We start from the raw sequence: 115343 nt of genomic DNA, 5'->3' as shown, positions 1-115343 counted from the left end.
AATCATCCGTCTCAGTGAGTCCTAAAGGACCATCCGCATCTTTCATGGTAAAGTATGAATCATTGTCCGGATCGTCTACCAGGATGTCGGGGAAATAGGTTTGGAACAAACGATGGTCAGGATCGCTTATGGGTAAAGCTATTTCATACACATTGGTGTACCCGGGAGTTTTGGTAAAATTTTCATCTACCAAGTCTTCAAAAACACCAAGGACAACGTTCTCGCCTTGAGCGATGTAGCGAATAGGATTACCCTCAGTCCCTGAAACAGTAAAGCTGAGGGGATCACCATAGCGCCCGTCAGCTATATATACCGTATCTCCTGGAGCCACTACTCCCTGTGTGGGCACTAAACTACAGAAAGGAACAGAAGGTGAGCCAGGTCCCGCATCTGAACAACTTACATTGTTTTGATCAACATAGTACGCCGTATCAGCTAAGCTCTTTTGCGCTACAACAACAAAAAGAAAAACGCCTAGTAGTGTCAGAAGCTGCCATGACAATGATCGCTTGTCTATTTTTTTCTTTTGCATTTTTGTAAGGGAAGTATAGCATATTTTTTCCTTTACGGCAAGTATTTTTAGACATGGGAAGTGGTATCGACGCGATGTTTCCAGTACCACCACGCTCCCAGACTTAACATGACACCGATGATTACCATAACTAACCAGGTGGGAAATACTTTTCGATCATCATTCACGATGGCTGTCGAGTCAGTAAGTGGAGTTTGAGCTTCTAAGCTTGTTGCTTCGCCTAAAACCTCTCCGGCAATTTGAATATCTTCAATAGTCCTTGGCCAAATTTGTGGCCCAGCGCTTGTCCATCCAAGTATGCCGAGAATCTGCACGGGCTCATCAACGCTGAAACTACTGAGATCAAGCTCAGTGCCTTTCTTGGCGACGACGGCCAATTCACCCTGCTCATCACGCAAGGTGAGTTTTGTCTTGGCTGATTTTGTTATCTGTCCCTGGACGCTCACGAGATGACCAATGAGTGCCTCATTAAGATCATCGCTTTGCAATTCCTCAGGAGCTACAACGCTCACACCAATTACTTCAATTTCATCTTTGCGCTGGTTTATGCGTAAGCCCTCTCCAGCACTCGACACCGTACCAATCACGCGCACGAGATTGCCAAGCTCTAGCTCTGGGAATAGTTTATTTGTTGATGAAACCTCGGCTGCCCCACTCTCATCCTGCAGCCAAAATGACGAAACGGAGAACATGCCTGGCGCGGCGGTCACCACACCTTCAACTTGCACAAGGGTTTTTGGATCAAGTCCGGCAATTTCAGCCACCTTAATATTTTTTGGAAGGCTTGTATTAGTCTCGTTTGTCTTTTCTAAAATTATTGCGTTGCTATCTCCTTCTACTTCCGTGTTTGAAGAAGAAATATCTTGCTCAATCTCATTTTCACTCCCGGGGGTGGGCAGGCTTGTCCATTCCCAATGTGTCGTATCATTCACTCGAGCAAAGCTCATTGCTTCTTCGGCCACGCCGTACTCTAACCCGCTCACTATTTCATTGAAGGGGTTTACTAGTCGAACTACACCGCCGCTATTGCGCAGCAAGACTTTACTCGTCGAATATGATATGGAGAGAAAGGCTCCAGGTGCAATTACTTGATCATCAAAGTGATATGAGCTTTTATCATTGGTTACTTTCCAGCCGCTCAGCGAAACCGCTTTGTCATCCGCATTATAGAGCTCGATAAACTCTGCTTCTTGATCTCGCCCACTTGGATTAGGGAAGACTTCATTGAGCAGCACATTACCCCGCATATATTCAGGATCGCTAGACTCCTCTTCCCCTGGATTATCCTCTTGAGTCTCTGGTGTTGGTAAGACTGATTCTAAGCTTACACTCACCAGCACCTCATCACTCGATGTAAGCATCCCATCGGAAACAATCAGAACTACGTGGTATTCCCCTTCATGTTGATACACGTGCGTAGGAGTTATCCCACTCGCAACTCCGCCGTCGTCAAAATCCCATGAGTAACTAAGTGTGTCATGGTCAGCATCTTCAGAAAGTGAAGCGTCAAATGTCGCTGTTTCACCGACCTGGATAGAGAAATCTTCTCCAGCATTTGCCGCTGGCGCAGTATTACTATTCTCTGCCCCTGGCGTACCATACTCTGGGGAAGCGGCATCAAAATTCACTTGAGCGCTTGAGGTCTTCCAATCCTCCGGCCTAGTTCCATCACTTGGCTCACGTACTCGCTCCATTGATTTCCATATTTCACCTGATGTGTACTCACCTGCCAAGGGCTTGCCCACTCCGTCATCCGCACTGTCAATAAGTTCATCTTGGGAAGTATAAAGCCCAATCTGCAAGGCCGAGTTTACTAATGCGACGTCGGTCTCAACCAAATCAGGTGCTATGGCTAAATGTGAATTTGTCGCATCATCAGCATAGTTCGCAATGAGGTAATATGCCCGTGGGGCAATGAATTGATTTTCTGGAATAGTTAACATGAGCGCGTTGTCTTCACCGCTCTTCTTGGTCATTTTCCATCCAGAAATATCTATCTGTTGATCGCTAGTATTACGCAGCTCTATCCATTCGTCAGCCGAGGAAGCGGATGAACCCATCCACATAAGCTCATTTATCACAACAGTTGGGATTTCAATTGCCTGTGTCACAGGAAAGAAGGGAACGCTTTGCGTAAAGACAAAGAGCAATACTATACATGCGCGTAAAAACATAGGTGACTCCCGTTTGAGAGCCACCAAAATCTGTCTACGTGCACTATATCTAAAAACGTCTTTCTCCGTCAAGTGAAGGACAACTTGACTCTAGCTGGCGCTGTGCTACTTTATCGACCAAACAGGACGTTCTTTCACAGATCGCAACCATGGGGGTGATATACGAACAGGCTTAAAAAACGGATCCGGCGGATGGTTCACCGACTGGAAATACCAGACGAACGAATCAACCCGGAACAACCCGTCGATGCAGTGATCTGTCTCGGCTGTGGCCTCTCGCCAGATGGCACGCAAGCCAGTCGCCAAAGTGCATCAATCGCTCGCAAGGGTCTCAATCTCTACCAAGCTGAACTAGCTCGGTGCATTGTCCTGAGCGGTGGCAACGGCAACGATGGTCACATGACTGAAGCCATCGCGATGAAGCGTTTGATCGAGGCGCGAGCACGCAATGTATACATGATACTGGAGAACGGCTCAATCGGCACTATCAATAACGCGATCGAGGTCCTGCGCATCACGCGTCAGCACCCCGAATGGCGTAGCGTGGCGCTAGTCACTCACCCTTGGCACGCCCGGCGAGCTCGAGCGATTTTCCGCTATGTGTGGCATGGCTCCGGCATCGAGATCATAGTCATAAAGGCCCGCTCGTCTTATGGAGGTAACTGCCAGAAACGCTTCCGGCATTTCCTTTCCTTCCTAGTGTGGGATCTGCTTGGTTGGTCGGCCTTCTTGGTTCGACGATTTAGCTAGCTACAAAGCGCTGGTGCATTGCATCAGCGCTTTTTCCTTTTGATAAAAGAAAACCCCGCCTCTCGTTTCTCCGACAGTATCGGATTACGAGAGACGGGGTCGGAGTCAGAACTTGAAGGCCAGTTCGATGTGGCCACTCACCCGATGGTACACACCATAGGACGCGTCAGCCGACCCGGTCGACATTCGCACCTCGCTCATCAACGTGAAGTGACTATTCTGACTATAGTTCACTTGCACGCCAAATCGGTGATCCCAGGGTAGGGAATGATCAGATCGCAGAATTGGTTGGTAGACCGGACCAGCCGAAATACTCGGCGACCAGTCATGCATCCAATTCACTACCACCAGATGATGGAAGCGTGTGCTTCCTCGGTGTCGAGTTGCCGCCTTGATGGTGAGGTGCTCTTTACCAAAGTGCGGTAACACCTTGGCTTCAGCCCCGCCATAGAGACGCGCGCCCAGGGTGTCCTGGTATTGCAGGCCCACAATCGGACCAGCCATAACCCGACACCACGATGTGGGGTCAGCGCTCAAGAGCGCTTTGCCCTCGTTGACGTTGCCGTTGAGATAAGCAAAGGCTGCCCACTCAACCTGACCAGAACGCTGTGCGTACTCGATGCCGCCACCCTTGGCCACCGCAGTCTCACCGGCCGTGAAGGTCAGTGAACGCGCAAAGGCGGTATTTGCACAGAGACAACACAGGATCAAAAACAGAGTCCAGAAACGCACGGTGCCCCCTCTCTATCCTTGCGTGCATTCGTCTGCACACAATCTGCAACTCGCATTGATTCCTGCATGCCGAAGCATCAAGCTCAATGCTCGTTGTTCCATCCGACAAAAACGTTCCCGCATCTCCACTGAAGGAAAGTTGAAACTCACCCGAATCATTCCTTCAGCTTCAATCTGGGTATCTGCTCCCGCGCCTCGGTAGCCATCGACCACATCAGCGATGTGATCTTCAAAAAAGTCCTTCGTGCGATCATGCTCATCTGTGGAGCAAGTCACATGAATATGCGCCTCGTGCACTTCGTCTCCTCTCACGTCGAAACCTAAGGGGAACGACCTTCTTCCGAGCTGTCTCGCTGAGCTATCACGTAGTTCGTGTAGCTGCGCGAACCCTCAGAGAAGGAGAGTTTGAGAATCTTGCCCTGATTAACGAGATCCCGAATCGCTTCTTCGATCAAAGCTGTTGGATGCTTGTGCCTTTCTCGTACCATCGACACCAGCTCAGGCCTTGTCGTTCGCACGGTCCTTTTCGACAACATCCCAAGCACGTCTCGCCGTACCTTATTGCGACGCCGCCGCAACCGCACAGGACCGAAGTAGAGAAAGACGCATCCAAGGAGTATCACCCAGACGAGATTCCAGACCGAAAACATGTGATAGCCCTCCCTTTCCTGACTATTCAAGTGTAATGAACGACAGGCTACTGTAGCAAAAAACATGAAAATGTCAATGCGCGTGCTACAATATCAGCATGCAAAGTATGACCACACTTTTTGGCATTATCGGCTCGCTACTGCTCATATCTGGAGACCTTTTATATGTCCGCGGCGTTCTACGCAAAGAGCTCAAACCACATGCCTTTTCCTGGTTAGTCTGGGGTACGCTCAACATTATCGCCTTTGCTGCTCAGATTGCGAAAGATGCCGGGCCAGGCGCCTGGGTCACTGGGATTAACTCCATATCTTGCCTGCTTATATTTATTGGCGCGCTGAAATGGGGAGATCGCCGCTTCTTACGCTTTGATTGGATTGCCTTGAGTGCCGCAGCTTTTTCTTTACTCCTTTGGATACTCACAAAAGAGCCTCTAGCATCCATCGTACTTATTGTCTTGGTTGATTTTTTTGGCTCACTTCCTACTTTTCGAAAAGGTTACCATTATCCGCATGAGGAAAAGGTGCTATCCTACGCTTTTGCCGCAATTGCCCACGTCTTTGCACTTCTGGCTCTGGACACTATAGTACCAAGTACCTGGCTCTACCCGGCTGCAATTGTCTTGCTTGATGGTTCACTCAGCGTCTTACTCCTCATTCGACGGAAACAACTCACATGATCATCCTCGGCATTGAATCATCTTGTGACGAAACCTCAATCGCCATTCTCGAGAGAAAGGCTGATCATTTTCTTGTCCGTAGTCACTTTGTTGCCTCACAGGTAAAGACTCATGCAAAATTTGGTGGCGTAGTGCCTGAAGTAGCTGCGCGCATGCACCTTGAAGTTATTATTCCCGGCCTTGATGCTGCCCTGCATGAGGCTAAAATAACACTTGAAGATATTGATGTCATTGCAGTGACAGCCGGCCCAGGACTCATGTCAGCCCTAATGGTTGGAGTTGAAGTAGGGCGGACGTTGGCTTGGACTTTAAAAAAACCTTTAGTAGGAGTGAACCATCTGGCCGGCCACCTCTATGCAAATTGGTTACCAGATGCGGAGGGAAATACGCCAAGTATACTTAAGGCACCTTTCCCAGCCTTGGGACTACTCGTGTCAGGAGGTCACACTGAACTTGTACTCATGCGTGGTTATGGGAAATTCCAACTGCTTGGTGAGACGCGCGACGACGCCGCCGGCGAAGCCTTTGATAAAGTGGCCAAGTTAATGGGTTTAGGTTATCCGGGTGGACCAGTCTTAAGTACGCTGGCTAGCACAGGGAATCCAAAAGCCTACAGCTGGCCGCGACCAATGCTGAAAAGCGCTAACCTTGAATTCTCTTTTGCTGGATTAAAAACTGCCGTGCGCTATCATTTAGAAAAGCATCATCCAAAGAAAAAAGACTTGCCTGATATTGCCGCCTCTTTTGAACAGGCGGTAGTTGATGTGTTGATTGGAAAAACGCTGCGGGCCCTGCAAGAACATAAGGTCAACACTTTGCTGCTGGCCGGCGGCGTGGCCGCCAATGGGCGGCTCCGCGCTGAACTTAGCGCGGCTGTCGCGCGTCGATTTCCAGCCGTCACTTTTTTGAAACCTAATCTCCCTTACTGCACTGATAACGCAGCAATGATTGCCGCAGCGGGGTATTTCCAGGCGAAGCAAAAAAAATATACAGATTGGAAGTTACTCAAGGCTGACCCAAACTGGAGTCTATCAAAAACAACCTAAGCAAAACCTCCCTAGTTGCCTAGAGAGGTGGATGTCAGTCAATGCTGTCGAGAGACCGGACCACGATCATCATATGGATCGAGATCCGGTGTTTTCACGAAGGCGAGAAGCAGGGCGCCGAGCAACGCAGCAAACATGACTGCGAGCGCACCGAGGAAACCCAGCACGGTTGAGACAAAGTCCCCTAGGGCAGAATTCGATTCCTCCTTCGACATACTCCCTCCCTGGATTCTGCGGCAAAGAAACGACGGCCACACACAGTATGGCCGTCAGAAACCCACAACGCCTCCTAGGACCTCTCGATTAGGACCACCTCCTTCCCGGAGGCGTTGAGCCGATCAACATCGGCAGTCGGAGATACGACAACGCTCACGGGAGACCTGATCTTCATGAGATCCTCCTTCTGTATGTGAAGGTGCTCTGTTGATGCCTCGCAAGAGAGGCGCTAGATCTAGTATACGACAAGCAGCCTCGGACAACAACCGAGCAAGGAAGTGTCACAGCTCGTCGCAGGCAATCACTCTACAGGCAGACCCCAGACGACATTCACCGTGTTCACGACGAGACGTTGCTATGATTTCGTGCTGGCTGCGGCCTCTGATTCTACACACTTCTCCACAGGAAAAAGTAACTGTCCAGGAAACAAGCTCGTGTCGACTTTTTCCAACTGGTGTATACCAAATCGCGATAAGTCCAAGTCCTACCACGTTCGTTTGCATGAGCAAGTGCCCACGCCGCTTCTGTGACATCGAAGCTCCTTACTCCTAGGTAGTCACTCCCTCACCCATGCAAACGTTGCAAGTCTTCTTGCCAGTGTAATTGCAGTAGTAGCATCCACTACTCCTGCCATTACAGAGATGACAGTCGCGCTTTCCCTTCCCATTACACGGTCGACAGACCGGCTTGGAAATGGATCGACCGCGGCGAGGAGGCAACACGTAGGCCCTGCCATGACGACAGGCATCACGTATCTTCCGCTTCTCTTCCTGATGCTGATCCGGTGGCAACCCCAAACGGCCAAGGGCTACGTACAGATTCCGTCGACGATTCCGCACATTCCGTGGATTGCAGCTCATCGCTTTTTCCTCCATTGTCAAACAGCCATTGCAAAATCTATTCTGACCCTAGCGTAGATAATAAAACTTGGTCAAGCGTTCTTGACTGACTTATGAAAAAAGCCTACTATCGAAGCAGTTATTTCTCATTTCACGAAAAGCACTTAACCCAAGATTGTCTGGCTATGTATTAGACATTGTGTCCCTTGGGGAAGCTGCTAACTGAATCCTGTACCCTAGGTGGTACTGAGGTAAGTTGGCCGGATCGCATCCGTCAGCATGCGTCAATGAAGAGTTCTTCGGAAGCCCTCCTTCGCACGAGGCTACGGAGGGCGAGTAAGGTGGTACCGTCCCGATGCAACATCGTGGACCCTTACAAACAGTAAGGCGTTTTTATTTATCCAAGAAAATCTCCAATGAAAGAGCTCTCCAAAACCTACAATCCAAAAGAAGAAGAAAAAGGTATTTACGAAGCGTGGGAAAAGTCCGGCGCCTTTAATCCAGATAAATTAAAAGTACCAGAGAGTGCCCCTACTTTTTCGATTGCCTTACCGCCACCAAACACCACAGCAAATCTTCATATGGGTCACGCTGTGATGATTGCTCTTCAAGACACCCTCGTACGCTATCATCGGATGAAGGGTGAACGAACGCTCTGGTTACCCGGCACAGATCATGCTGCAATTGCAACTCAAAATGTTGTGGAGAAGAAACTTAAGGCTGAAAAAAAAACTAAGGACGATTTGGGTCGAGAAAAATTTCTCAAGCTGGTAGAAAAATTTGTAAAAGAATCGCAAGGTCAAATTACCGAACAGATGAAACGACTCGGTGCTTCTTGTGATTGGAGCCGTGAACGCTTCACACTTGATGAGGGTCTAAGCAAGGCCGTCCAAACCATGTTTATACAAATGTATGAAGACGGTCTCATTTACCGTGGTCAACGGGTAGTAAATTGGTGCACTCGCTGTCAATCCACTTTAGCTGATGACGAGGTCGAGTATAAGGAAGAAAAAGCACCCTTCTACTATTTCAAATACGGTCCGGTGATTATTGGTACCGCCCGTCCAGAAACGAAATTCGGCGATAAGGTAATTATTGTTCATCCGGATGATACGCGCTACCGAGATATGATCGATAAAGAATTCGCACTGGAGTGGATCAATGGCCCAATCACTGCTCGAGTGATTGCGGACGAATCAGCTGATCCGAAACTTGGCAGTGGTGCAATGACGATCACACCGGGTCATAGCCTACTTGATTTTGAGTTGGCTAAAAAATATCAACTGCCGGTCGAAAAAATTATCAATGAACAAGGCAAGCTCACCGAAGCTGCTGGCACCTATGCTGGCATCGATGTACAAGAAGCGAGAAAGAAGGTGGTAGAGATTCTTCAAGAAAAAGGACTGGTTGATCACATTGACGAAAACTACAACCACAACCTGGCAACCTGTTATCGCTGCGGCACTGCGCTAGAGCCTCTCCCGTCTGAACAATGGTTTATTAGTGTTGATACCCCAACAAAGAAATTGAATGGAAAAAGCCTGAAGCAGCGAGCTTTAGAGGTAGCTACTCAAGATGAAATAGCTTTCGTGCCATCTCGCTTTAAAAAGATTTACCAGCACTGGATGGAAAATCTGCATGATTGGAATATCTCGCGACAAATTTGGTACGGTCATCGTTTGCCAGTTTGGGAACGTCCATCAGAAAAAAATCCTGAGCAAAAGGAAATCCATGTTGGCGAAAAAGCCCCTAAGGGAAAGGAGTGGCAACAATCATCAGATACGCTTGATACCTGGTTCTCATCTGGCTTATGGACCTTCTCTACTTTGGGTTGGCCAAAGCAGACTGAGGATCTCAAACGCTTCCATCCAACCAGCGTCATGGAAACAGGTTATGACATACTCTTCTTCTGGGTAGCCCGCATGATTCTCATGTCTACCTATGCCCTACAAGAGGTTCCATTTCAAACAGTCTATCTCCACGGCCTGGTGCGTGATGAACATGGACGAAAAATGTCAAAGTCTCTCGGTAATGGTATTGACCCGCTTGAGATGGCTGATAAGTATGGCGCTGACGCCACACGACTCTCCCTCATTATTGGGACAACGCCGGGAAATGACACTCGTTTATCAGAGCAAAAAATTGCTGCGTATCGCAACTTTGTAAACAAGCTCTGGAATATTAGCCGCTTTGCGCTTTTGCAGGGCGTGGAAGAAAAAGAAACTACTTTGGCAGCCCATAGTCTGGCTGACCAATGGATTCTCTCCCGACTTCAGACTTGCATTAAAACAAGTACTGAACATCTCAACGCTTATCGTTTTAGCGCGGCTGCTGAGGAAGTATATACTTTCGCCTGGCATGAATTTGCTGACTGGTATTTAGAAGTTGCCAAAACGGAAAATAACCCGGCGGTCATCCGACACGTGCTCGAGCACATCTTGAAGATGCTCCATCCCTACCTCCCCTTTTTCACTGAACGCATTTGGCGCGAACTCTATCCCAAGGGCTCAATGCTCATTGTTAGCGCCTGGCCGCAGCCGCAAAAAACCTTTATTGACCTGGAGGCAGAAAAAGAATTCCAACGCTTCCAACAAACCGTACAATCACTGCGCGCATTTAAGGCCCATAGCGGAATTAGCACTGAAGAACACGCGCACTTACTCAGTAAGACGGGATATGCGACTGAGCTCTTAGAAAAACTCACCAAGATTTCATTTGGCCCGGCAGCTAAGGATGCGAGCAAGCTTCAGCTCGGGGCCTTGGAATTAAGCTTCCCTCGCCCGCGAGTCGCCGCCTTTGCCGAATGGTTAGAAAAAGAAGGAGAGCGTTTAACGCAGCTCATTGCCAAAAAAGAGGCGATGCTCAATAATCCACGTATCCCGGAGGAATTACGCGCTTCCACGCAGGAGGATATTAGCAACCTGAAGGAACAACTAAGTAGTTTGAGCAGCAGTTAATACCTCAATACATGAGCATTGAACGCGCCCAATTTACCACTGAATATTTCCGAGGTCGAAACGCTGAGGCTAAGGAATTTGAAATAGATGAGACAGCTCGAGAGCTACTGGAGCATTTTCAAGAACAATATGAGAGACGAGAACAGCTCGGAATTGGAAAATCAGGAGAAGTCTGGGTTGGTCAAGATCCTTTCTACTCTGATAAAACGTGCACAAAAACAATCCATGACCCTCACGCAACAGTAAACACCCTCCGCCGAGAATTTGAAATTCATCAAGAAGCAGAACGGGCGGGAATACGGGTTCCTCCTCTCTTAGCATATATTGAAAGTCGAGAAGGCAATGGCGATTTTCACGCCTTACTTGCTATGAAGGCAATCGAGGGTCGCACACTTGAACAATGGTTTCGTGATATGAAAAGGGAAGGACGTCGTTTTGAGAAAAGCGAAATTAAGGAAATGAGGGACCAGCTCAAGCAAATGATTTTACAGCTGCACGAAGCAAATATTTATCATCGTGATTTACACTTCGGAAATGTGATGATTGATAATGAGGGAAATTTTTATATTATCGATTTCGGTGATGCAAAAGTCACTCTCAGCTCGGAGTCAGATCAAGAAATTTATCAAGCAGAGATGTTTAAGGATGGTCAAATGGTCACCATCTCAAACCTTCGCCGTGACGAATATATATTAAATGAAATTACTGAACGAGCCTACTCGGATGAGTTAATTGCCGCGTAGTCTTGACCAAATAAAACAACCATGGTATATTCCACGACCCTCATCAGAGAACAACCAAATGTGGGAGGAAATCAGCTATGATACAACTCTCTGACGGGCTACTCGAGCGTGCTCAAAGGGCTGCAAGCAGCGATCCGATCGCCTCAAGCGATCACTTCGATGTGTATGCACTGCCCCCGGGCGAGCTCCTCAACAACTACGTTCTTCTTCTTTGGAAGAGTGATACTGAGAGGTTAAGCCTTTCTGGAATCACGCTTCCGGTAGAGGTGGAAGGACGTCAAGGCGTGCTAGTTGATCATTCAGTGATCACCGCACTCAACACATAGCAGCTCTAGTCAATTGACGGAGCTGCTTTCCTTATTCCGCGACGCGGAAGACTTCGTCTACTGAAGTAATGCCGTCGAGTGCTTTTAGTAAACCGTCCTGCACCATGGTAATCATGCCGTGCTTTACCGCATTAGCCTCAATATCATATTCAGACGTGTTTCCGGCCAGTACTAGCTTTTCCAACTCTTGGTTCATGGTCATCACTTCGTAGATACCAACACGACCCTGATAGCCAATGCCGCCGCAGACTTCACAGCCGCCGCCGATGTAGAAGGTAAGCGGTTTTGACATGTCTGGTCGGAACTTTGAATCCTCGGGAATTTTTTCTAAATACTCTTTAATCCGCTGGCTTGTCTCACCATCCAACTCAGCTGGCTTTTTACATTCCTGACACAAGCGCCGTACCAGACGCTGACCAATAACTGCATTCAGGGCGGGAGCGAGTAAGAATGGCTTCACGCCAAGCGATAAGAAACGCGGCACTGCACCGGCCGCATTATTGGTATGCAGCGTGCTTATCACTAAGTGACCAGTCAGTGTCGCTTGTATAGCAATCTCGGCAGTTTCCAAATCACGAATTTCACCGACCATAACAATGTCTGGGTCTTGTCGGAGGGCGTGCTTTAATCCGCGCACAAAATTGTACCCTTCCTCGGGATTCACTTGGCTCTGATTAATGCCTTCCAGCTTATATTCAATCGGATCCTCCAGGGTAAGGATTTTTGTTTCTGGTCGATTTAACTGCTTTAAGAAAGCATAGAGCGTCGTGGTTTTACCGGACCCGGTTGGACCAGTGGTAATTATCATGCCATTTGGTCGACTAATTTCTCGCTTCAACTGCTCGAAGGCTTGTCCACGCAATCCCAGGTCGTCTAAGGTAAGTCCAGCCTCTGAAGCGAGAAGTAAACGAAGGGCCACGCTCTCGCCATAGGCAGTAGGTACGGTGGAAACACGGATATCAACTTCATCGTCGCTGAGTCGTAAAGTAATGCGACCATCCTGTGGCTTGTCTTCAATGTTTAGCTTCAGGCCGGCCAAAATCTTGATACGGCTAATAAGTTTTTTCCATGACTCTTTTGGTAAGGTAGCAACGGTATGTAGGATGCCATCAATACGGAAGCGAATCTTCACGTCATTTTCCTCAGCCTCAATATGAATATCTGTTGCTCGGGATTGTGTTGCACTAGCGAGTAATAAACTCAACACATCAGTAACTGGAATGCGATTGAGTTGATCCTCCAGGTCTTTGAGTAGGGTTGGTTCTTTGCGGAAGCGATTCAAATCTTTTTCTGTTACTTGCACGCCACTCACTTGGGGTTTAATTTGCGGCAAAGTATCATACTGCGTTAAGGCTGCCTGAATACTTTTTGGCGAAACAAGGTAGAGACCGATCGCCAGGTTTTGTTCCTCACTTAATTTTTGCAGCAACTCATCCAAACCCTCTTGATTCGGATCAAGTACGGCTACACGCATTTCTTCGCGACTACGGTTGAAGCAAATCATTTTCCTTTGCAGCGCAGTTTCGCGGGGTATGGCCTTGAGGCTGTCTTGGTCAATCGGCACTCCTACTAAGGTGGTATATCCCAAACCTCGCCGAATGGCCTCATCGCGCACCTGACGCTCTAATTCTCGCTGCTTCATTTGCTCCATTTTTCTATCAAAACGCTGCTCGACTTCTTTTGGAGCAATCGGGATGGAGTGAGATGAACTAGTGTTGGAAGATGAGGATGTAGCTACCATAATACAGCCTCTCAAGTATACACGCTTCAGGAGGAGAACGGAACCTGGGGGCTACTGCTTAGGAGAGAAGTCCTTGCGTTCGAAAATATGCTTCGACTCGCTCTGCTACTTTTGCTTCCACAATTTCAAGGCTCTCATCTGGGAAACGCAACTCAGCGTACTCGTCTGTGCCGCTTGGTTGAAAGTCTTTAAACAAGGCAAGATTACGAATTTGCTTATCGCTCTGGGCCAAACCATGAATTTGACCATCTTCCCCCTCATAGACTACTAGAATCACTCGAGCGCGAGGCATGTTTACAATCAACTCATCAATTACTCCGTGCAAGGCTCGGGCATCCGCTCCAGATTTTTGGAAGTCCTGGCGATTCAAAATAGTCCAGACAAACTGTCCGTGATGCGCCTCTTTTAATCGTGCTAAGGCTCGTCCCCATAGTTTCAGAGCGGTGAGTGAATGTGTTTGATAAAGATGTCGCACAATATCTTCTCGCTTTGCTCCCATCTCAATTAAATGAGAGGCGACAGAGAGCGCTTTTGGGGTAACGCTTGGACTACGGAAGCATCGGGTCTTTGTGATAATTCCAGTCAGTAAATTTGTTGCCATAGCGTCATCTAACACATCAGGTTTTAGCTCTTGAATAAGATCAAGCACAATTTCTGAGGTCGACGTCGCTACTAAATCAACATAGTTAATCTGCCCAAAGGAATCGTTTGTCGGATGATGATCAATGTTTACAATCGGAACCTGATAAAAGAGATCGGCGTTTTGTTCAAAAAGCGGACCCAGGCTTTGCAGGGATGGTGTGTCGAGGGTGATGATGAGTGAAAAGTTATATTCTCCTAATGACGCCTTCACATCCTTTTCATGGAAACCTTTTCCCTTTGGGGTAATAAAAATTTTCAACATGTCATCTTGCACGTCATACGATAGCTCGCCTAGTTTGGTCTCCTTGAGAGCGAGACTAATAACCAGCTTACGGTCAGCGTCCAGGTCGGTATGGATATCAGGCCGAGCAGGCAAAAAGCCTAGTGAGGAAGGAAATTGAAAATCACTCGAAACAATCCGGATTTCTTTTTGCATGGCCCGCAAAATAGTAGACAGGGCCGCCCCAGAAGCTATGGCATCTGGGCTGGGATTTTTTGGCAATACGATGAGGATGCTTTCACGCGAACGCAGCGCATCAACAACTTGCTCCTTGGTCGAGAGTTCCATGAAAAATTGCTGGGTAGATAAAGAATAGGATAGTATAGCTATAGATTATGCCTACGTCAAGACATCTGGCCACCCCAGAAACCTACTACAGCAGCAGTCCGGCTGATACCCGCCGCTTTGCCCAAAAATTCTCCCGCCAAAACCTGGGCGGCACATTAGTCCTGCTTTACGGCCCGGTAGGGGCTGGAAAAACCACCTTTACCCAGGCCCTAGCAAAATCACTTGGGGTAAAGGAGCCGGTCCGTAGCCCCACCTTTGTGCTGGTAAAAATGTATTCAACCCTGGGGAAGAAAATACAACGACTCATGCACATTGATGCCTATCGCCTAGGTAGCTTTGCTGAAGTAGAAGACCTAGGTATGAGTGAATACCTTGGGCAAAAAAATACTGTGACTGTAGTTGAGTGGCCAAAAGGAAAAAGGCTTGAGTGGCCTCAAGTGCCTACCTATCGGATAACCATCACTCCGAAAGGGAAAATGGGGAGGGAAATTAGCGTCACAAAACCATCAGGCGCTCGTAGCTGAGGCAATACCTTCATCAGCTTGTGGTAGCACGAGGTCATCCACCACCATTTTTTCTTCAGTAATACTCAGTACTTGCTCAGCGGCAACGATGAGCTCTTTTTGCAAAAGCGCGGCAACTAGATGACCGCTTTTCACATAATACCGAAGAACTTGTTGCGTCATCGGATCAAGTTCAATATCATCAATGTGACCCAGGGCTTGGCCACTTTTTGTTTCAACGGGTAGATGAAATAGGCTATGTTTGCGAAGCGGTGAGGTCATCAAGCTCCTTAGATGGATGAACGCGACGGAAAAGAATATACTGCTGCACAACTTGGAAAAGCGTAGAGGTCAGCCAATACAACGCAAGTCCGGCTGGGAAGAGATAGGCAAAGTACGCTGTGATTAGCGGGAAAATATACATCATCTGCTTGCTCATGCTCGCAGCCATGTTTTCGTCTCGAGCACCTTTTGATTTAATTGGCGCTTGTCGGGCCACTAACATTCTCGATTGCCAAAACTGCAAGGCGCCAGTGACTAGGGCTAATAAAATATTATGAGGTGCCGTGAGATCCAAAAAACCAAAGGCTGTCGTGTGAATTGGCGTTGTGGCATAAATAGTATGCAAGGAGCCATACAAACGATCAATTTGATGAGCAACCAAGGTGCCGGTTTCTGGGTCCAGGGCTAGCCCATTAATAAACACTCGATACAACACAAAGATTATGGGAAGTTGAATGAGTGTTGGTAAACAAGATGAAAAAGGATTTACTTTGTGCTCCTTATAAAACTCCATGAGTTTTTGACCCATCTGTTCCTTATTATCTTTGTACTGCTCTTTCAGGGCTTCAAGTTTTGGCTGGATCAACTGCAGTTCGCGTTGAGCTTTGATTGACTTGGCTGAGGGATACGCCAAAATCCCACGCACTACTATGGTTAACACAATAATCGCCACTCCCATATCTTGCCCTGGCAAAATATGATAGGTACCAATGAGCCCGTTAAAGAGTGGATTAAAGAGAAGGATGTCGATGATGTTCATTGCTGTGATTTAGGAACTGGATCAATACTAGGTTCGTGAAAAGGATGACAACGTAGCAGGCGACGAACTGCTAAGTATGTACCACGGAAAAAACCATGCCGCTGAAGAGCTTCAATGGCATACATAGAACAGGTTGGGTGAAATCGGCAGTATCCATAAGGATAGCGTGCGCGCAACCATCCATGGTCAGGCGAAAGACTCCGCTGGTAGGCTCGTATAAGGAAGATGCTAATACTCGTCATGAGTGAAAAAGTCGTAAGCGTCGAAATAGGAATTCGAGATCAGCCCGCAAATCACTGCTTGTGCAATTCTTTGTTGAGGGCTGGGTACTTATGAGGATATCACAGTGAGTTAAAAGTTTGGGATAGAGCTCTTGCAGCTGCGCTCTGATTTTTCGCTTTATACTATTACGCACTGTTGCTCGCTTATCTACCCGTTTTGCCACAACCACGGTGAGGCGGGGACCTTTTACTGAGCTTTTCGCCACCCTTACCGCCAGGTGGGTAGTTCGAGCCTGACGACCAAAACGCCGTACCCGTTGTACGTCTTGCTCCTTGCGGAGGCGAGCAGCTGCCGGCAACATTTTATTGCGCTAAACGAGCCCGACCCTTACGTCGGCGTCGTTGCACCACTCGTCGTCCGGTCTTTGTTCGTTTCCGCGCCAAAAAGCCGTGTGTTTTTGCTCTTTTTCGCTTTTTTGGTTGATAGGTACGCTTAGGCATAGAAATCTTTGCTATTTTATCAGCTTCTTGAAAAAGGTACAATGCGCCTATTTTTCAACCGCTTGATACACATGGTATGAACAAGTTATCCACATTTTCTATTTTTTTGGCTAATTTTAGCCAATTTATTTTGCTTATGCTATAGTTATCCACGGTCTTTTTGGGAGTATTTCCCCATGCTTTATGACCAATGAACAGCTTTGGCAGGCCGTATTAGGCGAATTAGAACTACTTATTAGCCGACCAAATTTCACTACTTGGTTTAGTAACACTTTTGTTGCGTCCCAAGATGAAAATAGTGTGGTTATCGGGGTTCCTAATACATTTACTAAGGCCTGGTTGGAGAGCAAATACCACGAATCAATACTTAAAGCTGTAAAATCGGCACTTGGATCTGCTCAGGTGCAGGTTTCTTATAAAGTAGAATCACCAAGCAAAGCCCCAGCTGCCCAAAACCTACAAAAAGTAGCCGTGGCTGAGACGCCCGTAGCGCAGAACGTGGTGAGTGATGCCCCGTCCACCGCTAAGATACCAGAAAACGCTACCTTAAATCCTCGCTACACCTTTGGCACCTTCATTACCGGCAAATCCAATGAACTCGCAAAAGCGGCCTGCGTAGCAGTAGCAGAACGACCTGGGTTAATTTATAACCCTTTGTTTATTTATGGGGGTGCTGGCTTAGGTAAAACGCACCTTATGCAGGCAATTGGCCATCAGGTGCTTGCCCAGGACTCTTCGAAGCGTGTGCTCTACGTCTCCTCAGAAAAATTTACTAATGAATTCATTCGCGCTATTAGTAAGGGAAACGGTGAGGAGTTTAAAAATCGCTACCGTGGCGTTGATGTGCTCTTGGTAGACGATATCCAGTTCTTGGCAGGTAAGGAAGGAACTCAAGAAGAGTTTTTTCATACCTTTAATGCGCTCCATCAGGCGAATAAACAAATTATTATTACTTCTGATCGTCCACCAAAATCAATTCCTTCACTAGAAAACCGTCTTGTCTCTCGTTTTGAGTGGGGAATGATTGCGGATATTGCCCAGCCAGACCTAGAAACGCGTATTGCTATCCTGGATGTGAAGTGTCGAGAAAAAAACCTTTTACTTTCTTCTGAAATTTTGCATTACATCGGCACAAATGTACAAAGTAATATTCGTGAACTAGAGGGCGCCCTCAATCGTGTGGTGGCTTACCAAGAGTTAAGCGGTAAATCACTTACCATGGATACAGTAAAAGAGCTACTTTCTTCGGTTACGCGCTCAACAAAACGCGGTGGTGTTACTCCGCGGCAGGTTATTGAAGTAGTGGCTGATTTTTACGAGCTTGAAATCGCTGATCTCCTTGGGGTGAGCCGTAAGAAAGAATTGGTAGTCCCCCGACAAATTGCTATGTATCTTATGCGTGAGGAGCTTCAAAGCTCTTTCCCGAGTATTGGTTATGAGTTAGGTAATCGGGATCACACGACTGCTATGCATGCGGTAACAAAAATTTCTGGTCAGCTGCGTGAGGATGAGCGCCTTCAGGAAAACCTGCGCTTGATTCTTCAGCGTCTCTACGGCTCAGGATAAGCTGCGGATAAGTATTGGGATATCTTTGGGGATGGTATCCGCACAAAAACTGGATAAGTGTACATGACATTTTTCATCCCCTTTCCTCTCACACACCGTGCACATAAGGATGCCGATGATATACACATGAGAGAAAAAAATGAAAAGTAAAATAAGCCCGGATTACTTACCTAAAACTTACCCCTCTCACATTCATCCACATTTCCCCAGCCCTTACTATTACTACTTCCTGTTTTATATAAAATATCTACTATGAAATTCTCCTGTACACAAGAAAACCTTATCCGTGGATTAACCATTGTGTCACGAGCTGTAGGAAAGAACGCAGCCTTACCAATTTTAGGAAATATTCTTCTTACCGCGGAGTCAACCGGCATACGTCTATCAGCAACAAATCTTGAAATTGGTGTTACTTGCATGGTCCGAGCAAAAGTAGAAACACCAGGCGCGTATACCATACAGGGTCGACTTCTTCACGACTTTGTGAATCTTTTATCGAATGTACGGATCGATATTGAATTACGTGAAGAGGGTTTACACATCACCACCGGTGAAACAACTACAACCATGAAGGGAATTGCCGCTGATGAATTTCCAGTCATCCCAAGCGTGGAAGAAAAAAGCATAACAAAAGCGGCCACTAACGATTTACGCCAAGCTCTAACTCAAGTGTTATTTGCTGCAGCAAATGATAATTCACGACCCGAGATAAACGGCATCTATGTAAAAATCGAGAATAACAACATGGTGCTGGCTGCTACGGATAGCTATCGTTTAGCCGAGCGAAAGATAAACATTAACGCAAGTGGAGACACGCGAGCGGTTATTGTGCCAAGTCGAGCTCTTCAAGAGGTGGTGCGGATATTAGATACCGAGGAAAATGAAATGAGTATTATATTAGGCGAGAACCAGATACTCTTCCGTATTGGCGATATAGAGCTTGTTTCTCGTCTCATTGAAGGTCAATATCCTGAATACCAAGAGATTATTCCAAAAGAACATCTTACCACTGCCACCTTCTCCGTAGAGGCGCTGAGTCGACAGGTGCGAGCAGCAAGTCTTTTTTGCAAAACTGGGATTAATGATATTACCCTAGCCTTTGTGGCAGGAAAGGGCGTCACCATCGAGGCGGCCAATACGCAAGTTGGTGAGCACTCTACCCACCTCGAAGGACAGGTGGACGGAGAAGGAACAAGCATCTTATTTAACTACCGCTACTTACTTGATGGATTAGCAAGTATGAGTAGTGAAGAGGTGCAGATTGAGTTAACCGATAGTGATGGACCGGGAGTATTTCGTCCGACGAATAAAGAGTCCTACACCTATCTTATTATGCCGATTCGGCAATAAATCGTGCCGCTGCAAAGCTTTCAATCACTCATTGGTCGATCCCTGCGTAAGGCAAACATAGTCCCTCAAGTAGAAGCGACTCAAGTTTTTGACGTGATGAAGGGTTGTATTCAGCAAATACTAACACAAAACATCCAGGCTGATATTAGTTTGGATACTTTTAAGCACAATATAATTACCCTGCGCGTTTCTTCAGCTGCTCTGGCAAACCAACTACGCGCACATGAGGCAAGGATACGTCAGGACTTTGCTGCGGCCTATCAAAAACGCTATGGGCATAGCGTTCGCTTGCAGGCAATACGATATCGTTTACGGTAGTTAATCCGCAGTGATACTAACACTGAGATTGTCTGTGCTGGTTGTTTCACCATCATCATCCGTCATGATGGCTTGAATAGTGTAGTCCCCTGCGAGTAAAGGGGTCCATTGTGTGCTATAGCGTGATCCACTAGCTGATGAAGTGGAAAGTTTTGTGACTACACCATTCGCGTCGGTGATATTTACTTTTACTGAATCAATACCAATCGCGCTTTGGGCTACAACGCTAATTGATATCGCCCCATCGCTTATTGCATGACGACTGCCGGGTACTGGGGCAGTGAAGTAAATGCTTGTGCCAGAGCTTTCGTGTTGAATAATTACGTCAATTGTTTGAGACCCTGCTTGTTCAACAGTATCGTAGGCAATAACCTTTAACTTATGATAACCATTTTCAAGATCACTCACATCGAGCGAGGCTTGGAAAGGCGCGGTTGTGTCTTCGGTTATTTCCACCCCGTCAATAACGAATTTTGTAAGTGTAATAGCGCGCGTCGCGTCCACCGTAGCGCTTACCGAGACACTGTTCCCCGTAATAGTACTTCCAGACGCAGGTGAAGTAATTGTTACCTTTGGAGTGTTTGCTATTGTTCGAAGATCACAATCCTCCTTGGCTGGACGATCGACCAACTTGTCGTTTTCTTCGGCCCAGCGTCGGACCGGTTCTTCCCAACGAGTGAATTGAGGGTCGCTGGCTGGGTTATCAGGAACTGGTCCACGGGGATTATCTTTATTCACAAAATAAAGGATAGTGTGCACCTGCTCTAATTCTTTCTGCTTCTTAAACTCCTCGGGCCATTCATCTACACACTCACTTGGGATTTCCTTACCAGTGATCGTATCTACTGTTAAGGTTTCCCCAGAGCTTAAACGACCTTGGAGTATTGGTTTTTCTGCATCATTGGGCTTTGGTGCGGTGAAATTTACCACTGGAGCGCCGGCCGTGGCTGCTTGCATAAAGCTTTTCCAAATCGGAGCCGCAATAACTGACCCATCAGCGCCGGTGCTCATTTCAGAGTTATCATTGTTCCCTGTCCATACCCCGGTAACCAGGTTAGGAGTGTAGCCCATGGTCCAGGCATCTCGGAAATCATTTGTAGTACCAGTTTTTGCGGCAACTGGTCGACCAGACAGAATAAGGGAGTTTTGCGTGCCAAAAATATATGCCCGGGCTCCATTATCAGAGAGTACGCTGGAAATTTCGCGAGCAACATTTTGATCCAAGACGCGCTCTCCTTCACCCTCGTTTGTTTCTTCTAAGATCTTTCCATTTCGATCTTCGACTCGGAGTATGGCAACAGTAGATTGTCGTACGCCCTCATTTGCAAAAACACCAAAGGCAGCCGTGTGCTCTAAGAGCTTCACTTCTCCGCCCCCTAAGGTGAGCGAGAGTCCATAGCGGTCAGGATCATTCAGTGTGGTGTAGCCGAGGCTCTTTGCTAAATTCACTGCATCATTTACGCCAACCAAATAAAGTGTTTTTACTGCTGGGACATTAAGAGAACCAGCTAAAGCCTTACGCATAGTGACTGGACCATTTTCTCGGCCGTTGTAGTTTTGTGGAATATAGTTTGGTGTGCCACCAAAGTTAGTAATCAGGTCAAATAAAATAGTTTCCGGAGTGTAGCCCTCCCGAAAAGCCTGAGCATAGACTATGGGTTTAAAAGAGGAACCAGGCTGACGTGGTCTAAGGGCCACGTTTACGTTCCCATCATGTTCGGCATCAAAGTAGTCGCGCGAGCCAACCATAGCGAGTATTTGGCCGGTTTGTGGGTTTAGGGATACCAGGGCCGCATTTGATCCACCGTAGCGCTCCACTTTTGCCATACCATTACTCACCGCATCCTCAGCCATTTGCTGCAGATTTGGCTCGAGTGTGGTGATGACTCGCAATCCCCCTTGCTCTATCTGCTTCTCGCCGTATTTTTCAGTGAGTAGCTCTTTTACATAGATAACAAAGTGCGGCGCTTTAATCACTTCTCGGCGTGGAATTATTTTCGCCACCGTGTCCTCTTCTTTTGCTGCGTCAGCTTCTTCTTGAGTAATGTAGCCCTGGTCAGCCATGTTTTGCAGGACGCGACCTTGCCGACCTTCAAGTAGATCAACATGATTACCATCAGGCGAGTAGTAGGACGGAGCCTGAGGGAGGGCGGCTAAGAGCGCTGCTTCATCTAGACTCACCTCGCTGACTGATTTGCCAAAATATACCTGCGCGGCAGCTTCGGCGCCATAAGCATTACGACCATAGGGAATTTCATTGAAGTACAGCTTTAATATCTGATCTTTTGTAAAGCGTTTCTCAATTTGATAGGCCAGCACCGCCTCTTTAATTTTTCGAACGTAGCTCTTCTCAGTAGTAAGGATGGCGTTTTTTACAAACTGCTGGGTGATAGTTGAACCGCCCTGACCCGTTACGTCGAGATTAATAATGTTTGTAAAGACAGCCCGGAAGAGTCCACGAAAATCAATGCCGCCGTGCTTGTAAAAATCTTTATCCTCAATGGCAATGGTGGCTTTTTGTAAGTTAAATGGAATTTTTTCTAACTCAACAACAGTGCGACGTTCTTCGCCGTGCACCTCGTAGAGTAGAGTTTCCCCGTCGCGAGCATATATTTTAGTGCTTTGCGCAACTGAACGATCGACTATACCGTTTGGGTCAGGCAGGTCGCGTGAGTACCAGGCAAATAATCCCACCACTCCTAGCACGCCAATCAGAAAAAGTCCGGCAGCAACAGGAAGCGCGCGACGCACCCAAAATTCCCGCCGTTTCCATATGGGGCGAGATTTGCGAGGTCGCTCAGATCCCGGCATATTTTTAGCACTGCGCCAGGTAGCCGCACTATTACGAGAGCGTGGGGTGAGAGTAGGGATAGGCATTCGTTGTAGAGAAGCGGGGCCGAGTATGCGCCCCGAAGCAGTTCTTATCTTAGCATTTTTTTGCTATACTTTCAACTGTTCTTATGGCGAAAAAACAGGCCCAATCAATGAGAAGCGATTTACTTGACCGAGGCGTTGCGGAGGTCGTAGTTCGAGCATCCTTAGAGAAGAAGCTAGCCTCAGGCAAGAAGCTAAAGATTAAGCACGGAGTTGATCCGACCACTGCCGACCTCCATTTGGGTCACGCAGTTATTTATGAAAAGTTGCGCCAATTTCAAGAAGCAGGTCACACTATCCAGTTCCTAATCGGTGGTTTTACGGCCCGTTTCGGTGATCCAACTGATCGAGCTGAGCGTCGAGCGCTTCGTTCGGCCGCAGAAGTACATCGCCTGGCCAAGAAATATGTTACACAGTTAGGTAAAATACTTGATATTAAGAAGGTTGAAGTACGTTCAAATGCTGAGTGGTACGATAAAATGTCAGCCGAGGATTTTCTTCACTTACTCTCTCAGGTGAGCGTCCAGCGCATGCTTGAGCGGGACATGTTTCAGCAACGCATGAAAGAGGGCAAAGAGATTGGATTGCACGAAATTACCTACCCCCTTTTGCAGGGTTATGATTCGGTAATGTTGAAAGCTGACGTGACAGTGATTGGTCGTGATCAAACATTTAACGAGCTGCAGGCGCGCCCACTTCAAGAGGCTGCAAAACAGTCTCCGCAAGATTTAGTAATTATGCCCTTGCTCGTCGGTACTGACGGGAAGCGCAAGATGAGTCAGAGTTATGGCAACGCAATATTGCTCTCTGACACGCCTAAAGATATGTATGGCAAGCTCATGCGTATTCCTGACGAGCAGATTGTTACGTTTTTTACCTTACTAAGTCGTTTACCATTATCCGAGATCGAGGAAATGGCGCAAGGCTTGAAGTCAGGCCATAATCCCCGCGACGTCAAAGCAAAGCTGGCCCATACTCTGGTTGCACAATATCATTCCTTAAACGATGCGGATAAGGCGGCAACTGAATTTCAAAATGTATTTCAAAAAGGTGCCACTCCAGACGAGGTGCCAGAGTTCAGCCTGAAGCAAAAAAGCACGCTGTTAGAAATTTTAGTCAGCGCAAAGTTGGTGCCATCAAAGTCAGAAGGACGTCGCATGCTTGAGCAAGGAGCGGTCCGTATTGATGGCAAGGTAGAGAAAGATGGCGCAAAGGAATTGGATGCAAAAAAGGCACCCTTGCTTCAGGTTGGGAAGCGACGGTTTGTGCAGATAAAGTAAAGCGCCCCAATCTCCTAGAGATCAGGGCGCGTAGGATTGTCACTGAGAAGTGAGTCTACCTGGTTCGACCCCAGTATTCTTGCAGATCCACAAGTTCTCGGTGTTCCCGAGTTCCACGAATGGAGTGACTGAGTGCCGCAGTTGCAAGATCTCGAGCAAAGGCCCTACCTTCTTGTGTAGAGGATAAGCGCGAGGTTGTCTTTATCCGTTCAAGCAAGCGAATACAGGCGTTAACGAGCCCATCTTCACTGGTGAGAAAGGTTGCAAACTCAAGTTCCAAGGAGCTCTGGTTGCGGCATAACTTACCGATAAGCACGCTGGCATGCCGTAGGCTCATTGGTGGTGTTTGTTCCTTTTTCCGGTGACTGTAGACGATCACGCGAAGCCCTGAAGGTTGTGGTGATTGTTGAACGATTTTTACTCCATACCAAAAGATGGAGTCCGCGGAAGTGTCTCGCGAGGTAACCACAAAGCCTCGATGAAAGCTCCCAAGTTGATGGCGCCAACCGCCCAGAGCTAGGTGCATCTCTACGAGTGCCAAGCTTTCCTTGGCCCGCTCGCCACGATAGTACACTCGATCCATTTGCGGATAGGAGATGTAGTAACCCCTCACATTTCTTCTCCAATACGCATAGTTGAATCGGAGTAGCTTCAAGCCAAAAAATCCAAGTAGTGAGACTAAGATGGCGATAATCAGGCAGCCGTAGAACAGGCGTGACCACCATAGCCCCTCACTATTGACGGCCATTTTGAAGAGCAAGAAGAGTCCCAGAAAAGCAGCAAGGGAAAAGCATAGCGTGGAGACCGTCCATCGCAAGCCGCCCCTGGGAAGAGGTAGGTAGTTGGTGAGATCCAACTCTTTGGTAGATTCTTTCGCGCAGGTCATTTTTACTCCTTACCGGCCCTGATTTTTCAAGGCGGGAAACAAGCGGATGCAAATTGCCTTACTTGCGTCGGCTTGTTACAGGATTGCTCTATTGTAAAGAGCTTACGTGAGGCATTTCCTCATGCGGACTCACGCTAGCAAGCGCAGAAAATTTCGTCAATGTAAAAAGCGCCCCAATCTCCTAGAGATCAGGGCGCGTAGAATTGTCACGACTCAGTGACGGGTTCAAGCGCTGCTCGATTTCGGTTTTCCCAAACCTTGTCCGCAGCTCGTTCTGCCCAGTGTTTACCCCCCTCCTGCTTAGCTGACGCGATGGTGTCGGCGATCTGTGTTGCCTCATCCTCTACCCGGACCGCATGGTTTGGGCTTTCCCTTCCTGTTATGTTGTGGACTCGCATGAAGCCAAGCAGGTGGCCGAGATAAGCGTGAACAAACTGACCATGAGGAGATTGGCCAAGCGAGGTACGCCGTCGCTCGGTAGCCACGTACAGCGCGCACACGAGTTCATTGAGCCAGGTAAGCCACTCTGTTTGCTCGTGTAGTGTATGGGAGACTCTCCTCTCATTATCTAGCGACTCGAGGTGCGCCTGAAAGTTGAAAGGGTTGGGTGCGAAGCGAATCCAGTTCAGGGTGTCGAGCATGGTGGATGGTTCAGTTATCCGAATCCGGATAGTCTGCGTTATCGTCCCAAGCTGGTGGTAGGTGACGATGAAGTATGGACGTTTGCGTGTCCAAGACATAGTGACTTCAGGAAGACACATGCCCGAGGTGTCAGCACCCCAACTTAGGTCAGCTCGACGCCACGGCCGGTTGATCCAGGCCATAACGAGTGGATGTTTGAATCCACAGAAGTCGAAGTCGGGAAGCGTTGGAGCTTCCTTGTGAATATGTACACTGTCTCCTCTATCGCGCCATATCCAAACCCGCTTGGGTATCAGGAGGTCGTGAGCGGCGCCTAGCAGAGTTGCCGCGTTAACGATGATGAACATGAGCACAATGCTCTTCTTGAAAGAGCTTGGCTCTCCCAGGAAAATGGCGAGACAGAGGAGCGCCGTAAACAAGGCAATGTAACAAAGCCAAGTGATTCCAGTGGTGATTCTCAGGCGAGGAGCGCCGTAAACGTTTTTCTTTACACATCGAGGACAGGTTTCTTGCCGTGACATGATAACCTCCACTTAACGTGCTCAGTGTCACGCTAATGGAAGCGTCGATTTTGGCTGTCTGCAGGCGTTGCAGTACTCCAAATTCGACTTGTTTCAAGGAGCTAACCACAGTATTTCTATGGTTAGCTGAATTACCTTGAGTCAAAGCAGATGTCAATGGAATATGAGATGAATAAACGTTACTTCATCATCGCCAAAGCCCGGAGGCAGCGGCTATGAGGATACTATTAAACTAACCGGACAGTGATCTGAGCCCATCACTTGGTCGAGGATAGCCGGTTTAGTTGTTTGTTTGAGGAATTTTTGACTCACACAAAAGTAGTCAATCCTCCAGCCTACATTTCGGCTGCGAGCGCCACCGCGCTGACTCCACCAGGTGTATTGTACTTTCTTCGGATTGGCTTCACGCCAAGTATCAACGTAACCTGTTTTGAGAAACTTCGTCATCCAGGTACGCTCCTCAGGAGTGAAGCCCGGGCTCTGGGTATTTTCTTTCGGTCGAGCTAGGTCAATTTCTTCATGTGCCACATTATAGTCACCCGTGATGACAAGTGGTTTTTTCTTTTCAAGTTGCTTGAGGTAGTTAAGCAGCTTTTCATTCCACTGCATCTTAAAGGCTAGGCGCTTCAAGCCGTCATTACTGGCATTAGGAAAGTAGATATTAAGGAAAATATACTTCCCCATATCGATGGCTTGAATTCGTCCTTCGTCGTCCCAGGCTAGTTTCGGCAGAGCTGTATGTGCGATACCGTTTTTTACCAACACCGCAGTGCCGGAATATCCAGGTTTTTTTGCTGAGTGCCAATGCTCCACATATCCTCCAAAATCAAACTCAGTAGCCAAGCGCGCTTCTTCGCTTATTTTTATTTCCTGCAGACCAATTACATCAGGTTTTTCTTTTTTGAGATAATCGGTAAAGCCCTTACGCACTGCAGCCCGAATACCGTTAATGTTCCACGATTGCAGCACTAGAGATTTACTCATCAAAAGGATACTCCTTGCCTTCGCTTACTTCGATAGTGCTCATTGTTCTTTGGTGCTCGGGTGAATAAATTTTTGTGATGATAAATTTCCCGGAAGTTGTTTTCGTTTCTGCGTGGAGCGTTTCTTCAAGTATCATGGCGTGGCCCCAATACAACCACTTACCATCAATGTTATGAACGAGAAATACTCGAGTAGGTTTAAGGTGGTAGATCCGCAGGTCCGGCTTGTGGTGAAATTCAAAGACTTGGTCTTTAAAATCCTCAACAGTGAACGCCTTTTTCAAGTGTTTCTCTAAAGTAAGCTCCGAGGGAAAGCCTTGCTCAGTAGTAAGTTGGAGCGTGTCGTTGATTTCGATGAAACTACCCATAATGCTAATGTTATAAACTTGAATTCCGAAGGATAAGGATTGACAAGGTTGCTTACCCGTAGTATACGGTACGCAGCTGTACATCGACAACCGCACATGAAACAAGGAGGAGATGCATGCGTATTCGGGTTACCGTCCTAGTGTTGATGCTGTTCGGTTTCGCCACATTAGCTCAGGCTGATGCTCGGAGCGACCGAGAGAAGGTCTGGGACCTCGCGTTTATGAAGGCCAAGCCCTGGAGAACGATTCAGGGTCAGGCCGGCGGAGATCGGAGCGCCCAGAATCTTCTCATCACTCTTTCCCAGGGAGTGACCCTCGAGCCCGAGTTCCAAGCTGAGTTGGTGCAGGAGTGGCATCAGCGCAATGACCGTGATCTGCGCGACGCTCTTGCTTGGTGCAGGGGTCAGTGGCGTCAATACCCACTCGATACGGAGGGTTCTCTCTACTGGGATTTGCGTTGCCGCACCTTGGAGGCCGGTGACCTATGTCTCTCTTGTACTGGGAGGCGTCTGAGCTTCGACGATATGAGACGCTGGGCTTACTACTGGCGTTACTATGGAGATCGTCTCGTTGATCCCGGCATGATCGAGGAGCGCAACTTCCATTACCAGTCAACCACTATGGATGGCTGGTGACAGTACTTCCCCGGCCACGGCTGTGCTTGCGCAGCGCTGTGGTCGGGGTTTATTATTGAAGCAGTAAAGCTAATCAAGGCTCCTTACAAACAAAGTGGGAGGTGTCTCATGTCGCGTTTCAGTGGCCTCGTTTTTGCTTTGGTGGTGCTGTGTGCAAGCAGCGCGAATGCGCAAGCACCCTGCGGTGACCTCGACCAGAGCTGTGAACCAATCATCGGTCCGACTTTTGGACACAGTATGTACTGCACTCCAGAGGAAGAACTTTCAAGTTGTTTGTTGCAGTCTTTCACGCCGACGATGGACTACTTGTGCGGTGTTGAGCTGTTCTTTTACCCAGCCGCGGGTACGGTGACGCTCTTTCTCCAGAACTCAGTGGTGCCTGGCGAGAGTGTTCTGGCTGTTGCGACGCAAGACGTTGAGTCGGGCGGGGACAACTGGATCAGTTTCGACTTCGGTGGTGTGACCATTCAGCCTGGCGCCACCTACTACCTTCATCCTGTTTCGCATTCAAACAACGGTTGGGCCACCGAACGACGGGTAGAAGGTGGATGCGAATACCCTGGCGGCACCGCCTACAGTGCAGGCGAAGAAAAGCCGTATGATTGGCTCTTCCGGACCTATGGTACAATCGGGCCGGTGCCAACCCTCAGCAGGAGTTGGGGTCAGGTGAAGTCAATCTACCAGTAGCTCCGTACTTTCCCCGATCACATCTATCCACGTGTCTATGCACGAGGACTAGCGCTGTGGTCGGGGTTTTCTTTTATCAATTGAAGCCGCCGAAGCTCAATGCTTCGGCTACGACATGGGATTTGGCAAGTACGAGCTATTTGCGCTTGGCGGACTTTCGTTTATTAGAAAGCTTTTTCGTTGCGGACTTTTTCTTACCTTTCTTTTTCTCATCGTCACCGCGGTAAAAGGCGGCGGCGTCTTCCGGTGGTACGGTATTCACAATAAGTCGCGATCCTAATTCCACTCCTGCCCATACATCACGACGCGGTGCTACACGGAAGTAAAGGTGTTCATTTCCATAGCGAACCACCTGGTGCAGGTAGTAATTATATGGGAGGCCAATGCTATTTAACTTGCCAAGTATATTTTTTAGCGCCCTTGCAAAAGCCAGACGTTCCGCCTTATTGAGATTCGTAATATTATCGAGGTGGCGCTTTGGCAAGATCCAAGCTTCGTAATTATACGATGAAGCATAGGGAGCTTCCACAAAAACAAATTCATTATTCTCGATCATGCGCGGTCCCTTACCCTCTTTCGCAATCAAGTCACAGTAGTAACAAGTTCCATAGCGGATAAGATATTCCTCAGCGCGGCGAAGCTTATCGACAATGTGCGGTGGGAGGAAGTTTGTGGCAAACACTTGAGAGTGAGCATGGTCAATAGAAGCGCCAGCTCGACCCCCGTTGTTTTTGAAGATCATGATGTATTGAATCTTCTTGTCTTTTGATTGCGCCCAAGTACGGTCAGCATATACTTTCAAAAGTTGCTCAATATGCTCGACAGAAAGTTCTGATAGCTCTAAATCATGTTCAGGCGTTTCAATAACAACCTCTTGATCACCGTAGGCCTTAGGATTATCTTTCCGAACCGCCGGGAAGATGTTTTTGATAACCTTAATACTCCAAGGCTTTTGACCTTTGTAGCTCGCTACCGCCTTCACCTTATCTACTTGCTCAGGACAAAACGGACACTCAGCTCGATGAACCTGGTGCGGCGTGCCAGTAGGATGAAAATCATGCGGGCGCTTTGAGCGACCTGGCGAGATAATGACTACTCGGTTATGAACGTAATCTTGGCGGATTTCACTTTGTTTCATGGTCGTTGTTCTTGTCGGGCGCGGGTATAGAGATCAAGGTATTGGCGAGCTGATTGCTTCCAGGAGAGGTCAATACCCATGATGCGTTTTTGCAGTTGAATAAACTCGGTTTGGTTTTGATAAAGCTGATGCGCTCGGGTAATAGCATCTTGGAGATCGCTGGCCGCATATGGCGTAAAAGCAAACCCCCTACCCTCTGCACTATTCATGGTATAGTCTGGCACGGTATCTTTCAAGCCTCCAGTTGCTCGGACTACTGGGATAGTGCCATAGCGCATGGCAATTATTTGCCCCAGTCCGCATGGCTCATATTTTGAGGGCATGAGGAAAAAGTCACTTCCGGCGTATATCCGTTGGGCCAGTGCTGCGTCAAAGCCAATTTTTGTGTACACCTTCCCGGGATATTTTGCCGCCGCTTCCTGGGCAATTTTTTCAAATTCATCCATTCCACTGCCGAGTAGAACCAGCTGACCACCAAGCTTCAAAATATGTTCAACTGATTGTCCGATCAGGTCCATACCTTTTTGATCAGTGAGTCGACCGATGAAGCTGAAAAGAGGGACCTCTTTATTTACTTCGAGATTGCATTCTTTTTGAAGCGCTTCCTTAGCTCGTATTTTTCCCTCAAGCTTCTCCGCACTGAAATGTTCAGGTAGGTCAGGATTACGACTCGGGTCAAAGCGTTCAACATCAATCCCATTCAGTATTCCCATTAGGCGGTCACCTTGTTGCTGAAGTGTTTTTTCGAGACCCTCTCCATACTCGGCAGTGAGAATCTCTTTGGCATAGCTCGGACTAACCGTATTTACCGCATCTGCATTCACTACACCTTGGAGCAAACAATTAAAATTACCCTGGGAGTCGGTCAGGCTAAATGATGCGCGATCCTGCGCTTGCAAACCTAGGAAGCGGAAAATATCTGGCGTGTTCCATTTACCTTGGTTGCCTAGGTTATGAATGGTGAAGACTGTCGCGATGCGAGGCTTCTCCTGCTTGAGTAAAGCGGGAATTAATCCGGTGTGCCAATCATGGCAGTGAATAATCGTAGGCTTCCATTCGAGTGCATCAAGCACGGCCACGCTCGACATGGCAAAGAAAAGGAATCGCTCGAATTCCACAAACTGGCTGGCAAAAGCTGAAGCATCAAAATAGATACGGCTTCCTCCGAAAAATTTGTCATTACCAATGAGATAGACCGGAGTGTCAGTATTAGGTAATTTTGTTTCCCATAGATCGACATACACCGTACCTTGTCCAATCTGGACTGGGATGCCTTGCCCACGTATTTCCATGGGATATTTTTCTTCATCAATCACGCCATACTTTGGCATGAGGATACGAGCGTCAGCTCCCAGTTTTCGTAGAGCTGGAGGTAGGGCGCCAACCACATCGGCCAGTCCCCCGACTTTTGCGAGCGGTGTTACTTCGGCTGAGATAAAGAGGATGCGTTCAGACATAGTGCAAACTAGAAAATAATTCATCAAGTAATGCGCGAACATTGGTATCGTGGGCGCCGTACATAAGCAAGGTGGTAGCGGCGACCTCGAGCGTGGCCTCGCTCACATAGACTGGAAGCATTGCTCGGATAGGTGCGTGCCAGGCCTTTGGCACGGCTGAGAAGTAGTACTGTAAAAAGAGATAGCCCAACTCTTCCCTTTGTGTGTGACTAAGGTGATCGCGCGTCATAGCCTGCCAATGTACTAACCAGAGACCAAGGTCGCTGGCTGGATGATTTGGTCGACTCAGCGTGAAGTCAATAAGCGAGAGATTCTTTTTTGCGATGAGTATATTACTTGCCTGGAAATCGCCATGGGTGAGTGCCTTTACTTTTCCGGCCTGGCGAGCAATCTGTGACTCGAGCTGGCTACACGCAACTTTCGCTAGTGCGCCATATCCCTTATCAGCCTTTTGTATTCCTTGGACAAGGTTTTTTCTTCGCTTCTTTGCGGCGCTTTGCGTCTCAGGTGCTAAGCCCTTAGGTAGTGGCGTTTGATGAAAAGCGGCTAGGAGTTGAGCAACCTTAGGAATAATGGGCTTCCATGCTTTTGCGGTGAGCGGCACGCTGCGCAGGGTGTCACCATTTAGTTCCTCGTAAAGAATAGTGTGACTACTCTTGTCGTAGTATATCGGTTGAGGCGCTTTTAAGCTTTGCTGTGCGCTGAGCGCTTCTGCAATACGAAAAGCTGAGATTGGCCAAACATTTGCTCGGATATATTTTGTTTGCCCATTTGCCAGAGACACGATATAGCGAGCAAGTCGACTGGAATGAGAAAAGGCTTTGTGTTTCTCAAGTACCACATGGGTAATCTCAGCCTTAAAAACAGCTTTTTGTTTGAGTAGTGAGTGTACTTTTTCAGCGGAAAGTCGTGACATGCTTCACTTATTGTAGCATTTTTTTACAAACAGCGCGCCCATTTGGACGCGCTGCACGTATTCTATATAAGAACCTGCTTATTCTTTACTTTTTTTGTCTCGATATTGCTCGAGTTCTTTAATGCGATTGCGCAATTGAGCTGCTCGCTCGTATTCTTCTCGCTTCACCACATCATCGATATCTTTGCGCAAGTTCGCAATAATTTTATCAATTTCTTCAGCAGGTAATTCAGGAATAGCTTCATCAGTTCGCTGTCGTATTTCCTCATCCTCTTGCTGGGAAAGCTTTTCCACTAAACCAGATCGCTGCCAGTCAAAGCCGGTATAGATAATTTCTTGGTAGAGCTGTTTCGCTCGTTCCTTCTCCTCTTCACTTGAGCCTGGCGCGTTTAATACCACATCAGACAGCTCCTTAGCGCCTGCCTCAATCATTTCCATACTCCACCATGGTTTTGCCGAGGCCCACCAGTATTGATCTGAGTGAATTGCTCGATCAAGCGCTGTCCGCACCTCAGGAAATTTTGGATCGCTTTGATCGCTTGCATGTACCGCCTTAATCGCCAGGTTGGTTAATTCCCATTGTCGTTCATGAATTGTGTTACCTGGATCAAGCCAGCGAGAAAACGGCGCATTCTTTTCAAGGTCTTTTTCCATCAGCGCCCAAGTGGATGGCAAAGGATCAATCGGCGTGGACTCTGGGAAGTGTTTTGGGATATCCGAGATAAGGATAGTTTCGAGTTCCTTTGATTCGTAAATCTCAAAAAGGAGGTGCTCCATACCTGGACGGTGGTGGCCGAAAGTTTCTCCATCCATTGCAGTTAGGAGGTATTCATTTTTCTTTAATCGATCACCCAGGCTCTGAATAAGAAGCGAGCCGGATCCTAATTGTCCGGAAAGGATTTTGTAGCTCATGCGCCGTTCACGGAAGTAGATGGAAAAATCATCCAGACCCTCAACCGTGTAGCGCTTGCTGTAATCAATATTGCCGATTTCGCGAGAGAAGGATAATTCATCAACAATGATCCATTCATAGCCCAGCTCTTTTACGATCTTTGCCACATCGGTAGAGAAGGCCATCTCAGGTGGGAAAAATCCCTTCGGCTTGTAGAGTTCACCAAAATATTTACGATGCGTTTCGTCGTTCAGTTGGATTTGTCGAATAACTTCATCCTTGGGAATCTTTGGTAGTAATGGATGAAACTTTGCTGAGCTGGTTAATTCAATTTGTCCACGCTCGAGCAAGAGACGAATGTCATCAATAACATCTCCACATCCATTCTTATCCAGCAATTCAACAAGCACCGCGCTAATGTTCAGAGTGAGTTTAGCACCCGGAGCGCGCTTTAATTCAGCAACGATTTTTCGATACGACTCTTCAGTGACTCGCTTCACCCAATATGGTTTTTGGGTTGGTGGTTGATAAATATGCAGGAAATTTGCCCAATACATGTTTTTTCTAAGGAATTAATTGTCTAATGAAAGTTCTATGCGCACCTACCGTACAATCACTTGGCAGAACCGTCAATGCGTTGTCCAGCCATGTAATGTACTTGCTTTGTTTCTTTGTTGTATTCAGCCATACGCTGAGAAGCAACTCCTTTGTCCTGCCAGCGACGTGAAGTTTCTCGAATTGAGCGAATGAGCTGTCGCGCTTCTTTCTGCGTAGCGGGCGGCACTTCACTGAGCGCTTCTAACACTTTACCAAGTCGCTCGGCTCCTTCATTAATAATCTCCACACTCCACCAGGGCGTGGCTGAGGCCCACCAGTATTGATCAGAAGACAGCGCCTCGTCTAAAGCAATCCGAGCTTGTTCAATGGTGTGGTCACTTCGCTTCTCTGCTTGGTTAATCGCTTCGATGATGAGCGTGGTGAGCGACCACTGTAGTTGATGAAGTTGATTTTCCGGATGCTGCCAAAGCGGATAAGGTGCATTGCGGACTCGATCAATTGCTCGAGTCGACCAACTGCTTTCCTGCACCATGAGTTTTTCCTGCGTGCTAAAACCTTCCAGCGCTTCAGTGAAGGTGACCATTTCGACTGAAGGATTTGTTACTAACTCCTCCCATAGTCGTTCAGTGCCTGGACGGTGGTGGCCAAGGTTTTCTCCATCCATTGCAGTGATGAGAATTTCCTTTGAGCGTTTTTCTTTTTCTACCTCAGCAAAAAATTCACCTGGCTTATCAATTGGAGCCGCAAAGGCCAGATAGTCGCTCATGAAACGATTGCGTAGAACCAGAGAGATATCAAAAGGCTCAACTAAATATTTTTTATTTAAAGGAAGATCGCCAAGTTTTTTCTCACCGGCTAATTCGTCAACTGCTACCCATTCAAATCCCATTTCCACTAAGATGCGGATGAGGTCGAGATCGACTGCCATCTCAGGCGGGAAAAATCCTCGTGGGCGATAAATATCACCAAAGAGAGCTCGGTTTGTTTCAGTGTTGAGGCGGATTTGACGACGTACCTCATCAGCTGGCAGGAGGGGTAAAATCGGGTGGTATTTTGCGCTGCCAGTAAATTCAATTTGTCCTCGTTCAGCCAAGCTGCGTAATCCATCAATAACATCGAGGTAGCCATGTCGAGCAAGTTGCTCAGTCAACGAGGCGTTGATGTTTAGCGTAATCTTAATCTTGGGATTTCGCGTTAAAATATCCACTAAAGGTCGATAGCTTTCACTCACTACTTTAGCAATGACGCGAGCATCCCAGTGCGGAGGTTGATAAATATGTAGGAGGGCGGCCCAGCGCATTATGTTGTCCCCTTCTTTCGTGCCCGTTTATGTCGATAAGCTAAGCGATATAACTGCGCATATTTTTTTGCTGGCACCTCCCATGAGTATGACGTTTTCATAGCTCGCCAGGTGAGGTGTTCCCAGACCTGTGCATAGCGATAGGTTTCGAGGGCTCGGACAATAGCGATGAGAAAATCTTCCTTGGTATATCCAGAAAATACAAAGCCAATACCTTTTTGCGTCTTTGGATTGAAATTGGTAATAGTGTCAGAGAGCCCGCCTGTTTCTCGGACAATCGGAATAGAGCCGTATCGTAAACTGATCATTTGGGAAATTCCACATGGCTCATAGCGCGAGGGCATGAGGAACATGTCAGAGCCAGCATAGGTAAGCGAAGCGAGCTCCTCGGTAAAAGGAGAGTAAAAGCCAATCCGCTTAGGATATTTTTTTGCTAAGCGCTTAAAGAAGCGCACATAATCCGGATGTCCACTTCCCACAATAACGAGCTGCAGAGGCAGCTTCACGAGCACGTAGGCAATTTCACGTAGCAGGTTAAATCCCTTTTGCTCACTTAAGCGATTCACTACCCCGATGAGCGGGATATCAGCTTTTTGCTCTAGGCCAACCTTACGCTGCAAGGCGTTTTTGTTGAGCTGTTTTTTATCGAGCTGGTTCCAGTCGTAGTTTACCGGGATGTTTTTATCATACACCGGATTATATACGGTGTAGTCAATGCCATTTACAATGCCGTAGACATCTTCTTCTCGACGTCGGAGTATTCCATCAAGGTCTTGGCCAAATTCTGGGGTGAGGATTTCTTCAGCATAGCGCTCACTTACCGTGTTGATGATGTCGGCGTTGAGTAAGGCGCGTTTGGCAAAGTTTACTCGATTCAACTTCTTCGTCGGTGTTTCAGGGGGTACGCCGCGTCCGTCATCTTGCTGCTTTGGCGGCACCTTCCACCAGTCTGATCCGAATTGGAAAGGTAGGTTGTGAATCGTGTAGAGTGTTGCGATTGAGCGGAGAGATGGGTCGTGATTAAATTTTTGCTTGAGGTAGTTTGGTATTAACCCGGTGTGCCAATCATGGCAGTGAACGACATGAGGCCGGTTATTCATTTCTTTAATAAAGCGTACAACGGCCTTACAAAAGAACATGAAGCGAGTGTTGTCGTTTGGGTAGCCATAGAGTCGCGAACGACCAAAGAGTTCGTGATTGGCAACAAAGTAGATTGTTAAGCCTGGTGAAAATTCAGTTTGATAGATAGTCGCTCCAAAGTTTTTACTCCCCACACTAATGCGGAAGCGATCCACCTCAGTCATGGGAATATTTTGCTTTTTCATGAAGCCGTAGCAGGGCATGATAATACTGACGCTATGGCCCTGGTGTACTAATTCTTTTGGTAGCGCATGTACTACGTCAGCCAGGCCCCCGGTTTTGGCATAGGGAGCCACTTCTGCAGCTACGTTCATGATGCGAAGTTTACGCTTCATTTGGGAGAAGTTTTAAACTATGAGCAGCCAAGAGAAAGAGTGCGTGACTCCAGGCAAAAGGAGTAATGCCGATACGAAAATCTTTAAACATTTGTTCTGGGAGTTCTTCATGCACGCGTTCTAATACCCATTGGAAGTAAGCCCGCGCCTTTGCCTCATCGCCTTGTTCAACAAAATAGATGCTCATCCAAAAATTAAGAGCTGGCCAAATACCACCACCATCTTCTGCATCCCCTTCGCTGTCGTGGTAATCATATTGGAAGCGGTGCACTCCACCACCATCAATAAGCACCTCTTCAATGCGTTCGACAGCTGCCTGCATGCGTTTCTCTTTTGCCTCGTAAATATGATAAGGCCAGCAAAGTCCGAGAGTTAGACTATCAATGCTTGTATCATTATGTTTACCAAGCGCGCGATGAAAAGTCTTTTTGTTTTCATCCCAGGCATTATTTATATGCTCACGCATTTGCCCGGCAATAGCTTTCCATCGCCGTTGCTTATAGCGAGCGGCCGCACGTTCAAGCCCATGTGCACAGGCGGCTAGGGCATATGTAAAGCGCTGATTCATCTCAGGCGCTCCTATGTGATGATGTTCCCCCCATACCTCATTAGTAGTACGCGAAAATCCATTTTTTTTCCAGTGCTGAGTAATTCCTTGCACGAGCAGGCTTACTAATTCCTTCATATGAGCCAGCTCCTCTGGATGTCGTTCAATATAGGCATCAATACTCCAGAGCATGGCGCCGTTTTGTTCGGGTGCAAATCGGGCTGGCGAATGGGTTGCTTTTCCCTCCCAATCATAGGCATTACTTAAGGCTCCGTTATTCTCCTCATTCTCTAGAGTTTTTTTAACCCAAGCAAAAAATTCTGGAGCAAGCTCTAAACCAACAAAAGGTGCTGCCACAGTAACAAAAGCAGCGTGATGAGGTATTACCAGTTTACTATCAGGAGAGATAGTGATAGCCCCATTTGTCTGCACACATTCACGAAAGATTCGCTCGGTGGCATGAATGAGCTGTTCACTTTGTTGTTTCATCGAACTCATGTAGGTATTTTTGTGTGGGCGGCACAGATGGCGATTGCCAGTGCGTCTGCCGCATCATCGCTGGCGATTTTTTCCTCTACTTTGAGGAGGCGTTCTACCATCTGCTGTACTTGATCTTTATTTGCTTGTCCGTAGCCGGTTAAGGCTAGTTTTACTTCTACTGGTGTAAATTCTTGTATTTCTGCACCGTATTCTTGTGCAATCAGGAGTACTACTCCCCGTGCTTCACTTACCCCGAGGGCTGTCTTGGTGTTTTTTGCAAAGAAAAGTTTTTCTACTGCGATGAGGTCAGGTTGATAGCGTTGTAAAATGCTGCGTAGCTCTTGGGCAATCTTAGCTAGCCGGACTGGTGCTTCTTCTTTCGCCGGTGTTTCGATGCAGCCGTAGCTTTCACAGTGGAGCGTCCGATCTTTTTCCTCCAGCACTCCGTAACCGAGTCGTCCATAGCCAGGGTCAATTCCGAGAATGCGACGTGACTTATTGGGCATTGGTGAAGACGGCGTCAACGTCATCAAGCTCTTCAAGAGCGTCAATTAAGGTGTGCATTTGTCCAGAAGCTTTTTCATCTAGCGCTACAGTAGTGTTTGGCACATATTCGAGTCCAGCTTCGGCAATTGCGATATTTTGTTTGTGAAGTGCACTTTGTACTTCAGCCAGACCTGACACGGCGGTGAAGATTGTTAGTCCCTCTTCAGATTGAGCTATATCCTCCGCTCCTGCATCAACGAGTTCTAGGCTTAAGGTGTCGATATCTTTTTCCTGCACATGCTCTTGTTCGACGCGGATGACGCCTTTGAGCGTGAAGTTCCATACCACACTTCCTGCTGCTCCCAAATTGCCATTGTATTTATTGAGCGTCGTCCGTACCTCGCTTGCGCTTCGATTCTTATTATCACTGAGCACGCGTATAACGAGTGCAGCGCCACCCGGGCCATAGGCTTCGTAGGTGATCTCCTCAATAATCTGTCCTTCAAGTTCACCAGCACCCCGTTTCACTGCTCGGTCAATATTGTCATTGGGCATATTGGCGGCTCGAGCACGATCTATAGCTAAACGGAGACGAAAATTCATGTCAGGATCTTTTCCATCTCTGGCAGCTACCGCAATATTATTAGCGAGTTTAGTAAAAAGACTGCTGCGTTTTACATCCGCCGCACCTTTTTGTCGTTTAATTTGTGACCACTTGGAATGTCCGGACATAGCTTGATGAGCGGAGACTTCATCACTAAAAGCGCCATCTCCCCGTGAGTTCCTTGCTATTACTATACCAAAAAAAAGCCGAACGGTCAATATACTTTCCTTTTCTTTGCCCATAAAGACTGATACTATTTAATGCATGATGACACTACAACAAAAAGTCCAAAGACTTGATAAGCAACAAATGTTAAGTTCGCTCGATGCTTTTCCTGATCAGATTGCACAAGCCTGGGACGAATCCTCACGCATAGCTGTGCCTGCTAGTTATCGTGCAGTGAAAAAAATTGTGGTGGCTGGTATGGGTGGCTCTGCATTTCCAGCTCGGATCGCAGCGGATTTTTTGCGTCCCTCATCAAAAGCGACTTTTGAGGTAATAGAGCAGTACGATATTCCAGCCTATGTTGGTCCTGATACTCTCGTAATCGCCTCAAGTTATTCAGGCGGTACGGAAGAAAGTGTGAGCGCGCTTCGTCAGGCTCGACAACGTGGCGCCAAACTCATGGTTATTTCCTCGGGTGGGACATTGGCCAAGTTGGCTACGCAATGGAAAATTCCCGCCTATATTTTTGATGCACGGTATAATCCATCCCAGCAACCTCGCATGGGTACTGGATACATGCTTTTTGGTATTATGGGGCTACTTGCGGCTGCTGGGCAGCTACGTGTATCTACTCCAGAATTACATCGCGCAATAGAGAAGGCTCGACGAGCTGGTAAACAATGGTCAGTGCAGGCGCCTCAACAACGAAATACTACTCTGCAGTTAGCCAAGAAGTTGTGCACTCGCATCCCGCTTATTGTGGGGAGCGAGCACTTAGAAAATGTAGCCCTGGCCTATCGAAATCGCTTCCATGAAAACAGTAAGCATTTTGCGCTACATTTCCCTATCCCAGGATTAAATCACCACCTCATGGAGGGCTTAGCGCATCCTAAAGTAGCCCTGCATGTACTCATGCTTCGTTCAAAGTTTTTACATGCTCGAAATGAAAAACGTTACGGTATTAGTAAAAAGGTTTTTCAACGACAGCACTTTAGCGTTGATGATGTGAAGGTTTCTGCTCAGTCGCGCTTAGAAGAGATAGTTTTACACCTCACCTTTAGTGGCTATCTCAGCTTCTGGCTCGCTATGGAGCATGACATAGATCCATCGCCGATTCCTTGGGTGGATTATTTCAAAGCGCAGCTGAAGTAAATTCGCTAATCAGCAGTTCGCCGTGTAGGCATGAGAATGCTATACTTTAGCGTATGGAAAAGGAGGCTTGGTGGTATAAAATCTATCGTATCTTTTGCCGGACGCCCTTTCTGACCGGTCTGCTTATCATGATGATTGCCCTGGTCATTGCATCGTATTTGCAATTGCATGATGCTTTTGCTGATCCTGATTCTTTTTATCATGCTCGGATGGCAACCCTGGTAGCTGACAAAGGTTTTTTTACGCAGTTTCCCTGGCTGCCTTTTACATCCCTGAGTGAGAATTACATTAATCAGCATTTTCTTTATCACGTTATTCTCATCCCGTTTGTTTCTATAGCTGATCCACTGGTCGGGATAAAAGTCGCCACTATTTTACTCACTGCAGTGATGGCTGGCATGTTCTATGGCCTCCTTCGTTCCTTCCAAGTGCGATGGGCATTTGTATTTACCTTGTTGCTTTTGTTTGTGAATCCATTCATGTTTCGGATGGGTTTACCAAAAGCGCCTGTTCTGGGAGTGACACTTCTTTTGGCTGGTTTATGGTTGGTGTTTCACTTCCGAGCAAAGTGGGCTTTTGTGTACTCATGGATTTTTGTTTGGGTATACGGCGGATTTTCCCTGCTGCTTGTTTGTACAGCGGTGTTTTGCCTGGTGGGCTTAGTCCGTTATTGGATACTCCATCAGAGTGATTCTCGTTCTCTCCTTACTCGTCTGCATGAGCAGTATGATCGTTGGCGACACCATGAAGCTTCTTGGCGTCTTTACATCACCATAGGTTTGGCGGTTGGGGGTGGGATGCTGGCAGGTCTATTGCTTAATCCTAGCTTCCCGCACAACATTCGATTTTACGAATACCAGCTTTTTAAGATTGGCATTATTAATGCGCAACATAGCATTGGCGTAGGCGGAGAGTGGTATCCGTATCACATCGGTGAGCTTATTCCTACCACCATCTTTGTTTCTATTGTGGTGGTGTTAGGGATATTCGGTATGGCTCTGCAATTACGAAAGCAGTCTGTCCGCTCCTGGACCCTCTTCTTGCTAACCATTTTCTTTTTCCTGCTTACCCTGAAGTCCAAGCGCTACGTTGAATACTATGTGCCGATTGGTATGTTGTTTGGAGCTTTTTCCATCAGCGACGCACTCTCTGGTAAGGCAGGTAAAGCGCTTTTGCGAGATGTTGTGGCCGGGTGGCGTCATAGCGTCCTTTCAAAAACGGTCGCAGTGATAATCCTCGCCTATGTTGTTATAGGAGTGGTTGGCGTGGGTGTACGTGACTTGCGAAATGTGCGACGCGACCTAGCGGGTGGGCAAGATGCCTCAACCCTGTCTGGTGTTGGCACTTGGTTAAAAGCAAATGCCCCATCAGACGAGATTGTCGTACATAGTGACTGGGATGAGTTTCCACTCCTTTTTTACTATGATCCATCACATCGCTATATTGCTGGTTTAGATCCAACCTTTTTGTATGCCCACGATGAAGATCGCTATTGGGCTTGGGTTGATTTAACCACCGGGAAGTCAGATCCGAGCACGGTGAGTACCACTCTACGTGATACTTTTCATGCATCGTACGTAGTTGTTACTAAAGATCATGTAGCTATGGATCGTTTAGTAGATGGTACAGAGGGGGTCTCACTGGTCTACGAAGACAAGGAGGCTAAGATTTATGCAGTTGCTCCGTAAATGAACGGAATCACGATTCGACGTTTTACTTTTGTTCTCATTCTTCTCCTCGTGCTTTATGTGATGGCCGAGGTTTTTTCAGGTCAGCAGGCCTTTAGTTATTTCTTTTCCCCCACACCACTTTTCTGGTTTGGCATCCTGCCTTTGTTGCTGGTGTTTGCGTATGGATTAAGTCTTATCTTTGCCCCATCAGCAGATGAGATGCGAACAAGGATCGTCCTTATCTTAAGCATAGGCATCCTAGTGACCGTCTGTACCTTGCAGATGCTGGTACGACCTTATCGTCCACTAGAAGCATATGTGCACGATGGTGCAATCCAGACTGAGGAAGCGAGTCATTTTCTCCTACAGGGTAAAAATCCTTATGCGAGTGATTATCGTGGTACAGCTTTTGGTGTGTTCCCTGATCGTTTTTCTGATAGCACGCGACCCAATCCAGCCTGGGAGCACTATGTGTATTTACCAGGCTCTTTCCTTATCGTGGCGCCGTGGCAATGGAGCCTAGAGCGATTTACTGGTTGGTTTGATGTACGTGCGCTGTACTTACTTTTTTGGATTGCCTTCCTCTTACTCTTAGCAAAAACCGTGCAAGCTCCTTGGAGAGATCTAGCAATTATCCTTACTGCGTTGAATCCATTTATGTTGAAGTTTATTGTGGCTGGGTTGAATGACATCACCGTATTGCTTTTCCTCTTCCTCGCAGCCCTAGCGCTTTATCGAGGCAGATACACGAGCTCGGGATTTGCTCTGGTTTTTGCTTTACTGATGAAGCAGTCCGCCTGGCTCTTTGTGCCATTTTACCTCGTAGCAGTATGGCAGCGCCGGAAACCAGGTCCTTGGCGGCAAGTATATCGTCCATTATTTCCTTCGCTACTTCTCCTTATTGTGGTTATGGGTTTTTTCTTTCTCTGGTCGCCAGGAGCTTTTTATGATGACGTTTGGAAGTATGCAAACGGCAGCGCTGAGTTGAGTTATCCAGCATCAGGTTTAGGTATTGCCCAGTGGATGGCAACTTTTCATGTTATTGATCCCTACGGACATTTCCCATTTTGGGTTTTTTCTCTCTGCATTGGAATCCCGAGTTTTCTCCTTTTATTGAGGAAGAGTCGACTAGACATTTCCCTGCAAAATATCTTCTGGTACTATGGATTTACCCTGCTTGTTTTTTGGTTTTTTGCCCGGTATTTTAATGACACACACCTGGGTTACCTCGCGCTTGTTTTCCTATTAGCAGCCCTGCCTTATACTTCATCAGGGTCGAGCGATCAGTCCAAATCCGTATCTTCATGAGCGCCTTGCCAAAAGCTAGCATTATCCTGCCAACCTATAATGAAAAGGAGAACATTGAGGCGTGCCTTCGACAGATTGCCCGCTTGCAGCTGGTTGTCGAGATAATTGTGGTTGACGATGCTTCGCCAGATGGGACCGCTCAGCTTGTTCGTTCGCTGGCTGCTCACTATCCAGTCAGGGTTATTGAGCGAACAGGTAAGTTAGGCCTTGCTTCTGCACTGATGGCTGGTATGGAAGAGGCCAGATCAGAAATTTTTATTTGCATGGATGCCGATCTTTCGCATGATACGGCAATTATTCCGCAGATGATTAGGGCGGTGCAGTTAGGTAATGACGTGGCTATCGGTTCACGCTTTGTTAGTGGCGGCGGTATGTTAGGTTGGCCTCTGCGACGCCAAGCCATGAGTTGGTTTGCTACTAGGATTGCTCAGGTGATGCTCGGTATTCGAGAGCGTGATCCTATGAGCGGATATTTTGCCGTACGACGAGATGTGTATACACGCATTGCACATACTTTACGTCCGCGCGGGTATAAACTTTTAGTAGAGATTTTGGTTCGAGCGCGTCCACTTCAGACCACAGAAATCGGCTATGTTTTTCAGGATCGCCAATATGGCAAGAGTAAAATTTCATTCACGATTGCTCGTGAATACGCTCAAATGATTCTTGCATTATTGTTTCGCTCTCAGAAGTAATGCAGTTTTTTTCTCTTCACCCAGATGCTGAAAAAATGCCACGTCGTTGGTTTTGGTGGATAGCCCTCGCTTTAGTTATTCTCACAACGTTCCCTTACCTCTACGCGTGGATGATGCAGGCAGATGGGATGATTTTTACCGGAGGACATACACTGGCTCCAGGTGATTTGCCGGTCTATTTTTCCTACATAGAACAGGTAAAACAGGGACAGGTGATGCTTAGGGATTTGTTTACTGCTGAGCCGCATGACGCTTTTATTTTCAGTCCAATCTGGATTGTTGTTGGATATATGGCAAAGTGGCTGCACCTTTCCGCATTAGTAAGTTTTCATTTAGCCCGAATCCTCCTCATCCCCTTACTCCTATGGTCGAGCGAAATTTTCTTACGCAATTTTCTTCCGGCATGGCGTGAGCGTAAATTTGCTATTTTGCTTTTTCTTTTTGCTGCAGGATTTGGAGCAATTGCATATCCTTTTATTAAATACATTTTTGGATTTATTGAGTGGGCGATTTGGCCGATGGATCTCTGGGTAAGTGAAGCGTATACATTTTTAACGATGTATCAGAGCCCGCATTTTATTTTAGCCACCTCATTACTTATTCTCATTTTTCATTGGTATTACCTCGGGGTGCAGCAAAAGCAAATACAGTATTTTTTGCAAAGCGGCCTGTCGCTTTTTTTACTTATGAGCTTTCACCCCTTTCACTTACCAACAGTGATAGGGGTTTTTGTGCTTTTTATACTCTTCACTTTTTTATGGCAGCGGGATAAAACGGCACGGGCTTTGTGGGGGGCGCTTCTTGTAGGAGGACTAGCGCTGCCAATGATTTTCTACCAAGTTGGGATAATACTTTTTGACCCAATTGCGAATAGCCGAGCGGCTCAGAATGTGAATACTATGCCATTCTTTTTTACCACACTTATTAGCTATGGCGCTCTTATTCCGCTGGCCCTTCTTGCTTTGTTTCAACTAGGTCGTGATCGAAGCACCTACGCAATGCCGCTTGCGTGGTTGTTTGGGCAAGCATGTATTTTCTTTTTGCCGATTAGTTTTAGTCGCCGCCTAACTGAAGGTTGGATGCTCCCCCTAGCTTTATTTGCTTTTATTGGTCTTCGTATAGTATTCAAGCGATTTCCATTAGTAAGCTGGTCTCGCTATGTAGCCACTCCAATGCTGGCCGTAGTAGTGTTTAGTCTTTCGCCGATTGCTTTAGTGGGCATGGATGTACATCTTTGGACGAATGATACTTTTCGTCAGCCGCCATACCACCTCTACGTCGATCAATCTTATCAAGATATGAGTGACTGGATGAAAACACACACCGATACTCGTGCAGTTTTTGCAGCTGGGAAAATTGGCAATCTCTATATACCAGCTTGGGCGGGTCGGGCAGTGGTATTTGGACACCCGATTGAAACCTTGCATTACAATGACAAATCAGATGGTTTTATTGTAGCGCGCCAAAGTGGAAATACTGCCCTTGAAAGATGGTTGCGAGAGCAGAGTGTGGATTATTTACTATGGGGTGAATTTGATACGCGGAATAGTGTGGCTGATCCAAGCGCGATTTCTGCACTTCAGACAGTATACCAATCAGGCGAGCTTACTCTGTATCGCTTGCGTCCGGTAGAATAAGATTTCCGAGATTAAGGTGGCCCAAGGAGTCGTGTTCATCGTAGCGAGGCACGATAGAGCGTTGGGTATCCAAACTTAATCGACCCCGAATCGACATCACATCCATTGCTATCTGGGTATCACTTTGGGCGAAGTCGGTCGGGATGAGAAATTGGTGTTGCGTAATCATTGGAGTATCTAATGGCCACTCTGATTGCGGCCAGAGCGGGGCGATGGGATATTCTTTTTGATACACTGCGCCGTCTCCCCGAGTCAGTGTGAGTAGTACGGTATTATGACGCGTTGTTATTTCATGCTGAGACCAGATAAACGAGAGCGGGAGGGTGAGGTAGTTGTGCGTGTTAATATGCACATATTCACTTTGAAGTTTGTTGATTCCTTCATTATTCTCCCAGGAGTGCAAGATGAGTCCGTTGCTTGTCTGAAAGAGGCTTTGTCTTAGTTGATCTTCATTTCCAATACGCACTAATTCTTTTTGGGATGTAGTATGGGTGTTTGTATAGAGCAAGAGATCGTCAACCATGAGATTGAGCTGAAGCTTTCTTTCTTCAATGAGATCGCGGAAGCGCTGGGCACCACCTTTGTAGTCGGTATTATCTTCCGGATAGACTGATTGATAGGTAACAAAATCACTTTGGTCTATGAGCAGCGTTTGGATGCTAGGGTCAAGTGGGAAACTTTCATCGCTATATTGTTGCCGGCCAATAAAAAGATAGTGCAAGGAGTACAACACGGGTCGAGTGGCTGTCCATGAAATAAAGCGATATCCAGTTGCGAGAGGTGTGGTATCGGGTACAATGTTGAGCACATCTCTGGCTAACTGTTCATGTTCACGTTGCGTATCTGGTCGATACCAGGTTTGTGCCAGGCCGCGAATCGGACCGATTACGATGAAGCAATATATTGCCACAACAGCGAGTACGCTAACAATAACCCCGGCGTATTCTTGGATAAATTTTCCTCGTCGAGTTTTTCCCATTTCACTACGAAGTTTGTGTATTGCCTCAATAGAGCCAATCCAGAGAAATGGTAAGAACAAACTCACGTAGTGCATTTCTAGTGAGATTTCTCGCGCAACTCCTGAGAGAGAAAGTTGTAAGTAGATAGGTAAGATCGGGATAAGCCAACGAAGTCGGAAGATTGGCAAATAGGCAAAAGGGAGTCCTAGGCCTAGCAAGAAAGCAAGCGCTTGCGGATGAAGCACGCGTTGGAGTACGAGCCAGGGATGTCCAAAAAAGTTTCCGATAATAGAAACAAGATCGGGGCCGAGCCATCCATAGTATTTGAGAAATTTATATTCACCCAAAGTGCCCAAGGATCCAGCGAGATAAATACTACATCCAAACCAGGCAGCGCTAACCAAAAAGGTGGGTAGCCACCATTTCCAATTCCTCCGCTCAATTGCAGCCACAATACCAATGCCAAATACTACAAAGGCAACATCTTCTCGTACGAGCAAGGCCAAAGCCAGCCAAAGCCAATGCCACTTGAGTGATTTAGTGATGTAGGTTTGTAGTGCCGCAAGTAAGATTGGAATTGCAAAAGCTAACATGTGAAATTCATACATGTTTGCATTCCAGAGGAAAGGCGAAAAAAGGTAGGCTGCACTTAAACCTAGAGCCCAGTTACCATTTAGTTTTTTGCGTGCAAGGCGAAATATAGGGATAGCGCCTAAAGCCAACACAAGGCTTTGTGCGGCCAAGAGCCAGAGTGGATGAGCCACAATCCAAAAAAGAGGCACAAGGAGTAATAGTAAAAATTCAACATGGTCACCCAAGTAGGAGTGCGGGTGAATGGTGAAGCCAAAGAAATTCCCTTGGCTGGTTTCTGATACTACTTGAGTGTAAATACCCAAATCGAGTCCGTTATAGGCCAGACTTTGCCATTTTACGTATTGACCTGCAAAAGAGATAACAATCATACAGATCATCATTCCTAGCAGCCAGGCCTGTGTTCTATCCGGTATTTTAGACATATGCGTTCATAGTGTAGCGGAGTCAGCCAAAAGCACAAAACCTCCCCAAATATGGAGAGGTCTGTGTTTTGATTCTAGTGTAGCCTAAGTGGTAACGTTCGCCGTTGTATTTGCGACGAAGATGACAATAGCCCAAGCCAACAAGATGATGATAAGACCAATTACTGCAGCGGTGATAATACGCTTGGCTTGATCAACTTTATCTTCAGCACCTCCGGCAGTCATCCAGGTAAAGCCACCAAAAATAATCATAACAACGGCTACTAATGAAAGGATACCAAGCACCCATTGAATGATGTTGATGACGGTGTCCTTCAAATCAGCGGTACCGAGACCGATTGATCCACCAATATTTTCGATCGTAAAGGCGGTTGATTGAGCTGCTACAGTAGAAGGCAGTAATACCAAGGTAAGTCCGAGTAGCGCTAAGGGAAGAAATCGTTTTATGGTCATTCTGACATTCACCTCCTTTACCTAAAGATGTAATGCATTCAGTATACCATGAAAAATAAAAGTTGCGCAGAAAAAGCAAAAGCCCTCGTATAAGGTAGGGCTTTTGCAGAATTTGCGAAGTGTACGCTAGGCGGTAACGTTTGAGGTTGTGTTTGCAACGAATACAACAATTGCCCAGGCGAGTAACACAATAATCAAACCGACTACGGCTGAAGATATAATCTTCTTGGCCTTTTCCACCTTTTCGTCGTTTCCACCAGCAGTCATCCACTGGAAACCGCCAATGATGATCATAACGACAGCGATTAAGGCGACAATACCAAGCACCCATTGAATGATGTTGATGACGGTGTCCTTCAAATCAGCGGTACCGAGACCGACGGATCCTCCAACGTTTTCAACGGTGAAAGCAGATTGGGCTGATGCAAGCATTGGCATAGCAACGAGCGCCAAAGTACCGACTGCGATTAAAGCTTTCTTCATGTATATTCACCCCCTCTTCTTCTCAAAGATATATACTACTATAGCATAGTAAGGCTTTTTTGAATAAAAACATACCCAGCAGTGAGCTGGGTATGTTCTAAAAGTCCAAATACGTGATTGGATTAGGTAGTGACATTCGCCGTTGTATTTGCGACGAAGATGACAATAGCCCAAGCCAACAAGATGATAATAAGACCAATTACCGCGGCTGAGATAATCTTCTTGGCCTTTTCCACCTTTTCGTCGTTTCCACCAGCAGTCATCCACTGGAAACCACCAATGATGATCATAACGACAGCAACGAGTGCGAGGATACCAAGCACCCATTGAATGATGTTGATGACGGTATCTTTGAGGTCAGCAGTACCGAGACCAACTGATCCACCGATGTTTTCTACGGTGAAAGCAGATTGGGCGGAAACAAGCAACGGAAGTGCTAGTATAGCAAATGCTGCTAGTGTGCCGAGCAGTCGTGTACGTTGTTTCATGTGTTTCTCACCCCCTTTCAATTGTGAAGTGTTCCTTCACCTTATGTCGAATATAGCGTACCTCTCTCTTCCTACTTCGTCAAACCTAGTTAGTAACCCCGTTAATTGCATCAATCACTGATTTGAGGAGTATCCAACTGCCGAGAATTACTAAAATACCAAGAATTGACCACACTAAGGTTTCTTTTCCTTTTTGAATTCGATCAGCATTACCCGCAGAAGTAAGCATGAGAAAGCCTCCCCAAATAAACATCACCATGCCAAAGACACCTAAGCCGGCCAGAATAAGGCGCATGAGGTTTACAAAGAGACAAATTAAGTTACCACACGAAATCGGGTTAGGTATGGCTACAGCCGAGCCGCTTTGCGCAAAGGCGCTCAGCGGCATGAGGACGAGTCCGGCGATCATGAGAATAAGTGGTAAGCGTTTTTTTCGTAGTGTATTCATATGCAATAGAAAATTAACTTGGTCCTTCACAGTCAAAGTCGTAACTCGCACAGCTATCTGGTAGGAAGGTCCAACCATTCTGGTTACAGTAGGCCTCTGGAATTTGATCATAACAAAGACTCGGTTCATCAGGATTGATGCAGCAACCTAGCGGGACTGAACAATCATACGCAGTAGAAGTGTTGAGTAGGGTGCTCCAATCATCGGCATTCACTACCCCGTCTTCAATAATTCCACTGCGCCAATTCACTCTCTGGAATTGTCGGAGCCCACTTTCAGTGTTTGAACCAAAACAGCCGTCTATTCCTCCAGGGTTACAAGCTCGCTGAGTAAGTATGCTTTGCAAACGAGTAACAGGTCCATCGCTTCCATCAATCGGGTCTGAACAGTTTATATGAAGATTGTTTTGTCCACACTGAGATTGGTCGTAATTTTTTATATAGGTCTGTCGACAAGTTTCGGTCTGACCAAACCAAGGGGCTAGGAAGTTAGGATCATTAGGAAAAACAAAGCCTTGGTTACTGCCAGTTGTAGCAACAATATAGAAACCAATAACGGCCCACGCAGTCAGCATGATAATCACTCCCATAGTGGTGCCCCAGAGAATTTTTTTACCCTGCTCGACATTCTCGCTCCGACCGCCGGCAGTTAAGAATTGGAAGCCCGCGTACATGTAGAAGAAAACAGCCAGGGCACCCATAATAGCCAAGCCCCAGTTTGCGAGATTCACAAAGAGCTGAATGAAGTCATTGAAACCACAGCTCCGGTTGACCATTACCTGTTCGATATCACCGTGTACAGTTTGTATGTAATCATTTGGATCAATACAATTGTTTGTTCCATCTGGGCAATCGAGATCTCCATTGAGCTCAACTTTGTAAAGTGTTTTTTCGCAGTTTGGTAAGATCTCCGCTCGGGCAGGTATTACTGCGCCAAGTACAATAAGCATGCTTAAACCCGAGATGATCCAGAATCGAGTTGAGGGTAAACGTAACATGCGTTATTCAGTAAAGGTGAGCTGCACTTGTTTAGCAGCTTGGCTTAAAGCCTCCAACGGCAACTTTGTTTTTTCAGCAACAACGGTGATGAGTTGCTTGAGATAGCCTTCAGTTTGTGTCCAGCTGTTTCCATGATACCAATTTTGCGCAGTGAGCGCTTGATTGGCAAAGACTTGTAAGGCCGGCACATTCACTTGTTGTGCTAATATTTTTCGGAGAGGAGAAATACGTCCGCTGGCGTTGAGATATGCCTCGACGACGCCTGACTGACTCATGTATTGCACAAAATTCCAAGCCTCATTGCTATGAGCGGAATTTTTTGCCACTGTCTGCACCCAGTATTTTGCGTAGTTAATTTTTGTACGCGTTCCCGTGCTGCCGCTGGTGTCGGTTCCATCGGTATTGATGTGGAACATTGGCACGATGTCATAGCGGAGTGCCGGGTTTTGCTCCTGAATTGTTGCCTGGTCAGCTAAGGTGCCAATTAAGTAGGCAGTCTTACCTTCGATAAAACTATCAATTGAGTGTGAGCTATCCCCTGACCAGCTGTAGACTGCTTTTGTTTCGTCAGAGAAGTCGGTGTAGAAATCAACAGCTCGTTCACCCGCGTTATATTCTTTTGTTCCCTGATCAAATTGCACACGTGTTCCAGTTGGGTCAGTCATTTGTGTACCGTTTTGCATCATGAGCAGTGAGAGTATTTCAGCTGAGTAGGAAACATTTTCAGCCGTTCCAAGTGCGATCCCAGATTGAATAATATTATTTTGCGCATCAAAAATAGTGAGATCAGGTACTTGGGAAATAAGCTCTTGCCAGGTTGTTGCCGGTGAAACAATATTAGCAGTGTTTAGAAGGTTGCGATTAACGTAGACTGCTAAGGTGTCTACGCTTAATGGGAGTGCATATATTTGTCCATCTCGGATAACATCGCTGGCAATAACATCTACATAGTCATTACTGAGGCGGGCCGGGGTGATAGAGCTTGAAGTGACCGGTGTAATCACAAGCTGCCTACTGAGAAGCACGCGTTTGTTCTGATATTGATAGACCTGTGTTGCCTCAGGTAATGGGGCAATAAAGTCAGCATATTCTCCAACCTCTGCATTAGGGAGAGAAAAAATATCAGGCCCGTCCCCACGTGCCCATGCTTGAATAAGTGCCTCACCATAATCTTGAGCACGCTTTTGTACGACCTCGATGGTAATGTAGGGGTGGGCTTGCTGATATGCTGCGATCACGTCAGTAAAGGCGCTTGTGTCATCTTGTACTGTCCAAAAGGTTAATGGTACGTCCTGTACATTTGGCTGTGGTTTATTAATAACCCCGGACACGATAATAAATACGGCCAGAACCGGTATGAGTACGATACCTATGAGAATGACGTAACGTCGCATGTTCCCCCTTAGACTAATTTTTTGAGATAGGCGCGGAATTCTTTACGCAGCTCTGGTCGCTTAAGCGCAAAAGAAACATTTGCTTTTAACCAGCCTAGCTTAGAACCAAGATCAAATACTTCACCATTAAGCTCACAACCAAAGACGGCATGTTTTTTGTTATAAAGGTCTACGGCATCTGGCAGCCATATTTCTCCATCTTTGCCGCGTCGTACTTTGCGTAAGTATTCAAAAATTATCGGAGGGAAAACAAAGCCTTTTAATGAGGCGAGCTGAGAAGGTGCTTGTGCGAGAGTTGGCTTCTCAATAACCTGAGAGACTTCGTAGATATGTTCACGGATGTGGTTGACTTTGGCAATGCCGTACTTTGTTACATCTTTTTTCTCTACGTGTAAGAGGCCCATAACTGGCGCTTGAAATTCCTCGTAGACCTGAATCATTTCCTTGATAGAATTTTTTTTGGAAACAATTAAGTCATCCGGGTAGAGTAAAACAAAAGGTTCGTTTCCAATCGCTGCTTCAGCCATTAAGGTGGCATGACCATTTCCGAGCGGCTGAGGTTGTCGAACGTAAATAAAATTTGCCAGACGTTGAATCCGTGTAATGCTCTCTAGTTGCGCATGTTTCTTTTGCTGGCGTAATCGATTTTCCAGGTCAGTATTTGCATCAAAGTGATCCTCAATTGCTCTTTTGCTGGATCCCGTAATGAGCACAATATCTTCAATACCGGCATTAATGGCTTCCTCAACACTTAGCTGAACAGCTGGCGTGTCAATAACTGGAAGCATTTCTTTTGGCTGTGCTTTGGTGGCAGGCAAAAATCGGGTACCATACCCGGCCACCAGAATCACTGCTTTTCGTACAAGTTTTTTTGTTCCGTTTGCTTTCATTACGCGAATATTATACAAGATATTTTAAGAAAAGACAATGTGAATGCCATGTTCACACGGGCTAGGCGAAAGTTTTTTTTCCTAGAGCTTATGCCTGAGCAAAATGCCGCGCTCTTCCGACGATCACCCGCAAACAATGTGGTACTACTTCTATTTGGGCTGGAGTTTTTACTATCCCTTCCCCGTCCACTACCAGAGGGACGCTGGCATCGCGACACGTCACTTTTACTTTGCGGAATGGGAAAATGCTAGGGTGATCAGACTGTCCACGAAGCGAGGTAAAGAAACCTTTTTTCGGCGAGGCTGAAACAATTGCCTCAAGCGTTCCATCTGATGGGTCGCCTGCTTTTCCCCTTTCATCTTGCATAGGAAGAAAGTTAGCAATTTGAATTTTAGCTTCCGGGTCTTGAAGAGAGATTGTGTACCCTTGATCACTTTCAAGTTGCACCGCATTGCTCTGAATATCGAGTGAGCGTAAAAAGTATTGAGAGTTTATTCGGCCGAGATCGAGTGATTGAATAACTCGTTTCGAAAGTGTATCGCAAGCAGCCTCTCCGTGCGGAATACCAAGCATGTCAGCTATTTCTAATTTTGTACCGAGAGGAATAATTCCCAAGGTAACCTTTTCTTCGGCTACATAGGTTAATACTTTCTGAATCGTGCTATCGTCGCCAACAATAACAAAAGTTTGTACACCTTTTTTAACTGCATCGCGAACTATTTCACCTGCGTTTTTTAGAATGCTGAGCCGCTCAGTTTTTCCTTGTAAGCCAAGCTCAGCGATTCGCGCTTCAACGCGATGTACGCTTTTTTCGTACTGCCTTTCACGGAGAAAGGTGTCAAACAGGTAACAATACATACAATGCCCTGCTTATTTTAGCTTAGCGGGCATTTCAATCGCTTCATCAGTTGCAAGCTTGTCTTTCGTTTCGTTCATAGTGCATTTGCCGTGCAAAACTGCGCCTGACTCTACCGACAAAGTTGAGGTTTTTACATTGCCAATTATTTTTGCGCTTGAACTTAGCTCAAGTTTACCGCGTGCGATAACGTTTCCTTGAATTTCACCCGCAACGCTTATGTTTTCAGCTTCAACATCAGCTTTAATCTTTGCGGCTGATCCAACGATGAGATCTTTAGCTGTCTTTAAGGTACCTGAAACCGTACCCTCTACGGTTACATTGCCTTCACCATTAAAATTGCCCTCAACCTGAACGTTTCGGCCAATAACGGTATCGATGTGTTGTGATTGTTTTTCTTCTCTATTAAGTAGTGCCATATGTATATGAGTGGTAAACGTGGTAACAATAAGTTGTTGATGCTACTGTGTCAATCGATCTGGCTCTTTAGGCATTGCGAAAATGGCCACTTGGTGTAATAATGGCTCGTAACTTAGATGCATTTTTAACATAATATTCTACGACGCTTATTTTTTGCAAAGGCTAGCAAAAAAATAACTTTTTACAAAAGTTACAAAATCTCGGGTAAAAGAAAATTGCCTGCCGCCGCCCCTGCCCCCATAGTTCAAAGGATAGAACAAGGGACTCCTAAGCCCTGGATCCATGTTCGATTCATGGTGGGGGCAAAGGCTGAGGCAGGTACGGAGAAAAGAAGCTTAAAATATCCGTAGTTCACATGGGCCCTTAGCTCATTTGGTAGAGCGCTTCCATGGCATGGAAGAGGTGACCGGTTCGAGCCCGGTAGGGTCCACCACGTTAGATAATTTAGGCCTCCCATCCGTTTGTTCCACGAGGAACACACTAGGGCCAGTAGCTCAGTGGTAGAGCACTGCATTCGCATTGCAGGGGTCAGGGGTTCAACTCCCCTCTGGTCCACCACAATTAAAAAGTTCCTCGAGGAACATCGCCTCACTAAAGTTAGCCAAAAAAAATAAAATAACATTTTGACTAAATACTGAAACAATTATCTAATTCAAGTTGAACGAGCTATTACACACTATTTCTCAATACTTTCTCCACTTAGATGAAAGCCTTGGAATAGCTATAAGCACATACGGCACCTGGGTCTATGCGCTTCTTTTTGGTATTGTCTTCCTTGAGACGGGCATTGTGATTATGCCCTTCTTGCCAGGGGATTCGCTTCTTTTTGCCGCTGGAGCGCTGTCTGATGCAGGGTCACTAAATATTATACTTCTCTTTGCCTTGCTGTTTACTGCGGCTGTGTTAGGCGATGGATTAAACTATTGGATAGGGAAGCACCTTGGTCGAAGAGTATATGAGTTGAGAAATTCTCGTTGGCTAAGGAAGGAGCATCTTGACCGTACCCATCGTTTTTATGAAAGGTATGGAGCAAAGACAATTGTCATTGCGAGATTTGTTCCAATTGTTCGTACCATAGCTCCCTTTGTTGCAGGTGTTGGCTTAATGCGATATCGTCACTTTTTCACTTATAATGTGCTTGGAGCATTCCTCTGGGTCAGCATTTTCTTGTTCGGAGGATATTTTTTTGGCAGGCTTCCTTTTATCCAGGAGAATTTTAGTTTTGTCGTAGTTGCTATCATTGCTATTTCATTATTGCCCGCCCTCTGGGAGTTTATTAAAAGTCGCAGAAGCAAAGAGTCTACTTCGCAGATTGAGTTTAATAAACCCGAGTAAGTCTTGTTTTTCCGAAATACTCGTGTTAGCATGTGGTTCCTGCTGGTCTTGCATGAATGACATTCTTGTGTTGAAATATGGCATGTATTCGCTTTGAATGCTTGCCGCCGTGGTGGAATGGTAGACACGAGGGACTTAAAATCCCTTGAGGGTAACCTCATGTCGGTTCAAGTCCGACCGGCGGCACCACCGCGTTGTTATGTAGTTTTACATCATGTTCCACGGGGAACAAACATGGGCGATTAGCTCAGTTGGTTAGAGCGCGTCACTGATAATGACGAGGTCCCAGGTTCGATTCCTGGATCGCCCACCACACGTCATCGTTTGCTCCAGGCTTTGCCCGGCCAAGCCGGACTGCGCCCTTTGCAAACGTGCCGCTTTTCATCTCGTACTTAGCTTTTCAAGCTCAAGTACTCGATGGTGCTAGGGGGGGGCGTTAATAATACGAGAAGAGTTATGCGATATTTAATTGGTGGAATCGTTATACTGATAGGTGCGCTACTTGTGATCAAGACTGATTTTTTCATGAACTGGTTTGGTCGGATCGAATGGGCTGAGCAGCATCTCGGTACCGAGGGTGGTACGAGAATTTTTTTAAAGCTTCTCGGTATCCTCATGATTTTCATTGTTTTTCTTACACTGACTGGATTTGTTCCATCTCTTCTACGGGATATTTTTTCACCTGTTTCGAATAGTCTGAATTAAGGGCCCTTAGCTCATTTGGTAGAGCGCCGCGTTTGCAACGCGGAGGTGACCGGTTCGAGCCCGGTAGGGTCCACCAAGATCTCAACATACAGAGCTGACCCCGCCCAGCGGGGTAGGGTCCACCAGAGAAAACATACTACATCTGCGTAGTAGTTTTTTTTAACTTGACAAATGTACAGATAAGAGGTTCACTGATATCAGTTTGATATCATTTACCTTTTTACTATGATTAAAGAAAAAGCTGTTCGTTCGACTAATGGCTTTGTTGCTGCTCCTTCCTTATTTGTGCTCTTGTGTCTGGCGGCGTTTGGTTTTATTTATGCCGCAACTGCGAATACCATCTGGCTAGTAATTGTTTCCATACTCCTAGGGATAGCTGTTCTTTTTTGTACAAGTGGTTTTTTTATTGTAAATCCAAATGAGGCTGCAGTTGCGCAGTTGTTTGGTAAGTATATAGGTTCAGAAAAACAGTCAGGCTTTCGTTGGATGAATCCTTTTACAAGTCGACGAAGAATTTCTCTTCGCATACGAAACTTTGAAAGCGGAAAGTTAAAAGTAAATGATTCTGATGGTAACCCCATCGAGATTGCTGCAGTCATAGTTTGGAAGGTTGTCGATACTGCTGAGGCAATGTTCAATGTTGATGACTATGAAAATTTTGTCCATGTACAGAGCGAAGCTGCTCTCCGTAACATGGCTACCTCATATCCCTATGACGCTCATCAAGAAGGTGTGGTCTCATTGCGTGGGAACACAAATGACGTAGCTGAAAAACTAAAAGCTGAAGTGCAGGACCGTTTGGCAAAAGCAGGTGTTGAGGTTATTGAAGCGCGAATTAGTCACTTAGCTTATGCACCAGAGATTGCCAGTGCAATGCTCCAGCGCCAGCAGGCAAGTGCGGTGGTAGCCGCCCGAACGAGAATAGTTGAAGGTGCGGTGGGCATGGTAGAGATGGCGCTTGAAGAGCTTTCAAAAAAAGACGTTGTAAAATTAGATGAGGAGCGAAAGGCTGCCATGGTGAGCAATCTCTTGGTTGTGCTTTGCAGTGATCGTCATGCGCAACCGGTGGTGAATACCGGAAGCTTGTACCAATAAGCATGGCGGTACAAAGGAGGACAAAGCCATTTTTGCTCCGTGTTGATAGCACAACCCTAGAGGCACTCGAAAGGTGGGCTAGTGATGAATTGCGCAGCCTGAATGGTCAAATCGAGTGGGTGCTCCGTGAAGCGTTGAAGAAACGAGGGCGCTTAAAAGATAAACGCTAAAATTGCTTTGCTGCATTTTTCATAGCCCGTCGGCAGCGGGTATTTGACGTAGGAGCAAAGTCGTTTTAGGCTAGAGTAAATGCGGGGGTTAACAATCGAGGTGAGGAGGAATCATGTCGTCTCTACTTCAGAACCCGGTACTTTTCTTCTTGGCGATCCTGGGGGCAGGAGCGATTGTGCTCGGCGCTATGCTGATAGCCAATCGTCGTGGCAAGAGGGAGTTTCCGGCGTATGTGCCAAAGCCCAGGCCAAAGCTGGTGCAGAAGATGGATGAGCCTAAGATCGTGAGCAGTGGCGACGAAGTCGCCGACGACAAATCAACTGCGTAGGCAGTTGTGATCTGTTGAAACCCTGTCTCTTTATCTCTTTGAGTGAAGTGGCAGGGTTTTTACTATCGACCTACGCTGAGATATTGATACCCCAACTCTCGCATCTTTATTGGATCAAGCAGGTTACGTCCATCAACAATTTTTGCTTGTCTCATAGTTGGACGGATTTTTTTCCAATCAAGCTGAGCGAATTCAGGCCACTCAGTCACAATGACAAGGAGATCAGTCTGCTTACATGCTTCCTTGGCTGACTTGGCATACTTTACGCGAGTAAGCTTACTTTTTGCTTTTTCTGTAGCCACTGGGTCAAAAGCAGTAATTTTTGCACCAGCCTTTTGCAGCAGTTTAATAATGTCTATGGCAGCAGACTCCCGTACATCATCAGTATTTTGCTTAAAAGCCAGTCCAAGTACGCCGATGTGTTTGTTCCGCAAGGAACCAAGTAGTTGTTTTGCTTTTGCAATGACGACTGATCGTTGTGTATTGTTTACCTCAATGACAGCCTTAAGTAACTGAAAGTCATAGCCACTAGATCCCGCAAGTTCTTTTAAGGCACTCACATCCTTAGGGAAACAGCTGCCGCCGTATCCCACTCCAGCCTTTAAGAAACTTTGTCCAATACGCTTATCTAGGCCCATACCTCGAGCGACTTCCTCAACATCAGCCCGGACTAAATCGCAAAGGTTGGATATCTCATTGATAAATGAAATTTTGGTGGCCAAGAAAGCATTGGAAGCATACTTAATAAGTTCGGCACTTTCAATATTTGTAGTGAGCTTAGTAGTCTTCTGGGGTTTGAAAATATCAAGCATAACCCTTTTTGCTTTTTCAGAATCAGTACCAATAACCACTCGATCTGGATGCATGAAGTCTTCAATAGCTGAACCCTCGCGCAAAAATTCTGGACATGAAGCAACATCAAATCTTCCTGAGTATTCCTTTGCAATAATGTGCTTCACCTCTTGGCCCGTTCCAACTGGCACAGTGCTTTTATCAACAATAACCTTATAGTCGGTCATGCTTTGCCCGATACGTTGTGCAACTTCAAATACGGCGCGTAGGTCTGCTTTACCGTTTGGTAGCGGAGGTGTTCCTACGGCAATAAAGATTGCGAGACTTTCTTTTACTGCTAGATCAAAATTCGTGGTGAAGCGAAGACGCTTTGCCTTTATATTCTTTTTGACTAGTTCGTTCAAGCCGGGTTCATAAATAGGAATATTGCCACGCTGTAATTTATTTATCGCTTCTGCGTTTCTACCAAAACAAGTTACCGTATGGCCAATTTCGGCAAGGCAGGTTGCTGAGACGAGACCGACGTAGCCGGTGGCGCCAATTACAGATATTTTCATGAAATAAAAAGTTAGGAGTTAGTACCTGATGAGTATAGCAAAAAGTCACTACTTACATCTATAGAGCGCGTCCTCAATTACTAGCCATGGTTTGTATGGTCGGCCACGCTAAGTGTGGTGGGCGGTGAGGGAGTCGAACCCCCGACCTCCTCGGTGTAAACGAGGCGCTCTAACCAACTGAGCTAACCGCCCATGGGACAGGCCTGATTATTACGCGATTAGCCTAGGGAAGTCAATACTTAGCAATGCTTCCACGTGGAACACGAGATAAACTCCTCTGTGGTTTCGTATGAAGCAGTACGCCATAACCCAGGATAACGATAGATCCTATTATGAAGATGTGATCTGGTTCGCTAAGCAGGTGGAGAAAAATATGCCAAAAAGTCCCTGTGTGTTCTACGCCAGTGTGGGCTGAGGCAATGGATGGACTGGCTAAAAGTATGAATGAAAAGGTAGCGAGAATTTTTTTCATAGAGGTAGAGTAAAATTACTTGCTAGCATAGTAGCATGATTTTGGAATTAATACAGCGAGCTTTCATGAAACAAAAGAGCTAGGCGTGCGATTAAATATATACAAATACGATGTCCATTTCCTTTTATGAAAAAAGTAATAATTTTTTGCGTTCTCAGTTTTCTCTATCAGTTTTTTGCATGGAACATAGCGCTCATGCAAGCGCCTGCTAGTTTAGTTTTTGTATCAGGCGGTTTTATAGTTTTCTTTGCACTTGGATTTGCACGGATTATTGATGGTCGTCGTCAGGTTGGTGCAGGACTTCTCCTAGGGCAAATTCTTGTGTGTGTTTTGCTAATACTCATCTGAGAAGACCATTTGAGTTTAAGCAGTGAAGAGTCTATCCAATTTAAAAGCAACGCAGCTTTTGCTACGGTGGTATGTCTAATTTTGCTCAGCTATTTAGCACCACGCTTCACGTGGTGCGCGGGAGAGGACTTGAACCTCCAAGGCCTTGCGGCCACTAGCACCTCAAGCTAGCGCGTATACCATTCCGCCACCCGCGCAGATATATTACTGCAGTGTAGTACGGAGCATCATCCGTATCGTTGATTTACCTTTACTCGTTTTTAAATATTTCTCTCTTCGCCGCGCATCCACTTCGCTGGTAAAGGCTTCATAAAAAAGTAGTTTTACTGGTAGGTACTTACTTGTGTAACCACTCCTACCTAGTTGATGCTCTTCAAGTCGTCGATTAAGGTCGGCAGTAAATCCGACGTAGAGCTCTTGATTATTAAGTAGCAGGATATAAACGAATGACATAGTAAGAGTACATAATGTTTACTCCCACCCTGCACCTTGTGAGGTGCAGGACTCCCGAACCCTGCGTGGTTCGGGGTTCCGCCACCCGCGCAGGAACTTATTTGACTGACTTCATCTTCAGCTGCTTGGCGCGAGGCTTACGGAGATAGCTGAGATTTGCTCGTCGTGTCTTTGCTTCACCCACTACTTCAACCTTGGTGATGACAGGTGAATGAAGAGGGAAGATGCGTTCTACACCAATGCCACCAGCACCAATTTTGCGAACAGTAATACTGGCTGATGGGCCTTTGCCGCCACTGCGCTTTAAGACAACGCCTTCAAAAACCTGATTGCGTTCCTTGTCCCCCTCGCTGATTTTTTGATGGACTCGGACCTGCTGACCTGACTTCACTTCAGGAAGGCTGTCATGCAGCGGAGCTAGTGTTTCTGACATGTTTTTTCTAAAGTAATGAAAATGTAAATCGGCCCTCAGTCTAGCTATTTTCGTGTTTCTCGTCAAGCGTATCCAGATACTCCTGTAATTCCTGGGGTATTGCTAGAGTATAGGCCCTTTCTTTGCCCTCTTGGTCGACAAAGGCTAGTTTATGGGCATGGAGGAAGGGTCGTCGCAGTTGGGTGGCCTTGCTGGCCTTTTTTACATAGAGACGGTCGCCCACAATCGGGTGGCCAATGGCATTGAGATGGACGCGGATTTGATGCATGCGTCCAGTCTTTGGCTTCACCTCAAGTAAGGTCAGATGAGGATAGCGCTTCAAAATATGATAGGCGGTAATTGCCGGACGTCCTATACCATCAGCTCGGGCTGCCATCCTCCGGCGGTTTGATTGAGAACGGGAGATGGGCAGTTCAATCATTCCATCTTCTTCAACGCTCCCGTGAGCTAAGGCAATATATACTTTTTCCATTGCCCGTTCCTGAAAAAGATTTTTATAATAGATGAATGCGTCTGGAGTGCGGGCAACGAGCAGGAGGCCGGATACGTCACGATCAAGGCGATGCACAATGCCAGGTCGTGTAGGATCTTCGCCGACACCATGCAACTCGGGGTAGTGCGCGAGTAGCCAGTCAGCTAAAGTTTGTTCGTGCGAATTTGGTGTGGCGTGCATGAGGACGCCAGAAGGTTTTGAGATGATGAGGAAATCTTTTTCTTCGGCTAGCACTTGAATAGCAGCTAGAGCATCCGGCGTGTGTTGTTCGGATGCTTGGTGCTCGATGTGAATGCGATCGCAAACTTTCAGCGCTTGATGAGGAATAGCATTTTTCCCATTCACTCGAACCTCACCTTGCTTAATCCAACGTTGCAGCTCAGCGCGTGAAATGCCCTCAATATGATCAACCAGGAAGCGATCTAAACGCGCCCCGTCATGTGCGGCGTCTACTTCGATATCTTTTTCTATAGCGGCAATGTTCATGAGGATTTCTTTAGCTTTGATTGGTAATATTGCGCAAGATATTTTAGCGCGGCCGCTTTACTTAGCAACTTGCCCTCTAGTTGCTGATAGCGAACCAGGCTGAGGAAACTACCGACCTGAGGTCCAGCAGAAACTTGCATGCCTTTCATGACGTCTTTTCCGCTTAGTAGGTGATACGGCTTACCTTTTTTGAATCCACGTTTTTTTACTAGAGCAATTTTTTTCATTAGTGCATCAAGGTCACGGAGGTCATGCCCGCCCTCTTCTGGAATTGATGCCCAGGCATCTGCAAAATTTAAAGCGAGTAATTTTTCGCCTGGTAGATTGGGGTTGCAAAAAAGATGTTCTACTTCATCTAAATCTAGCTCATGTACTTTGAGGCGGACAAGGTGGTTTCTCAACAGCCAATCGAGTCGGCGTGGAAGAATTTGACCACCGGCTGAAGATAGCTTTAATCGTTCAGCAATACGGACGGCCATATGCGCGCCTACAGAAGCATGATTTTTGTAGTGCGGCTTTGTGCTGTGCGAACCGACATGCTTCATAGTGACGGATTTGGCAATGTCGTGCATCCAGGTTGCGAAGTAGAGCTCAGCATCAGGTTTGAATTTAGGGAAACGCCGACGGAATTCAGGGTGTGTGTACGCTTCTAAGCTGAGGTGGGCATGCTGCCAGACTGATCCTTCGCGATGATGAAGCACGGGCTGGACAACTCGTTTCATTTCATGCGCTTCAGGCATGAGCACGCGTAGCGCACCCGAATTTTCTAGTGCGTCAACCGTAGCCAGGGGCGCTCGAGCAAACATTTTTACTAGCTCAGCCGCAATTGCTTCACGTGGGAGTACGCGGTTACTAAGGTTACCAATCAGTTGTTTCAAAATGCGCCAGCTAGAATCCTCAATTTGAAAATCTAGCTCAACTGCAAAACGTAGAGCGCGAAGTAGACGAGTGTAGTCTTCTTGGAAGCGTTGCTTCGGGTTACCTACAGTCCGGATTTTTTTTGCGACGAGGTCAGCCAGACCATTGCTTGGATCTACAAATTCGCCGCTATGAATATTCCAGGCCATGGCGTTAATAGTGAAGTCGCGTCGCTTGAGATCCTCAGCAACTGGGAGTTTAGGATCTGACTGCACCGCAAAGTCATGATAGGCCCCACTCATGTGCAAAGAGTGCTCTAAGCGAGGCAGGGCAATATCGTATATCTCTTTTGTTCCACGTGGAGAATATTTGATAACACCAAAATGTTTGCCAACAAGTTGAGCGCTGCCACTCTTTTGCAAATGGCGCGCGAGATTTGCATAAGAAACATTTCGAATAAGATAGTCAATATCTCCACCCTTTCGTTTGAGTAGGGCATCGCGTATTGCTCCACCAACAACATATACCTCGGCAGATGCATAGGCCTTCTGCAGGTTTCGAAGTGCTGGAAGAATGGGAACTTGAGTAAGTCGAGAGCTAAGTACTGAATGCGTCATAGCCACACTATTGTAGCACGAATGCCAATTCCAAAATATCGAATAAACTCATATTCGATTGCATCTTTACTATCTTGGTAAGCTTAGCGAAATCCTATCTACTGCTTCCACTTAATCGAGCAGCCCATGGATGGATGCTGTTCTGGATTCACATCCGCACCAATAATCAGTGCTTCCAACGCTTCCTTGAGATCATAGGTGCTTACCTGTTCCTCATCCTGCCAGTTATCATCAATTCGTCCATGGTAGGCAAGCTTACGGTCACGGTCATAGACGAAGATATCCGGAGTGCAAACCGCGCCAAAAGCCTTGGCAACTTCCTGGGTATCGTCTACCAGGTAAGGGAAGTTCATGCCCCATTCTTGGGCGTACTTTGTCATGTGTTCCATGTCATCCTCAGGGTATTCCTTTGGATCATTGGCATTGATACCGACAAACATGACGCTCTTCTCTAGATATTCCTCTTGCAGCTTAATAAGGCGCGGAATAGCTGCCTTGGCGTATGGACAGTGATTACAAATAAAGGCAACCACCAACACTTTATAATCTGCGAAATCACGAGGCGCATTCATACCTCCGCCTGTACCGATGAGATTGAAATCGGGTAATTCGCTGCCTAGTTTTGCTTGGGTTGATTCGATTGGTGCCATATAGCTATAGCCTAGCAAATGAGCGTCGAGACAGCAATGCTTATGGCAGTGACGCTCAGGCCAGGCTCTGCTATGCTGTAAGGAGTTTATCTTTTCATTGAGTACCCATGCCAAGCAAAAAAACAGACATGAATACAGTAGAGGAGCACATTACTCATCCCTCCCAGCTCAGTCCAAAGGCGAAGCCAGAGCGACATGTGCAACCTTTTGATTTTAAAAATAATATTTCTTGGCGGATTTTTCGCATTCTGTCCGAGTTTATTGATGGCTTTGAATTTATCTCGGAGTTGAAGCATCCCGTGACTATTTTTGGCTCAGCTCGAACTGGAGAAAATGAAAAAGAATATAAGCAGGCACGCTTGCTTGCTAAGAAGTTAGGTAAGGCTGGGTATACTATTGTGACCGGCGGCGGGCCAGGTATTATGGAGGCTGCAAATCGGGGCGCTGTCGAGGTAAAGGCTGAATCGATTGGTCTTAACATTCAATTACCGTACGAGCAACGCATGAATAAGTGGGTGCAGCGGGGCATTGGGTTTTACTATTTCTTCTCGCGTAAGACTATGATGTCTACCTCATCGCGCGCCTATGTATTTTTTCCAGGAGGTTTTGGAACACTCGATGAGTTTTTTACCATTGCTACTCTTATTCAGAATGGGAAGATTGATAAACGCCCACTCATTCTTTTTGGGTGCGAGTATTGGTGTGATCTTGATGCATTTATTCGCAAGCGAATGTTGCAAGATGGTGCAATTAGCAAAAAAGACGCACAGTTATATACCATCACTGATGACATGGATGAGGTATTGCGCTTAGTGAAAAAAGCAAAAGGCCGCCAGTTTACTTTTATGTAGACTGACAGGTCTCATTAATGGTGGTGGGCGGTAGAGGAGTCGAACCTCTGACCTCTACCGTGTCGAGGTAGCGCTCTAACCAACTGAGCTAACCGCCCATATAACGCCGTAGAGTGTAGCGAGAACAGGGCTTCTGGTCAAGCGGACGCCACATTTGACGATGACATGTTCCTAGGGTACTTTGAGGGCGGCTCTTTGAGTTTTTGTTATGGAGGTATTCCATGGGAAGTAGAAGAGGAAGCATGCACGTGGACTTTGGGCATCTACCCAGGCCAAATGAAGCGCCGCTTACGTCTACTTGTACGCATCCGGAGCTCCGCAGGAAAGCCCATGACTTTCGTGTTCAACTTGGTCGACTTGATCTCGCTGTACGTCGGGAGGGAGGTTTACATCGGGTAAATGGGTCGGATCCAGCTGGTGTGCGCGTGCATAAGGGCACTCAACCTCGCTTGGTAGTGAGGGTGGAGTCTGATGGTGAAACTGCCGAGCAGGCGTTCTATGTTGGACCTAAGAGAGGACAGTCTACAAAGGATCTCTTAGGTGTCCTGGAGGTGGCTTTTCCGGAAGCTCGTTTCCTTGAAGATGAGCCCGTTGCTCCACCAAGGCAGGAGGAATGAACACTAAGACGGCCGCAGCAATTCGCTACGGTCGTTTTCATTTTAAGCCTGGTGCGCGCCCCAGGGCTCGAACCTGGAACCGGTCGGATATAAGCCGACTGCTCTAACCATTGAGCTAGGCGCGCATGTATGTAGTAAAGCGGTTTCGATTCTAGCAGGCAATACCTCTTTCGCCAAGTCTAAAAAACGGGCAAGAAGCCCGTTGTGCCTGTATGCTCCGTAGTCCTTCTTATTGTTCCTTGTTTTGAAAGAGGCGAACAAGCTTAGCAGTGCCTTTGTCATTCACTAGTTCTCGCCAAAGCATAGTCCAGGTCGTATAACGGAATACCGCGTAGATTGAGCCCAGAATTATCATTACTACGGTGAAGGCAACCACGCCAGCCTGGGTGAGAGGGAAGCCCAGCATAGTCATAATGCTCACCGCAACAAAAGCGTAGATGAAGTTGATGATGAGGAGGAGGAGACCAGTTTCAACAGCCACTAACCAGTTCTTTCGGAAGAGCTGAAGAGCACTTCGAATACCCTGGAGGGCGGATTGTCCTTCAAGCACTATGTAGGCGCTGGCAAACTTAGTTAAGAAGGCGAGGACGATGCCGATCGGAATAAGGAAAAGGAAGGCAAGCAGGCTAAGTCCCACTGACCAAACTAAGCTACCAGAATCAAGATAAATAATCAGGGCTGGTAAGCCAAGCAGCACAAGCGGACCGTAGATAAAGAGTACGACAATGAGGTTGAGGCGGAAGAGTGGCCAGAATCGGTGAATAGCAGCTCCAAAAATATCGAGAAAGGCAATCGGTTTATTCTCAGATGAGTTTTGGGCACTGCGAATAAGCGCAGCCTGGCTAATAGTGACGAGCCAGAAGAAAAGGAAGAGGATCACCAGAGCTACAAAAAGCAGTAGAAGCATGGAGCCAACATTATCACCGAAGGAAACGGTAAAGTTGGACCAGAATTCATTTAGCTTACCATCCATGTGAGCTTCGCGCAGTTGATCCATGTTGAACTGCAGGTTTCCTACAAAGCTCACGTTGTCAAAGAAGCTGTCGTATTGCTCTCCGTTACCCGCGAGTGCGGCAAAAACCCCGAAGAACCATAAGAATGGATTTCGGTAGGTTACTTGCCAGGCGCGCTTGAGAATATCTCGATAGAAATGCATGAATTCTGTTTTCCCCTATCGAGAGTATACCACTTTTACCCCAAGCGTCGCAACTATGTCTGTACTGTTTCTTCAGCAGTCTTGTGTTCAGTTGGGGTAGCTGCTTCTTTTGCGCCAACGAGCTTTTCAAACTCTTCTTGTTCAATAGTCTCGTGAGCGATGAGATACGCAGCAATGTTTTCGAGCATATCGCGCTGCTCATTGAGAATCTTTTCAGCTCGATGCTGCGCGTCTTTGATGATTGTGCTTACTTCCTCGTCGATTTGCTGGGCAATTTTTTCTGAGTAATCACGACGTTCGTGGATTTCACGGCCCAAGAAGACCATTTCTTCTTTTTGACCAAAGGTGCGTGGTCCTAATGCGTCACTCATACCGTATTGCGTCACAATCCGACGAGCTAGGGCGGTCGCTTCCTTTAAGTCATTAGAAGCGCCGGTCGTAATGTCATGGAAGATCAGTCGTTCTGCTGTCCAGCCACCGAGCATCATAGCTAGCTCGTCGAGGAATTCCGACTTGCTGCGATAATGTTTATCTTCAGAAGGTAGTTTTAATGTGTAGCCTCCAGCCATGCCTCGGGAAATGATTGAGATTTTGCGCACTGGGTCTACATTTGGAAGCACGTGACCGACTAAAGCGTGTCCGCCTTCGTGATAGGCGGTAATCTTCTTTTCCTTGTCTGAGATAACACGGCTTCGTCGCTCGGGTCCCAGGATAACTTTTTCGATTGCCTGCAGACAGTCATCCATTTCTACGCTTTTGCGATTGGCGCGCGCAGCCAGGATAGCCGCTTCATTCAACAGGTTTGCGAGATCAGCACCAGAGAAACCAGGGGTGCGCTCAGCAACGGTGCGAAGGTTTACTGATGGAGCTAATGGCTTTTTATCCGCGTGTACCTTTAAGATAGCCTCACGATCGTTCAGATCCGGCAGGTCAATGACAACACGTCGGTCAAAACGACCAGGGCGCAGCAAGGCTGGATCGAGAATGTCAGGTCGGTTGGTTGCGGCAATAACAATCACGTTTGTGTCAGTGTCAAAGCCGTCCATCTCCACCAGGATTTGGTTCAGGGTCTGTTCACGCTCATCATGGCTGCCGCCAATGCCGGCACCGCGTTGGCGTCCGACTGCGTCAATTTCATCAATGAAGATAATGCAAGGAGCGCTTTTCTTCGCTCGGCGGAAAAGATCACGTACGCGAGAAGCTCCCACACCAACAAACATTTCAACGAATTCCGATCCAGAGATGTTGAAGAAGGGTACGTCTGCCTCGCCAGCAATAGCTTTAGCGAGTAGTGTCTTACCTGTTCCTGGTGAGCCAACGAGGAGGACGCCACGCGGTATGCGCGCGCCTAGGCTCAGGAACTTCTTCGGACTCTTAAGGAATTCAACCACCTCTTTCAGTTCTTCTTTGGATTCTTGGGCACCAGCCACGTCCTTGAATAGCACACGCTTTCTTTGCTTTTGTGGTTCTTGCTGGCGAGGGTTGCTCCGTCCGAAAGAAAGCGCTCGACTATTTTGTCCTTGCACTTGTCGGAAGGTGAACCAAATGAATCCACCAATGAGTAGGAATGGAACCAGGAAAGTGAGAAGTGGGGTGAGCCAAACGGAAGTTGAATCAACCTTCACGCTGAGTTTCACTGCATCTAATTGCTCAGTGGTGATGCCATAGTTCTGGGCGAGCTCGGTGAATGATTCACTTTCCTCTTTCTTCGTGGTAATGGTCTGATCGTCCTGCAGTGTCAGAGACAGTTTTGCTCCATCAACCACCACTTCCTTTACTTCACCTGCTTTTACTTTTGCCAGCGCATCACTGAGTGGCACTTCTTGACTAGAGCCAAGAGGACTATTAAGTACGCTTAATACCCCGGCAATAACCAGGAAAATAAACGCGAAGATGATGAAGTTTTTGAAGAGTGAACGCATAGGCTTAGGATTGTTCCTTTGATGAATCGTTATCTACTTCTTCCTCTGTATTTTCTTCTGAGCTTTCGTCACTTGGTACGCTCTTTTCCTCTTCATCTTTTGTCTCTTCTGCTGCTGGCTCATCCGGCTGATTAATAGCCTTAATGGAGAGACCGAGGCGGTGACTCTTTGGTTCGATGGAGAGAATTTTGAAGTCGTAGCTTTCGTCAACTTTCAACACTTCACCCGGATGGCTGATATTTTTCTCAGAGAGTTCAGAGATGTGGGCTAAGCCATGAATCTCTTCATCCAGTTCTACAAAGGCGCCAAATGGATTGAGCTTTGTTACTTTTCCTTTCACGACATCGCCAACCTTATATTTCTCAACCGCCTGCATCCAAGGATCTTCAGTGAGTTGCTTCATGGAGAGAGAAATTTTATTTCCCTCAATGCCGATAATCTTCACTTCAATTTCATCGCCAACCTTGACGAGGTCGTGTGGGTCGTCAACTCGCTGCCATGCCATTTCAGAAATGTGGACTAGACCCTCGAGCCCAGAATCAAATTCTACAAAAGCACCGAAGTCAACTACGCCGGTAACTTTACCTTTGACGCTTTGACCAACTTCGTACTGAGAAAGCTTTTCTTGATGTTGCTCTTCCCAAGCTGCTTTTTCTGAAACAATCAGCTTGCTGTCAGTTTCATCAACGTCAATTACTTTTACCTTGAAGCTGCTACCGACATAGCTTTGTAGTTTTTCAAGAATCTTATTTTTGTCGCCACCTTCTACGCGAGGATAGTGCTCGGTAGTAAGTTGAGAGACAGGCAAGAATCCTTCTACGCGACCGACGCGGACCATGAGTCCACCACGATTGGCTTCAATGATTGGTACGTCAATTGGTTTCGCATTTGATTGGAGATCCTCTAATTCATTCCAGGCTTTTTGGTGTCCGGCGTGTCGGAAGGATAATTCCATTTCACCGTTTTCATTTTCAAGCTCGAGAATAGTAGCTTGGGCAAGATCGCTAATTTTCAAATCCGCTGAATCACCTGATTCGTCGAATAATTCGCGACCTCGGACAACGCCCGTGGTAATGCCATCAATATCCAAGTGTACTTCGCTCTTGGAAACGCTTAATACTTTCCCTTCAACTAAATCACCAACCTTTGGTAATCGAGGTTGTTGGTCTTCTTCAGCTAGCAATTTTGCCATTGCTGACGATTGAAGATCCACGGGAGATTTGGTAACCGTGTTCATCTTTACTACATATATTGTTTAACCTTACGCCTAGGGCGGAAAGTCCCGGCTGCCGTATCGTAGCCCTCTACGAAACCGGGGGAGAGTAATTCGGCAGTGCCCGCAATTGTACGCTGACTCCTCTGTTTTGGCAAGTCTCAAAGGTATAAAAAGGGATATATATTGACAAAAACATTAAAAAAGTGTATAATAGTAATTGTAGGTAAAAAATATGGCAAAAATACAAGGAGCAGATCTGCAAAAAGCCCTTGGACGCTCGATATTGAGCCAAGGTGGCGGACGCTTACCAAAGGAAACCCTGCAAAAAGCCCTCCAGCATCCAGAGTTGGAGAGTGCTTTGCGTAAGCAGGGTATTGCCCGACCTAGAGCAATACTTCGGGCGGTTGCCAGTGGTAAAGGCGCCATAAGTGCTGAACGAGGGGAAAAATTTGTAAAAGCACTGAAGCAAACTTTTGGCCCTCGACGTACGCTAAAATTAGACAAAACCGGCCAAAGTCTGCGATTAAGCGCTTCGGCTGCTCGAGAATATCCAAAGGCTTTTATTGAAAAAGCTAGCTCTACTACAGCTCCGACTGAAAAGAAGGCTGAAGAGTCGTGGCTAGATCGACTGGCACGTCGGAAAAAATATATTACCCGTGTGAAAAATAATCTCGGCCCAACCCAACGCATTGATGAAAAAATTGGCAAAAGTACTCTTGATCAGCTTGATGAGAAGCGAGAGGAGGCTATGCTTGGCCGTCGCAAGATATTGGTTGATTTTGATAAAGACACATCAAAAACTGAGACCCCAAAAACCGTCGCCCCCTCAGTACCTCAGCAAGATACTCGCATGCATTTCGGTGACTCAGGGAGACTAGGTACTACCGAGGCGCCAAGTACGGACCCTGAAGATGGTGAGGAAGATGCTCCAGATCCCTTACACCGGGATAGCTTGGTAAGTCCGGTCTCCTCAGGGGATGAGGAGTCCTTACCAGACTTGCCGATCGACTAAATTTTTAGGCAAAGTATTGCTTTACCTTTAGCACTAAATGTGGTAGGGTAATTTTGTCTTTCAGCTGAAACTTTTGCTATGCATATTTATTGGCACGGTCTCGCCTGCTTCCGCTTGGTGCTCCGCGATCTGAGCATATTAATTGATCCCTATGATGCCTCGGTCGGTTTGAAACCGCCCCGCTTTGCATCGGATTTAGTATTAGCTACGAGCGATCGACCAGAGCACGGGAATATTACTGCTGGCGGTGGCGATCCTTTCCGCATTACTGGTCCAGGTGAGTACGAGGTGAAGAATGTTTTTGTGTGGGGCCATGGCGTGCAACACAACGGTGACAAGAAACGACGCACCACGCTTTATGTTATTGAGGCAGAGGGGTTAACTATTGCTCACCTCGGTGATCTCTCAACAGTTTTGACTGAAAATCAACTTGACCGTTTAGAGGGTGTCGACATCCTCTGTTTGCCGGTTGGTGGAAATGATGTCTTGGATGCAAAGAAGGCAAGCGCTTTGGTCAGCGAAATCGAGCCACGCATCATTATTCCAATGATGTATAAAACCCCAGGCGTGAAAATGAAGCTGGACCCGGTTGATGCATTCTTGAAAGAATACGGTGCGCAAGATGCGGAGAAGGTAGATAAATTGAAAATCACGCCAAAGGAACTTCCTCAAGATGCTACTCGCGTCGTAATCGTGCAATCATAATGCCAACGCGACGCACTGTTCCAACCCGTAAGCGAGTAAGTGCCCGAACAAGCAAGGCGAAGACCTCACCTAGCTCAGTAGCAGAAGTAAAGGCGCCATTACAGGCTAGTGCTCCAACAGTGAATGCAAGTAAAAAGCTTTGGGTCTCTGTAGCAGGTGCCACGCTCGTTATCGCCGTACTCTGGGTCGCTTTGATTGGATTGAACTTAAGTCGAACCGGCGGCGGTGATGAATCTCTCTATGATCGGATTAAGTCCGAAGTAAGTCGCGTCTTTGGCACAAACTCACAAGCGGCTAATACGAATAATGCAAATTTAAGTGATGAAGAGCTGCAAGATTTAGAGCAGCGGGTATTCCCGAGTGATGCTCAAGACTCCGGCAGTTTCCGTACCCTTCCTGAATAAGTATGGCAAGCAAGAAGCAAAAAATTACTCCAACCTTTTCTATCGGATCAATTCAACCGCGACCAATTGTCGAGGAAATGGAAACCTCCTACCTCGACTATGCTATGTCGGTTATTGTTTCGCGTGCCTTGCCTGATGTACGTGATGGCATGAAGCCAGTGCACCGCCGTATTCTCTACGCTATGTGGGATATTGGCTTGCGCCCTGGGGCGAAGTATCGCAAATCAGCTACGGTGGTTGGTGAGGTGCTTGGTAAATATCACCCGCATGGTGATGCGCCAGTATATGAAGCAATGGTACGCTTGGCTCAGGATTTCTCTATGCGATATACCTTGGTCGATGGCCAAGGTAACTTTGGATCTGTTGATGGTGATGCTCCGGCTGCTATGCGTTATACCGAGGCCAAGCTCGACCGCATTGCTGAAGAAATGATGCTGGACATTGAAAAGAAGACGGTTGATTTCCTGCCAAACTACGATGGATCACAGCAAGAGCCAAGGGTGCTCCCAGCAAAACTGCCTAACTTGCTTTTAAATGGTGCAGTTGGAATTGCGGTGGGTATGGCAACCAGCGTGCCCCCGCATAATTTGACCGAATTGATCGATGCGGTTATTCACCTGATTGCCAATCCAGACGCCACGATCGAAGACCTCATGGAATTTGTGAAAGGCCCTGACTTCCCAACCGGCGGTATCCTGTATGACATTGAATCGCTGAAGCAAGCCTACGCTACAGGTAAAGGTTCGATTGTGGTGCGCGCCAAGACGGAGATTGTAGAAGATAATGGCGGTCAGTTTAAGATCATTGTGACTGAGCTTCCTTATCAGCTGAACAAAGCGCAACTTCTCAAAGATATTGCCGAGTTAGTTACAAACAAGCGTATTGAGGGTATTCGCGATTTGCGTGATGAGTCAGATAAGGATGGCATTCGCGTTGTGATTGAGTTGAAGCGCGACGCGTATCCAAAGAAGGTGTTGAATCGCCTTTTCCAGCTTAGCGGCCTGCAGAGCTCCTTCCACTTCAATATGCTTGCTTTGGTCGATGGTATTCAGCCACGCGTGCTGACCTTAAAGATGATCCTGGAAGAGTATCTGAAGCATCGTCAGGAAGTTGTGCGACGTCGTACTGCATTTGATCTCGATGTGGCAAAGAAGCGCGCTCACATTTTAGAAGGTTTACGCATCGCTCTCGCCAAACTTGATCCAGTTATTGCGACGATCAAGAAATCAAAAGATAAGGATGAGGCGAAGATTAATTTAATTAAGAAATTCAAGCTGACAGAAATTCAAGCTGTCGCAATTTTGGAAATGAAGTTGCAGCAGTTAGCCAACCTGGAGCGACAAAAGATTGAAGACGAGTATAAGGAAAAGCAGAAGCTTATTAAAGAGTTTGAATCTATCCTGAAATCAAAGCAGAAAATGCTTGGCATTATTAAGGATGAATTACTTGCCCTGCGAGAAAAGTTTGGCGACGAGCGACGCACACAAATTGTGCCGCAGGCTGTTGGTAGCTTCAGTCAAGAGGATCTCATCCCGAACGAAGCGACCATTGTGATGATGACGCGCGATGGTTATATTAAGCGACTTGCTCCTGACACCTTCAAGACACAGAGCCGCGGCGGCAAAGGCGTGATTGGATTAACCACCAAAGAAGAAGACCTGGTGCAGGAATTCTTCTCTACCATGACGCATGCCGACATTCTCTTCTTCACTACGACTGGTCGCGTTTTCCAATTAAAGGCCTATGATATCCCGGTTGCCTCTCGTACTGCCAAGGGCCAGGCGATTGTAAACTTCCTGCAGCTGCGTGGCGAAGAGCGAATTTCTGATGTGCTGGCAACGCCGAATTTCGAAGGTTGCAAATACCTTATCATGGTTACTAAGAAGGGCCTGATTAAGAAAGTGGCGATTGAGCAATTCCTGAAAGTACGTCGATCCGGTTTAATTGCCATCACGGTGAAAGATGACGATCGCTTGCAATGGACCAAACCTTCAACCGGTAGTGATGATATTCTTATCGTGACGGCGAAGGGCCAGGCGATTCGCTTCAAAGAAGCTGGAGTTCGGCCAATGGGACGCACTGCCGCTGGTGTTCGCGGTATGCGATTGAAGTCAGGTGATGAAGTAGCTGGCATGGATGTCATTCACGATGGCAAGGCGTCGAGTAATGAGCAGGTCTTAGTGGTCATGGATAACGGTTATGGCAAACGCACCCAGCTAGGGAATTACAAGGTGCAGGGTCGCGGCGGTAGCGGCATTCGTACTGCCAAGATCACCCCAAAGACCGGTCAAATCGTGTCAGCCTTTATCGTAAATGCGAAACTAGAGCAAAACGACCTCATCTGTATGTCTCAAAAAGGTCAGGTTATTCGCCTACCTTTGAAGTCAGTATCGGTCTTAGGTCGTGACACGCAGGGTGTCCGTATTATGCGATTAGCCGACGGCGGAGATAAGGTCGCTACAGTAGCCTTTGTCTAGTCTACTATTTCCTTTCTAAGCCGCGCTTGCTTATTCCGGCTTCTTTTGGTATCGTGCAACTGTTTTACTGTTATCTGAAACGGATATGGGACTTCCCGCACAACGAAGATCAAAGGGGTCACGCTTGCGCCGCGCGTCACACTTTGCGCTGCAGGGTCGGTCATTAACGACCTGCCCGCGCTGTCAGTCGGCTATTATGCCCCATCGGGCCTGTACGAATTGCGGATATTACCGCGGTCGGGACGTGCTCAAGATGGAAACAAAGCTCGATAAGCGAGCGAAAAAGCGACAGAAACAAGAGCCGGCCGAAGCAAGTAAAGAATAAAGTTCATTTGTCCATCTCAAGGTTTCACTGATTTCCCACTATGTCGAATCGCCACCTTGCCAGAACGATTGCAATGCAAACACTCTACGAGTGGGATTTTACCGGCAAATCAAACACGGAACTCTCTGAGATGGTCGAAACGAATCTGAAGGAGTTTGCTCCTGACTTTAGCGACGCTGATTTTTCACGCAGCATCGTGCATGGCATTGAGAAGAATCAAAAAGATATTGATGCCTTGATCGTGAAATATGCACCTGAGTGGCCGCTCGATCAAATCACTATTGTTGATCGCAACATTCTTCGCATTGGCATCTATGAGCTGAAGTTTGCTCCTGACATTCCTCCAAAGGTGGCGATTAATGAAGCAATTGAATTAGCCAAGAGCTTTGGTGGAGAATCATCTGGCCGCTTCGTAAACGGGGTGCTTGGAGCGATCTTTAAAGATATGGATGTACAAGAAACCGCCCCGAGCACAAAAACAGAAACTCCTCCTCAAGCAAGTTCATAATTAATTTGCGATTGGCTTGTCGTGGTGCGATGTCGCCATGAGAAGCGAGTTGCTCTCATCATATGTCTGAATTCACCGCACTCGAAGAACGTCTCGGCGTTCACTTCACTAAAACTGAATACCTTCATCAAGCACTAGTGCATCGTTCATATGTGAACGAACACCCTAGTTTTCGCTTAGGTCATAACGAACGTCTGGAGTTTCTCGGCGACGCTGTTTTGGAATTAGCTGTCACTGAACATCTCTATACTAAATATGAAAATCCAGAAGGAGATCTGACAAACTGGCGAGCGGCTCTTGTGAACGCAAAAAGTCTGGGCAGTATCGCGGAAGAATTAGAAGTGCATCAGTTTATCTTCTTAAGCCGGGGTGAAGCAAAAGACGCAAATGCCAAAGCACGTCATTCAATTTTAGCAAATGCCTTTGAAGCAATTGTCGGAGCAATTTATCTCGACCAGGGTTTTGAAGTAGCAAAGGATTTTATTGGGCGAACCGTGCTTCCTAAACTCCCCTACATTATCGAGCACAAACTTTATCTCGACCCAAAGAGTCGTTTGCAAGAAGCGAGTCAGGAAAAGCTAGGCGTTACCCCTGCCTACAAAGTACTTGAGGAGTGGGGTCCAGATCACAATAAACACTTCCGCGTAGCAGTCTACTTTGGTGATGAAGAGGTGGCTACCGGCGAGGGTGCATCTAAACAAGAGGCGCAGGTCAGCGCAGCGGAGGCCGGGATACTCGCCCGGGGATGGTAATATGTTTAGCACGGGGGCTGGACATCTCATCATTCTGACACTCTGCTTCATTATCGTACTCGTTGGTTTCGTTGGTATCGCTTTCCCTATAGTGCCGAGCATTCCACTTATTTGGTTTGGTATTTTATTGTATGGGATCGCTACAGACTTTTCACTAGTTACTCCGTCCTTCCTGCTTATTATTTCCGTACTAGGATTAGTAGTAGTGCTGCTAGACTTCGTAGCCTACCTTTGGGGCGGTAAACAATTTCGCGCAAGTTTGTGGGGCGTTTTGGGCGCGGTTATTGGAGGAATAATTGGTTCCTTCTTTGGTTTACTTTTTGCTTTTGTAGTTGGGCCTTTTTTTGGAGCAGTGGTTAGTCAGTTGGTAGTTGGTCGTGATCGAGTCTTTGCCGTGGAAACGAAGCATTACATTATTATCGGCTACATGGGCGGCATGATTATTAAGTTTGCCGTTGGTGTGGCCATGATTGGATTGTTTTTGTGGCAATTGCTCCGAGGGCTATAGCCCCAAGTACACATTTTCTTTTTCAGAGAGAGATCGGCATAGTTTTGCTGGTTCTTTTTTTATCGCGGGTTTTTTTCTTTGGTGTTGCATGGCTTGGTTTGCAAGTGAATACTGAGCAATCGGTGAAACCGCACCCGGACGCGTTTTCACAGAGCCAGGTGTGGAGCAGTTTTATTCGATGGGATAGCTATCATCTCTATGATGTTGCAGTGCGTGGGTATCAGAGCGATGCGCTTTATCGGACAGCCTTCTTTCCCCTCTATCCTGTCTTATCTCGCGTAATAGGAAATGCATGGCAAAATGTTTGGGTGGCCGGCTTACTCGTCTCCTACCTCTCATTTTTCATTGGAGGAGTATTGAGTTATTTGATTGCCCGTAACTTCTTACAAAAAAGAGATGCGCTATTTGCACTTGTACTGATTAGTTTTTTTCCAGCTGCTTTTTTCTATTCAGCTTGGTACACCGAGTCGCTCTTCTTTTGCGTATCCGCCGCCGCCCTCCTTGCTCACTTGCGTCATCACCGATGGCTAGCTATTTTTTTTGCTGTGCTCGCGCTTTTTGCTCGGCCGGTAGGGGTAGGCTTAGTTGCCACTCTTTGTATTATTGAAATTGTAGCGTGGGTGAAGCGCAGACGAATCACTTTAGGCGATGTGCTTTGGATTGCTAGTGTTTTTATCGCTAGCACTTTATTAATTCTGTTTTACTATATAGTGAGCGGTGATGGATTTGCTTTTCTTCATAGTCAGGGGTGGTGGGGACATCGACTAAGCGATCCGATTACTAGCATGCTGAGAAGTGCATATGCACTCATTACCCAAGCAGATATTTTCGGCCGCGGAGAATTGCTTATCGCTACTCTCCTGAGTATACCTACACTTCTTTTTGCCCTGTGGGGGTTGAGAGAAAAGCGCATACCCTTTGCACTTACACTTTATAGTTTTTTTGTTGTGCTCTTACCAATGCTTGGAGGACATCTTTATTCATTCACTCGATACATCCTGCTAGCATTCCCCCTTGCTTACTTCGCTGCGTTGAAGATTCAGAGCGCTTGGATCCGCTCACTACTTTTATTTCTTCTGCTTTTCTTCGGTGGGCTGACCACATTTGCTTTTACCCACTGGCAGTGGGCTGGGTAAAACTAGCCTTGCCAGAGAGGGTATTTTTCAGTAGCATATGTGTACACCTTATCAGGTTTTCCCTTAACTTCGCTTAGCGGTTTTTTATGATCCAACCCGTAGTTCTGGCTGCCGGACGCAATAGGCGAATGGGGACAAAATCTTTGAAACCTCTCTATGAGATTAATGGGAAAACAACCCTTGAGCGGATTTTAGATACTCTGGATAAGCTCGGGTCAGATATTCTTACGCCTATACTTGTCGTCCGTCCTGATACAAAAAAAATATATCAAGAAAAATTTAGCAAGCGGGCAAAGATTATTACCGCTTCAGCCAAGGGCACGGGATACGCAGTACGCGCAGCTCAAAAAACTGCTGCCAAGGCAAAACATATTCTTCCCTTGTACGGCGATCATCCTTTTATTCAGGCAAATACTTTGAAACAGCTTATTCGCTTTCATCGTAATCATGGCGAAGTGCTTACCATGATGACAGTTGAAGTGCCAAGCTATCGAGGAATATATGAAGGGTGTAAGTCATTCGGCCGCATCATTCGAGATAAGCGGAATCGTGTTCTTGAGATACGAGAGGCGCATGAGTGTAGCCCAGCCCAGCTCCGAATACGGGAAGTGAATCCCGCGCTCTACTTAATGAATGCCCCATGGGTGTGGAACGCGTTAGCTCGAATCCCGAAACATCCAAATGGAGAGTATTTCCTGCCTGATGTGCTGAAAATAGCTGCAGAAGATAAGTTGCCTTATAAAGTCCTCAAAACACAAGACGCCTTATCAGCTATGGGGTATAACACCCCAGAAGATCTAGAAAGGCTAGTATTTTTTGCTCAGAAAAAAGAGAAAAAAGGCTAATATTAGCATAATTTAGTCCCTATATTATTGACATTTCTTTCAAATACCACTAGAGTATGATGGTATATGAAAGGCGGAAGCCCAGTCTTATGGAACGACAACGCCTCACTATCACCTTAAAACAAGACATTCTCGATAAGCTCGATGCCACCATTGATGGTGCGCGTATCCGAAACCGTTCCCATGCGATTGAATATCACCTGGGCAAGGTCCTCGGCTCACGTATTCAGAAGGCATTGATCTTGGCTGGTGGACGAGGCGTGAATATGCGTCCATTCACGTATGAGATGCCAAAGGCGATGATTCCAGTGCATGGCAAGCCGATCTTGGAACACACCGTGACGTCGCTGCGTGATAGTGGCATCCGCAACCTGATCATTTACATTGGACACTTAGGCGAACGCATCAAAGAACATTTTGGTGACGGATCTGGCTTTGGCGTTTCCATTCAGTATGTGGAAGAAGGTAAGTCCGAGGGTACTGCGACACCATTGCGTGCAGCCGCACACCTTCTGAAAGATAGTCCCTTCCTTATGCTCTATGGTGACGTGCTCATTGATGTCGACTTTAACGAGTTTGTTGATTACCACCTGGAGAGTAAGGCATTAGCCACATTGGCAATTACTAGCGTGAGTCAGCCATCAGAGTATGGTGTGGTAAAGATGCACGGAAGCAAGATTGTCGAATTCCTGCAGAAGCCAGAACGATCAAGTCGCTTGTCACACCTCATTTTTACCGGTGTGTCAGTCATGCAGCCAAAAGTGCTTGACTATGTACCGGCCAGCGGGTCAAGTATGCTAGAGGCGGACGTGTTTCCGCAGCTCGCCAAGGAAAAGAAACTCGTCGGATATTTATTTGAAGGACAGTGGTTCGATATTGGAACCCCAGAGGTGTACGAGCAAGCCCTAAAAGAGTGGCCAGTGAAAAAGTAATTCAGACTGAGTCATCAGTCATCGCAACAGGTTAAGGCGAGCGATGCCTGATCAGCTCATACGCTGAATGATCTTTACAACGTGTTCACGGGAGCACAGGGAGCGCTTACGAAACGCTGGGGGAACAGCATGTCTCGAACTGTTTTGGTTGGCTTTAGTGCCAACATGGAAATGGCGGTCTCTGGTTTTGATGGGACAAGCGACGTGGTGAAGCAACAGGTTGCAGCAAGTGACTTTGACTTGATTGCAGCAGGTTCTTCGTTCAACGTCGCGCGCGCACTGCTTCGTAGCGGGCAGTTGGTCAAGCTGCTGTGTACGGTCGGTGATGATCGCTACGCCGGCTACCTCGAAGCCGAGCTGCGTAGGCTGGAGTTGGATGCTTTTCCTCTCCCTTTGCGGGAAAGGACGAACATCACGGTCAGTCTCTCAGCCAAGGACGGTGCACAACGCATCATCGCTGGAAAGGGCAACTATCTTCCGGACGCGATGGAGCGTGGTGCGGAGTTGATTCGCCGACAGGTGGATCAAGTTCGTCCTCACATGACTGTGGGTACGGGTGTCCAGATCGCAGATGCGCCTCTGGTGCTGGCGATGTTTGAAGCGGGTGGTCGTCAAGCTGCTCCGTCGATGAACATTCTGAATCCCGGGATCAGTCTGGTGTATGAGCTCAGTAATGAGCTCGAAGAACGTCGTCGCCACACAGCCCTGCGTCAGCTTCTCTCTTGCACCGACCTCTTGGCCGTGAACGAGGAAGAAGAAGCGCATTTGCTCCGAGGCTTCGGCTTCAGTACGGTGAGCGAGCTCCAAGCCATTGGGCAGGGCCGGCATATGGAGGTCTTGGTTACTCGAGGCCCCAAAGGTGCCACTCTGTACAACGGTGGAGAACAGAGCATCAACGGCGAAGTGTTTGCTGATACGCCGATCAAGGATTTGACCGGCGCCGGTGACACCTTCCTGTCCTGTTACATCGGGGCACTGCTCGATGGCAAGTCCAAGTCAGAAGCCCTGCGTTGGGCCGCGGCTGGAGCAGCTATTACGATCAGTCGTCTCGGGGGATCCTCGGTCCCTTCGCGTGACGAAATCACGCAGTTCCTTGCGCAGCGGGAAACCGTTGCCTAGTCAATTCGCACCTTCACCGGTGGTCAGAACTCTCTGGCCACCGTTTTTTTATTCAATCGCCCGAATCTTTTCTTGCAAGGCAATGTATTCCTCTGGTGTATGAGGATGAATTTGCATTGGCTTAAGGTATTCGAGGAAGGCAGGCTTCACTTGATAGTTTGCAAAGTCAAACATTTCATCGTCTATTTTTCTCGGGCCCTCATGACTGACTACTTCGGAAAGTGGTCGTTTCCCAATGGTGACCGCAAGGTTTTTCTGATCAACTTCAATGCTCGGGATATGCCCGTAGTCTTCATTTTCAATCATAGCGATCGCCTGTCGTCCAAGTGCGGTAGCAGTTTCTCCATCAATCGGAGTAGGTTCACCAGACTGTACGATGTTGCCTGGCATAATGACGCGAGAGTCGATGTTAAGCTGCTTCTTAATAATACGGCGCAGCGCAATAGAAATATGGTTTTGTCGTTTATGTCCAAAGGTGTCAGCCGCATCATATTCCTCGCCTTCCACTGAGTCAGAGAATTGGGTGTTTTCAGCAACCGCGATTACGGCGTAGCTACCGTTTGCTTCGTAGCGCTCGTAAATAGTATTTAACACATGCTCAGTGTTAACTTCCCTTTCAGGTGTAAGAATTACATCAGCCTTTCCTAGTCCAGCCGCGGCAGTGAGCCAGCCGGATTTCATGCCATAGGTTTCGATAACAAAGGCACGACGAAGCGCATAGGCAGCGTCACGGCGAATGTGTTCAGCAATATGGGCAACATGCGAAGCGGCGCTAGGATAACCCGGCGACCAATAAGTGCCGTAGAGATCGTTATCAATTGTTTTTGGGATGCCGATAGCTTGAATATTATGCTCGCGCACTAAACGTTCGCAGGCGCCAAGCGTATCATCTCCACCGATCGCAATGATGACATCAATGTTATTGTTGGCAATCGTTTGCTTCACTTGCGCAACACCATTCTCAATAGCAAAAAGATTTGTGCGACTTGAGCGTAGAATAGTACCACCGATTTTTTGGATTGATGATACGTCTACTGTGCTGAGATCAATGTGTTTTCCACCTTGAAGCACAGATTTCCATCCTGAGATACCTCCGAGTATAGTATGCCCACTTTTTTGGGCACTAGTGATAACTCCGTACAAGGTGGCGTTGAGGGCTGGAGTAATGCCTCCACCAGTAAGAACGAGAATTGTTTTTTTATGCGTCATAATATGCGAAGTATCGCGCAATTTATCCTGGTCGTCAATCGTAATAAAGTAGCTGTTGGCAAAAAATTGACAAAAGAAACACAGGATAATATTGAAAAACAGGGCTAAATATTTAGCAAAACACTTGTCAGTATTTTTTTGCTTGACAAATATATTGATTCAGCCACAATGTCCCCGCTACTCAATCAATCTCTGTATTATGCAAATCGGAACATTATTAGAAAAAATCGGCCTGGATGAAAAGGAAATTGCCATCTACCTTGCCTTATTGAAGTCAGGGCCAGCACCTGTCCGAAAGATTGCTCTTGACGCAAAAATTAATCGTGGTACAACCTATGACATCCTGAAGGGCTTGCTTCAGTTGGGTGTGGTGAGCTACTTCCATCAGGATCAGCATAAGCATTTTGTCTGCGAGGATCCGATAGTATTAGAAAAAGTGCTCGCTGAACAACGTCAGTCGCTCATTACCACAAGTGAAGAACTAGCTGAAGCGTTGCCGGAGCTGCGTTCAATGTATGCTCGGGGTGATGAGAAGCCGGTAGTTCGCTACTATGAAGCTTATCGAGGGGTGAAAACGGTGCTCGAAGATCTTATTGCTGTGGTTGCTCAGCAGGATGTGAAAGAGTACGCGGTGTATTCCTCTTCCACCATCCGTCCTTATCTTCACCGAGCATGGCCTGATTTTACCAAACAGCGTATCGCCGCTGGTATTCGAGTGAAGGTCATTGCTATTGGTGAAGGTGGCGAGCTGCACGGACTTGATCAGCGTCGTTGGTTACGCAAAGAGGAAGGAGCGCCAACCTATACCATACTCTATGGTGCAAAGATTGCCATGATTACCGTGGGGGAGAATAAAGAGCCACGCGGGATAATTATTGAAGATCAGGCCATTACTTCAACTCAGCAGAATATCTTTTCTGCATTATGGAAAACATTGCAGTAGCATCCGTAAGCAGTCATCTGGACTGTGACCATTGGTACAGTGCAGATGTTCTTTTTAGGGACGAGATCACCAAGAAGGAGTGAGGTTCATGATTCAGCAAGTTTCCGCCTTGAGCGGCAAGCGCGTCGTCTGCATCGGTGCAGGAACCGGACAGGCGAACATCTTGAGAGCGCTCGCCAGCGGCGGAAAGCAGCTGGAGGGCCTCATTGGCATCGTATCAGTCACTGACAATGGTGGGCATAGTGGAGTGCTTCGTACTGAGTTCCATATCCCACAGGTAGGTGACGGGAAGCAGTGTTTGTTGGCCTTGGCTCCAGAGAGTGCTGAGCGAGATCGTCTCGCAACGCGCAATTCTGATGGCACATCGCCAGCCAACACACGTTTGGCACGACTCACTAATCAGCACGGGATCGCCCGAGCCTTTGACATCTTCAGGGTTGATCTGGGTTGTCAGGGTCAGGTGTTGCCTGCGACCGAATCGAATGTGCACATCCGGGCAAGCCTGGAGGACGGAAGCATCGTGACTGGAGAGTGGGAGATCATCAAGCGTGATCCTCGCATTCCAATCAAGCAGATGAGCTTGTCTGTTGATGCGCCGGCCTACTCTGGTAGTCTGGAAGCGATTCGACAAGCTGATGTCATCATTATTGCCCCTGGATCATTTCATACCGGTTTGGTGAGCGCCTTGCTGCCAGCTGGGATGCGCGAAGCATTTCATGCTTCACAAGCGCAAGTGATTCAGGTCATTAACTTGATGACACAGCCGGGATTGACCGATGACTGGGATGCGGAGCAGCACGTTCGACAGCTTCATCCGTATTGCGGACGCGAGCCGGATGTGGTCATTGTCAATTCGGGTTCTATTCCCGAGGAAGTGTTGCAGCACTATGGAGCACTCGGCTCTCGGCCAGTGATCTTCAACGGTGCCCGTCAGCATTTCCCGCAAGTTCGCTTCGTGGAGCTTGACTTGGTTCCTTCGCAGTTCTCAGGGAATGGCGATCGAGCTGGCAACTTTGCCAAGTGGACGCATTTGCTCACTCACAGTTCAGGTCGTTTGTTGGCTGCTATCGAGGCAGCTGTTGACGCCTGACATTGATAGGCAGCGTATTCTTTCGAGGGTACGCTGCTCTCTCTTACTTTAGAGGTGGGAGCATGAGTAAAGGGGATGTAACGAAAGTGGTGCTTGTCCCGGATGACTCACGAATCCTGGTGTCAGAGGGCTGCATCGGTGTGCTGCAAGGCAAGGTCTCCTATCAGATTTTACGAGCCGGCCAGGAGGCAACTCCAGACGATGACCATATACTCATAGTGCTGGAAGATGGAGATGCCTGTGTGGCTGTTCGTCGAAAGCGCAGTCAGCGGACTGGTGCCAAGGGACTGTGGCAGCGAATGGTCTGGATTCGCATAAGGAATGTTGGTGGCGCGCCACAGACTTGCCTTGATCGAGCGAGTCCTTGGAGTCTGGTTGATGACATTCACTAGCTTGTTCTACAGCGTACTTTTCCATGAGTGCGCTGTTTTCTTTCCAGACGCCTTGGTATGCGCTACCATACCCAAGTATGCAAATCATTGCTGACCTCCATATTCATTCCAAATACGCTCGAGCTTGTTCCCCTCAGCTTACTTTAGAGAATATCGATTTATGGGCACGCATTAAAGGTTTGCATTTAATGGCGACCGGCGATTTTACGCATCCCAAGTGGTTTCCAGAGTTACAAGAGAAGCTAGAACCCAGCCTGGATGGTCTCTACCGTTTGAAGCCAGAGTATCGAGTCAAAGATGCGCGCTTCACCGAAAAGAGCGATGAGGAAGTACACTTTATTTGCGCCACAGAGTTGTCGTGTATTTACTCGCACGGCGGTAAGGTGCGCCGTGTACATCACACGGTTTTTGCTCCCTCGATTGAAGCAGTCGCCGGTATCAACGCGGCATTAATGAAGCGAGGAGGTAAGTTAGGCGGAGACGGTCGACCAATACTCGGCATCTCCTCTAAAGATTTACTCTTGCTTATCCGCAAAGTAGATCCTCGTTGTCATATTATCCCTGCGCACGCATGGACACCCTGGTTTGCTATTTTTGGTTCTAAGTCAGGTTATGATTCAATCGAGGAGTGTTTCGAGGAGCTGGCGCCGGAAATTTTTGCAATCGAGACAGGCTTATCTTCCGATCCGGCAATGAACTGGCGAGTCAAAGGATTGGATAAAGTTGCGCTTGTTTCTAGCTCTGATGCGCATTCGCTTCCTAACCTCGGACGTGAAGCCACAGTTTTTGAAGGTGAAGAGTTGAGCTATGACAATATCTTTACGGCTATTCGTAATGCATCGCCCGAGGCGCGTAAGAAACCTATAAAAGAAAAACTCACTCTACGTAAGACTTTAGAATTTTTTCCAGACGAGGGTCGCTATCATTATGATGGACATCGGGATCACAAAGTCTGCCTCTCTCCTGCTGAATCTCGGAAGTTAAAAGGCATGTGTCCAAAGTGCGGACGACCACTGACCATCGGCGTATTAAATCGAGTAGAAGAGTTAACAACTGAAGCTGAAGGACGACGACCAGAAGGCGCGCCTGACTTCCTCTCGCTCGTGGAGCTGGATAAGGTAATTGCCCAGGCGCTTGGTGTGCGCGGGCGCGCCACAAAAAAAGTTGAAGCGCTTTATTGGCCTCTCGTTTCTCAGGGTGGCGGTGAGTTAAAAGTGTTGAGCGAAGTGCCGATTGAGCAGCTGAAAAAAATGACCGAGGCGCCAATAGTTGAGGCTATTCAGCGATTACGCGAAGGTAAAGTAGAAGTAGAGCCAGGCTACGACGGCGAGTACGGTCATATCACTCTCTTGTCTGACAGTGATCGGAAGCGTTTAAGTCAGTCATCACTTTTTTAAGCGACCATGCTTCTTATTAGTATACTCCTTCTCATCCTGGTAGCAGCCTTGGTGGCTTTAGCCTTTGCTTTGAATGCGCTATGGAGCGTTCTTCGAAATAAGGTGCCCTATGTACCCACCTCACGCTGGGCAGTGGAGTGGATGGCAAAGCATGTAGATTTAATCGAAGATGCAGTGGTGTATGATCTTGGTTGCGGTGATGCCCGAGTGCTCCGTGCTTTGAAGAAAGCGCATCCAAGCATTCGAGCGATTGGGTATGAGATTGCCTGGTGGCCCTACCTCTTGGCTCGTTGGAGGTCGCGCGGTACTGGTGTAGAAATCCGTCACGTAAGTTATTTTACTGCTGACCTGCATGATGCTGATTTGATTTTTTGTTTCCTACTTGATGCGGTTATGGCAGATACCGAAACCCTACTTCGGAAACAGTTGAAGAAGGGAGCGTCAGTCTATTCTTATGGATTTCGTTTCCCAGATTGGCAGGCTTCGGAAGAAATACGAAATCCTCGCCCGCGAGGTCATAGTAGTTTGTGGGTGTATCGTGCTTGATTAAGTCGGCGTATCTCGCTACACTCCAGGCGGCGTTTTGGAGAGGTGCCAGAGTGGTCGTCCGCCCAAGGCGGACCCGCCTCGGGCGGGATAGGTGGTGATCGATACAAGGAGAAATATGTATTATGTATACATATTGTATAGTATTCATCTAAAAAAGAAGTATATCGGCAGTACAAGTGATTTAAAAAAGAGGGTAAGCGAACATAAGTCCGGCAGATCGCGCTATACATCCCGGTCGCAAGATTGGTCACTCGTTTACTATGAGGTGTTCTCAAACAAAAATGATGCAGTACTTGAGGAAAGATTTTTGAAGACGGGAAAGGGACGTGAGCGTCTGAAATTTTTACTCCAAAATACAATTCGCTAACTATTCACGGTGGGATGCCAGAGTGGTCGAATGGGCCGCACTCGAAATGCGGTATACCCGAAAGGGTATCGGGGGTTCAAATCCCTCTCCCACCGCCAGTTTTAGTTTTATAATATCCGCCAAGATTACTTGAGTCCTTCAAAGGGCTTATTCGCTAGTCGCATAGCTAAGAAACCCGTATACTATCGGCATGGGGAAAGAACAACGAGCTATTTTACTCTACGGTTCAAACATCTGGTATTTAGGCGAAGGCATGCTTGGGCCACTCTTCGCTGTTTTTGCTGAGCAAGTAGGCGGCGACGTTTTAGAGATCACTTGGGCCTGGGCAACCTATCTTATTGTCGGCGGCGTGCTTCATATCCTCTTTGGTAAAATAATTGACCAAGGCTACTCAAAGGAAAAAATGATGATGCTTGGCTACGCGCTGAATGCGCTATTCACCTTCGGGTATCTCTTTGTGAGTTCACCTCTCCATCTCCTCATTGTGCAAGCAGGCTTAGGAGTTGCCGCGGCACTTGCGACACCAACTTGGGATGCGCTGTACGCCAAATATGAAGATCGTAAACACGATACTTATGAGTGGGGTATTTCCGAGGGTACAGCCTTGATTGTCACCGGCGCAGCAATTATTTTGGGAGGCGTTGTTGTAACTCAATATTCTTTCCAAACACTCTTCATTGTCATGGGGAGTATCCAGACAATCGCCACAATATATCAGGCAAGGATACTGCGGAAACGAGCCTAGTCTGTGGTATACTATAGATACTTTTTCTTAACCTATTCTTTATGTCAAAAGCACTGATAGCTATTATTATAGGTGTCCTGGTCCTGGGCGGTGGATATTTTGTATGGCAATCCCAAAGTGGTTCAGACGAAACAAGTGACACCACAAGCAATTCCGATTCCCACACCATGATGGAGTCTAGTTCCCTCACTAGTCTCTTTGGGCAGAATGATGATCTCACTTGTGACTACACGTACAGCGACGAGTATGGATCACAAGAAGGTGTAGTGTATATGCATAACAACATGGTTCGTGGTGATTTTATGATGGTGGCAAATGATGGCGCAGAAACTGAATCGCACATCATCCGAGATGATACCTATCATTACAATTGGGGGATGTACGACGGTCAGGAGATAGGCACAAAAATTAAATTAGAAGATTTCGACACTGAAGCTGACACCAACGAGACAGATACCACAGACACAAATGCCGCTCCTTCGGTCAACTACGATAACCAATATGATTTTGATTGCCATCCGTGGACAGTTGATGCCGCAAAATTTGAGCTTCCCTCAAATGTAGAATTTACTGATCTGACCGCACAGATGGAAGCAATGCATGATGCTATGGAAGAGACCATGCAAGCACAGTGCTCAAGCTGTGATTCCCTAGAAGGTGAAGCAAAGACTTCATGTTTAGCGGCCCTCGGTTGCTAACATGCAATCTCAAGCAAAAACAGTTGATGCATATCTGAAAGAGCTACCAGCTGAACGAAGGGCAGCGATTGCCTCTGTTCGAAATATCATCCGTAAGTATTTACCTAAGGGCTATCAAGAAGGAATGCAATACGGGATGATCACGTACGGCGTTCCCCTGAAGCTCTATCCGGCTGGTTATCTGTACGATGAAAAAACTCCACTGCCATATATCTCTCTTGCCTCGCAGAAAAATCACATGGCACTCTATCATATGGGACTCTATGGTGACCCTAAGGGCAAGAAGTGGATTGAAGCGGAGTTTCGAAAAGCCGGTAAGAAGCTCGACATGGGTGGGAGTTGTATCCGCTTTAAGCATTTAGAGGATTTGCCACTTGAGGTGATTGGACAAGCAGTTAGCCGAGTGAGCGTGCAGCAGATGATTGACATGCACGAAAAGTCTCGCGCTAAAAAGAAAAAATTTAAAAAGTAAGCTTCATTTTTATTATCAATAAAGTATTGCTATACTGTTTTTGGCTACGATAGTCGTAGTCATTGTATACATTGATGGCAGACCCGGAACGATCGGAGGGTGATGAGGGCAGTCGCTTAGTTCGCTCAATCGACACAAGGGATTGTGAGGCGGGATTCAATCGAGTCCCGCCTACCTTTACGTGATATACTAGTAGGGAAGTAATAGTATTTCAAAGGAGTATTACAGATATGGGAAAAGCGCAAAGAGTTTGGTATGGAATCATTGTTCTCACATTAGTACCTGTTGTGCTTTGGTTTATGGCGCCCACCTTTCTACCCCGTTTTAGTGGCGGGGTGGAGGGAGTAAGCACTGACCTTTCGCGGCTACTCGCCTTGATTGGCACAAGCATGTTTGCCATTAACTTAATCTTGAGTGCGCGTATTCCTTTCCTCATTCGTGGTCTACGAGGACTACACGTGCTTTATGAAAAACACGGTAAGCTCGGGCGCTATGGATTTTATCTTCTTCTCTTACACCCGATCCTACTCATACCACAATATGCTGGCTGGGATTTTTCCAGCATTGTGCATTTTATTTTTTCCATTGAGCCTATTTCTCGTCTGTGGGGCAAGTTGGCTTTGCTCACTTTTGTCGTTCTTATTGCTCTCACTATATACTTTCGACCCAAGTATCATATTTGGCGATGGACGCATCGGTTTATGGGTCTGGCATTTTTCTTAGCAAGTTTGCATGTCTATTTCATTCCAAGTGATGTAGCTGCCTATGCGCCCTTGCGTTGGTATATGTTGATCCTGTCTGGCCTAGGATTACTCGCTTATCTTTACCACACGTTGCTGGGTCGCTGGCTTATTCATCGCTATACGTATGTGGTAACGCATGTAGAAAATTTGCGTGATATGGTGACGCACCTTGTCCTGCGTCCTCAGGAAAAAGAAATGCACTTTTTACCCGGACAGTTTATCTTCATTAGTTTTCGAGACGCACAGGTGAGTGGCGAAGTGCATCCTTTTAGCATCACTGCAGATCCACAAGCAAGTGAACTGAGTTTGCATATCAAGCGTTCGGGTGATTTTACTAACGGGCTGCATCGACTGGCCCTAGGAGCGACTGCAGAGATTGAAGGACCTTATGGCACTTTTTCTCATCAACTTGCCCAAGCAAAAGAACAGGTATGGATTGCTGGTGGGATTGGTATTACCCCTTTCTTGAGCATGGCGCAAGCCTTAGTCCACGAACAAGGCTACTCGATTGATTTATTATATTGCACGCGCAGTAGTGCCGATGCGGTGTTAGCACAAGACTTAGAAAGTTTAAGCAAATCCACTCACGAGCAATTGCGTGTACAGATGTGGTGCTCGGAGGAAAAGGGCCTGGTCACTGGTGCACAGATACAACAGCTTCTCAGTTCTCTAGAGGGTAGAGACATTTTCATTTGTGCGCCACCGCCCATGATTCGTGCGTTACGAAAACAGTTGCGTGCGCTCGGGATTGAGAATTCCCGCATTCATTCCGAAGAGTTTTCTTACTAATCTTCCATATAGACAGGTAAAAGAGACTTGTGCTAGGCTTTTTATGTCCCACTGACGCACTCGGCGTTTAGGGGGATATGGACGGAGTCCAAGGAGGTACCGCAAAATGCGTGTGTCCACCCAGATCCAGCACGGCGAGCAGTCGAACAAGAAGTCGCGGACGACGACCCGGATGACGACGGCCCAGTCGACGAAGGCCAAGGTGAAGACGGCCCAGACGCGGTGACGGAGGTCAACATGACCCGGATCAGGGACAGCACCTCGTAGCTTCGGCATCGAAGCGCCCTAACTCAGGTTGGGGCGCTCTTTCTTTTTATCCGGACTTGCACAAAAGAAATTAAGATGCCAGTGTGCAGATGCGTTTCGAGTCCTCGAGGATTGTGGAGGGGTAATCATGCGATGGCATAATCTTCCTGAATCGGAGCCAAGGCAGGAGACGCTCTGGGAACGTATCCAGATGCAGCTCTATGAGTTGTGGGATGAAATCAGACGTTTCTTTGGAGGAGGAAACGGACCTACAGGCCGGATTGCATAGTCAATCCGGCTTTTCCTTGTTTGAATAACCGAGCTGTCGTAGACTATACATATGAAATCATCTGCATTAGCTACATTTGCCTCTGGTTGCTTCTGGTGTACCGAAGCGGTCTTTAAGCGTTTGCGCGGTGTTCTAAAGGTGGGATCAGGCTATACTGGCGGCACGACGGAGCATCCAAATTATGCAGCTCTCCATCAATCGCGTACTGGTCATGCTGAAGCAGTACAAGTAGAATTTGATCCAAGTGTTATTCCTTACGAGCGTCTCCTCGATGTTTTTTTTGCAACGCATGACCCCACTACACTGAATCGACAAGGGAATGATATTGGCGAGGAGTATCGTTCAGTTATTTTTTATCATAGTGAAGAACAGAAAGCCGCAGCCGAAGGAATGATACAAAAGTTGGAGCAGGAAAAAGTTTTTGCGAATCCCATCGTTACTTCGATTGAGCCAGCTCAGAAGTTTTATCCGGCCGAGGCCGAGCACCAGGATTTTTACGACCGCAATCCGAATAAGCCTTATTGCCAAATAGTGATTGATCCGAAGATTGCCAAGTTACGACAGAAATTTGCGGAGTATTTGAAGGACTAGACAAGCAACGTGTTCGCAATATGCAAAGACGGCACTGGAGCTATCATGATCTAAGGGTAATACCTGATATTTTTGTGCTAGGCGGCTTTTCTTTTTGCACATTTCGCCCAGGATGAATTCCTGGGCTACGTTTTGTATATTATGTAGGCAAAGCATTGAGCTTTGCCTACCGCAGTGCTACTGTATAAGTCATGGCAGAAGCACTCGTGTTTTCAGATTTCAAAAAGCACTATGGTCCAGTAAAAGCAGTGGATGGTATTAGCTTTAGTGTTCAGGAGGGCGAGTTATTTGGGTTTCTCGGGCCAAATGGCGCCGGAAAAACTACCACTATCCGCACTATGATGGACTTTTTGCGTCCAACCGAGGGGAGTATTCACATTTTAGGTAAACACAGTGTTAAGGATAGCGTTGCCTTAAAGGAGCGCATTGGTTACCTTTCTGGATCAGTCAGGCTCTATGATCGATGGACAGGCGAAGAGCATTTTTCTTTTGTTCGTCGCATGGATGGAGATCATGATATTGCGAAGGACCTATGTGAACGTTTGCAATTTGATCCGAAACGCAAAGCAAAGCAGCTTTCTTCCGGCAATCGTCAAAAGCTGGCGATTATTATGGCCTTTATGCGCAAGCCAGACCTGTTCATACTAGATGAGCCAACGAATGCGCTTGATCCTCTGCTGCAACATGAAGTATATGAACTCCTTCGCGAAGCCTCTGCTCGGGGCGCAACGATATTTATGTCCTCGCATAATTTAGCTGAGGTGGAGCGAGTTTGCGATCGTGTGGGGATCATCCGTAAAGGCAAGATGGTGGCCGTCGAGCGTATTGATGCCTTAAAGGCCAAACAGCTCTATAAGGTTGAACTGCAGTTTAGCGAGAAGCCGGATAAGTCAGCAGTGCTTGGTGATGGGGTAACTTTGCATAGTGAGTCGAGTCATGGCTATGTGGTCGATATCAGTGGCGATATTCGTCCTTTCTTGGCGCGTATGCAGCAGCTGCCTTTACGTGACATTGTTATCTCTCATGCCACGCTGGAAGAAATTTTTATGAAGTATTACGAGGCGTAATATGTGGACTCTCTTTTTACAAACCTTAAAAGATCGACGTCGGACAATATTCTGGTTCTCTGTCTCCGCCGCGTTGCTTGTGTGGATGTTTGTCGCGCTCTATCCCTCGATTGAGGCGCAAGCCGATCAACTCAATGAGGCCTTCTCTAGCTATCCAAAAGAGTTTTTACAGGCCTTTGGTATTGATGAGCTCAATCTTAGCAAGCTAGAGAATTATCTCGCAGCAGAGCAGTACTCTTTCACCTGGCCGATGCTGGTATTGTTTCTTATGGCCACCATGGCTGGCCCTGCCTTAGCTGGGGAAATAGAACGTGGCACGGCCGATATTCTCCTTGCTCGTCGTTTGTCGCGGATAAAAATTTATTGGTCGCGTTATCTAACCGCGGTTTCTACTCTCTTTCTCTTTGTCATTTTTTCAAACTTCACCGTGATTCCTTTTGCGCTGTTGCACGGAGTGGCTTATCAACTGGATAAGCTTATCCTTATTTCCGTGCTAGGATTTTTATTTGGGCTAGCAACACTTGGCGTCGGCTTTGCCCTTTCTGCTTGGTTTTCTGAACGAAGTCGGGTGTACATGCTCTTAGGAGTGAGTCTGGTTGGGATGTATGTGTTGAATATTGTTGCGCAGATAAATCCTGACACATTTGATTGGGTAAAATATTTTTCATTCTTCTACTACTTCGACGCTAACTTAGCCTTAGTGAAGGGTCAAATCCTTGCAGAGGCGTACTGGTTTTTTGGTGCAATAAGTATCAGCAGTGCTTTGCTCGGAGTTTGGCGCTTCCGTCGTCGGGATATTTCTTAGCCAGTTGCAAAAAAACAAGAGAAGCCGTAGGGTGTGTCTATGCCCAGACAAATCCCTCATTTTTTGCAGCCAAATGACTATTATTGTGGACCAGCTGTTTTGCAAATGACTTTGGCCGCATTTCGTATTGGCATGACTCAGGTCGAAATTGCCAGGCAAGTACATACCACCAAGAAAGACGGAACCGCACAGAGTGACATGCGCACTTTTCTAAAAAAATACTTTCCAAAGGCAAGGGTGCGGCAACGCATGAGCCTTCCTCAGCTTCAAAAAGCGTTACGACAAGACGTCGTGGTCATTGTTAATTTTACTGAGCCCGTTGATAATGTTGGTCATTACGCTATTGTAAAAAAAATTACTCAGCAGGAGATTATTCTTCTTGATCCGCTTTATCGTAAACCATTTGTAATGAAATTAGGTGATTTTTCACTTCGCTGGCATAGTGGAGACAGTACTTTTCAGAGATGGTGCGCTGTAGTAAAGTAAAGCTATGGATCAGCCAGAGATTGAAAAAGCAAAGGAAAAACTTACACCCGAGCAGTACAATGTTTGCTTCCTAAAAGGAACAGAAGCACCTGGTAGTGGGAAGTATTTACATAATAAGTCTGCCGGTATGTATCATTGCGCAGTATGCGGTAATGAGCTTTTTGCCTCGGACACCAAGTTTGATTCAGGCACTGGCTGGCCAAGCTTTTGGGAAATGGCTAAACCCGGTGCGATAAAAGAAGAAGAGGATATGAGTATGGGTATGCGTCGCACTGAGGTGCTTTGTGCACAATGCGGTGCACACCTTGGTCACGTCTTTAACGATGGGCCGAGCGATAAAACCGGTTTACGCTATTGCATTAATTCTCTGGCCCTAGACTTCCAGGAGAAAAAATAGCACAAAGGAACTTTGTTTAAATTATCTCTTCCATGACCGCATGGCTGTCTTGTGATAGTACGGTGCTATATTCCCTTTTTCTTTAATCGACGTTACAGGCAAAAAATGGTATAATGTAACAACTTTTTTTGCTTTTCGAGGGGGCTTCGGTGCCGACACCACGTCAAAGAACAAAGAAAAATCCGAAGGCACAATTGCAGATGCATACGCAGGTAGTTCATACCGGCCAAGCGCTAGGATTGCTTGGTATTTTTACCCTGCTTGTGGCTGGACTATTTCTTTTGCCCGCATTGCAGCCGGTTGATTTTCAGAGCGCCTACTACGTCCGACAAAAAATGTTGGTAGCTGGCGAAAGTGCAGTCCAACTTAATCCCGGGTCTTGCGAAGGATGGAATTTTACCGAAGGAGCCCAGGAGCTTGATTTGCCTGGATCTGCTGATGCAGGCGATTTTACGCGTGAGAATGCGGCTTGGTTTCAAAACAGTCCTGATAACATAGATGCGCAGCCCTTACAGAATGGCGAGGCTTGGTTGACCTGCGGGGATTTTGCTTTTTCTGATGCTATTCCAGCTGATGCAGTTGATATTGATGCCATGCTTGATCTTTCTTTCGCGGCAAATACTTATGCAAATAACGAGGATATTGTAGTTTTTGCGTATTCAATTGACGGTGGAATTAATTGGATTTCCCTAGACTCTTTTGCGCTTCTGGAAGAGCAAAGTAATGCACGACACAGTGGATACTGGACTTATCACATCGATGGCATTGATGCACTTACCCAAGCGAAGGATTTTATGGTGCGCGTACGATATATTCCAGAGCCGCCGCTTGACTCAGCTACAGCCTATTTTGATGGCGCTCGCCTCCAACTCACCTATCGACGAGAAGCAAAGACAAGCTTGCGCTTAGGTGAATATGTGCAAATGGACGCGACAACCTTTTTCTCACTCGATACTCCGCAAGTAAAAATCCAAACTGAAGAAAATTCATCGTTTGGCTTCTTGGGTGTGAAGCCACTCCAACGCAACATTCAATCCGTTTCTCTCATCGATCCTGATGATAAGGAATATCACCCCGCAGTACATACTACTGCAGAAAAAGTGAGCGGGGGTCAGCAAACCCTAGTGTCATTTGATAGGGAAAATTTTCATACACCCGGTCGCTATATTGCCGTCTTTACATTGCAGCAAGATGACGTAGTGCAAACCATTCGTAAGGCTTTTGACTGGGGAGTGGTTATTATGAACGACGCTCGATCAGTCTATCAATTAAATGATACTGCGCAACTTTCCCTAGGATTTCTTGATAATAATGGTAGGACAATTTGCAATGCGGATGTGCATATTGAGACGATTTCACCATCAGGTGTGCACAATGACTATGCATTGACTGAAGGTATCCAGCGCTCAGAGGACTGCAGTCCTGATGTAGTGAGTAGCGTGGCCGATTATTTGGCCTCCTTTCCTCTCGATGAAGTTGGCGAGTATCGAATACGCTTAGATGCATCCTCATACGCTGGCACATATCGAGCGCAAAGCACTTTAGAGGTTGTTGAGCAGACAAATTTGCAGCTGACGCGAATCGCTCCAACCCGCTTGGTGCCTAAACAGAGTTACGATGTCTTTTTAGAATTTGTGGTTGGAGACGACTATATTGGCACCGTTGTAGAGCCCATACCTGCCAATTTAAAAATAAGTAGTGTTGGGCAAGGGGGAAAGCAAATTGGCGATGAGTTGCAGTGGTCTGTAGTTTGGAAAAAAGGTGAATCAGCTAGCCTCTCCTATGTCGTGAAAGCCCCGGAGCAGACACCTCAATCTTTTGTTCTTGGTCCGCTTCGTGCCGATGGCTTTGCCGAGTTTCGAAATAATCAGACCTATGGAAGTAGCTGGTCTGAGCAGCACGCGTGGCAGCTACACGTAGATGAAAGGACAAATGAAACACCCATCTTTATCCCACTTCCTTCTAGCGATGATCTAAGTTTGGAAACTGAAACACAGGTTATTCAAGCTGATGAAGAGCCGGTGATGAAACTGAAAGCGATGCACCCGGTTGAGACAACAAAGCAATCACCCGTCTCAACTGTTTTAGTTAAAGAGGTGAAGTTGCGTACGCCTGTTGGTGAAGAAATTCAATCTGATCCGAGTGAAGTACTCACTGCTGAGGGGGAGCTAGAGCTTCGTTTCAGTGAAGCTGATTTTGGGCGACCAGGTAAGTATGAAGTTGAGATTGCGACGACTGCCTTAGGGGAAGATAAAGTGCTTACACAAACTTTTTATTGGGGCGTAGTAGCAGTAAATGTACGACAGTCTTTAGCCCCGACAAACACGGCACAAAAAGTGCACTTAGCAGTAGTGGATGATTTAGGGCGAACAGTTTGCGATGCAAATATTGATGTCACCGTAACTGATCCATCAGGCAGTGCCTCAGTATTTCATACCAGCGACGCGACGATTGAAAAGAACCCTGATTGTGTAGATAAAAGCGTGACAAACGAGCCGGATTATTCATTCTTCTACACTGGGACTCAAGAAGGTGAATATCAAGTTGATGTACAAGCCACTACCAAGGATGGCACGCGACAAATTCAAGATCATTTTTCTCTGGCGGATGTAGTGCCTTTTTCAGTACAGCGCACAGAGTTTCCTACACGCATTTATCCTCCCGCTCAATACCCGGTACAGTTTACCGTTCAAACTAGCGAGGGTTTTCAGGGAATAGTTACCGAAGAGGTTCCGGATACCTTTGCGATAAGTGCTATCAGTGGCGATGGCACGGTAAGTGATCCGCAAGATGGACATCGCATTATTCAATGGGAAGTGGATTGGCTAGCAGGAGAGGAATATACCCTTGCTTACACTTTTGATGCACCAAATGTTTCACCATTCTTCTATCAGTTGGGACCGCTGCAGTTTACTCGTAGAGATGAGAGCATTGCGTTTACTGAAGCTCGACTCTGGCAGATCGCGGCTGACGCAACCAAGACATGGGATGGTGATGGAACAACTGCCAGCTGGTCTGAATGTGCAAACTGGAATAACGATACATGTCCAGGCACCAGTGACGATATAATTTTTGACGGTACCAGTAATGATAACTCGGACTGGGATACTAGTGCGGTTGCAACCGTGGCAAGCATTTCAGTGACGAGCATGTCCGGCAGTCTCACGATTACTAAAACACCTGTAACAATCAGTGGAAATTTCTCTCATACTTCAAGCGGCGCGGTTGTATATGCTGGTTCGGCCAGTATTTCCGTAGGAGGAAATTACACCATGACAAGCAGTGGAGGGCTGACGAGTAATACTAGTACGCTCACAATGACCGGCACCAGCAATACCTTCAATACCGATCAGCAACACTATAATGTGGTTATTAATCCAAGCTCAACTGGAACTATCACTGCGAACACTAATGACTTCACCATTAGCAACGCTTTGACCGTCCAAACCAGCGACACATTTAGTTTAGATAGCGCTGTATTTATAACGCTCTCAAAGACAACAGGCACCGTGCTTACGCTCAACGGGATTTTAAGTGGTAGTGGATGGGTGAGCTATGCGTCGACAACTAACTTTCCTACTACAGGCACTATCAGCGTGAATCTTCGCATGGATACAACTAACGGAAATCCTCGTTTAAGTGGTCGTACCTATGGAGGTAGTGTGGAAGCGTACAACAGTGGAAGCACTGCTCGTGTGATGTATATGGGCAGTTCGTCAGGTCAAACAGTAACCATCGACGGTGATTTATGGATAAATGCTGCAGGTACCAATTACCAATATATTTATGGCACCACCTATAATCCTACCGTAAACATAGGCGGTGATCTTTTGTATATTGGGGTTGGGTCCGGGCAGGAATATATTTTAACAGGCAGTGGCACTTGGACTGTTGGAGGGGATATTGATTTCTCCAATGGTAATTTAAGCTCATCATCTGGAAATCTCTTTGTTATGACGGGTACGAGTAATACCATTGTGGCAGATAATCGCACCCTACGTAATCTTAGTATTAGTCCAAGCTCTGCAGGAACAATTACTATGCAGACTTCTGATTTTTCAATCTCAGAGGTATTAACTGTCTCGAGTAATGGTGAATTAGTAATTGATAGTGGCCGGACTGTTAATTTAATTAGGACAACAGGAACGGCGATCTCTCTCGACGGTACAATTTCAGGATCTGGAAAAGTTATTTATAAGACAAGCGAACTCTTCCCTACAACGGGAGTTATTAGCGCGTTACTGCAGTACTATTCTGGATCTGCTGATCGAACCATGACTGCACGTACCTACCAGGGTGATGTGGAATACTATCAAGGAGGTCTTTCTTCTTATAAGTTGATATTAGGGAGTGCTGCCTCACAAACCATTACTATTAACGGAAGCTTTTTAATTTATGCGCAGAGTTCATCGGCAACTATAGATGGTTCGGTTTGGAATCCCGATCTGGTTATTGGTGGCGATTTAGATCGTGAAGATGGACCAGGCTCTTTTGAACATATTACGACCGGTAGTGGTACCTGGTCGATCGGCGGTAATCTTGATCTCCGTGACCCTGGGGCAACAAATATTGCCACTGGGCATACCTTTGTCATGACTGGCACTAGTGGAAATATTTGGGCAAATGGCGCCACATTCTATGATTTAGAGATTGATCCCAGCTCGGCAGGGACGATCACTATTAATGATGGCGTGGCTGTTGATAATACCTTAACCGTTGCCGCGAATGATGAAGCAGCACTTCAGTCAGGGTCTTACTTTGATTTATATAATGATACCGGCACCTCACTCGTGTTGAACGGAACCATCAGCGGTAATGCGTATGTCTATTACTATACCCCAGCAACTTTTCCGTCCACCGGGACCATGGACGCGAATGTTTTCTTTTACCCAACAACCGCTGACCATACTATTCCAGGCAGAACCTTTGGGGGTAGTATCTATATTCAGGCTGACTGCGGTCTGAGTTCTCGAGAAGTTAATTTTGGATCTGCGGGTAGTCAGACCATTACGATTGATGGAAATCTTGAAATCGAAGGATACAGTAACTGTTCTGTTACGGTTGATGCGGCTACCAATGATCCTGATGTAAATATCGGAGGCGATCTAGACTTTATCACTGGAGCAGGGGCTGGAACTGAAACAATTACCTCAGGGGCCGGGACCTGGACTGTTTCAGGTAGCGCTGACTTTACGAACGGCACCTATACCATTGAAGGTACAAATACACTAGTGATGGATGGGAGTGGGACGCTAACAATTGCAGGAAACATATATAAAAATCTCACGCTCTCAGGCACTGTTACTCTTTCTAGTGAAAGTCACAACATAACTGGCAACCTTAATATGGCTGGTGGAACAGTAACAGCTGGAACTTCAACCGTTGTTATGAGCGGCACCGCTGTGACTATAGTTGGAGGCGGAAACACTCTTTATAATCTCACCATTGATGCACTATTTGGCGGAGCCACCACTTTGCAAACTTCGGACCTGACAGTGAGTGGCACTTTAGATGTCGGATCAAATGATCAACTCGTTATTGATACCGGCCGTACCTTAACACATAGCGGATCCACCTTAACCTTATCAGGCATTATTTCAGGAGCTGGCTTACTTATCTATACATCTACTACCGCCTTCCCCACGACTGGAACCTTTTCAGCAAATCTACGCTTTGATGCCACGAGTAATAACCAGACAATGTCAGCGAGGACCTACGGAGGCTATGTGGAACTTTACAATAACGCTCCTTTTGGCGGCACGACGAGTGTGACTGGTGGATCCGGCAGTATTATTGTATCAGATAATTTCACTCTAAACGCGGCAAATGGTAGTGATATTCACTTTTACGGTTCAACAAATAACCCAACTGTTACTATTGGAGGAGATATTGATTTCACAGGTGTTGGTACAGGCACCGAGGACCTTGAGCCAGGCACTGGCGCATGGAGTGTGGCGGGTAGTATTGATTTTCAGGACGGCACCTATAGTGTCGTTTCTACAGCGGATTTAAAAATGACTGGAACAGCAGAAACGTTCAGCGGTGGTGGAAACAGTCTGTATAATTTTACAGTTGATCCTAGCTCAACAGGCACGATCACCGTGCAGACAAGCGATGTGGAGATTACGAATAGTTTAGTTGTTTCTAGTAGTGACACCTTAAGCATTTCATCAGGTCGTACCGTTACCTGGTCCGGGTCAAGTTTTACTTTATCAGGTTCAATTACTGGAGCGGGACGCTTAACCGTAGCAACAACGACAACAATTCCAACAGGCGGCACCCTCTCCTCAGTTGTTCGTTTTGATGCTGGTGCTGGAGGTAATATGACCATGCCGGCTCGTACCTACGGTAATGATGTAGAAGTGTATACAAATGGCACCTCCTTCACTAGTGTGTTGGTCGATATGGGCGCTGGTACGCATACTATTAGCGGATCCTTAATAGTAACCGTTGAAGACAATCAAGTTGTTGCATTAACCGGTGATAACAATGACCCTGATGTTTCAATTACAGGTGATGTCTCTTATGTGAAGCTTGGTTCGAGTAACGGTCAGATAGTTACTGGAGCAGGCACTTGGTCCGTCTCGGGAAATATTGATTTAAGTGATGGGACCACTACTATTTCTACAGGTAACATCCTTGAGATGGATGGCACGTCAAAGACGCTCACATCGGCGACTACCGCCCTGCAAAATTTTGATGTGACTGGTGGCAGTATTAGTAATACCGATGCCATGGATGTGAATGGCACTTTTGATGTTAGCGCAGGGAGCTTCACTGCCGATGCTAATGTCAATATGAATATCGCTGGCGATTTCACTTTGGCGAGCGGAGGTCTTTTTACCGGTCCGACTGGTAGTGGAACAATGATTTTTGATGCAGATGTTTTTGCTTACGATAATAATGCGACAAAGCAGAATCAAGGTAATGTCCAGGTTGGTACCTCTCCTGACAGTTTGAACTTAGGTACTGATATGACTTACTTGAGTTTAACGATCGCCGCCGGTGATACCCTATACACTAATGGATATGAAATGGATATTAACAGTACTTTCACTATTAATGGGACACTTGATGCCACTGATGATGTTGAGACTGATGAAACAACAATTAATGTAGCTGGGAGCATGATTTTTGGTGGGAGCGCTACTTTCACCGCGGATCAGTCAACTGTTATTCTTGATGGGTCCTCGACGCAAACAATAACCTCTGATGGAGAATCTTTCTATAATCTTAGCATTACCAACAGTTCAGGTAGCTACTCAGGTTGTTCAACCTCTTTCACTCCCGGTATTGATTTTGCTGACAGCGCAACAGTAAGCAATAACTACACCATCACGACTAATAACGTGAAGGTGGAATATAATTCCGGATCCACTTATACAATTACAAATATTAACTGGAGCGCTTCTACTGGTAATGATATTATCTTCCGAAACTCTAATTTAAGTTCAGGTACTTGGCTGCTGGATGTTTCGGGTACTCAAACTGCAGTTTCCTATGTGAATGTTGGCCGATCTGACGCTTCTAGTGGTGATCAGATTGATGCTTCTGATGGTACAAACACTGACTGTCTAAACAACACCAACTGGCTTTTTGCGGCTGGCATTAACCTTTCGGGTATTGCCTATACTAATGAAGGGACTACACCACTTGATGGGAGCGGTGTAAACAAAACGGTCACACTGAAAGTGAATGGTAGTGGTAGTTACACTGATGAAATTACCGACAGCAGCGGCGCTTGGTCTATTACAAGCGTGCCAGCAAACTCAACCGACATTGTCACTGTATATCTCGATGACGAAACAGAGGAGGCAACAACTGTGCTTGTGTCTGATGGTGTGGCAAAGACAGATATAGATCTGTATCAGAATACAGTCATTGTTCGAGCTGATACTGGATCAATCAGTAACGCCAATCTAAATACCGGCGATAGTGGTGACGATGATATTAAATATAGTGTTTCAGGATCAGCGGCAACCTTTGATTCGGGTTTTGAGCTGCATATTTGGAATGGTGATACCTATGCGCCAGCCGGCAACATTACCACTCAGGCAGCTGATGTACATATTGATAATAGTACCCTGAGTGTGGGGTCATCATTTGTGATATTAGGTGGAGGTTGGAACAACGATGGTACATTCTCTCATACATCGGGCTATGTGCTTTTCCAGGCGGGCAGCGGTACCTATGATATAGATGCAGATGGAACAGGGAGTGACTTCTTTAATAATGTTGAGTTTAATGATAGCGGCGGTGGGGCTGAGTGGAATCTCCTGACTGACATGGATGTCAATGGATACCTCACTATTTATGGCGGCACCTTTGATTTTAATGGAGCAAATACTTTGTATGTTGCTGGCAACTTTACCAACAATGATACTATTATTGAGTCGACTGGTAACTTAGTATTGAATGCTACAAGCGGCACGCAATATATCGACACTAGTGAAGCGTCATCTCTAGCGGCAACTAATTTAAATAACCTTGAGCTTAACGATGCTGGGGGGAGCGCTACCTATAAAACCATTTATCCTCTTGATATAAACGGAGATGTAAACATTACTGGCGGAACCTTTGATCTGAGTGGTCCTACAGCGTGGTATTTGACCAGTGACACGAGTGGTTATGGTTCGAGCTGGCGCATGAAGCCGGTTGACCCGAGTGGCTCATCGAATGATACGACGAAATGCGACGATACCGGCACAGGTCAAAGTGGATATTGTACTTTTGTGCCAGGGAATACAAGTACCACATGGGATGGAAGCATTCCGAGTGCTATCACTAATACCGGATGGATGCTTAACAATGGTCAGCCAATTACTGGAACCTTCGCTGCTGGTACCTGGTCGGTAGATATCACAACGGTCTATACTGCCGGATCGTGCTCATACGGACGACGTCAAGTGAACGCAAGATTATGGAAGGCTGATGCTGACTTAGCAAATCCGGTTGCAATCTCAGGATGGAAAAATGTGAATATAAGCACAGGAACGAATGACTATGCCATTTTTATTACTGGCATCCCAGAAGAAACGCTTACTAATCAAGTGCTTTATGTAGAGTTTGCCATATGGTTGGCTATTCCTTCTTGCGGAGGATCAAGTCCAACTCAGGTTGCCTTACGTGTAAACGAAGGTGGCACAAAGCAAAAAGTAAATTCTACAGCCTTTTCACCTGAGCTGACTTTGGCCGGTGATTGGGCAAATAGTGACACCTTTACTCATGGTAATAGCCGAGTTGTTTTAGATGGTTCCTCGCTACAAACGTTATCCGGAACAATGACAAGCGCTTCGTCATTTTATGACTTAGCAATTGAAAACAGTAGTGGGTCGTATTCTGGTTGTTCAGCTTCCTTTACCCCTGGAGTTGATTTTGCGGCGGCAGCAACTACAGCAGGTGAATACACTATTACTACGAGTGATGTAAAAGTAGAGTATAACTCTGGCTCAACCTATACCATGAATGATATTAACTGGGATGGGCAGACATATGGCAGTGAAATAATTTTCCGTAATTCTAGCTTGGGTTCAGGTACCTGGTTGCTTGACGTGAGTGGCGCGCAAACAGTGAAGTTTGTAAATGTGGGTCGGTCTGATGCTTCTGGCGGTGACTTGATTGATTCAAGTCATGTTTCAAATATTGATTGCCAAAACACAACTAACTGGGATTTTGACGCAGTGCAATTCAGTATTTCTGACACCAGCGTTGGCTTTGGTCCTCTAAGTACCTCTGGCGCCAGATACGCGACCGGCGATGCATCAGGCACGGGTACAAAAACCTCGGCGCATACTATTTCAGTCCGTACCTCAGCGGATGATGGATATGCGCTTACCTATTATGGACCATTACTTACCAGTGGGTCTGATGATATTAATGCGGCCACTATTTCCAATGATGATGATGGCGCACCTGGGAGTGAGCAGTTTGGCATTGCGTGTACCACAGACGGTGACGCAACCATCGCCTCTGGTTATGATGCTACTTCGCCAGCTGATTATTCCTTTGTAGCAAATACCACCACAACCATTGCCTCAGAAGCTGGTAGCACGGCCACTGAGAATTTCAGCATATATTACATTGCTAATGCGGCTGGTACGACCCCAGCTGGAAGTTACTCAACCGATATCACTTACGTGGTAACTGGCAAATTCTAGTCAGTTGACGTCTTAAGTTCTATAGTGTTTTATTCATTAGGATGTTTTCGATTTCTAGAATGTACGGAAAGCTACAAAAAATACAAATAGCCATTCTCATAGCAGTTTTTGTAACGGTGTTGAGTTTCCCAGCTCGACCGGTTTTTGCTGCCAATTTGACGAGTATTTCTGATACGTTAAGCTCGCTTACTCAAAATACTGCTGCAAATCATGAGATTTATTTTATTACTTCAGTTGGTGTAGATGCTGACGCAGACTATTATCGGTTTGATTTCGCTAATTTTGGTTTTTCAACTCTTGATTATACCGACATTGATTTAGCCGTTGATGATGATGGGGGATGTGATGGGTCTTGGACAGAAAAAACACTAGCGAGTTCAGATGCTGCAGGTGTATGGGGAGTTTCGGTGAACCAGCTTTCCTCTGAATATATAATATTTGATGCGCCAACAGATGCCACAAGTGGAGAAATTCCAGCAGGACGATGTGTGCAAATTCAGATTGGTACAAATGCATCAGGAGGGAATGCTCAATTAGTTAACCCGAATGATACCAATACCCATGTAGTTGATATTTTTGGAAATTTGGGAGCAATTGATGACTTCGGCAAATTTGCACTTGATTTTGTTGCTGACGATAGCGTCAACGTAACTGCAACGGTTGATCCTTCCATTACCTTTGCTATTTCTGACACCACGGTAGGATTTGGCACCTTGAGTTCAAGCGCGGCTCGTTATGCTACTAGTGATGGCAACGGTACAGGGACGAATAGTTCACCGGCACATAATTTAACAGTAAGCACAAATGCTACCAGCGGATATGCCATCACATATTATGGAGCAACTTTAACAAGTGGATCAGATACCATTAGTCCTGCAACTATTAGTAATGATGGCAATGGTACACCAGGAACAGAGCAGTTCGCTTTGTCGGCAGATAAGTCGGACGACGCAGTTATCACATCCGGCTATCAATGGAACAGCACTTTGCCGAGTTTATCAGATTGGAATTTTGTTGCGAGCACGGTAACTGAATTTGTAAGCGAAACTGGGCCAACTAATGCAGAATCGATTTTTGTGCATTATATTGCGAATATCGCATCTATAACTGAAGCGGGTCTTTATCAAACCGACATTACTTATATTGCCACTGCGGTTTTCTAATTGACGAGAACTCAATTTTATGCTATTCTAATACCTAGAAAGCTTGTTTTGTAGAGTTTTAGCCTCTATATTACTTTCAGAATGTACGGAAAGCTACAAAAAATACAAATAGCCATTCTCATAGCAGTTTTTGTAACGGTGTTGAGCTTCCCAGCTCGACCGGTTTTTGCTGCCAATTTGACGAGTATTTCTGACACGCTGAATACTTTAACTCAAGCTGTTGACGCAAACCATGAGATTTACTTTGTAACTCCTACTGGTGTCGACGCTTCAACTGATACCATTACCATCGACTTCACAGACTTTACTACCACGAGCGTTGCCTTTGGTGATATTGACCTTGCTGTTGATGATGATGCTGCTTGTGATGGATCTTGGAGTGATAAGACATTAGCGGCTTCAGCGGCGGCTGGTACTTGGGGCGCAGCGATTGCCTCTGATGTGTTAACGCTGACCCCTCCTACTGATGCAAGCTCAGGAGAAATTACTGCTGGACGTTGTGTGCAGATTCAGATTGGTAGCAACGCCTCAGGTGGCTCTAACCAGATCAATAACCCAAACGATACCAGTACTCATGTAGTAGAAATCGCTGGTAACTTTGGTGATTCTGGTAAGTTTGCACTTGATTTTGTTGGCGATGACAGTGTTAACGTAACCGCGACTGTTGATCCTTCCATTACCTTTGCTATTTCTGACACCACGGTAGGATTTGGTACTTTGAGTTCAAGCGCAGCAACGTATGCGACCGGCGATACTAATGGTTCTTCATCTGATTCAGCCGATGCTCATACGCTAGCAGTTAGCACCAACGCGACTGATGGCTGGGCAATTACCTATAATGGTGCGACGTTAACGAGTGGTTCTGATACCATAAGCGTGGCTTCAATTAATAATGACGCGAATGGTACACCAGGCTCAGAAGAGTTTGGATTGAGCATTACTACCGACGGAGATGCAACCATTGCCACGGGCTATGCTCACGGTGATCCTGATTGGACCTTTGTAGCTAGCACCACGACAACAATTATTTCTGAAACTGTGCCGACCAACACCGAAACTATTGGTGTACGATATCTCGCAAATATTGCCGCGATTACTGAAGCGGGTTTGTACACGACCGACATAACATATATTGCCACCGCGACTTTTTAATCAATAGACTATGCAAAAGTACGGAATTTTCGCTCTCATCCTCGTCATTATCTCCGCCTTTTCACTGCCAGTGTATGAGGTGAAAGCTGCTGGTTTAACCAGTGTTTCTGATACTTTAGATACGTTAACGCAAAATGTTGGAGCTGATCACACCATTCTTTTTGTGACTCCTACCGGAGTTGACGCTTCAACCGATACCATTACTATCGACTTTACTGATTTCACGGTAGGTTCGGTTGATTTCACGGATATCGACTTGGCGGTTGATGATGATAACGCTTGTGATGGCACTTTCTCAGATAAAACCCTAGCGGCTACTGCATCTGCGGGCACTTGGGGTGCTGCATTTGCCTCGAGCGTGCTTACCTTGACTCCTCCGACAGATGCTACGAGCGGAGAAATTACCGCAGATCGCTGTGTGCAGGTGCAGATCGGTAATAACGCTGCGAGCGGAAATGCTCAGCTTACTAGCCCAAATGATACGAGCACACATGTGATTGAATTAGCTGGTAACTTTGGTGATTCTGGTAAATTTGCACTTGATTTCGTTACTGATGACAGTGTGAATGTTACTGCCACAGTTGATGCATCTATTACTTTTTCTCTCTCCGACACGACTATTGGCTTCGGTACCTTGAGTGCCTCAAATGCACGCTGGGCAACAGGTGATACAAACGGTTCAGCAAGCGATTCAGCTGCTGCTCATACCATTAGCGTTGGTACAAATGCTACTGATGGCTACATCGTTACCTATAACGGCGCAACCCTAACAAGCGGCGGTGATACCATCAATGTAGCTTCAATAACAAATGATGCTGACGGCACCCCTGGAACTGAAGAGTTTGGAGTAAGTTACTCAACTGACGGTGATGCCACCATCGCATCAGGATATGATCATAATGCAACTCCGGGTAACCGAGACTGGGCCTTTGTGGCAAGTACGACCACAACTTTTGCCTCGGAGACTGGCCCAACGGCAACAGAAAACATTAGCGCTTTCTATATTGCAAACATTGCGGCCAATACAGAAGCTGGACTTTATACCACTGACATTACCTATATTGCCACTGCAACATTTTAGTGGTAAAGTAATCCACAGGTATTGTTGAATTTTTATTGAAGATGAATCAAGGGGGAAAACAAAGTAACATTTTGCAAAAAACAGCGATCCTGGGCCTATTTGTGCTCGTTGCTGCTTTTAGCTTTGCCTTTGTGCAAACTCCAAATGCGCAAGCCTTAACCCTTATTCCTCCTTCTTTTGAGGCCTCGGTTGATCCAGGTGTGCCGTTTGATACGCAAATTAAGCTATTTAATGAAACACAGAGCGCAGTAGACCTCTACCCTGAGGTAACTACCTTTACTGCTTCTGGTGAAGATGGTACTCCAACCTATGATTTCAGCGGTGAGGTACCTGATATTGCCTCTTGGTTTTCTTTGCCAAATGGTTCAGTCCACCTAGAAGCTGGCGAACGTCGCGTGGTACCGATTACCATCACCCCACCAAATGATGCCGAGCCAGGTGGTCATTATGCTACTGTCTTCTTCTCAACTGAGCCACCAGAAAATTCCGAGCCCGGCAGCGTGTCACTTGGCACCAAACTTGGCTCGCTTTTCTTACTCCGTGTTTTTGGTGACGTAGAGGAAAAGGGCAGCATCGTTGAATTTACTGTAGATGAAGGTTCGAGTCTAAATCGTTTACCAGCGACTTTTGCAACTCGTTTCCAAAACGAGGGAAATATTCACCTTCGTCCAACCGGAAGCGTTGTAGTGAAAAATCTATTTGGCAGCACTAGCGCTGAGCTTGTCATGAATCAGAATGGCGGAGCAACCTTACCAGACTCGATCCGTCGCTATGAAACGACCTGGGAAAAATCAACAGTAGAAGAAACGCCAGGTAATATCTGGGGTAACTTTTGGGCCGAATTCCGTAACGAATGGAACAACTTTGCGCTTGGTCGCTATCAAGCCAGCGTGAGTCTGACAGCTGGTACTGGTGATTTGGTAAAAGATAGCGCAACCTTAACCTTCTGGGTGTGGCCATGGCGCGTCTTAACGCTCATGTTCCTCATCTTGGTTGTAGTAGTGCTTGCAGTCATCTTTGGCATCAAGCGCTATAACCACTGGATCCTTACTCGCGCCAACCAGCAATAAGTAAGATAGGAGTACCTGTGAAGACACGGAGCATCGTTGCCGTCGTCAGCATGCTAAGCATTCTGCCGCTTTTTTTGCTTAGCGCCTTTGCCGCTACAGTGACAGATCAGCACACACTCTCGGTGAGTGCGGTGGTTGAAGCGCCGCCTCCGCCTGAAGAACCAAAAACCATTGTACAGTTTCAGGGCCTCGCCTACCCCTCAGCAAGTATTCAAATATTGAAAAATGGAAGTACCTGGTTGAGTACGACTGCAACTAGTACAGCTGCTTTTGCTACTCAGAGCGAAATTTTAGCCGGCACCTACACTTTCACTATTCAGGGAACTGATATAGACGGCGTGCTTGGTCCTAGTTTATCCTTGTCGGTTACTATAGCAGAGGGCACCACGGTAAGCGCGAGTGGTATTTTTCTCGGCCCCACCATACAAGGCAGTGCAAGCAGTATTCGATTAGATGAAGGTGTCCAAATTCAAGGTTATACCGCGCCAAATAGTCAGCTTACACTTTATCTCTCGGGTCCAGATGGTGATCAAAGTTTTTCTGCAACGGCTCATACCGACGGACGATGGTCTTATACGTTACAGGGCGGGCAAGAGCTGAGCAGTATTGGAACCTATAGTATTCGAGCTCGTGCAGTTGCAACAGATAGCAGCATTTCTGAATACAGCTCTACACTCACCTTTGTAGTAAGTGAGGCAACTGAACCAGATCCTTGCAGCTACGCAAACATTGCTGATTTAAACTGTGACGGCTCAGTTGATTTAGTCGACTTCAGTATTTTGCTTTATTACTGGCTTGATACACACCCGGCCAACACTAGGGCTGATATTGATAAGAGTGGCTTAGTTGATGTGGTTGATTTTAGCATTATGATGTTCCATTGGACTGGCTAATATGATGAAGCGTTCACTTCTATTTTTTAGCCTTTTTGGTATCGGCATTTTCTTTGCCCAGGCAGTTCAGGCTGCTCAAGTTTCTCTTCAAGCACCACAGGAGAACATTAGCTTAGGCGATACCGTTTTGGTAAGCGTAGTGGTTGATAGTGACCATTTACCCATGAACGCGATCGAAGCGGATGTGCATTATCCCGGGGATCTTTTTGTCTTAGAGGATATTAGCATTGGGCAATCATTTTTACAGCTTTGGCCTGAGCCTCCTCTTCACCAGCCAGCAACCCACACTGTGCATTTTGTTGGCGGTATTCCAGGCGGCACCTATGCTTTTCATGCCACAGTATTGCAGATGACTTTGCGAGCAATAAAAGTCGGTGAGGCTAGATTTACTGTACCGAAGGAGCTAGCAGCAGTGTATATGCATAATGGTGAGGGAAGTCGTCTTCCTTTAACAACGCAGGCACTCGATATCAATGTTATTCAGTCGCCAGCCTATCAAGTGACTGTTTATTCGCCAACGCATCCAGATCAAGATACCTGGTACACTGAACGTGATGTGGTGCTTACTTGGGAGCCGCGAGCAAATGCGTTATATAGTTATAGTTTTTCCCAAAATGCGGAAAAGCAGCCTGATGAATTACCAGATGATGCGAGTGGTTTTGTTGAGTATGATAATCAAGAGGATGGTATTTATTATTTTACACTCCTTGAAAGAACTTCTGGTGATGATTGGCGTCAGGTGGCTCGTTACCGGGTGCAGATTGATGCTACCCCACCTGAACCTTTTGAAATAATTTCCACAAAGGAAGCAGATGAGTTTTCTGGCAAAGCAGTTATTTCATTCCAGAGTATTGATCGGACCTCAGGTATAGATCGCTATGACGTGATAGAGGGCGGGCAGCGTTCTATCAATGTGCGGAGTCCATATTTGCTGGTTGATCAGGAGCGTAGTGATGTCGTGCGGGTCGAGGCCTATGATTTAGCTGGTAATATTCAGACCGCTGAGCTCGCCGCATTACCGCAGGCCTGGTATCAAGTCCTGCCATGGTACTTCTGGGTACTTTTGCTCTTGGTTGCTATACTGTTGTTATGGCACTATCGTTTACGCAGAAAGCAAAAACATGCAAAAGAGATTAGCTCGCATTAGTGGACTCACATTACTTGCACTTTTGGTGCCGAGTTTTGTTTTTGCTAAAGCAACCTTATTCTTTTCCCCGGCTCGCTCAAATGTAACAGTTGGACAACGAGTGACTGTTACTTTGGTTGTAAATTCGGGCGGTGAGGCGGTTAACTCAGCGGAGGCCAGAATTGATTTCCCTAAAGACCTCGTTACACTCGAATCAGTTGATCGAGGTTCCTTATTTACACTTTGGCCAATTGGCCCGGTGTATGACAATGGCAGTGGAACGATTGATTTCACCGGGGGCTTACCTACGCCTGGCTATGCAGGTCCGGCTGGTACTATTCTCCGTGCAGTGTTTAAAGCCAAGCAGCCTGGAACCGCAGTTATTAGTATGGAGGGAGCTCGGGTTTTGCTTAACGACGGTTATGGCACAGATGCACTCGGATCAACTGGCACGGCCATTCTTGTTATTAGTGCTCCTCCACCATCACGGCCAAGCACTGAGCCAGAACAACCGGAAGAAGAACCACCTCAGCCGCAGCCACTACCTGCTCCAACAGTCTGGTCTGATACGCACACGAATCAGGACTCTTGGTACGCCAACGCTGACCCACTACTTTCCTGGAGTGTTGATGGTGAGGCGCAGGATTTTAGTTACCTCCTAGATCAAAGTGCCGGTACGATTCCTAATGATGATGGGCAGGGCACTGAGCTAAGCGTCCAATATCAGGACAAGGAAGATGGTATTTGGTACTTCCACATTAAAGCGAAAAACGAAGCGGGCTGGAGTGAGGCTACCCATTTCCGTGTTCGGATTGATACTACCCCACCACTTCCTTTTTCAGTCCGAGTTGAGGGTGATCAACCAACAACCAATCTACGACCCAATATCGATTTCAGCACTGAGGACGCCCTGTCAGGCATAGATCGCTACGAAGTATTGATTGATGATGTGCAGCGCATTATTGCTCTACCTGGAGCAACGGAGCCTTTTCTCTTACCGGAATTAAGCTACGGAACACACACCATAACCATATTAGCGATCGACAATGCGGGTAATATTCGGAGCAGTTCCGTCAGTGTTGAGGTTGTGAAATATGCACCCGAGAGTGGTTTCTGGTTTGCGGGAATCTTCTGGCTTTATTCCTGGATTGCCATTGGCATCCTAGTGCTTGGCCTGCTGGTGCTACTGCTTATACTTCTGCTTATGTTTTGGCGGCGGAAGTGTGATTGCTGCTGTTGTCAAAACGGTTGCAGCAAAAAATGCTGCACTGAGGACAAGGCTTCAGTGAGCGCAAAGACTATTCCGTCGAATCGCCTGTAGCACTAGTGCCTTCGCCAGTATTTGCTTCAGTAGTTGGCAGGTCCTCTATCGGAACGCTTGGTTCCGTGCTTTGTGGCTCTTCAACCCCTGTCCTATTTTGGTTGAGACTTACGCTGCTTATGGTTTCCCAGCTCGTTTCATCGACTGCACTCACCTCACTACTGCCCAGGACATAGAGCGTATTATCAATGTAGAGTGCCCGCTGCACAGCGAAGCCTTCAATCTTTTTCACCTCGCTTAAAGTTCCATTCGTATAGGAGATAACATGTCCTCCCTGCGATCCTGGGATAAAGACGATGGAGTGATCAGCATCTTGGAGAAAAGCGTGATGAGTATTAAGCACGTCAGACCAGTACTCATTTTCTAATGTAAGCGTGGATAGTTCCTTTGGCGCATTTTTATCGCTCACATCAAAGAGAGAAACCTTCACACGAAAATTATCCTGCCCTACTCCGAGGATGCGATCCGTCGCAATAGGATGCAGGTAAGAAGAGTACCCAGGAATTTTTAACTCGCCGCTAGCTATAGGCTTCTTCGGATCACTCAGGTCTAAGACGTAGAAGGGATCGGTTTGACGGAAGGTAACAAGGTAGCCCGTATCTTCGACAAAGCGTACTCCATAGATAGTTTCCCCTGCTTCCCCGAGATTGAGAATAGAGCCTAAGGGCTTCAAGTCTTTGTCGAGAATATAGAGGTCATTATTTGTTTGACTGGTGGCGGAGAAAGAGGCAACAAAACGAGCATCGCTGGAGGTAGCAATACGGAGGGTCTCGGCATAAGCATCAAGTGAAAATTGATTCAGGGGATGACCAGGCACTTCACCGGTCGCTGCCACTTGCAGTCGATCAAGATCAACCGCAATAATCCCAGTTCGTTCCCATTGTCGCAGCCGCTCTTTCACACCTTGTTCAACTGCAGTGGTGAGTTGTTCTTGGAAGTTTTCTTTCTCCTCATTTGAAATGCTTGCGTCATATTCACCAAGCAAGGTGGCGAGCTCGGTTAAGCGTGCCTCAGCGCTCAAGTCATAGGTGCGGAGTCTTTGTAATTTTGCAATTAATTCACTAGGTAAAATATCAGCAGTATCAGTGATGAGAATATCTAGGAATGAATTGACCCAATCACTCGTGTAGGTATAGGTGAGGTAGAGGGTCTCGGGCGAAACATAGACAACAGATTGTCCTGAGAGGCCACTGAGGGTTAATTCCTGTTTTATTTCACCACTGCTTGGGTCGATGGCAAAGACAGTGTAGACAACATCGATTGGCGTTGGATTCACTGGGTGGAAGATATCAGTACAGGCAATGCTCACATCTCCTTCAGCAATTCGTAGTGGCGTGATCGGGCATGGCTGGGTGGTATTCAGTGAGGTGCTGGTGACAAGATAGAGTGTGTCTTCTCGTAAACGCGCAGTGACTAATGAAGTGGCATCTCCGTAGGACATCTCCCAAGTCGCCTCACTTACCGTGCTCGTATTTGCCGGATAAGCATGTACGCCGTCATAGCCCAGGACAAGCACTTCGTTGTCCGTCAGGAGCAGCTGTCCGCTAGTGGGTAATGTGCCAGCGACAGCGAGTGCGTTTGCTGGTATGGCATTGAGAATGCTTGAAGTCTGCGTATAGGCAGGTGAGGTTTTTAATAACTCATCGCTGATACCTCGATACTCCAATGCTCCGTAGTAGGTATCTTGGCTGTAGTAGATACGCTGCCCATCTGTTTTGGCAATATCCGGCTCATCAATACCCATTACCTGCACGTTGGTTTGTGAGACGCGATCAGCTGTGCTCTTAGTACCGCTTGACTCTAGCTCAAAAGCAGTAGGAGTAACTACATTGAGAACTGAATCACGGAGTCCATACTGGGTATTGAGTCGACTTGCGCTTGTCAGATATTGGGAGAAATCCTCAGCTGACACAAAACGCTTCAGTCCGGGAGCCACATTCTGATTGCTATTCGTTGTCGTATTCGTGTTGCTGCTCTGAGGTGTGATCGAGGTGCCAATGTAGTACACACCAATACTTAGGAGGATAATAATACCAAAAGAGACTGCCAGGGTGACTAAGGTTTCACGTCGTATAATCATATGCTAGTAGTTTACCAAAAAGAGCGCCCATACTCCATTGTGCTATACTTTCTCTATGGAATGCATACATTTTTTCAAGCAGATTGGTAAAAAAGATGCGGGCTTAGCAGGTGGTAAAGGGGCTAGTTTAGGTGAGATGACACAGGCAGGAATTCCAGTCCCGCCAGGTTTTGTTATTGCAGCTGAGGCTTTTGAGCGCTTTTTAGCTGAGACAGATTTAGGGGTGGAGATTCAAGCACAACTCGCTAAGGTTGATAAGAGGGAAATGCACACTATTGATTTGGCGAGTGAAATTATTCAAGGCTTGATCCTCAAGGCAAAGATGCCAAAAGATATTGCTAGGGAAATTAGCGCGGCACATGCACGTCTTCAGGCGTCCTATGTGGCCGTGCGTTCAAGTGCGACGGCTGAGGACAGCGCGTCGGCTGCCTGGGCAGGGCAGCTTGATACTTATTTAAATACGACGAAAGCGCAGCTTCTCAAAAACGTACAGCGTTGCTGGGCTTCTCTTTTTACCCCAAGGGCAATTTTTTATCGATTCGAGCAAAAGTTGCATAAGAAAAAGATTTCCGTTGCAGTTGTCGTGCAGAAGATGGTACAGAGCGAAGTATCGGGCACTGCTTTTTCCGTACATCCGGTGACGCAAGATAAGAACCAGCTTATCATTGAAGCTGGCTTTGGACTGGGCGAGGCAGTTGTTTCGGGTCAGATTACGCCGGACAGTTATGTGGTTGATAAGCGCGGTTTCAAACTGTTGGACGTGAATGTTGTGGAGCAGGAAAAGATGCTGGCCCGTTCAAGTAAGGGTGGAAATTCTTGGAAATCTCTCAGCGCAGCAAAGGGCGGGAAGCAGTGCTTAACAAAAGCAGAAATTATCTCCCTGGCGAAATTGATTGTATTGATAGAGCGGCATTATGGTTTCCCGGTGGATGTCGAGTGGGCCAAGGAAAAGAAGAAATTTTATGTGACGCAAAGCCGCCCGATTACGACGCTTGCTGTATAATATATTGACGAAGTGAACTTTCCTTATTAGGGTAAGCTCAGGTTTTAGGCACCTTTACAATTCAAGGAGGCTGGTATGCGATTTCCGGAGTCATGCCCGCTTCAAATGATTGAAAATGCAGAGTTATTGCATCAATTACTCTGGCTTTTTCCTTGGGTTGGCTGGGTGCAACCGACGGATTGGCATGCATTCAAAAGCGATAGGGTGAATGGTTTGTATCTAGAAACCAAATACCCAAGGATGTGCGTCACTTTGCATGTGGCTGGTTGGGCGATCGATTTTGAGGTGTATGCACGAGACTATGGTTTCATGTGGCAGAGTTACTACGAGGAGCTTCAGGGCTCCGAATCCATCAGAGCTTTTGCACAAACGCTCAAAGAGGAAAGGAGTCCGAAGATGAAGCACGCACGTGGAGGGCCGCCTCGCTCAAAGAAGGGCATCGTTTCAGTCGAGGTGCCTGAGGTGCCGTCGCTCAAACAGATGGAGGCCGAATCACGCGCCTTCGCTGCGTGGTTGGAGCGTCAGGCCGGGGTAGAGAAGGTTACTGCCGACCCAATTGCTGAGATTAGTCTGAAAGCCGTAGCTAGTCCGGCTACCTTCCAGCAAACAAAGCATGGCGTTCGGGTAGTCCGAGAAGGCGTCGGCTTTGTCATGACGATGCAGGTGAAGGCAGCTCGGCCCTCGCGTCCTGTTGATCTGCAACGGCAGTTGCAAAAGAGCGTCAGGGAATTCGTCTACACACCCGGAGAGGAGGAGATGGTGCCAGGTGGAAAAAGAGAAGAGCATGATGGAGTCCCTGCACTGACTCTGGCAGATCTCTGCACTCGTGTAGGGAATCTGTTTCAAGTGCGGGAGGCGAGTACAGGCAATACGCTGCGTGATGAAAAG

At 46.8% G+C, this 115343-nt stretch carries 111 protein-coding genes and 11 tRNA genes (2 of these 122 only partly in view); 70 read left to right on the top strand and 52 right to left on the bottom strand.

All coding sequences use genetic code 11. The features are described 5' to 3' along the window. Together H6760_04895 and H6760_04890 are read right to left on the bottom strand one after the other, a co-directional pair. Window positions 1-532, bottom strand: partial view of a hypothetical protein gene (locus tag H6760_04895; GenBank protein ID USN53464.1) — the start only. It extends 1295 nt beyond the left edge of the window; 532 of the gene's 1827 nt are visible here — the first part of the coding sequence; it begins with the start codon at window positions 530-532; its stop codon lies beyond the left edge, outside the window. A 47-nt stretch (window positions 533-579) separates the two neighbouring features. Then, entirely contained in the window at window positions 580-2706 is a 2127-nt protein-coding gene (locus tag H6760_04890; GenBank protein USN53463.1) for a lamin tail domain-containing protein, read from the bottom strand. A 252-nt stretch (window positions 2707-2958) separates the two neighbouring features. Between H6760_04890 and H6760_04885 the strand changes: the two genes are divergently transcribed. Then, window positions 2959-3456 carry a YdcF family protein gene (locus tag H6760_04885; protein USN53462.1) on the top strand — a complete coding sequence of 166 codons (498 nt, stop codon included), beginning with the start codon at window positions 2959-2961 and terminating at the stop codon, window positions 3454-3456. Between the two features lie 105 nt (window positions 3457-3561). On the opposite strand, the gene H6760_04880 is transcribed toward H6760_04885, so the two are convergent. Together H6760_04880 and H6760_04875 are read right to left on the bottom strand one after the other, a co-directional pair. After that, window positions 3562-4188, bottom strand: coding sequence for a hypothetical protein (locus H6760_04880; GenBank protein ID USN53461.1), 627 nt, complete (start codon window positions 4186-4188; stop codon window positions 3562-3564). A gap of 12 nt (window positions 4189-4200) precedes the next feature. Further along, window positions 4201-4464, bottom strand: a complete 264-nt coding sequence (locus H6760_04875) for a hypothetical protein (GenBank protein USN53460.1) — start codon at window positions 4462-4464, stop codon at window positions 4201-4203. A gap of 481 nt (window positions 4465-4945) precedes the next feature. Between H6760_04875 and H6760_04870 the strand changes: the two genes are divergently transcribed. Together H6760_04870 and tsaD are read left to right on the top strand one after the other, a co-directional pair. Then, entirely contained in the window at window positions 4946-5515 is a 570-nt protein-coding gene (locus H6760_04870; GenBank protein USN53459.1) for a hypothetical protein, read from the top strand. Continuing rightward, window positions 5512-6561 (top strand): tRNA (adenosine(37)-N6)-threonylcarbamoyltransferase complex transferase subunit TsaD, encoded by a 1050-nt coding sequence (tsaD, locus tag H6760_04865; GenBank protein USN53458.1) that lies wholly within the window; start codon window positions 5512-5514, stop codon window positions 6559-6561. The genes H6760_04870 and tsaD overlap by 4 nt, the downstream gene beginning before the upstream one ends. 38 nt (window positions 6562-6599) lie before the next feature. Here tsaD and H6760_04860 read toward each other — a convergent pair whose 3' ends face one another. Then, complete coding sequence (locus tag H6760_04860; GenBank protein ID USN53457.1) at window positions 6600-6776, bottom strand: hypothetical protein; 177 nt, start codon at window positions 6774-6776, stop codon at window positions 6600-6602. Between the two features lie 1256 nt (window positions 6777-8032). Between H6760_04860 and H6760_04855 the strand changes: the two genes are divergently transcribed. The 3 genes from H6760_04855 (at window position 8033) to H6760_04845 (ending at window position 11642) form a co-directional block, all read left to right on the top strand. Beyond that, window positions 8033-10573, top strand: a complete 2541-nt coding sequence (locus tag H6760_04855; protein ID USN53456.1) for a valine--tRNA ligase — start codon at window positions 8033-8035, stop codon at window positions 10571-10573. An 11-nt stretch (window positions 10574-10584) separates the two neighbouring features. Beyond that, a complete protein-coding gene (locus tag H6760_04850) occupies window positions 10585-11316 on the top strand; it encodes a protein kinase family protein (protein USN53455.1) in 732 nt (243 codons plus the stop codon). A gap of 77 nt (window positions 11317-11393) precedes the next feature. Beyond that, entirely contained in the window at window positions 11394-11642 is a 249-nt protein-coding gene (locus H6760_04845) for a hypothetical protein (protein USN53454.1), read from the top strand. Between the two features lie 31 nt (window positions 11643-11673). Here H6760_04845 and H6760_04840 read toward each other — a convergent pair whose 3' ends face one another. Further along, window positions 11674-13383 (bottom strand): type II/IV secretion system protein, encoded by a 1710-nt coding sequence (locus tag H6760_04840; protein USN53453.1) that lies wholly within the window; start codon window positions 13381-13383, stop codon window positions 11674-11676. Between the two features lie 58 nt (window positions 13384-13441). Next, complete coding sequence (locus H6760_04835) at window positions 13442-14593, bottom strand: hypothetical protein (protein USN53452.1); 1152 nt, start codon at window positions 14591-14593, stop codon at window positions 13442-13444. Window positions 14594-14640: 47 nt separating this feature from the next. Between H6760_04835 and tsaE the strand changes: the two genes are divergently transcribed. After that, window positions 14641-15117, top strand: a complete 477-nt coding sequence (tsaE, locus tag H6760_04830) for a tRNA (adenosine(37)-N6)-threonylcarbamoyltransferase complex ATPase subunit type 1 TsaE (GenBank protein ID USN53451.1) — start codon at window positions 14641-14643, stop codon at window positions 15115-15117. Here tsaE and H6760_04825 read toward each other — a convergent pair. Genes H6760_04825 through rpmH form a run of 5 tightly spaced genes read right to left on the bottom strand, consistent with a single transcriptional unit; the run spans window position 15100 to window position 16860 of the window. Beyond that, window positions 15100-15378, bottom strand: coding sequence for a PRC-barrel domain-containing protein (locus H6760_04825; GenBank protein ID USN53450.1), 279 nt, complete (start codon window positions 15376-15378; stop codon window positions 15100-15102). The two genes, tsaE and H6760_04825, sit on opposite strands and share 18 nt — an antisense overlap. Further along, a complete protein-coding gene (locus tag H6760_04820) occupies window positions 15353-16138 on the bottom strand; it encodes a membrane protein insertase YidC (protein ID USN53449.1) in 786 nt (261 codons plus the stop codon). Before H6760_04820 ends, H6760_04825 begins: the two co-directional genes overlap by 26 nt. After that, window positions 16135-16380 (bottom strand): membrane protein insertion efficiency factor YidD, encoded by a 246-nt coding sequence (gene yidD, locus H6760_04815; protein USN53448.1) that lies wholly within the window; start codon window positions 16378-16380, stop codon window positions 16135-16137. The genes H6760_04820 and yidD overlap by 4 nt, the downstream gene beginning before the upstream one ends. After that, window positions 16377-16721 carry a ribonuclease P protein component gene (rnpA, locus tag H6760_04810; protein ID USN53447.1) on the bottom strand — a complete coding sequence of 115 codons (345 nt, stop codon included), beginning with the start codon at window positions 16719-16721 and terminating at the stop codon, window positions 16377-16379. The genes yidD and rnpA overlap by 4 nt, the downstream gene beginning before the upstream one ends. A gap of 1 nt (window position 16722) precedes the next feature. Further along, the gene (rpmH, locus tag H6760_04805; protein USN53446.1) at window positions 16723-16860 is read right to left on the bottom strand and encodes a 50S ribosomal protein L34; all 138 of its coding nucleotides are present in this window, start codon (window positions 16858-16860) and stop codon (window positions 16723-16725) included. A 183-nt stretch (window positions 16861-17043) separates the two neighbouring features. Between rpmH and dnaA the strand changes: the two genes are divergently transcribed. The 3 genes from dnaA (at window position 17044) to H6760_04790 (ending at window position 20094) form a co-directional block, all read left to right on the top strand. Continuing rightward, window positions 17044-18426, top strand: coding sequence for a chromosomal replication initiator protein DnaA (dnaA, locus tag H6760_04800; GenBank protein USN53445.1), 1383 nt, complete (start codon window positions 17044-17046; stop codon window positions 18424-18426). Between the two features lie 252 nt (window positions 18427-18678). Continuing rightward, complete coding sequence (gene dnaN / locus H6760_04795) at window positions 18679-19776, top strand: DNA polymerase III subunit beta (GenBank protein USN53444.1); 1098 nt, start codon at window positions 18679-18681, stop codon at window positions 19774-19776. A 3-nt stretch (window positions 19777-19779) separates the two neighbouring features. Beyond that, on the top strand, window positions 19780-20094 hold the full coding sequence (locus H6760_04790; protein USN53443.1) for a hypothetical protein: 315 nt from the start codon (window positions 19780-19782) through the stop codon (window positions 20092-20094). On the opposite strand, the gene H6760_04785 is transcribed toward H6760_04790, so the two are convergent. Then, the gene (locus H6760_04785; protein ID USN53442.1) at window positions 20095-22905 is read right to left on the bottom strand and encodes a PBP1A family penicillin-binding protein; all 2811 of its coding nucleotides are present in this window, start codon (window positions 22903-22905) and stop codon (window positions 20095-20097) included. It abuts the gene before it with no gap. Window positions 22906-23054: 149 nt separating this feature from the next. Here H6760_04785 and H6760_04780 point away from each other — a divergent pair, with 149 nt between their 5' ends. Beyond that, the gene (locus tag H6760_04780) at window positions 23055-24248 is read left to right on the top strand and encodes a tyrosine--tRNA ligase (GenBank protein ID USN53441.1); all 1194 of its coding nucleotides are present in this window, start codon (window positions 23055-23057) and stop codon (window positions 24246-24248) included. Between the two features lie 55 nt (window positions 24249-24303). Here the strand turns inward: H6760_04780 and H6760_04775 are convergent, their stop codons facing one another. The 4 genes from H6760_04775 to H6760_04760 all read right to left on the bottom strand — a co-directional run bounded on the left by H6760_04775 (window position 24304) and on the right by H6760_04760 (window position 27648). Next, complete coding sequence (locus H6760_04775) at window positions 24304-24996, bottom strand: hypothetical protein (protein ID USN53440.1); 693 nt, start codon at window positions 24994-24996, stop codon at window positions 24304-24306. Between the two features lie 344 nt (window positions 24997-25340). Beyond that, a complete protein-coding gene (locus H6760_04770; GenBank protein ID USN53439.1) occupies window positions 25341-26297 on the bottom strand; it encodes a hypothetical protein in 957 nt (318 codons plus the stop codon). Window positions 26298-26510: 213 nt separating this feature from the next. Then, a complete protein-coding gene (gene xth / locus H6760_04765) occupies window positions 26511-27281 on the bottom strand; it encodes an exodeoxyribonuclease III (GenBank protein ID USN53438.1) in 771 nt (256 codons plus the stop codon). Beyond that, entirely contained in the window at window positions 27274-27648 is a 375-nt protein-coding gene (locus H6760_04760; GenBank protein USN53437.1) for a hypothetical protein, read from the bottom strand. Before H6760_04760 ends, xth begins: the two co-directional genes overlap by 8 nt. Before the next feature lie 116 nt (window positions 27649-27764). Here H6760_04760 and H6760_04755 point away from each other — a divergent pair, with 116 nt between their 5' ends. Both H6760_04755 and H6760_04750 read left to right on the top strand, forming a co-directional pair. Continuing rightward, window positions 27765-28283, top strand: a complete 519-nt coding sequence (locus tag H6760_04755; protein ID USN53436.1) for a hypothetical protein — start codon at window positions 27765-27767, stop codon at window positions 28281-28283. Between the two features lie 108 nt (window positions 28284-28391). Continuing rightward, window positions 28392-28970 (top strand): hypothetical protein, encoded by a 579-nt coding sequence (locus H6760_04750; protein USN53435.1) that lies wholly within the window; start codon window positions 28392-28394, stop codon window positions 28968-28970. A 136-nt stretch (window positions 28971-29106) separates the two neighbouring features. On the opposite strand, the gene H6760_04745 is transcribed toward H6760_04750, so the two are convergent. The 9 genes from H6760_04745 to H6760_04705 form a co-directional block, all read right to left on the bottom strand. Further along, window positions 29107-30108, bottom strand: coding sequence for a DUF4931 domain-containing protein (locus H6760_04745; protein USN53434.1), 1002 nt, complete (start codon window positions 30106-30108; stop codon window positions 29107-29109). Continuing rightward, entirely contained in the window at window positions 30105-31565 is a 1461-nt protein-coding gene (locus H6760_04740; GenBank protein ID USN53433.1) for a glycogen synthase, read from the bottom strand. Before H6760_04740 ends, H6760_04745 begins: the two co-directional genes overlap by 4 nt. After that, entirely contained in the window at window positions 31558-32481 is a 924-nt protein-coding gene (locus H6760_04735) for an aminoglycoside phosphotransferase family protein (GenBank protein USN53432.1), read from the bottom strand. Before H6760_04735 ends, H6760_04740 begins: the two co-directional genes overlap by 8 nt. A gap of 78 nt (window positions 32482-32559) precedes the next feature. Continuing rightward, window positions 32560-33930, bottom strand: coding sequence for a UvrB/UvrC motif-containing protein (locus H6760_04730; protein ID USN53431.1), 1371 nt, complete (start codon window positions 33928-33930; stop codon window positions 32560-32562). Window positions 33931-33986: 56 nt separating this feature from the next. Continuing rightward, window positions 33987-35231, bottom strand: a complete 1245-nt coding sequence (locus H6760_04725) for a hypothetical protein (GenBank protein USN53430.1) — start codon at window positions 35229-35231, stop codon at window positions 33987-33989. Beyond that, a complete protein-coding gene (locus tag H6760_04720) occupies window positions 35231-36706 on the bottom strand; it encodes a glycogen synthase (protein ID USN53429.1) in 1476 nt (491 codons plus the stop codon). The genes H6760_04725 and H6760_04720 overlap by 1 nt, the downstream gene beginning before the upstream one ends. Beyond that, a complete protein-coding gene (locus H6760_04715; GenBank protein ID USN53428.1) occupies window positions 36696-37742 on the bottom strand; it encodes a hypothetical protein in 1047 nt (348 codons plus the stop codon). Before H6760_04715 ends, H6760_04720 begins: the two co-directional genes overlap by 11 nt. 5 nt (window positions 37743-37747) lie before the next feature. Next, window positions 37748-38239, bottom strand: a complete 492-nt coding sequence (gene ruvC, locus H6760_04710) for a crossover junction endodeoxyribonuclease RuvC (GenBank protein USN53427.1) — start codon at window positions 38237-38239, stop codon at window positions 37748-37750. Then, the gene (locus H6760_04705; GenBank protein ID USN53426.1) at window positions 38229-38951 is read right to left on the bottom strand and encodes a YebC/PmpR family DNA-binding transcriptional regulator; all 723 of its coding nucleotides are present in this window, start codon (window positions 38949-38951) and stop codon (window positions 38229-38231) included. The genes ruvC and H6760_04705 overlap by 11 nt, the downstream gene beginning before the upstream one ends. A gap of 136 nt (window positions 38952-39087) precedes the next feature. Here H6760_04705 and H6760_04700 point away from each other — a divergent pair, with 136 nt between their 5' ends. Genes H6760_04700 through H6760_04680 form a run of 5 tightly spaced genes read left to right on the top strand, consistent with a single transcriptional unit; the run spans window position 39088 to window position 45450 of the window. Beyond that, window positions 39088-40140, top strand: coding sequence for an SIS domain-containing protein (locus H6760_04700; GenBank protein ID USN53425.1), 1053 nt, complete (start codon window positions 39088-39090; stop codon window positions 40138-40140). 53 nt (window positions 40141-40193) lie between these two features. Next, window positions 40194-41828, top strand: coding sequence for a hypothetical protein (locus tag H6760_04695; GenBank protein ID USN53424.1), 1635 nt, complete (start codon window positions 40194-40196; stop codon window positions 41826-41828). Continuing rightward, the gene (locus H6760_04690; GenBank protein ID USN53423.1) at window positions 41829-43118 is read left to right on the top strand and encodes a hypothetical protein; all 1290 of its coding nucleotides are present in this window, start codon (window positions 41829-41831) and stop codon (window positions 43116-43118) included. Next, window positions 43115-43813: a polyprenol monophosphomannose synthase gene (locus H6760_04685; GenBank protein ID USN53422.1), complete on the top strand. Its 699-nt coding sequence runs from the start codon at window positions 43115-43117 to the stop codon at window positions 43811-43813. Before H6760_04690 ends, H6760_04685 begins: the two co-directional genes overlap by 4 nt. Window positions 43814-43848: 35 nt before the next feature. After that, the gene (locus H6760_04680) at window positions 43849-45450 is read left to right on the top strand and encodes a hypothetical protein (protein ID USN53421.1); all 1602 of its coding nucleotides are present in this window, start codon (window positions 43849-43851) and stop codon (window positions 45448-45450) included. Here the strand turns inward: H6760_04680 and H6760_04675 are convergent. From H6760_04675 to H6760_04630, 10 genes are all read right to left on the bottom strand, one after another. Continuing rightward, window positions 45419-47425: a DUF2079 domain-containing protein gene (locus tag H6760_04675; GenBank protein USN53420.1), complete on the bottom strand. Its 2007-nt coding sequence runs from the start codon at window positions 47423-47425 to the stop codon at window positions 45419-45421. The genes H6760_04680 and H6760_04675 overlap by 32 nt on opposite strands. Window positions 47426-47509: 84 nt before the next feature. Then, complete coding sequence (locus H6760_04670) at window positions 47510-47878, bottom strand: hypothetical protein (protein ID USN53419.1); 369 nt, start codon at window positions 47876-47878, stop codon at window positions 47510-47512. Between the two features lie 126 nt (window positions 47879-48004). Then, a complete protein-coding gene (locus H6760_04665; protein ID USN53418.1) occupies window positions 48005-48361 on the bottom strand; it encodes a hypothetical protein in 357 nt (118 codons plus the stop codon). A 122-nt stretch (window positions 48362-48483) separates the two neighbouring features. Next, window positions 48484-48849 (bottom strand): hypothetical protein, encoded by a 366-nt coding sequence (locus H6760_04660; GenBank protein USN53417.1) that lies wholly within the window; start codon window positions 48847-48849, stop codon window positions 48484-48486. Window positions 48850-48934: 85 nt separating this feature from the next. After that, window positions 48935-49297, bottom strand: a complete 363-nt coding sequence (locus H6760_04655) for a hypothetical protein (GenBank protein ID USN53416.1) — start codon at window positions 49295-49297, stop codon at window positions 48935-48937. Window positions 49298-49310: 13 nt separating this feature from the next. Beyond that, window positions 49311-50294 (bottom strand): peptidoglycan-binding protein, encoded by a 984-nt coding sequence (locus tag H6760_04650; GenBank protein ID USN53415.1) that lies wholly within the window; start codon window positions 50292-50294, stop codon window positions 49311-49313. 3 nt (window positions 50295-50297) lie between these two features. After that, window positions 50298-51689, bottom strand: a complete 1392-nt coding sequence (locus H6760_04645; protein USN53414.1) for an extracellular solute-binding protein — start codon at window positions 51687-51689, stop codon at window positions 50298-50300. Between the two features lie 8 nt (window positions 51690-51697). Then, on the bottom strand, window positions 51698-52579 hold the full coding sequence (locus tag H6760_04640) for a UTP--glucose-1-phosphate uridylyltransferase (protein ID USN53413.1): 882 nt from the start codon (window positions 52577-52579) through the stop codon (window positions 51698-51700). A gap of 88 nt (window positions 52580-52667) precedes the next feature. Next, the gene (locus H6760_04635; GenBank protein ID USN53412.1) at window positions 52668-53438 is read right to left on the bottom strand and encodes a hypothetical protein; all 771 of its coding nucleotides are present in this window, start codon (window positions 53436-53438) and stop codon (window positions 52668-52670) included. Between the two features lie 12 nt (window positions 53439-53450). After that, on the bottom strand, window positions 53451-53855 hold the full coding sequence (locus tag H6760_04630; GenBank protein ID USN53411.1) for a polymer-forming cytoskeletal protein: 405 nt from the start codon (window positions 53853-53855) through the stop codon (window positions 53451-53453). Between the two features lie 234 nt (window positions 53856-54089). Between H6760_04630 and H6760_04625 the strand changes: the two genes are divergently transcribed. From H6760_04625 to H6760_04575, 11 genes are all read left to right on the top strand, one after another. After that, window positions 54090-54161, top strand: a tRNA-Arg gene (locus H6760_04625). Window positions 54162-54213: 52 nt separating this feature from the next. Beyond that, window positions 54214-54289 (top strand) — tRNA-Ala (locus H6760_04620). 50 nt (window positions 54290-54339) lie between these two features. Further along, a tRNA-Ala gene (locus H6760_04615) sits at window positions 54340-54414 on the top strand. A gap of 99 nt (window positions 54415-54513) precedes the next feature. Continuing rightward, window positions 54514-55191 (top strand): DedA family protein, encoded by a 678-nt coding sequence (locus H6760_04610; protein ID USN53410.1) that lies wholly within the window; start codon window positions 54514-54516, stop codon window positions 55189-55191. Between the two features lie 103 nt (window positions 55192-55294). Next, window positions 55295-55380: transfer RNA gene (locus H6760_04605), tRNA-Leu, on the top strand. A gap of 47 nt (window positions 55381-55427) precedes the next feature. Then, a tRNA-Ile gene (locus H6760_04600) sits at window positions 55428-55504 on the top strand. A gap of 143 nt (window positions 55505-55647) precedes the next feature. Then, the gene (locus H6760_04595; protein ID USN53409.1) at window positions 55648-55896 is read left to right on the top strand and encodes a hypothetical protein; all 249 of its coding nucleotides are present in this window, start codon (window positions 55648-55650) and stop codon (window positions 55894-55896) included. Next, window positions 55897-55972: transfer RNA gene (locus H6760_04590), tRNA-Ala, on the top strand. It abuts the gene before it with no gap. 149 nt (window positions 55973-56121) lie between these two features. Continuing rightward, the gene (locus H6760_04585; GenBank protein ID USN53408.1) at window positions 56122-56991 is read left to right on the top strand and encodes an SPFH domain-containing protein; all 870 of its coding nucleotides are present in this window, start codon (window positions 56122-56124) and stop codon (window positions 56989-56991) included. Window positions 56992-56993: 2 nt separating this feature from the next. Beyond that, on the top strand, window positions 56994-57161 hold the full coding sequence (locus tag H6760_04580; protein ID USN53407.1) for an Arc family DNA-binding protein: 168 nt from the start codon (window positions 56994-56996) through the stop codon (window positions 57159-57161). A gap of 113 nt (window positions 57162-57274) precedes the next feature. After that, window positions 57275-57490 (top strand): hypothetical protein, encoded by a 216-nt coding sequence (locus H6760_04575; GenBank protein ID USN53406.1) that lies wholly within the window; start codon window positions 57275-57277, stop codon window positions 57488-57490. A 62-nt stretch (window positions 57491-57552) separates the two neighbouring features. On the opposite strand, the gene H6760_04570 is transcribed toward H6760_04575, so the two are convergent. The 3 genes from H6760_04570 to H6760_04560 all read right to left on the bottom strand — a co-directional run bounded on the left by H6760_04570 (window position 57553) and on the right by H6760_04560 (window position 59311). Further along, window positions 57553-58839 carry a UDP-glucose/GDP-mannose dehydrogenase family protein gene (locus H6760_04570; GenBank protein ID USN53405.1) on the bottom strand — a complete coding sequence of 429 codons (1287 nt, stop codon included), beginning with the start codon at window positions 58837-58839 and terminating at the stop codon, window positions 57553-57555. Between the two features lie 115 nt (window positions 58840-58954). Further along, window positions 58955-59031, bottom strand: a tRNA-Val gene (locus H6760_04565). A 40-nt stretch (window positions 59032-59071) separates the two neighbouring features. Next, entirely contained in the window at window positions 59072-59311 is a 240-nt protein-coding gene (locus H6760_04560; GenBank protein USN53404.1) for a hypothetical protein, read from the bottom strand. A gap of 126 nt (window positions 59312-59437) precedes the next feature. On the opposite strand from H6760_04560, the gene H6760_04555 reads away from it, so the two are divergent. Continuing rightward, a complete protein-coding gene (locus tag H6760_04555) occupies window positions 59438-59659 on the top strand; it encodes a hypothetical protein (protein ID USN53403.1) in 222 nt (73 codons plus the stop codon). A gap of 111 nt (window positions 59660-59770) precedes the next feature. Here H6760_04555 and H6760_04550 read toward each other — a convergent pair. The 6 genes from H6760_04550 to H6760_04525 form a co-directional block, all read right to left on the bottom strand. Then, window positions 59771-59856 (bottom strand) — tRNA-Leu (locus tag H6760_04550). Between the two features lie 7 nt (window positions 59857-59863). After that, the gene (locus H6760_04545; GenBank protein USN53402.1) at window positions 59864-60112 is read right to left on the bottom strand and encodes a GIY-YIG nuclease family protein; all 249 of its coding nucleotides are present in this window, start codon (window positions 60110-60112) and stop codon (window positions 59864-59866) included. A gap of 97 nt (window positions 60113-60209) precedes the next feature. Continuing rightward, entirely contained in the window at window positions 60210-60545 is a 336-nt protein-coding gene (rplS, locus tag H6760_04540; protein USN53401.1) for a 50S ribosomal protein L19, read from the bottom strand. Window positions 60546-60585: 40 nt separating this feature from the next. Next, window positions 60586-61524 carry an RluA family pseudouridine synthase gene (locus H6760_04535; GenBank protein USN53400.1) on the bottom strand — a complete coding sequence of 313 codons (939 nt, stop codon included), beginning with the start codon at window positions 61522-61524 and terminating at the stop codon, window positions 60586-60588. Continuing rightward, on the bottom strand, window positions 61521-62999 hold the full coding sequence (locus tag H6760_04530) for a hypothetical protein (protein ID USN53399.1): 1479 nt from the start codon (window positions 62997-62999) through the stop codon (window positions 61521-61523). The genes H6760_04535 and H6760_04530 overlap by 4 nt, the downstream gene beginning before the upstream one ends. A gap of 98 nt (window positions 63000-63097) precedes the next feature. Next, window positions 63098-63649, bottom strand: a complete 552-nt coding sequence (locus tag H6760_04525; GenBank protein ID USN53398.1) for a thioredoxin family protein — start codon at window positions 63647-63649, stop codon at window positions 63098-63100. A 107-nt stretch (window positions 63650-63756) separates the two neighbouring features. Here H6760_04525 and H6760_04520 point away from each other — a divergent pair, with 107 nt between their 5' ends. Continuing rightward, window positions 63757-64500 carry a TIGR00730 family Rossman fold protein gene (locus tag H6760_04520; GenBank protein ID USN53397.1) on the top strand — a complete coding sequence of 248 codons (744 nt, stop codon included), beginning with the start codon at window positions 63757-63759 and terminating at the stop codon, window positions 64498-64500. Between the two features lie 21 nt (window positions 64501-64521). On the opposite strand, the gene H6760_04515 is transcribed toward H6760_04520, so the two are convergent. Further along, window positions 64522-64598, bottom strand: a tRNA-Val gene (locus tag H6760_04515). A gap of 144 nt (window positions 64599-64742) precedes the next feature. Here H6760_04515 and H6760_04510 point away from each other — a divergent pair. Further along, on the top strand, window positions 64743-65117 hold the full coding sequence (locus H6760_04510; protein USN53396.1) for a hypothetical protein: 375 nt from the start codon (window positions 64743-64745) through the stop codon (window positions 65115-65117). A 49-nt stretch (window positions 65118-65166) separates the two neighbouring features. Here H6760_04510 and H6760_04505 read toward each other — a convergent pair. The 4 genes from H6760_04505 to H6760_04490 all read right to left on the bottom strand — a co-directional run bounded on the left by H6760_04505 (window position 65167) and on the right by H6760_04490 (window position 69387). Further along, window positions 65167-65242, bottom strand: a tRNA-Ile gene (locus tag H6760_04505). A 104-nt stretch (window positions 65243-65346) separates the two neighbouring features. Further along, complete coding sequence (locus H6760_04500; GenBank protein ID USN53395.1) at window positions 65347-66273, bottom strand: hypothetical protein; 927 nt, start codon at window positions 66271-66273, stop codon at window positions 65347-65349. 53 nt (window positions 66274-66326) lie between these two features. Beyond that, complete coding sequence (locus H6760_04495; protein ID USN53394.1) at window positions 66327-68195, bottom strand: ATP-dependent metallopeptidase FtsH/Yme1/Tma family protein; 1869 nt, start codon at window positions 68193-68195, stop codon at window positions 66327-66329. A 4-nt stretch (window positions 68196-68199) separates the two neighbouring features. Next, window positions 68200-69387 (bottom strand): S1 RNA-binding domain-containing protein, encoded by a 1188-nt coding sequence (locus tag H6760_04490; protein USN53393.1) that lies wholly within the window; start codon window positions 69385-69387, stop codon window positions 68200-68202. 256 nt (window positions 69388-69643) lie between these two features. Between H6760_04490 and H6760_04485 the strand changes: the two genes are divergently transcribed. The 12 genes from H6760_04485 (at window position 69644) to H6760_04430 (ending at window position 80134) form a co-directional block, all read left to right on the top strand. Further along, window positions 69644-70423, top strand: a complete 780-nt coding sequence (locus tag H6760_04485) for a hypothetical protein (GenBank protein ID USN53392.1) — start codon at window positions 69644-69646, stop codon at window positions 70421-70423. Between the two features lie 78 nt (window positions 70424-70501). Beyond that, a complete protein-coding gene (locus H6760_04480; protein USN53391.1) occupies window positions 70502-71128 on the top strand; it encodes an MBL fold metallo-hydrolase in 627 nt (208 codons plus the stop codon). Beyond that, the gene (locus H6760_04475) at window positions 71128-71532 is read left to right on the top strand and encodes a hypothetical protein (protein ID USN53390.1); all 405 of its coding nucleotides are present in this window, start codon (window positions 71128-71130) and stop codon (window positions 71530-71532) included. Before H6760_04480 ends, H6760_04475 begins: the two co-directional genes overlap by 1 nt. 2 nt (window positions 71533-71534) lie before the next feature. Beyond that, window positions 71535-74009, top strand: a complete 2475-nt coding sequence (gyrA, locus tag H6760_04470; protein USN53389.1) for a DNA gyrase subunit A — start codon at window positions 71535-71537, stop codon at window positions 74007-74009. A gap of 85 nt (window positions 74010-74094) precedes the next feature. Further along, a complete protein-coding gene (gene rpmF, locus H6760_04465; protein ID USN53388.1) occupies window positions 74095-74334 on the top strand; it encodes a 50S ribosomal protein L32 in 240 nt (79 codons plus the stop codon). Between the two features lie 40 nt (window positions 74335-74374). Continuing rightward, window positions 74375-74842, top strand: a complete 468-nt coding sequence (nusB, locus tag H6760_04460; GenBank protein USN53387.1) for a transcription antitermination factor NusB — start codon at window positions 74375-74377, stop codon at window positions 74840-74842. A gap of 62 nt (window positions 74843-74904) precedes the next feature. Further along, a complete protein-coding gene (gene rnc, locus H6760_04455) occupies window positions 74905-75594 on the top strand; it encodes a ribonuclease III (protein USN53386.1) in 690 nt (229 codons plus the stop codon). A 1-nt stretch (window position 75595) separates the two neighbouring features. Further along, window positions 75596-76102, top strand: a complete 507-nt coding sequence (locus H6760_04450; protein ID USN53385.1) for a DUF456 family protein — start codon at window positions 75596-75598, stop codon at window positions 76100-76102. 44 nt (window positions 76103-76146) lie between these two features. Continuing rightward, window positions 76147-77238 (top strand): hypothetical protein, encoded by a 1092-nt coding sequence (locus H6760_04445; GenBank protein ID USN53384.1) that lies wholly within the window; start codon window positions 76147-76149, stop codon window positions 77236-77238. A gap of 128 nt (window positions 77239-77366) precedes the next feature. Beyond that, window positions 77367-78083 carry an NTP transferase domain-containing protein gene (locus H6760_04440; protein USN53383.1) on the top strand — a complete coding sequence of 239 codons (717 nt, stop codon included), beginning with the start codon at window positions 77367-77369 and terminating at the stop codon, window positions 78081-78083. Between the two features lie 89 nt (window positions 78084-78172). After that, complete coding sequence (locus H6760_04435; GenBank protein ID USN53382.1) at window positions 78173-79015, top strand: NTP transferase domain-containing protein; 843 nt, start codon at window positions 78173-78175, stop codon at window positions 79013-79015. 129 nt (window positions 79016-79144) lie between these two features. Then, window positions 79145-80134, top strand: a complete 990-nt coding sequence (locus H6760_04430; protein ID USN53381.1) for a carbohydrate kinase family protein — start codon at window positions 79145-79147, stop codon at window positions 80132-80134. 48 nt (window positions 80135-80182) lie between these two features. On the opposite strand, the gene H6760_04425 is transcribed toward H6760_04430, so the two are convergent. Continuing rightward, window positions 80183-81343 carry a 6-phosphofructokinase gene (locus tag H6760_04425; protein USN53380.1) on the bottom strand — a complete coding sequence of 387 codons (1161 nt, stop codon included), beginning with the start codon at window positions 81341-81343 and terminating at the stop codon, window positions 80183-80185. A 199-nt stretch (window positions 81344-81542) separates the two neighbouring features. Between H6760_04425 and H6760_04420 the strand changes: the two genes are divergently transcribed. From H6760_04420 to H6760_04305, 24 genes are all read left to right on the top strand, one after another. Then, window positions 81543-82286 carry a TrmB family transcriptional regulator gene (locus H6760_04420; GenBank protein ID USN53379.1) on the top strand — a complete coding sequence of 248 codons (744 nt, stop codon included), beginning with the start codon at window positions 81543-81545 and terminating at the stop codon, window positions 82284-82286. 88 nt (window positions 82287-82374) lie between these two features. After that, complete coding sequence (locus H6760_04415; protein ID USN53378.1) at window positions 82375-83376, top strand: YvcK family protein; 1002 nt, start codon at window positions 82375-82377, stop codon at window positions 83374-83376. A gap of 62 nt (window positions 83377-83438) precedes the next feature. Further along, a complete protein-coding gene (locus H6760_04410) occupies window positions 83439-83768 on the top strand; it encodes a hypothetical protein (GenBank protein USN53377.1) in 330 nt (109 codons plus the stop codon). Window positions 83769-83845: 77 nt separating this feature from the next. Then, on the top strand, window positions 83846-85165 hold the full coding sequence (locus H6760_04405; protein ID USN53376.1) for a DNA helicase UvrD: 1320 nt from the start codon (window positions 83846-83848) through the stop codon (window positions 85163-85165). 6 nt (window positions 85166-85171) lie between these two features. Next, a complete protein-coding gene (locus H6760_04400) occupies window positions 85172-85711 on the top strand; it encodes a class I SAM-dependent methyltransferase (GenBank protein ID USN53375.1) in 540 nt (179 codons plus the stop codon). 118 nt (window positions 85712-85829) lie between these two features. Then, complete coding sequence (locus tag H6760_04395; protein USN53374.1) at window positions 85830-86081, top strand: GIY-YIG nuclease family protein; 252 nt, start codon at window positions 85830-85832, stop codon at window positions 86079-86081. A gap of 8 nt (window positions 86082-86089) precedes the next feature. After that, a tRNA-Ser gene (locus tag H6760_04390) sits at window positions 86090-86179 on the top strand. A 92-nt stretch (window positions 86180-86271) separates the two neighbouring features. Continuing rightward, window positions 86272-86826, top strand: coding sequence for an MFS transporter (locus H6760_04385; GenBank protein USN53373.1), 555 nt, complete (start codon window positions 86272-86274; stop codon window positions 86824-86826). Window positions 86827-86867: 41 nt separating this feature from the next. Beyond that, window positions 86868-87524: a hypothetical protein gene (locus H6760_04380; protein ID USN53372.1), complete on the top strand. Its 657-nt coding sequence runs from the start codon at window positions 86868-86870 to the stop codon at window positions 87522-87524. Between the two features lies 1 nt (window position 87525). Next, complete coding sequence (locus H6760_04375) at window positions 87526-87996, top strand: DUF1801 domain-containing protein (GenBank protein USN53371.1); 471 nt, start codon at window positions 87526-87528, stop codon at window positions 87994-87996. 230 nt (window positions 87997-88226) lie between these two features. Further along, entirely contained in the window at window positions 88227-89528 is a 1302-nt protein-coding gene (locus H6760_04370; protein USN53370.1) for a ferredoxin reductase family protein, read from the top strand. A 586-nt stretch (window positions 89529-90114) separates the two neighbouring features. Then, on the top strand, window positions 90115-90654 hold the full coding sequence (gene msrA, locus H6760_04365; protein USN53369.1) for a peptide-methionine (S)-S-oxide reductase MsrA: 540 nt from the start codon (window positions 90115-90117) through the stop codon (window positions 90652-90654). 191 nt (window positions 90655-90845) lie between these two features. Next, window positions 90846-91721 carry an ABC transporter ATP-binding protein gene (locus H6760_04360; protein USN53368.1) on the top strand — a complete coding sequence of 292 codons (876 nt, stop codon included), beginning with the start codon at window positions 90846-90848 and terminating at the stop codon, window positions 91719-91721. 1 nt (window position 91722) lies between these two features. Further along, on the top strand, window positions 91723-92526 hold the full coding sequence (locus H6760_04355) for an ABC transporter permease (GenBank protein USN53367.1): 804 nt from the start codon (window positions 91723-91725) through the stop codon (window positions 92524-92526). A gap of 39 nt (window positions 92527-92565) precedes the next feature. Next, window positions 92566-93012 carry a C39 family peptidase gene (locus H6760_04350; protein USN53366.1) on the top strand — a complete coding sequence of 149 codons (447 nt, stop codon included), beginning with the start codon at window positions 92566-92568 and terminating at the stop codon, window positions 93010-93012. A 4-nt stretch (window positions 93013-93016) separates the two neighbouring features. Next, window positions 93017-93409: a peptide-methionine (R)-S-oxide reductase MsrB gene (gene msrB, locus H6760_04345; protein USN53365.1), complete on the top strand. Its 393-nt coding sequence runs from the start codon at window positions 93017-93019 to the stop codon at window positions 93407-93409. Window positions 93410-93558: 149 nt separating this feature from the next. Then, on the top strand, window positions 93559-103566 hold the full coding sequence (locus H6760_04340) for a hypothetical protein (GenBank protein ID USN53364.1): 10008 nt from the start codon (window positions 93559-93561) through the stop codon (window positions 103564-103566). Window positions 103567-103625: 59 nt separating this feature from the next. After that, on the top strand, window positions 103626-104729 hold the full coding sequence (locus H6760_04335; protein ID USN53363.1) for a hypothetical protein: 1104 nt from the start codon (window positions 103626-103628) through the stop codon (window positions 104727-104729). Window positions 104730-104810: 81 nt separating this feature from the next. Beyond that, window positions 104811-105881 (top strand): hypothetical protein, encoded by a 1071-nt coding sequence (locus H6760_04330; protein ID USN53362.1) that lies wholly within the window; start codon window positions 104811-104813, stop codon window positions 105879-105881. A 10-nt stretch (window positions 105882-105891) separates the two neighbouring features. Beyond that, the gene (locus H6760_04325) at window positions 105892-106962 is read left to right on the top strand and encodes a hypothetical protein (GenBank protein USN53361.1); all 1071 of its coding nucleotides are present in this window, start codon (window positions 105892-105894) and stop codon (window positions 106960-106962) included. Between the two features lie 41 nt (window positions 106963-107003). Next, on the top strand, window positions 107004-108032 hold the full coding sequence (locus H6760_04320; GenBank protein ID USN53360.1) for a hypothetical protein: 1029 nt from the start codon (window positions 107004-107006) through the stop codon (window positions 108030-108032). Between the two features lie 17 nt (window positions 108033-108049). After that, window positions 108050-108925, top strand: a complete 876-nt coding sequence (locus tag H6760_04315) for a hypothetical protein (GenBank protein ID USN53359.1) — start codon at window positions 108050-108052, stop codon at window positions 108923-108925. A 1-nt stretch (window position 108926) separates the two neighbouring features. Further along, window positions 108927-110072, top strand: a complete 1146-nt coding sequence (locus H6760_04310; GenBank protein ID USN53358.1) for a hypothetical protein — start codon at window positions 108927-108929, stop codon at window positions 110070-110072. After that, window positions 110047-111372 (top strand): hypothetical protein, encoded by a 1326-nt coding sequence (locus H6760_04305; GenBank protein ID USN53357.1) that lies wholly within the window; start codon window positions 110047-110049, stop codon window positions 111370-111372. The genes H6760_04310 and H6760_04305 overlap by 26 nt, the downstream gene beginning before the upstream one ends. Here the strand turns inward: H6760_04305 and H6760_04300 are convergent. Next, window positions 111350-113452, bottom strand: a complete 2103-nt coding sequence (locus H6760_04300; GenBank protein ID USN53356.1) for a beta-propeller domain-containing protein — start codon at window positions 113450-113452, stop codon at window positions 111350-111352. The two genes, H6760_04305 and H6760_04300, sit on opposite strands and share 23 nt — an antisense overlap. 55 nt (window positions 113453-113507) lie before the next feature. Between H6760_04300 and H6760_04295 the strand changes: the two genes are divergently transcribed. Together H6760_04295 and H6760_04290 are read left to right on the top strand one after the other, a co-directional pair. Beyond that, window positions 113508-114455 (top strand): hypothetical protein, encoded by a 948-nt coding sequence (locus tag H6760_04295; GenBank protein USN53355.1) that lies wholly within the window; start codon window positions 113508-113510, stop codon window positions 114453-114455. Window positions 114456-114530: 75 nt separating this feature from the next. After that, window positions 114531-115343: the 5' end (the start) of a hypothetical protein gene (locus tag H6760_04290; GenBank protein USN53354.1), read on the top strand. Its footprint extends 1344 nt past the window's final position; only the first 813 of its 2157 coding nucleotides appear in the window; the start codon lies at window positions 114531-114533; the stop codon falls past the right edge of the window.

It is taken from the genome of Candidatus Nomurabacteria bacterium, assembly GCA_023898465.1.
Taxonomy (GTDB): Bacteria; Patescibacteriota; Patescibacteriia; order HK-STAS-PATE-3; family HK-STAS-PATE-3; genus HK-STAS-PATE-3.
The sequence above is the reverse complement of the archived record's forward strand: the minus strand, read 5'-3'. Positions and strand labels throughout refer to the sequence as shown.

Coding starts and splice junctions, on each gene's coding strand:
- H6760_04890 (USN53463.1), bottom strand. CDS start 2,706: ATGTTTTTACGCGCATGTATAGTATTGCTCTTTGTCTTTACGCAAAGC.
- H6760_04870 (USN53459.1), top strand. CDS start 4,946: ATGACCACACTTTTTGGCATTATCGGCTCGCTACTGCTCATATCTGGA.
- tsaD (USN53458.1), top strand. CDS start 5,512: ATGATCATCCTCGGCATTGAATCATCTTGTGACGAAACCTCAATCGCC.
- H6760_04860 (USN53457.1), bottom strand. CDS start 6,776: ATGTCGAAGGAGGAATCGAATTCTGCCCTAGGGGACTTTGTCTCAACC.
- H6760_04855 (USN53456.1), top strand. CDS start 8,033: ATGAAAGAGCTCTCCAAAACCTACAATCCAAAAGAAGAAGAAAAAGGT.
- H6760_04850 (USN53455.1), top strand. CDS start 10,585: ATGAGCATTGAACGCGCCCAATTTACCACTGAATATTTCCGAGGTCGA.
- H6760_04845 (USN53454.1), top strand. CDS start 11,394: ATGATACAACTCTCTGACGGGCTACTCGAGCGTGCTCAAAGGGCTGCA.
- H6760_04840 (USN53453.1), bottom strand. CDS start 13,383: ATGGTAGCTACATCCTCATCTTCCAACACTAGTTCATCTCACTCCATC.
- H6760_04835 (USN53452.1), bottom strand. CDS start 14,593: ATGGAACTCTCGACCAAGGAGCAAGTTGTTGATGCGCTGCGTTCGCGT.
- tsaE (USN53451.1), top strand. CDS start 14,641: ATGCCTACGTCAAGACATCTGGCCACCCCAGAAACCTACTACAGCAGC.
- H6760_04825 (USN53450.1), bottom strand. CDS start 15,378: ATGACCTCACCGCTTCGCAAACATAGCCTATTTCATCTACCCGTTGAA.
- H6760_04820 (USN53449.1), bottom strand. CDS start 16,138: ATGAACATCATCGACATCCTTCTCTTTAATCCACTCTTTAACGGGCTC.
- yidD (USN53448.1), bottom strand. CDS start 16,380: ATGACGAGTATTAGCATCTTCCTTATACGAGCCTACCAGCGGAGTCTT.
- rnpA (USN53447.1), bottom strand. CDS start 16,721: ATGTTGCCGGCAGCTGCTCGCCTCCGCAAGGAGCAAGACGTACAACGG.
- rpmH (USN53446.1), bottom strand. CDS start 16,860: ATGCCTAAGCGTACCTATCAACCAAAAAAGCGAAAAAGAGCAAAAACA.
- dnaA (USN53445.1), top strand. CDS start 17,044: ATGACCAATGAACAGCTTTGGCAGGCCGTATTAGGCGAATTAGAACTA.
- dnaN (USN53444.1), top strand. CDS start 18,679: ATGAAATTCTCCTGTACACAAGAAAACCTTATCCGTGGATTAACCATT.
- H6760_04785 (USN53442.1), bottom strand. CDS start 22,905: ATGCCGGGATCTGAGCGACCTCGCAAATCTCGCCCCATATGGAAACGG.
- H6760_04780 (USN53441.1), top strand. CDS start 23,055: ATGGCGAAAAAACAGGCCCAATCAATGAGAAGCGATTTACTTGACCGA.
- H6760_04775 (USN53440.1), bottom strand. CDS start 24,996: ATGGCCGTCAATAGTGAGGGGCTATGGTGGTCACGCCTGTTCTACGGC.
- H6760_04770 (USN53439.1), bottom strand. CDS start 26,297: ATGTCACGGCAAGAAACCTGTCCTCGATGTGTAAAGAAAAACGTTTAC.
- xth (USN53438.1), bottom strand. CDS start 27,281: ATGAGTAAATCTCTAGTGCTGCAATCGTGGAACATTAACGGTATTCGG.
- H6760_04760 (USN53437.1), bottom strand. CDS start 27,648: ATGGGTAGTTTCATCGAAATCAACGACACGCTCCAACTTACTACTGAG.
- H6760_04755 (USN53436.1), top strand. CDS start 27,765: ATGCGTATTCGGGTTACCGTCCTAGTGTTGATGCTGTTCGGTTTCGCC.
- H6760_04750 (USN53435.1), top strand. CDS start 28,392: ATGTCGCGTTTCAGTGGCCTCGTTTTTGCTTTGGTGGTGCTGTGTGCA.
- H6760_04745 (USN53434.1), bottom strand. CDS start 30,108: ATGAAACAAAGTGAAATCCGCCAAGATTACGTTCATAACCGAGTAGTC.
- H6760_04740 (USN53433.1), bottom strand. CDS start 31,565: ATGTCTGAACGCATCCTCTTTATCTCAGCCGAAGTAACACCGCTCGCA.
- H6760_04735 (USN53432.1), bottom strand. CDS start 32,481: ATGTCACGACTTTCCGCTGAAAAAGTACACTCACTACTCAAACAAAAA.
- H6760_04730 (USN53431.1), bottom strand. CDS start 33,930: ATGTATTGGGCAAATTTCCTGCATATTTATCAACCACCAACCCAAAAA.
- H6760_04725 (USN53430.1), bottom strand. CDS start 35,231: ATGCGCTGGGCCGCCCTCCTACATATTTATCAACCTCCGCACTGGGAT.
- H6760_04720 (USN53429.1), bottom strand. CDS start 36,706: ATGAAGCGTAAACTTCGCATCATGAACGTAGCTGCAGAAGTGGCTCCC.
- H6760_04715 (USN53428.1), bottom strand. CDS start 37,742: ATGAAACAACAAAGTGAACAGCTCATTCATGCCACCGAGCGAATCTTT.
- ruvC (USN53427.1), bottom strand. CDS start 38,239: ATGCCCAATAAGTCACGTCGCATTCTCGGAATTGACCCTGGCTATGGA.
- H6760_04705 (USN53426.1), bottom strand. CDS start 38,951: ATGTCCGGACATTCCAAGTGGTCACAAATTAAACGACAAAAAGGTGCG.
- H6760_04700 (USN53425.1), top strand. CDS start 39,088: ATGATGACACTACAACAAAAAGTCCAAAGACTTGATAAGCAACAAATG.
- H6760_04695 (USN53424.1), top strand. CDS start 40,194: ATGGAAAAGGAGGCTTGGTGGTATAAAATCTATCGTATCTTTTGCCGG.
- H6760_04690 (USN53423.1), top strand. CDS start 41,829: ATGAACGGAATCACGATTCGACGTTTTACTTTTGTTCTCATTCTTCTC.
- H6760_04685 (USN53422.1), top strand. CDS start 43,115: ATGAGCGCCTTGCCAAAAGCTAGCATTATCCTGCCAACCTATAATGAA.
- H6760_04680 (USN53421.1), top strand. CDS start 43,849: ATGCCACGTCGTTGGTTTTGGTGGATAGCCCTCGCTTTAGTTATTCTC.
- H6760_04675 (USN53420.1), bottom strand. CDS start 47,425: ATGTCTAAAATACCGGATAGAACACAGGCCTGGCTGCTAGGAATGATG.
- H6760_04670 (USN53419.1), bottom strand. CDS start 47,878: ATGACCATAAAACGATTTCTTCCCTTAGCGCTACTCGGACTTACCTTG.
- H6760_04665 (USN53418.1), bottom strand. CDS start 48,361: ATGAAGAAAGCTTTAATCGCAGTCGGTACTTTGGCGCTCGTTGCTATG.
- H6760_04660 (USN53417.1), bottom strand. CDS start 48,849: ATGAAACAACGTACACGACTGCTCGGCACACTAGCAGCATTTGCTATA.
- H6760_04655 (USN53416.1), bottom strand. CDS start 49,297: ATGAATACACTACGAAAAAAACGCTTACCACTTATTCTCATGATCGCC.
- H6760_04650 (USN53415.1), bottom strand. CDS start 50,294: ATGTTACGTTTACCCTCAACTCGATTCTGGATCATCTCGGGTTTAAGC.
- H6760_04645 (USN53414.1), bottom strand. CDS start 51,689: ATGCGACGTTACGTCATTCTCATAGGTATCGTACTCATACCGGTTCTG.
- H6760_04640 (USN53413.1), bottom strand. CDS start 52,579: ATGAAAGCAAACGGAACAAAAAAACTTGTACGAAAAGCAGTGATTCTG.
- H6760_04635 (USN53412.1), bottom strand. CDS start 53,438: ATGTATTGTTACCTGTTTGACACCTTTCTCCGTGAAAGGCAGTACGAA.
- H6760_04630 (USN53411.1), bottom strand. CDS start 53,855: ATGGCACTACTTAATAGAGAAGAAAAACAATCACAACACATCGATACC.
- H6760_04595 (USN53409.1), top strand. CDS start 55,648: ATGCGATATTTAATTGGTGGAATCGTTATACTGATAGGTGCGCTACTT.
- H6760_04585 (USN53408.1), top strand. CDS start 56,122: ATGATTAAAGAAAAAGCTGTTCGTTCGACTAATGGCTTTGTTGCTGCT.
- H6760_04580 (USN53407.1), top strand. CDS start 56,994: ATGGCGGTACAAAGGAGGACAAAGCCATTTTTGCTCCGTGTTGATAGC.
- H6760_04575 (USN53406.1), top strand. CDS start 57,275: ATGTCGTCTCTACTTCAGAACCCGGTACTTTTCTTCTTGGCGATCCTG.
- H6760_04570 (USN53405.1), bottom strand. CDS start 58,839: ATGAAAATATCTGTAATTGGCGCCACCGGCTACGTCGGTCTCGTCTCA.
- H6760_04560 (USN53404.1), bottom strand. CDS start 59,311: ATGAAAAAAATTCTCGCTACCTTTTCATTCATACTTTTAGCCAGTCCA.
- H6760_04555 (USN53403.1), top strand. CDS start 59,438: ATGAAAAAAGTAATAATTTTTTGCGTTCTCAGTTTTCTCTATCAGTTT.
- H6760_04545 (USN53402.1), bottom strand. CDS start 60,112: ATGTCATTCGTTTATATCCTGCTACTTAATAATCAAGAGCTCTACGTC.
- rplS (USN53401.1), bottom strand. CDS start 60,545: ATGTCAGAAACACTAGCTCCGCTGCATGACAGCCTTCCTGAAGTGAAG.
- H6760_04535 (USN53400.1), bottom strand. CDS start 61,524: ATGAACATTGCCGCTATAGAAAAAGATATCGAAGTAGACGCCGCACAT.
- H6760_04530 (USN53399.1), bottom strand. CDS start 62,999: ATGACGCATTCAGTACTTAGCTCTCGACTTACTCAAGTTCCCATTCTT.
- H6760_04525 (USN53398.1), bottom strand. CDS start 63,649: ATGGCACCAATCGAATCAACCCAAGCAAAACTAGGCAGCGAATTACCC.
- H6760_04520 (USN53397.1), top strand. CDS start 63,757: ATGCCAAGCAAAAAAACAGACATGAATACAGTAGAGGAGCACATTACT.
- H6760_04510 (USN53396.1), top strand. CDS start 64,743: ATGCACGTGGACTTTGGGCATCTACCCAGGCCAAATGAAGCGCCGCTT.
- H6760_04500 (USN53395.1), bottom strand. CDS start 66,273: ATGCATTTCTATCGAGATATTCTCAAGCGCGCCTGGCAAGTAACCTAC.
- H6760_04495 (USN53394.1), bottom strand. CDS start 68,195: ATGCGTTCACTCTTCAAAAACTTCATCATCTTCGCGTTTATTTTCCTG.
- H6760_04490 (USN53393.1), bottom strand. CDS start 69,387: ATGGCAAAATTGCTAGCTGAAGAAGACCAACAACCTCGATTACCAAAG.
- H6760_04485 (USN53392.1), top strand. CDS start 69,644: ATGGCAAAAATACAAGGAGCAGATCTGCAAAAAGCCCTTGGACGCTCG.
- H6760_04480 (USN53391.1), top strand. CDS start 70,502: ATGCATATTTATTGGCACGGTCTCGCCTGCTTCCGCTTGGTGCTCCGC.
- H6760_04475 (USN53390.1), top strand. CDS start 71,128: ATGCCAACGCGACGCACTGTTCCAACCCGTAAGCGAGTAAGTGCCCGA.
- gyrA (USN53389.1), top strand. CDS start 71,535: ATGGCAAGCAAGAAGCAAAAAATTACTCCAACCTTTTCTATCGGATCA.
- rpmF (USN53388.1), top strand. CDS start 74,095: ATGGGACTTCCCGCACAACGAAGATCAAAGGGGTCACGCTTGCGCCGC.
- nusB (USN53387.1), top strand. CDS start 74,375: ATGTCGAATCGCCACCTTGCCAGAACGATTGCAATGCAAACACTCTAC.
- rnc (USN53386.1), top strand. CDS start 74,905: ATGTCTGAATTCACCGCACTCGAAGAACGTCTCGGCGTTCACTTCACT.
- H6760_04450 (USN53385.1), top strand. CDS start 75,596: ATGTTTAGCACGGGGGCTGGACATCTCATCATTCTGACACTCTGCTTC.
- H6760_04440 (USN53383.1), top strand. CDS start 77,367: ATGGGGACAAAATCTTTGAAACCTCTCTATGAGATTAATGGGAAAACA.
- H6760_04435 (USN53382.1), top strand. CDS start 78,173: ATGGAACGACAACGCCTCACTATCACCTTAAAACAAGACATTCTCGAT.
- H6760_04430 (USN53381.1), top strand. CDS start 79,145: ATGTCTCGAACTGTTTTGGTTGGCTTTAGTGCCAACATGGAAATGGCG.
- H6760_04425 (USN53380.1), bottom strand. CDS start 81,343: ATGACGCATAAAAAAACAATTCTCGTTCTTACTGGTGGAGGCATTACT.
- H6760_04420 (USN53379.1), top strand. CDS start 81,543: ATGCAAATCGGAACATTATTAGAAAAAATCGGCCTGGATGAAAAGGAA.
- H6760_04415 (USN53378.1), top strand. CDS start 82,375: ATGATTCAGCAAGTTTCCGCCTTGAGCGGCAAGCGCGTCGTCTGCATC.
- H6760_04410 (USN53377.1), top strand. CDS start 83,439: ATGAGTAAAGGGGATGTAACGAAAGTGGTGCTTGTCCCGGATGACTCA.
- H6760_04405 (USN53376.1), top strand. CDS start 83,846: ATGCAAATCATTGCTGACCTCCATATTCATTCCAAATACGCTCGAGCT.
- H6760_04400 (USN53375.1), top strand. CDS start 85,172: ATGCTTCTTATTAGTATACTCCTTCTCATCCTGGTAGCAGCCTTGGTG.
- H6760_04395 (USN53374.1), top strand. CDS start 85,830: ATGTATTATGTATACATATTGTATAGTATTCATCTAAAAAAGAAGTAT.
- H6760_04385 (USN53373.1), top strand. CDS start 86,272: ATGGGGAAAGAACAACGAGCTATTTTACTCTACGGTTCAAACATCTGG.
- H6760_04380 (USN53372.1), top strand. CDS start 86,868: ATGTCAAAAGCACTGATAGCTATTATTATAGGTGTCCTGGTCCTGGGC.
- H6760_04375 (USN53371.1), top strand. CDS start 87,526: ATGCAATCTCAAGCAAAAACAGTTGATGCATATCTGAAAGAGCTACCA.
- H6760_04370 (USN53370.1), top strand. CDS start 88,227: ATGGGAAAAGCGCAAAGAGTTTGGTATGGAATCATTGTTCTCACATTA.
- msrA (USN53369.1), top strand. CDS start 90,115: ATGAAATCATCTGCATTAGCTACATTTGCCTCTGGTTGCTTCTGGTGT.
- H6760_04360 (USN53368.1), top strand. CDS start 90,846: ATGGCAGAAGCACTCGTGTTTTCAGATTTCAAAAAGCACTATGGTCCA.
- H6760_04355 (USN53367.1), top strand. CDS start 91,723: ATGTGGACTCTCTTTTTACAAACCTTAAAAGATCGACGTCGGACAATA.
- H6760_04350 (USN53366.1), top strand. CDS start 92,566: ATGCCCAGACAAATCCCTCATTTTTTGCAGCCAAATGACTATTATTGT.
- msrB (USN53365.1), top strand. CDS start 93,017: ATGGATCAGCCAGAGATTGAAAAAGCAAAGGAAAAACTTACACCCGAG.
- H6760_04335 (USN53363.1), top strand. CDS start 103,626: ATGTACGGAAAGCTACAAAAAATACAAATAGCCATTCTCATAGCAGTT.
- H6760_04330 (USN53362.1), top strand. CDS start 104,811: ATGTACGGAAAGCTACAAAAAATACAAATAGCCATTCTCATAGCAGTT.
- H6760_04325 (USN53361.1), top strand. CDS start 105,892: ATGCAAAAGTACGGAATTTTCGCTCTCATCCTCGTCATTATCTCCGCC.
- H6760_04320 (USN53360.1), top strand. CDS start 107,004: ATGAATCAAGGGGGAAAACAAAGTAACATTTTGCAAAAAACAGCGATC.
- H6760_04310 (USN53358.1), top strand. CDS start 108,927: ATGATGAAGCGTTCACTTCTATTTTTTAGCCTTTTTGGTATCGGCATT.
- H6760_04305 (USN53357.1), top strand. CDS start 110,047: ATGCAAAAGAGATTAGCTCGCATTAGTGGACTCACATTACTTGCACTT.
- H6760_04300 (USN53356.1), bottom strand. CDS start 113,452: ATGATTATACGACGTGAAACCTTAGTCACCCTGGCAGTCTCTTTTGGT.
- H6760_04295 (USN53355.1), top strand. CDS start 113,508: ATGGAATGCATACATTTTTTCAAGCAGATTGGTAAAAAAGATGCGGGC.